This window comes from Phycicoccus sp. Root101 (assembly GCF_001426245.1).
Taxonomy (GTDB): Bacteria; Actinomycetota; Actinomycetes; order Actinomycetales; family Dermatophilaceae; genus Pedococcus.
Window position 1 is genome coordinate 514615 of record NZ_LMCM01000001.1, and the last position, 113354, is coordinate 627968.

Here is a 113354-nt window from a genome sequence, read left to right on the forward strand (position 1 = left end):
CTCCTCGGGAGCGGCGCATTCCTGCTGGTGGGCGCCTGGCGCCACCTCGGGGCCGTCCTGCAGCACCCCGGGTCCGGCTCAGACCCGGCGGTCCTTGCCGGGCTCACCCACCTGCCGAGGTGGTTCTGGAACACGACCTTCGTCGTGACCCTGGCCGCCTCGAGCTGGTGGGCGCTGCGGAGCCTGCTGGCGATGGCCTGAGGCCGACGTCCCGCCTCAGACGAGGCGGGTCAGCCAGCCGTGCGTGTCCTCGGCCCGGCCGTACTGGATGTCGAGGAGCTTCTCGCGGATGGTGCGCGTGACGGGGCCGTAGTCGACGCCGCCCCGGTGGTCGCAGCTGCCGCCGTCCCACTTGAGCTCACCCACGGGAGTGATGACGGCCGCAGTGCCGCAGGCGAAGATCTCGGTGATCTCGCCGCTGGCCGCCCCGTCCTTCCACTCCTGGATGGGGATGCGGCGCTCCTCGGGCTCCAGGCCCATCTCCTTGGCCAGCGCCAGGACCGACGAGCGGGTGACGCCCTCGAGGATGGAGCCGGTGAGCTCGGGCGTGACGAGCTTGTTGTCGCGGGTCACGAAGAACAGGTTCATCCCGCCGAGCTCCTCGACGTACGTGTGCGTCGAGGCGTCGAGGAAGACCGCCTGGTCGCACCCGTTCTCGATCCCCTCGAGCTGCCCGGCGAGGCTGGAGGCGTAGTTGCCACCGCACTTCGCCGCCCCGGTCCCGCCGTCACCGGCGCGCGCGTAGTCCATCGACAGCCACAGGGTCACCGGCTTGATGCCGCCGGTGAAGTACGCCCCTGCCGGCGAGGCGATGACGGAGTACGTCACCTCCGAGGCCGGGCGGACACCGAGGAAGGCCTCCGACGCATACATGAAGGGACGCAGGTAGAGGCTCGCCTCACCGCCGGCACCGGAGGGCACCCACGCCTGGTCGACCTCGACGAGTGCCTTGAGCGAGGCGATGAAGTCCTCCTCGGGCAGCTCCGGAAGGGTCATCCGTCGGGCGCTGCGGATCATCCGCTGGGCGTTGGCCTCGGGCCGGAACGTCCAGATGGATCCGTCCTCGTGCCGGTAGGCCTTCATGCCCTCGAAGATCTCCTGCGCGTAGTGCAGGACGGCCGCCGACGGCATGAGCGAGATCGGCCCGTATGCCGTGACCTTGCCGTCGTGCCAGCCCTCACCCTTGGTCCACGTCGCCGTGAGCATGTGGTCGGTGAAGGTGGTGCCGAACCCGGGGTTGGCCAGTACCGCCTCACGCTCCGCGTCCGGCCGCGGGTCGGTGCGGCGGGTGACCTCGAAGGTCAGCGGGACGGTGGTCTGGCTCATGGAGTCCTCCTGCGTCGTTGCGGATCTCCTGCCGAGGTTACCTGCCGGACTGGCACCCCCGGCAGGAGACTCAGGTGCAGCCGTGACTCAGAGGCGCGAGGCGATCGCGTCGCCCACCTCGGTGGTGCTGCGTACGCTCGCGCCGCGCTCCGCGAGGTCGGCCGCGACCGCGCGCTCGACCCGCTCGGACTCCTCGGCGCGCCCGAGGTGCTCCAGGAGCATCGAGACGGACAGGATCGTCGCGGTCGGGTCGGCCTTGGCCTGCCCGGCGATGTCGGGAGCCGAGCCGTGGACCGGCTCGAACATGCTCGGGGCCGTCCCCTCGGGGTTGATGTTGCCGCTCGCGGCCAGGCCGATGCCGCCCGCGATGGCGGCGGCGATGTCGGTGATGATGTCGCCGAACAGGTTGTCGGTGACGATGACGTCGAACCGGCCCGGGTCGGTGGCCAGGAAGATCGTGGCCGCGTCGACGTGCTGGTAGGCGGTCTCGACGTCGGGGAACTCGGCGCCGACCTCCTCCACCGTACGGCGCCAGAGGTGCCCGGCATGGGTGAGGACGTTGTGCTTGTGGACCAGCGTCAGGTGCTTGCGCGGGCGGGCCGCCGCACGGGCGAAGGCATCGCGGACGACCCGCTCGACACCGAACCGCGTGTTGACGCTGACCTCGGTGGCGATCTCCTGGGGCGTGCCGGTGCGCAGGGACCCGCCGTTGCCGACGTACGGTCCCTCCGTCCCCTCGCGGACGACGACGAAGTCGATGCCGTCGGGGGCGACCCGCTCGACGGCCAGCGGGCTCTGGACGCCCGGGTACAGCTTCGCGGGCCGCAGGTTGACGTAGTGCTGCAGCGCGAACCGCAGGGGCAGCAGGACACCGCGCTCGAGGACGCCGCTCGGGACCGTGGGGTCGCCGATCGCGCCGAGCAGGATCGCGTCGTGGCCGCGCAGCTCCTCCAGGACCGAGTCGGGGAGGGTCTCACCGGTCGCGTGCCAGCGACGGGCACCCAGGTCGTACTCGGTCGTGTGGAACTTGGGTCCGGAGTCACCCGTGACGGCGTCGAGGACCTTGAGCCCCTCGGCGACGACCTCGGGCCCGATGCCGTCGCCGCCGATGACGGCGAGGTTGACGGTGTCCGTGCTTGAGGTGGGGGTGGGCATGGGTCCAGCCTAGAAGCGGTCTTGCGATCTGATATCAACGTCTCACATGACGAACGGCCCCTGGCGGGTCGCCGGGGCCGTTCGTCGTGGGGCGCGTCTGCGCGCCGCCGCTGGTGCTGCGTCGTCAGTCGTCGGAGTGACCCTGCTCGCGCAGGTCCATCGACTCCTGCAGTGCCTGACGTGCCTTCTGGGCTTCTTCGCTCATGTCGACCATTCCTTCGTGGATTCCCCTGTGCAGCACGGGGATTCGAGTATGTGGGGTTCTACGGCGGGCCACTCCCGGATGACGGGGTGCCACGGTCAGCCATGCACGCGGGATCTCCGCGGCGAGGTGGCTGACTACCGGAACTCGCCGCGGCGGGTAAGAATTACGAACCGCTGCGCCATGCTTCGAGATTAGATGGACGTCCAACTATCCGGTACCCGGTTCCCACGCAGTGAGACACCTCTGGACGTCCGCCCCCGACGTGCGCCCTAGGGTGTGCCGGTGCTCCCCGACGGCTACGCCTTGCGTCCCCTGACGATCGACGACGCCGCCGCCCTCGCGGCTGCGGCAGTGCGCAACCTCGACCACCTGCGCCCGTGGGAGCCGGTCCGTCCCGACTCGTTCTTCACCGAGGAGGGCCAGCGTGAGGTGGTTCAGGGGCGGCTGCGCCAGGTCGAGCTCGGCCTGTACGACTGCTCGGTGCTGTGGCACGGCGACGAGGTCGTCGGCGCCGCCAACCTGCAGAACATCGTCCGCGGCGCCATGCAGGGCGCTGACGTCGGTTACTGGGTCGACCACCAGCACCTGCGCCGCGGGCTCGCCGTCGCTGCGCTCGACCACCTCGTGCAGCGGGCCCACGCCCTCGGGCTGCACCGGCTCGGGGCCAGCACCATGGTCGCGAACGTCCCCTCCCAGGGGGTTCTGCGCCGGTGCGGGTTCGAGGAGTGCGGCCGGATCCCCGACTTCCTCTTCCTCGACGAGGCCTGGCGCACCAGCCTGTTGTTCAACCTCGTCCTGCACGACGGCCCACCGCGCGCCTGACCGCGCCTGACTGACCGGACCCGGCCGGTCAGTCGACGAGGTCGACCACGCTGACCTCGGCCCCGATCTCGGAGACGATGGCGGCGAGCACGTCCGCGGGGATGGCGCTGTCGACGGTGAGGGCCACCAGGGCCTGGCCGCCCTTCTCGTTGCGCGCCACCTGCATGCCCGCGATGTTGACCTGTGCGTCGCCGAGGAGGCGGCCGACCGTGCCGATGACACCGGGACGGTCGACATAGGTGAAGAACGCGAGGTGCTCGGTGAGCGGCACCTCCAGGTCGAAGCCGTTGACCCCGACGATCTTCTCGATCAGGCGCGGACCCGTGAGGGTGCCCGCGACGCTGACGGTGGTGCCGTCGGCGAGCGTGCCGTGCAGGGTCGTGACGTTGCGGAAGTCCTGCGTCGACGGGTCGGTGAGCAGGCGCACCTCACACCCCCGCTGCTCGGCGAGCAGCGGGGCGTTGACGTACGTCACCGGGTCCTCGGTCACGTCGGTGAACAGGCCCTTGAGCGCGGCGAGCTTCCAGATGGACACGTCGTGGGCGGTGATCTCGCCCTTGACGTCGACGTCGAGCTGCACGGGGACGGAGCCGGCGAGCGCGGTGAAGATGCGGCCGAGCTTCTCGACGAGCGCGATCCCCGGACGCACCTCCTCGGGCACGACACCGCTGGACACGTTGACCGCGTCGGGGACGAGGTCGCCACCGAGGGCGAGACGCACGGACCTGGCCACCGACACGCCGGCCTTCTCCTGGGCCTCGTCGGTGGACGCCCCGAGGTGCGGCGTCACGACGACGGACTCGAACTCGAACAACGGGCTCTCGGTGGTCGGCTCGGTCGCGAAGACGTCGATGCCGGCACCGGCGACCCGCCCCTCGCGCAGCGCCTCGGCGAGTGCCTCCTCGTCGACGATCCCGCCGCGGGCGGCGTTGATGATCCGCACAGAGGGCTTGACCTTGGTCAGTGCCTCCTTGCCGATGAGCCCGAGGGTCTCGGGGCTCTTGGGCAGGTGCACCGTGATGAAGTCGCTGTGCTCCAGCAGCTCGTCCAGGGTGACGAGCTGGGCGCCGAGCTGGCCGGCGCGCTGCGCGGAGACGTACGGGTCGTAGGCCAGGATCTCCATGCCGAAGCCCTTGAGGCGCTCGGCGACGAGCTGGCCGATCCGCCCGAACCCGACCACGCCGACCTTCTTGTCGAGCAGCTCCACACCGCCGTACTTGCTGCGCTTCCACGCACCGGCCTTGAGGGCCTGGTTGGCGGGGGCGATGTTGCGGGCGGTCGCGAGGAGCAGGCCGACGGCGAGCTCGGCGGCGGAGGTGATGTTGGACGTCGGGGCGTTCACGACCATGACGCCGGCCCTGGTCGCGGCGGGGACGTCCACGTTGTCGAGGCCGACGCCCGCGCGGGCGATCACCTTGAGCTTCTTCGCCGCGGAGATGGCCTCGGCGTCCATCTTCGTCGCGGACCTGATCAGCACGGCGTCGACGTCGGCGAGCGCGGGCAGCAGGGCCTCCCGGGAGGCACCGTCGACCGTCCGGACCTCGAAGTCGGGACCGAGGGCGTCGATGGTGGCGGGCGAGAGTTCCTCTGCGATCAGGACGATCGGCTTGCTCACAGGTCAGTCCTCTGGGGGTCGAAAGGGCGCGGACCGGGGGTCGCGGCACCGCGCTGTGCCGCCGCACAGCATACGGCGGCGTTCAGCATGTGGATGGACCAACTCGACATGTGACACAGCGAAACGGTGGTCGCTCGGCGACCCGGGGAAACGGTCCCCTGTCGCCGAGCAACCACCGTTCTGCGGTCGGGTCGTCCGGTCGTGCGGTGCTGCTCGCGTCAGCGCGCGGCGGACCCCTCGACGTAGTCGTTGTCCGAGTCCTTGATCCAGGACATCAGCTTGCGCAGGTCCTTGCCGGTGGACTCGATCGGGTGCTGGGCGCCCTTCTCGCGCAGTGCCTTGAACTCCGGGGCGCCGGCGTCCTGGTCCTCGATGAACCGCTTGGCGAACGCGCCGTTCTTGATGTCGGCGAGGACCGCGGCCATGTTCTCCTTGACGCGGGGGTCGATGACCCGCGGCCCGGAGACGTAGTCGCCGTACTCGGCGGTGTCGGAGACCGACCAGCGCTGCTTGGCGATGCCACCCTCGACCATGAGGTCGACGATGAGCTTGAGCTCGTGGAGCACCTCGAAGTAGGCGATCTCGGGCTGGTAGCCGGCCTCGGTCAGGGTTTCGAAGCCGTACTGCACGAGCTGGCTCGCGCCACCGCAGAGGACGGCCTGCTCGCCGAACAGGTCGGTCTCGGTCTCCTCGGTGAACGTGGTCCTGATGCCGCCGGCACGCAGGCCACCGATGGCCTTGGCGTACGACTGCGCGAGGTCCCAGGCGGTGCCGGACGGGTCCTGCTCGACGGCCAGCAGGACGGGCACGCCACGGCCGTCGACGTACTCGCGACGGACGAGGTGGCCGGGTCCCTTGGGGGCGACCATGAGGACGTCGGAGGTCGCCTCGGGCTGGATGTAGTCGAACCGGATGTTGAAGCCGTGCCCGAACAGCAGCGCGGCGCCCTCCTTGAGGTTCGGCTTGATGTCGTTGGCGTAGACCGTCCGCTGCACCTGGTCGGGCGTGAGGATGACGACGAGGTCGGCCTCCTTGACCGCCTCGGCGACGGTCTTCACGGTGAGGCCCTCGGCCTCGGCCTTGGCACGGCTCTTGCTGCCCTCGGCGAGACCGACGCGGACGTCGACCCCGGAGTCGCGCAGGTTCAGCGCGTGGGCGTGCCCCTGGCTGCCGTAGCCGATGACGGCCACCTTCTTGCCCTGGATCACACTCAGGTCAGCGTCGTCGTCGTAGAACATCTGGGCCACGGTGGCCACTCCTTCGGTTGGGATCTGCTGGGTTCGGTTCGGGTTCGTGCTGGTTCAGCCGGTGGTCGCGTATGGCGCGTGCCCTCGGGAGTGCGGACGGTCAGGCGCTGCGGAGGGCACGGTCGGTGATCGAGCGCGAGCCGCGTCCGATCGCCACCATGCCCGACTGCACGAGCTCCTTGACCCCGAAGGGCTCGAGGACCTCGAGGAACGCCGCCAGCTTGTCGCGGTTGCCGGTGACCTCGATGGTCAGCGTGTCGCTGGCCACGTCGACGACCTTGGCACGGAACAGCTGCACGGTCTCGAGGACGTGGCTGCGGCTGTGCAGGTCGGTCCGCACCTTGACGAGCAGGATCTCGCGCTGCACCGAGGCAGTCGGCTCGAGCTCGACGACCTTGAGCACCTCGACGAGCTTGTTGAGCTGCTTGGTCACCTGCTCCAGCGGGAGGGCGTCCACGTCGACCACGACGGTCATCCGCGAGATCTCGGGGTGCTCGGTGGGACCCACGGCGAGCGAGTCGATGTTGAAGCCCCGCCTCGAGAACAGTGCCGCGATGCGTGCCAGCACGCCGGGCTTGTTCTCGACGAGGACCGACAGGGTGTGCTTGCTCATGGCGCTCACTTCCCGTCCGCGCTCTCGGCGCCGGTCGTCTCGGAGTTGTCGGCGTCCTCGGGCTGTGCGGTCGCCTCGTCCTCTTCGCGGTCCCACTGGGGGGCGGTGTCCTTGGCGACCTGGATCGCGTCGTTGCTCACCCCGGCCGGCACCATCGGCCAGACCATCGCGTCCCGGTGGACCACGAAGTCCACGACGACGGGGCGGTCGTTGATCTCCATCGCGGCCTTGATCGTCGCGTCGATGTCCTCCGGCCGCTCGCAGCGCAGACCGGCGCAGCCGTAGGCGTCGGCGAGCTTGACGAAGTCGGGGATCCGGCTGCCGACCGACGTGTGCAGGTCGGTGTTGGAGTACCGCTGGTTGTAGAACAGCGACTGCCACTGGCGGACCATGCCGAGGCTGCTGTTGTTGATGATCGCGACCTTGATCGGGATGTTGTTGATGACGCAGGTGGCCAGCTCCTGGTTGGTCATCTGGAAGCACCCGTCGCCGTCGATGGCCCACACGGTGCGGTCGGGCTGGGCGACCTTCGCGCCCATGGCGGCCGGCACGGCATACCCCATGGTCCCGAGTCCGCCGGAGTTGAGCCAGGCGTTCGGGCGCTCGTACTGGACGAACTGGGCGGCCCACATCTGGTGCTGGCCGACGCCGGCGACGTACACCGCCTCGGGACCGGCGATGGCGCCGATGCGCTCGATGACGTGCTGCGGGGAGACCGCCTCGCCGCCCTCGGGTGTGGTGTACCCGAGCGGGAAGTCCGCCTTCCAGCCGGCCGTCTGACCACGCCAGGCGGCGTAGTCACCGGACTTGCCGGCTGCGATGTCGGCGGCGACCGCGGTGTGCAGGTCCGCGATGACCTCGAGCACGTCACCGACGATCGGGACGTCGGCGGTGCGGTTCTTGGAGATCTCGGCCGGGTCGATGTCGGCGTGGATGACCTTGGCACCCGTGGCGAAGGTCGACAGCTGACCGGTGACCCGGTCGTCGAACCGCGCGCCCAGGGTGATGAGCAGGTCGGACTTCTGCAGGGCGGTGACCGCTGCGACCGATCCGTGCATGCCCGGCATCCCCAGGTGCAGCGGGTGGCTGTCGGCGACGGCGCCCCTGGCCATGAGGGTCGTGACCACGGGGATCTGCGTCAGCTCGACGAACTCGCGCAGCGCGTCGGACGCGTTGCCCCGGATGACGCCGCCACCGACGTAGAACACCGGCCGCTTGGCCGCCGCGATCAGGCGTGCGGCCTCACGGATCTGCTTGGTGTGCGGACGCGCCACCGGGCGGTAGCCCGGCAGGTCGAACTTCGGTGGCCAGCTGAAGGTGGTGCGGGCCTGGAGTGCGTCCTTGGAGATGTCGACGAGCACCGGTCCGGGTCGGCCCGTCGAGGCGATGTGGAAGGCCTCGGCGATGACGCGCGGGATCTGTGACGCGTCGGTGACGAGGTAGTTGTGCTTGGTGATCGGCATCGTGATGCCGCGGATGTCGGCCTCCTGGAAGGCATCGGTGCCGATCGACGCCGAGCTCACCTGGCCGGTGATGGCGACGATCGGGACCGAGTCCATGTAGGCGTCGGCGATCGCGGTGACGAGGTTCGTGGCGCCGGGCCCGGACGTCGCCATGCAGACGCCGACCTTGCCCGTCGCACTCGCGTAGCCCTCGGCAGCGTGGCCGGCGCCCTGCTCGTGGCGCACGAGGATGTGGCGGACCTTGACCGAGTCGAGCAGCGGGTCGTACGCGGGCAGGATCGCCCCACCCGGGATGCCGAACACGGTGTCGACGTCGACGGCCTCGAGCGAGAGCACGAGGCTCTGGGCACCGGTGACCTCGATGGGCGTCTTCGCCCGGGCCTCCTGCTGGGCCTGCTGGGCCTTCTGGGCCACCTGGGACGGGCTGGGGGCCGGCGTCGTCCTCGTGTCGCTCACGTCTCTACCGCTTTCGGTTGCGTATCTCGCTCAACTGGATCTGCTCACAAAAAAACCCCCCAGTCCCGGTGCGGGACAACGGAGGGCAGCGCGCTGGCTCTGATCGGTCAGGGCCGGCGCGCTAGGGAAGTACGAGAATTCGTGCCACACGAGCACTCTCCTCCCGGCGGCCCGGCAGTGTCAACGAGCGAGACGACCGGTCTCGCGATCCGGACCTGTCGTCTCAGTCACAGACCCACTCCGCGCCATACCCACCACGACGGACGGGTATGGCGCGGGGTCGGCTCAGCCGCAGACGGCGCCGCCGCTGGCGCTGCCCACGAGCTTGCGGTACTTCGCCAGGACGCCCCGCGGGTACTTGGCGGGGGGCGGCTCGAAGCCCTCGGCGCGGCGGGCCAGCTCGGCTTCGTCGACGTGCACGTCGAGCCGGCCGTTGGCGACGTCGAGGGTGATCTTGTCGCCGTCGCGGACGAACGCGATCGGCCCGGCGTCGACCGCCTCCGGCGCCACGTGCCCGACGCAGAGGCCGGTGGTGCCGCCGGAGAACCGGCCGTCGGTGAGGAGCAGGACGTCCTTGCCGAGGCCGGCACCCTTGATGGCACCGGTCACGGCGAGCATCTCGCGCATGCCGGGCCCACCCTTGGGTCCCTCGTAGCGGATGACCACGACGTCGCCGGCCTTGAGCGTCCCCTGCTCGACGGCGTCCATGGCGGCGCGCTCACCGTCGAAGACGCGAGCAGTCCCCTCGAAGACGTCGGAGTCGAACCCGGCCGACTTCACGACAGCACCCTCGGGGGCGAGCGTCCCCTTGAGGATGGTGATCCCACCGGTCTTGTGGATCGGCTCCTTCATGGCGCGGACGACCTTCCCGTCGACGTCCGGCGGCGCGATGTGGGCGAGGTTCTCGGCCATCGTCTTCCCGGTGACGGTCAGGCAGTCGCCGTGCAGCAGGCCGGCGTCGAGCAGCGCGCGCATGACGACGGGCACTCCCCCGACGCGGTCGATATCGGTCATGACGTACTGCCCGAACGGCTTCACGTCGGCCAGGTGGGGCACCTTGGACCCGATGCGCTCGAAGTCGTCGAGGGTCAGGTCGACCTCCGCCTCGTTGGCGATCGCCAGCAGGTGCAGAACGGCGTTGGTCGAGCCACCGAAGGCCATGACGACGGCGATGGCGTTCTCGAACGCCTCCTTGGTCATGATGTCGCGTGCGGTGATGCCGCGGCGGAGCAGCTCGACGACGGCCTCACCGGACTTGCGGGCGAACCCGTCGCGGCGGCGGTCGGTGGCCGGCGGTGCGGCCGACCCCGGGAGGGACATCCCGATCGCCTCGGCGACGGAGGCCATGGTGTTGGCGGTGTACATGCCGCCGCAGGCACCCTCGCCCGGGCAGATGGCCCGCTCGATGGCATCGACGTCGGCGCGGGACATGAGCCCCGCGGCGCACGCGCCCACGGCCTCGAACGCGTCGATGATGGTCACCGTCTTCTCTGAGCCGTCCGAGAGCTTGGCGATACCGGGCAGGATCGAGCCGGCGTAGAGGAACACCGAGCTGAGGTCGAGGCGGGCCGCGGCCATGAGCATCCCCGGCAGCGACTTGTCGCACCCGGCGAGCAGCACGGACCCGTCGAGGCGCTCCGCATTCATCACGGTCTCAACGGAATCCGCGATGATCTCGCGGCTGACGAGGGAGAAGTGCATGCCCTCGTGGCCCATCGAGATGCCGTCGCTCACCGAGATCGTGCCGAACTCGAGCGGGTACCCGCCTGCCGAGTGCACCCCGTCCTTGACGGCCTTGGCGAGGCGGTCGAGCGACAGGTTGCAGGGGGTGATCTCGTTCCACGAGCTGGCCACCCCGATCTGCGGCTTCACCCAGTCGTCGTCGCCCATGCCCACCGCGCGGAGCATGCCCCGGGCCGCGGTCTTCTCGATGCCGTCGGTGACGTCGCGGCTGCGCGGCTTGATGTCGACGCCGTTGGTGGTGGGCTCGGTGGTCGTCATGGGGGCAGTCTAGGACCGGGGTCCAGCACGTGGGACGCGGGTCTCACGGTGCGAGTCACCTACCCGCACAGCGGGTATGCCGCCTCCTGCACCGCGGGTGCGCCGGGCCGCCGACCGGCGGTCGCGGCATACCTCAGCCGCGGGCGACGTGGCAGCGCTCGAGCTCGGCGGCGCCGAAACCCAGCCCGTCCCAGGGACCGGCATAGCGGAGCACCGCCACGGTCGACGTCGGGAACCCGGCAGCGAGGCAGTCGTGCGCCTGCAGCGACCCGTTCCCCTCGGCGAGCCCGCTGGCGAGCGCCGCCATCGTCGGGTTGTGCCCGACGACGAGCACGACCTGGGCCTCCCCCGCCGACTCGCGGACCGTGCGCAGCACGGCGTCCGAACCCCCGGTGTACACAGAGGAGTCGTACTCGACCGTCTCGCCGCACGCACCGCCGCTCTCGGCCTCTGCCCAGGTCTGGCGCGTCCTGGCCGACGTCGAGCAGAGCACCAGCTCCGGACCGAGACCGTGCTCGTGCAGCCAGGCTCCGGCTGCACGCGCGTCCCGCCGTCCCCGTGCGGTGAGCTCACGGTCGTGGTCGGGCTTACCGAGGCCCTCCTCGGCCTTCGCATGCCGGAAGAGGATCAGGACCTTGTCATCGCTGGCCAGGGTCATACCCCGAGCATGGCCCTGTCCGTGGCGATCAGCCAGTCTTGACAGCCGGGCGCCGACGGGGTTCGGGGGCCGTGGGACGTCGGCTCAGATCGCCAGCTCCGGCTTGATCCGCAGGGCCGTCCACCGGCCGGCACGACGCGCCGCCGAGGTGGACACGAGGAACGCTCCGAGGAGCCATGCGGCCAGGACCGCGAGGTCCAGACCGAGGTGGTCCAGCGAGCCGCCGTACATGAGCCGGCGGACCCCGTCGACGGCGTAGGACATCGGCAGCACGTGGTGCAACGGGTGCAGGGGTTCGGGCAGCGTCTGCCAGGGGAACGTGCCGCCCGCACTGACCAGCTGGACCACCATGAGGACCAGGCCGAGGAACTTGCCGGGGGCTCCGAACCGCGCCGCCAGGGCGTGCAGCACCATGACGAACGTCGCCGACACCGCCCCCATGAAGGCGAGCAGGGCCACCGGGTGGGCGACGTCGATGCCGACGGCGAGCCGCACGACGGTGAAGACCAGGACGGCCTGCACGAGCCCCAGGGCAGCCGGGGCCAACCACCCGCCTAGCGCGGTGCGCCAGCTGGGCTGCCCCGTCGCGAGGGACCGGGAGGACAGGGGGTTGAGCAGGAGGAAGAGGACGTAGGCCCCGATCCACAGCGACAGGCTGAGGAAGAAGGGGGCGAGCCCGGCACCGTAGGTGTTCGCGGACGCGAGGGAGCTTCCCTGCACCCCGACGGGATTGCCGAGGGTCTGCGCCACGGCCTTGCGCTGGTCGGCGCTGGGGTCCGGGATGGAGCGCAGCCCCTTGGCCAATCCGTCGTGCAGCTGCGTGGCCCCGTCCGAGAGTCGGTCCACCCCATCGGCCAGCTGGTGGGCACCCGAGTCGAGCCGGTTCGTCCCGTCGACGGCGTCCTGCTCCCCTGCCGAGAGACGAGCGGCGCCCGACGCCAGCGACCGGTTGCCCGAGGCGAGGTCGCTCGCGCCTGCGGCGAGGGTGGTGCTCCCCGTGGCCGCGTCGTGGATGCCCGCGTGGAGCGGACCTGCCGCCGCTGCGAGCCTCGACGCGCCGTCGGCCACCTGGCCGGCACCGGTGGCGAGCCGGTCGAGCTGTCCCGACGCCGTCTGCACCTGCGAGTTGGCGTCGGAGACGGGACCGCTGAGCTGGGCCGCGGCATCGAGGACGGCCTGGACCTGGTCATCGGTGAACCCGCCGGCCCGCAGCCGGTCCGCGAGGTCGCCCCGGGCGGACGTCAGCGAGGTCACGAGGTCCTGCGACGCCGTGGCGACGCGCTGGCCGGCGGCGGCGACCGTCGCGTTGCCGTCGGCCACCTGCTGCGCGCCGGCGGCGAGCTTCTTCGTGTCGGCGGGGAGGCTCTTGGTCCGGTCGTCGAGGGTCCCCAGGCCCTCGCTGAGACGGGTTGCCCCGGTCGACAGGCGCTCCGCGCCGTTCGCCGCCCTCGTCGCACCGGACGACAGCTCCTTCGAGCCGGCGAGGAGCTGCTGCTGGCCCGCCGCGAGCTGGTCGGCCCCTGCGGCGAGCTGGTGCACGCCCGCCTTCGCGTCCGACAGGCCCTTGGCGAGCCGGCCCGCGCCGTCGACCGCGTCCGAGACCTTGTCGTGGATGGTGCCGAACCCGACCAGGAGCTGGTTGGCCGCCGTCGAGCTCACCTGCGAGGCAACGGTCTTCGTGACCTGGGCGACGACCTGGTTGGCGATCGTGCGGGCCAGGTAGTTGTTCGCGTCGTTGGTGACCACCCGGAGCTGGGCCTGCCGCGGGGTGAACTCCGCACTCGAGGCGAGGTCCGCGGAGAAGTCGCGGGGCACGACCAGCGCGAAGTCGTAGGTCCCGTCGTCGACCCCGGCCTCGGCACCGGCCCGCGAGACCCGGTGCCAGTCGAAGCTGTGGGAGTCGAGCAGCTCGGTCGCGACCCGGTCGCCCACCTGCAACCGCTCACCGTTGGCCAGGGTCGTGCCTGCGTCCTCGACGACGACTGCCGCCGGCACACGGTCGAGGGCGCCGTACGGGTCCTTGTTGGCGTACAGGTACAGCCCGCCGTAGAGCGTCGGCACGAGGACCAGGGCGGCCAGCGCAGCTCGCGGCAGCCGTCCGGCCGTGATGCGGCGCAGCTCGGTGAGGGCGAGGCGAAGGGCGGTCATGCGGCCACCCCCAGCTCGTAGGTGGCGGGCAGGGCGAGCTGACGGGCGGTCCCGTGGGTCACCTGCACGACGACCGTGAGGCCCTCGGCGGCGAGGCGCTCCGCCGCGGCATACCAGTCGGTCGGGTCTCCCCCGAGGCGGTCGGGGGCGGCCACGACGAGCACACGCGTGGCGGCCCGCGACGCGGCCACGCGCATGAGCAGCGTGGTGCGCGTGGATGGCGGCAGGCTCTCGAAGCGTTCGCCCTGGTCCTCCACCCCGTGCCCGGCGAGGAACGCCCGCGTGGCCGCCCTGCTGGCGGGGCGTCCCGCCAGCGCGAGCTGCTCGGCGACGGCGGCCCGGACGCTGAGCGCGCCCTCGGGCGCGGTCACGTCGGGGACGTCGACGAGTGCGACGTGCCGTCGACGGAGCGCTTCCGACGCGTCACCGTCCACGGTGACGACTCCGTCCATCAGCGGCGCTCGGCCACCGAGGGCCAGCGCCAGCGCGACGTGGCCGTAGCCGGGGTCGCCCGCGACCAGGGTGACGTGCCCGGGACCGGCCGTCAGGCTCGTGGGCAGCAGCAGCGGGCCGTGCAGGCCCGCGACACTGACGTGGTCGGCGATGAGTTCCATGCGATCTGCCTGTCCGGTGGTCGACACGAGGTGCCGGCCCCTCTCGATACACAACTGTATTCAATACAGGAGTGTATTCTCCGGGACGTGCCCGAAGCCAGCCCAGCCGCCGTGAGCCCCACCACGTCCACCGCCCCCCGGACCGCTCGTCGCGAGGCGACCCGGGGCCGCCTGCTCGCTGCCGCCGAGGAGGTCTTCGCCGAGCGCGGCTTCCACGGCGCCAGCGTCGAGGACCTGTGCGAGCGGGCGCACTTCACCCGGGGCGCGTTCTACTCGAACTTCGCCTCCAAGGACGAGCTGGTCCTCGAGCTCTACGCCGCCCACGCGTCGGCGCTGCGGCAGCGCATCGCCGAGGTCGCCGAGCGACCCGGCCTGTCGCTCGAGCAGGTGCTCGAGGCGGTGTTCGACGTGTGGACCGACGACCCCGAGTCACGTCGTCGCTGGCACCTGCTCACCAGTGAGTTCGCCCTGCACGCCCTGCGGGACGAGGAGGCCCGCGCGGCCTGGGCCGGCGCCCAGGCCGCGATCCGCGACGAGCTCGTCCCCCTCGTCGACAGGATCGCCGCCGCCCAGGGGCTGCACCCCGCCGTGTCGACGACGGACCTCGTGCGCCTCATCAGCCTCGTCTTCCAGGGCGGGCTGGGCCAGCACCTCCTCGACCCGGGGTCCGTGCCGGCGGGCTCGCTCGAACGAGAGTTCCTCCCCCTGCTCATCCGGGCGGCGACGAGCAGGGATCCTCGAGCCGACCGCTAGCCTCGCCCCCATGGACCAGGTGCCCGCGATCGTCGACGTACCGGCAGCCGCCCCGACCGACCGGGCCTGGCTCGACGAGGCGGTGCGACGCATCCAGGCCGATGCCAACCGCAGCGCCGACACCCACCTCGTGCACGTCCCCGTCCCCGGGCTGCCGGACGTCGACATCTACCTCAAGGACGAGTCGACCCACCCCACGGGAAGCCTCAAGCACCGGCTCGCCCGGTCGCTGTTCCTCTACGCCCTCTGCAACGGCGAGCTCCGCGAGGGGACCACCGTCATCGAGGCCTCGAGCGGCTCCACCGCCGTGAGCGAGGCGTACTTCGCCCGGATGCTCGAGCTCCCCTTCATCGCCGTCATGGCGCGGACCACCAGCGCGGAGAAGATCGCCCTCATCGAGCGGGAGGGCGGGCAGTGCCACCTCGTCGACGACGCCGGCGAGGTCTACGACGTCGCCCGCCGGCTCGCGGTCGAGCGCGGTGGCCACTACCTCGACCAGTTCACCTTCGCCGAGCGGGCCACGGACTGGCGAGGCAACAACAACATCGCCGAGTCCGTCTTCGAGCAGATGTCGCTCGAGCGGCACCCGGTCCCCCGCTGGGTCGTCGTCGGGGCCGGGACCGGCGGCACGAGCGCCACCATCGGCCGCTACGTGCGCTACCGCGGGCTCGCCAGCCAGGTCTGCGTCGTCGACCCCGAGCGGTCGGCGTTCCTGCCCGCGTTCCGCGGCGACCACGCCGGAGTGGCCGCCGCCTGCGGCTCACGCATCGAGGGCATCGGGCGTCCGCGGGTCGAGCCCAGCTTCGTCCCGAACGTCGTCGACCGCATGATGCTCGTCCCCGACGCCGCGTCAGTCGCTTCCATGCGCTTCCTCAACGAACGCACCGGCCGACGGGCCGGCGCCTCCACGGGCACCAACCTCTACGGCGTGCTGCGGCTCGCCTGCGAACTCTCGGCCCGGGGCGAGCGCGGCAGCATCGTCTCGCTCCTGTGCGACGGGGCCGAGCGGTATGCCGCGACGTACAACGACGACGCGTGGCTCGCCTCCGCCGGGCTGGACCTCGCGCCCTACACGGCCGTCCTGCGGCGCGCATGGGACGACGGCGTCTGGACCGGCTGACCGCCGACCCGACCGCGGACCCTGACCGTCGTCTCCGCGCGGCCCGGGTCAGCCACCGGACACGGCGTTGATGACGTGCACCGTCGCCTGCGGACCGACCTCGGTGCGGACGCCCTCGGCCCGCTTGGCGTCCTCACCGTCGACGAACACGTTGACGTGCCGGCGGATCTCGCCGCGCTCGTCACGGATCCGGGAGGCGAGGATCGGCCACGGCTCGAAGGCCAGGTCGAGGACGTCGGCCAGCGGGGCCGGCCCCTCGAGCTCGACCGGGAGCTCGGCCGCCCCGTCCGCCAGGTCGCGCAGCAGCCCCGGCAGCACGACGCGGGCCGTCACGGGAGGGTCACCGCCCGGACGCACAGGACGTCGGGCAGCTGCTCGACGATGCGGGTGAAGGACTCCCCTCCGTCGAGGGTGGCGTAGACCTCGCCGTTGCGCGTGCCGACGTAGAGGCCCGGCTCCTCGTGCGTGTCGGTCCCGGCGGCGTCGCGCAGCACGTTGGTGTAGCTCGGCTTCGGCAGGCCTGCGTCCTGGGTGTGCCACGTCGCGCCGGCGTCGTCGGTGCGCTGCAGCTGCAGGGTCGCGCCGGGCGGGATGCGCTCGCCGTCGGAGGCGATGGGGACGAGCCACACGCTGTCACCGCGGGCGGGGTTGGACACCGCCGTCATCCCGAAGTTGGTGGGGAGGCCGGCCTCGATCGAGGTCCACGTGACACCGTCGTCGTCGGAGCGGTAGACGCCCCTGTGGTTCTGCGCGTAGAGGCGGGTCGGGGTCGCGCTGTCGCGTGCGACCTTGTGGACGCACTGCCCGAACTCCGGCCACTCGTCGTGCGGCTGGAAGTAGGCGTGGATGCCGGTGTTGCCCGGCGTCCACGAGCGGCCACCGTCGCGGGTGTTGTAGACCCCGCCGGTGCTCATGGCGACGAGCATCGAGTCGGCGTCGACAGGGCTCGGCAGCACCGTGTGGATCGCGCCGCCCCCGAACCCCTCCCCCCACTCGGGCCGGTGCGGGTGCTCCCAGAGCCCGCGGTTCAGCTCGAACGTCTCGCCGCCGTCCTCGCTGCGCCACAGGCCCTGCGGTTCGGTGCCCGCCCACACGACCTGCGGGTCGTGCGGGTCGGCGACGAGCTGCCACGTGGCCTTGAGCGCGGTGTCGGTGTCCTCCGGGAACCGGATCGACCCCTCAGGGTGCTCGACCCACGTGGCGCCCAGGTCGTCGGAGTGCTGCAGCGACGGACCCCAGTGCGAGGAACGGAAGCCGACGACGAGCCGGGGCGTCGCGCGACGGGTGTCGAACAGGAGCGAGAGCACCTCGCTCATGAGGAAGTGGGGGCCGTCGACCTGCCACGTCCGGCGGTCCTCGCTGCGGGCGAGCCACAGCCCCTTGCGTGTCCCGATGCCCACGATCGTCTGTGTCATGACCCCATGGTGGCACCGCCCGGTGTCAGTGTGACCGCCCATCATGGGACGAGTTCGCGACACGTGGAGGAGGACGGGGTGACCGGACCACAGGCCGGCGGGCTGGTGTTCGAGGACGACTTCGACGGCGACACCGCGGACGGGCTCGACCGTTCTCGGTGGCTGCCGCACTACCTCCCGCAGTGGAGCTCGCGGGCCGCCTCCGCGGCGACCTGGCAGGTGCGTGACTCCTGCCTCCACCTGAGCGTGCCGCCGCACCAGGGTCTGTGGTGCCCGGAGGTCCAGGACGACCCGCCCCTGCGCGTCTCCGGGGTCCAGTCCGGCGTCTTCTCGGGACCGGTGGGCAGCCGGGTCGGCCAGCAGCCGGTCGACGAGCGCAGCGTCGTCCGGGAGGTGCAGGAGCCGTGGTGGGGTTGGACCCCGCACCTCGGCCGGCTCGAGCTGAGGGCGCGGATGTCGCTGAGCCCGCGGTCGATGGCCGCCTGGTGGTTCGTCGGCCTCGAGGACTCCCCCGAGCGCTGCGGTGAGCTGTGCGTCATGGAGGTGTTCGGCCGCTCGGTGGCCGGCGCCTCGGCCGAGGTCGGCATGGGGGTTCACGCCTTCCGCGACCCGGCCCTGCGCGAGGACTGGGAGGCGCCGCGCCTCGACCTCCACGTCAGCGACTTCCACGTGTATGCCGTCGACTGGCGCCCCGGGTCCGCGGACTTCCTCGTCGACGGGGAGGTGGTCCGCACGACGACCGTCTCGCCCGACTACCCCGTCCAGAGCATGCTCGCCGTGTTCGACTTCCCGACGTGGGCGACGTCCGGTGACGAGCAGGAGGCGGTCCACGTCCCTGAGCTCGTCGTGGACTGGGTGCGTGGCTACGCCCCCTGAACCGACCCCCGGACGAGGTTGCTCAGCGGGCGCCCCGCGGCATACGCGCCGAGCTGCTCGCGAAGGAGGCGCACGGCGCGCGGCTTGAAGGCGGTGGACGCACCACCGACGTGCGGGGTGATGAGCACGCCGGGTGCCGACCACAGGGGGTGGCCCGCGGGGAGCGGCTCGGGATCGGTGACGTCGAGCGCCGCCCGCAACCGACCGGCCTCGAGGTGCTTGACGAGGGCATCGGTGTCGACGACCCCGCCCCGCGCCACGTTGACGAGCAGGGCGCCGTCCGGCATCGCCGACAGGAACGCGTCGTCCACGAGGCCGGCCGTGGCCTCGCCGAGCGGGACGATGACCACGACGACGTCGTGCTCGGGCAGCAGGCCCGGGAGCTCGTCCACGCCGTGCACGGAGCGCACCAGCTCGTCACCTGCGCGCGCCCTGCTCGCGACCGCGGTGAGGTCGACCTCGAACGGCGTGAACCTCGCCGCGATGGCCCGCCCGATCGAGCCGTACCCCAGGATCAGGACGCGCTTGTCCGCCAGTGCCGGGTGGATCGAGCCCGGGAGCCACCGCCCCTCCTGCTGCGCCGCGTGGAAGTCGGGGAAGTCGCGCAGGGCCGCCAGCGTCAGGGCCAGGGCCAGCTCGGCGGTCGAGGCGTCGTGGACCCCGGCGGCGTTCGCCAGGGCCACGCCATCGGGCAGGACGGCCGCGATGTCCTCGTACCCGGCGGTCAGGGTCTGCACGAGCTCGACCGAGGGTGCGTGGCGGATGTTGGGCAGCAGCGGACCTGCACCCATGTAGGGCGGCACGACGACCCTGACCTCGTCGGCCCGCTCCGGGGGACCGGTCATGTCCCACACCGCGAGCTCGAGCCCGGGGACCGGCCCGACCGCGTCGATCCAGTCCTGCCCAGGCAGCGTCACGAGCGTCATGGCCCCACGCTAACCCGCGGCCCGTCCCTGCCGCCGGGCGGCGGGTCGGGCGACGCCGGGTGCCGTGGCCGGTCACCTCGCGCACAATGGGGTATGCCGCTTCGTCCCGTTCCATCCGCCCGTGTCCGCCTGGCGGCAGCCACCGGAGTGCTCGCCCTGGCCGTCGGGGCCTGCAGCGACGGCAGCGCTGGTGGTGAGCTGTCGGCACCCGTCGTGAGCGGGAGCCGGACACCGGTCACCCCGTCGAGCGGAGCCACCGCGACGTCCACGCCGTCCACGCCGTCCACGCCGTCCTCGCCGTCCTCGCCGTCCTCGACCACCACTACCGATCCTGCGGTCACGACGCAGTCGACGGTGGCCCAGGACCTCGACGTCCCGTGGGCGACGGCATTCCTGCCCGACGGCTCGGCCCTGGTTACCCTGCGGGACGAGACGAGGCTGCTGCAGGTGCGGGACGGCCGGTCCCCCGTCGACCTCGGCCGGGTGGCAGGGGTCGAGCCCGGAGGTGAGGGCGGTCTGCTCGGCGTCGCGGTGTCGCCCACCTTCGCCAGCGACCGCAGCGTCTTCCTCTACACGACCGCGGCGCGGGACAACCGCGTGCTGCGCGTGACGTTCGAGGACGGGAAACCGGCCCGGCAGCGCGCCATACTCACCGGGATCCCCAAGGCGGGCAACCACAACGGCGGACGGCTGAAGTTCGGTCCGGACGGGTTCCTCTACGTCACGACCGGGGACGCCGGAGAGACCGACCGGTCCCAGGACCGCAGCTCGCTGGGGGGCAAGATCCTGCGGATCACCCGGGACGGCAAGCCTGCACCCGGCAACCCGTTCGACGGTTCACCTGTCTGGAGCTACGGCCACCGCAACGTGCAGGGGATCGCCTGGGCACCGGACGGGACGATGTACGCGAGCGAGTTCGGGCAGAACACCTGGGACGAGCTCAACCGGATCGAGCCCGGCAAGAACTACGGGTGGCCGGTGGTCGAGGGCAAGCAGCAGCGCGCCGGGTTCGTCGAGCCACTGGTGCAGTGGCCCACCTCGGACGCCTCCCCCAGCGGCATCGCCTACGCCGACGGCGCCATCTGGATGGCAGCGCTGCGCGGTGAGTCGCTGTGGCGGATCCCGGTGTCCGGCAACCGCGCCGGCGAGCCGGAGCGCCTCCTCCAAGGCGAGTACGGACGCCTGCGCGACGTGGTCGTGGCGCCCGACGAGCGGCTCTGGATCCTGTCGAACAACACCTCCCGGGGGACGGGTGGCGAGCACGACGACAAGCTCCTCGCGATCCCCCTCGGCGACCTCACGTGACCGCGCCCGCAACACCGCCCACGCTCCTGGGATGCGGCGTCCTGGCCGACGAGTTCCACACGGTGGACTCCGCACTCCCGCCGCTGGCCTGACGCAGGACGCCCGCCCCGGAGTGCTCCGGGGCGGGCGTCCTGTTCACGTGACGAGGTTCAGCCGGTGAGCTTCGCCAGGATGATCTCGCGCGCCTTCCCGGCGTCGGCCTGGCCGCGCATCTCCTTCATGACCTGGCCGATGAGGGCCCCGGCGGCCTGGACCTTGCCGTCGCGCACCTTCTGGGCGACGTCGGCGTTGGCCTCGATGACCTTGTCCACCGCGGCTTCGAGCGCGCCGTCGTCCTGCACCAGCTCGAGCCCGCGGGCGTCGGCGACCTCGGTCGGGGTCCCCTCGCCGGCGAGGACGCCCTCGAGCACCTGACGGGCCATGGAGTCGTTGAGGCGACCGTCCCGGACCAGCCCGTCGAGCTCGGCGATGTGGGTCGGCGTGACTCCGAAGTCCTCGACCGAGCGCCCCTCGGCGTTGGCCCGTCGGGCGAGCTCACCGGTCCACCACTTGCGTGCACCGGCGGGCGTCGCACCCGCGGCGACGGTCTCGGAGATGAGCTCGACCGCACCGGCGTTCATGACGTCGCGCATCTCGAGATCGCTGTAGCCCCAGTCGGCCTGGAGTCGCCTGCGTCGCTCGCCGGGCGGCTCCGGGAGGGTCCGGCGCAGGGCGTCGACCGTCTCGCGGGTCGGTGCCACGGGGACGAGGTCGGGCTCCGGGAAGTAGCGGTAGTCCTCGGCGTCGGACTTCTCCCGTCCGCTCGTGGTGACCCCGGTGTCCTCGTGCCAGTGCCGCGTCTCCTGGGTGATCTTCCCGCCCTTGTCGAGGATCGCGGCCTGCCGCGTGATCTCGTAGCGGACGGCTCGCTCGACGCTGCGCAGCGAGTTGACGTTCTTGGTCTCCGTGCGGGTGCCCAGCGGCACTGCCGCCTGCTCCTCGCTCGTCGCGTCGCCCACCTTCGGGCGCAGTGACACGTTCGCGTCGCAGCGGAGCGACCCCTGCTCCATCTTCACGTCGGAGACGCCGAGGGCACGCAGCAGCTCCCGCAACGCACCGACATACGCCTTGGCGACCTCGGGGGCGCGCCCACCGGCACCGGTGAGCGGCCTGGTGACGATCTCGATGAGCGGGATGCCGGCGCGGTTGTAGTCGACGAGCGAGTACTCCGCGCCGTGGATGCGACCGGTGGAGCCACCGACGTGCAGCGACTTGCCCGTGTCCTCCTCCATGTGCGCGCGCTCGATCTCCACGCGGTAGGTCGTGCCGTCCTCGAGCTCGACGTCGAGGTGCCCGTTGAAGGCGATCGGCTCGTCGTACTGCGAGGTCTGGAAGTTCTTCGGCATGTCCGGGTAGAAGTAGTTCTTCCGGGCGAACCGGCACCAGGTCGCGATCTCGCAGTTGAGCGCCAGCCCGATGCGGATGGCCGACTCGACCGCCTTGTCGTTGACGACCGGAAGCGCACCCGGCAACCCGAGGCAGACGGGGCAGACCTGGCTGTTGGGCTCGGCACCGAACTCGGTCGCGCAGCCGCAGAACATCTTCGTCGCGGTGTTGAGCTCGACGTGCACCTCGAGACCCATCACGGGGTCGTAGCGCTCGAGCACCTCGTCGTAGTCGACGACCTCTTCGGTGACAGCGGTGGCCATCGGGGTCACGCTCCCTTCGCGGAGAGTTCGGGGGCCTTGGTGAGCAGCGGAGCGCCCCAACGGTCCAGGAGCATCCGCTCGAGGGCCGCACCCACGCCGTAGAGCCGGTCGTCGCGGGTCGCCGGGGCGAGGATCTGGATGCCCGTCGGCAGGCCGTCCTCGTCGGCGAGGCCGCTGGGCAGCGACATGCCGGGGACACCCGCGAGGTTCGCGGGGATGGTCGCGACGTCCTGCAGGTACATCGACATCGGGTCGTCGAGCTTGTCGCCCAGCTTGAACGCCGTGGTCGGCGCGGTCGGGCTGACGAGCACGTCGACCTTCTCGAACGCTGTGGCGAAGTCGTCGGCGATGAGGCGGCGAACCTTCTGCGCCTGGCCGTAGTAGGCGTCGTAGTACCCACTCGAGAGGGCGTAGGTGCCGAGGATGATGCGGCGCTTCACCTCGTCGCCGAAGCCGGCGTCACGGGTGGCAGCCATGACCTGCTCGGCGCTCGGGTCGTCGATGCCCGGGGGCAGGACCCTTGCGCCGTAACGCATTCCGTCGAACTTGGCGAGGTTGGACGACGCCTCGCTGGGGAGGATCAGGTAGTAGGCCGCGAGCGCGTAGTCGAAGCTCGGGCAGGACACCTCGACGACCTCGGCACCGGCCTCCTGCAGCAGCGCCACGGACTCGTCGAAGCGCGCGCGCACGCCGGCCTGGTAGCCCTCACCACCCAGCTCCTTGATGACACCCACTCGCAGCCCCTTGACGTCGGCGCGGCGGGCCGCCTCCACGACGGCCGGCACGGGTGCGTCGATCGACGTCGAGTCGAGTGGGTCGTGCCCACCGATCACCGAGTGCAGCAGGGCGGCGTCGAGGACGGTGCGCGTGCAGGGACCGGCCTGGTCCAGGCTCGACGCCAGCGCCACGAGCCCGTAGCGGGACACCCCGCCGTACGTCGGCTTCACGCCGACCGTGCCGGTCACGGACGCCGGCTGGCGGATCGAACCACCGGTGTCCGTGCCGATCGCCAGCGGAGCCTCGTATGCCGCGACGACGGCTGCGGAGCCACCGCCGGACCCACCCGGGATGCGGGTCAGGTCCCACGGGTTGTGGGTGGGGCCGTAGGCCGAGTGCTCGGTGGAGGAACCCATCGCGAACTCGTCCATGTTCGTCTTGCCCAGGATCGGCATGCCGGCCGCGCGCAGCTTGGCCACGACGGTGGCGTCGTACGGCGGTACCCAGCCCTCGAGGATCTTCGAGCCGCAGGTCGTCGGGAGGCCCTTGGTCGCGAGCACGTCCTTGACCGCGATCGGCACCCCGGCGAGGACGTGCAGGTCCTCTCCGGCGGCACGACGCTCGTCGACCTGGCGGGCGGCGGCGAGCGCGCCCTCCCCGTCGACGTGGAGGTAGGAGTGGACGTCGGCGTCGACGGCGGCGATGCGGTCGAGGTGCGCCTGCACGATCTCGACGGAGCTGAGCTCGCCGGAGCCCAGGGCGTGGGCCAGCTCGGCGGCGCTGGAACGGGTGAGGTCGGAGTTCACGAGTGGTGGTCCTTGGTCTGTCGCGAGGTGCGCGAGGAGCGCAGGGTCAGGGGCGGCCGCGCGGGCGCCGGTCAGTCCTCGGCGAGGATGCGCGGCACCGAGAAGCGCTGCTGGTCCTGCTGCGGCGCGCCGGCGAGGGCGGCAGCAGCCCCGAGCGACGGGCGGACCACGTCGGGGCGGGTGACGTTGGTCAGGGGAAGCGGGTGGGACATCGGCTCGATGTCACCGGCGGCGACCTCCTGCACCTTCGCGACGGAGTCGAGGATGACCCCGAGCTCGCCGGACATCCGGTCGAGCTCGGCGTCCGAGAGGTCGATGCGGGCGAGGCCGGCCAAGTGGGCGACGTCGTCCCGGGACAGTGCAGACATGCGAGCCAGTCTAGGGGCGCAGGCAGCGGGAGTGACCAAGGACTCCTGTCGCGCCGTGCGGGCTGCGTCCTAGGGTGAGGCACATGGATGCAGCGCTGCCCACCGAGCTCTTCACGGCCATCGACCACGTCGGCGTCGCCGTCACCGACCTCGATGTCGCGATCGCCTTCTACCGCGACACCTACGGCATGACGCTGGCCCACGAGGAGGTCAACGAGGAGCAGGGCGTCCGGGAGGCGATGATGGCCGTCGGCGGGAGCGGGTCGCACATCCAGCTGCTGGCCCCCCTCACGCCGGAGTCGACCATCGCGAAGTTCCTCGACCGCTTCGGTCCGGGCGTGCAGCAGGTGGCCTACCGGGTCGAGGACGTCGAGGCCGTGAGCGCGGTCCTGCGGGAGCGCGGTCTGCGCCTGCTCTACGACGAGCCGCGTCGCGGCACCTCGAACAGCAGGGTCAACTTCATCCACCCCAAGGACGCCGGCGGGGTCCTGGTGGAGCTGGTGCAACCGGCGTACGAGACGCACTGACCCGTCCTCGGGGTGGGTGAGGTAGGTCACCGCGTGACCGGAGTCTCACTCCCCACCGACGCGCTTTACCCCGCAGTAGTTTCGGCCGCAGCCGTGCCACAGACGCCGACGACGCCGAGGAGCCACATCCCATGCAGGACATCCGCGACGCCATCCTCTCCGGGGACCGCAGCGAGCAGACGTACGCCTCCCTCACCCTCCCCGAGACCTATCGAGGGGTGACCGTCCACAAGGACGAGGTCGACCTCTTCGAGGGGCTCGAGAGCCGCGACAAGGACCCCCGCCGGTCCCTGCACGTCGACGACGTGCCGCTCCCCGAGCTGGCCCCCGGCGAGGCCCTGGTCGCCGTGATGGCCAGCGCGATCAACTACAACACCGTCTGGACGTCGATCTTCGAACCGGTGTCGACGTTCAGCTTCCTCGAGCGCTACGGCCGCACCTCGACGTACGCGCAGCGCCACGACCTGCCCTACCACGTGGTGGGTTCGGACCTCGCCGGTGTCGTGCTGCGCACCGGCCCGGGCGTCCAGAAGTGGAAGCCGGGCGAGGAGGTCGTGGCGCACTGCCTGTCCGTCGAGCTCGAGAGCGCCGACGGCCACAACGACACGATGCTCGACCCCGAGCAGCGCATCTGGGGCTTCGAGACCAACTTCGGCGGACTCGCCGAGCTCGCGATCGTCAAGACCAACCAGCTGATGCCCAAGCCCACCCACCTCACGTGGGAAGAGGCGGCCTCCCCCGGCCTGGTCAACTCCACCGCCTACCGCCAGCTCATCTCCCGCAACGGCGCCGGCATGAAGCTCGGCGACGTCGTCCTCATCTGGGGTGCGTCCGGCGGCCTCGGCTCCTACGCGACCCAGATGGCGCTCGCCGGCGGCGCGACCCCCGTCTGTGTGGTCTCCTCCCCCGACAAGGCCGACATCTGCCGCGCCATGGGTGCGGAGCTGGTCATCGACCGCACGGCCGAGGGCTACCGGTTCTGGAGCGACCCGACGACCCAGGACCAGCGCGAGTGGAAGCGGTTCGGCGCGCGCATCCGCGAGCTCACCGGGGGCAAGGACCCCGACATCGTGTTCGAGCACCCCGGTCGCGAGACCTTCGGCGCGAGCACGTACGTCGCGCGAAAGGGCGGCACGATCGTCACCTGTGCGTCCACGAGCGGCTACATGCACGAGTACGACAACCGCTACCTCTGGATGAACCTCAAGCGCGTCATCGGCAGCCACTTCGCCAACTACCGCGAGGCGTGGGAGGCCAACGACCTCGTCAACCGCGGGCTGATCCACCCGACCCTGTCCCGGACGTACGCCCTCGAGGAGGTCGGCCAGGCGGCATACGACGTCCACCAGAACCTGCACCAGGGCAAGGTGGGCGTGCTGACGCTCTCCCCCGAGGCGGGGCTGGGCGTCACGGACGAGGAGAAGCGGGCCACCCACCTGGCCGCGATCAACCGGTTCCGCAACACCTGACCTGCACCTTCGCGACGGCAGCAGCCCGCGGTGCCCTAGGGTTCCTGACATGTCAGTGCTGGAACGATGGCGCGAGTTCCGGCACGCACAGCGAGAGGCTCTGCGTGCCAGCAACCACCCCAACGACCGGGGTGAGGCGACGCCGACGGCGGCCGACCTGCTGGCGGACGTCCTGCCTGCCCTGCGCCAGGGCAGCGAGGCCGAGGGCGGTCGCGACGCGCACGAGGAGCACGTGACTCCACACAGCGGGTCCGGCACGACGGACGCGACGGCGGCCGACCTCCGCGAGGCTGGTGGCGGGGACGCCGCCGAGCAGGTGGGTGGCGTCAAGGACACCGAGACGACCCAGCGCTACGGCAGGGCGGGGCGCCCGCTCAACCGCCAGTCGCCGTTCTACATGGGGTTCGTCGGAGCTCTCGGCGTCCTGCTCGCCCTGTTGCTGTGGCAGACGCTGGGCAGGCTCACCACCACCATCACGCTCGTCGTCGTGGCGTTCTTCCTGACCCTCGCCCTGAACCCGCTCGTCGAGTTCCTGACCCGCCGGGGCATCAGGCGGTCGGGAGCGGTGTCCCTCGTCTTCCTCGGCGTCATCGTCGTGTTCACGCTCATCGGCCTGCTCGTCGTGCCGCCGGTCGTGCAGCAGGGTGGCGACCTGGCGGCGAAGTCCCCCGACTACCTCAACCAGCTGCTCAACAACCCCGTCGTCAAGGACTTCGACCAGCACTACAAGGTGGTCGACAAGATCGAGGCGGAGTTCAACAAGCGCCTCACCGACGGCAACTTCATCAGCCAGGTCTTCGGCGGCGTCCTCGGGGTCGGTGCCGCGGTCATCGGTGGCATCTTCCAGGCCTTCACGGTCCTGGTCCTCACCCTCTTCCTGCTCGCCTCGCTGCCGCGCGTCAAGCAGGCGGCCTACGCGATGGTCCCGGCGTCCCGCCGTCCCCGCGTGATCTCGCTGTCCGAGGAGATCATGCGGCGCACGGGCTCCTACGCCATCGGCCAGGTCGCCGTCGCCACGATCAACGCCATCTGCTCGTGGATCATGATGTCGATCGTCGGGATCCCGTATGCCGCGGTGCTCGCGGTCGCGGTCGGCTTCCTCGGCCTCGTGCCCATGGTGGGTGCCACGATCGGTGCGGCCATCGTCGTCCTCGTCGCGCTCTTCACGAACACCCAGGACGCCGTCATCGCGGCGGTCTACTACGTGGTCTACCAGCAGGTCGAGAACTACGTCATCGCCCCGAAGATCATGCAGCGCACCGTCTCGGTGCCCGGGGCGGTCACCGTCGTCGCCGCCCTCGCCGGTGGCACCCTGCTGGGCGTGCTGGGTGCCCTGCTCGCGATCCCCGTCGCCGCAGGCCTGCTGCTGCTCTACGAAGAGGTCCTGCTGCCGCGCCAGCGGCGCCACTGACGCTCAGCGTATGGCGCCGCGGGTGTGCCGCCGCTCCCTCGCCTCCCAGCACGTCGTGTGCCAGTGACGGCGGTCGTCCAGGCCGCCCATGCCGTCGGCGGGCCACGCGACGACGTGGGGCGTGCCCATCGGGATGTTCTGCTGGCAGCCCGGGCACAGGTAGGCCCGGCTCGACGACGCCCCGGTGACCCGGCGGACGAACCACTCCGAGCCGCCATACGACTCGCGCCGCGTGAGCCCGCCGACGGCACGGTCGACGTTCAGCGGGACGTCGTCACGGCGGCGCCGGTTGGCTCGGGGCATGGCCCCGAGTCTCCCAGACCGGGCATCTGCTCGCGGAGCCTGGCCAGCGCCTTGTGCGCCGTGACCCGTACCGACACCGGCGAGCACCCCAGCACGTCGGCGATGGCCGCGTCCGGGAGGTCGTCGTAGTACCGCAGGACCAGCACGGCCCGCTGGCGCGGTGAGAGCCCGGCGAGCAGGGTCCACATCTCGTCGCGGTCCTCGGGGCCGACCTGGGCGTCCGCGGTCGCCGACCCGTCCGCTGTGACGAGCACGTGCGAGACGACCTCGCTCGACGAGCGGCGCCGCTTCCCGGAGACGAAGGTGTTGACCATGACCTTGCGGACGTAGGCGTCCGGGCTGTCCGCCCGCTCGACCTTGCGCCAGTGGACCAGCACCTTGGCCAGGGTGTCCTGCACGAGGTCCTCGGCGTCGTGCCGGTTGCCGGTGAGGGACAAGGCTGCCCCCATGAGCCGTGGGATCGCCGCCGAGACGTAGGCGTCGGCCTGGCTGGTCGTCCGCTCGGGCGACGGTGGCGCCGGCCGGTTGAAGAACCCCACGGTCACCGCCCCCGGGCTGCGGGGAGGCCGCTGTCGCGCAGCTTCTGGGCGATGATGCCGTTCACCCGGACCGCCTCGTCGTGCGCGTCCTGGGCCGAGAATCCGACGACCTGGACCGAGACGATGACGTCGCCGAGACGCCGGGCAGCGATGTAGGTCGCCGAGTCCGCACCAGCGCCGCGCGACAGCCACGTCTGCTGGTCGTCCTCGCCGGGCCAGGCCTGGCGCTCCTGGGCCGGCAGCCACGTGCAGGGCCCGGTGTCCTGCTGCAGGCGGCGGAAGGCCTCCGGCCCGGTGCCCGCGGAGTAGCCGGTCACATTGATGTCGACGCTCGGGTCGGGGCCCTGTCCGTCCCCCGACCACGCGCTCTGCAGGGTCCCTGCGACAGGGTGGGGCGCCGCGTTCGCCTGGGCAACCCGGGCGGCAGGCAGTCCGCTCAGGTCGCAGAGCTGACCACTGGAGGCCGGGACGGTCCGGCCGTGGATGGCGTCACCGTGGTACCTCAGGCCGTGACCGAGCTCGGCGACCGTGGGCAGGACGTCGCCGAAGCGGTACTCCTCCGCAGCCACGAGGGGCGCGGCCGGGCTCGCGCCGGGCGCCGACGCGGCGTTGGGCGCGACAGTGCTTCTGCCCAGGGGCTGACCCAGGCCCGGTGGGAAGTCCAGCTGGCGCAGGTGGCCCACGGCCGAGTCCGCGAGCTCGGTCGCGGCACGCCGGGCGAGGGCGGGGTCGCCCGAGATCGCGGCACCGCTGACGAGCACGTCACCGACCCGCGTCACCGCCATGGCCTGCGTGAAGGTGGTGTCGGCGACGGTGGAGGTCCCGACGAAGAGCACCGAGTCCTGCGCGTGGCCCGCCCACGTGACGGCCTTCAGGTCGGGGCCGGGACCACAGGCGAGTGCGTCCGCCCGCAGGTCGCGCAGGGCGTCGGCCCCGGTCCCCGTCGTGAACCCCGCGAGCCCCAGGTGCGCTCCACCGCGACCCGGGCTCGACGAGAAGGTGAGGTCCCAGGACCGCCCGGCCACCGGCTGGCGACGGTCGGTGCGGACGTCCCACGTGCAGACGCCTGCCGGACCCACGAGGTCCGCGTCCTCGTGGGAGAGCGGGGAGGCGTCGGTCGCCACGTCGCTCCCGGACGCGTTCGTGTCGTCAGGCTGCGTCTGCCCCTCCAGACCCGCGGGCCAGGGCGTGGCCACCGTGGTCGGGAACCGGTAGGCGAAGCCCTCCGAGCTCCCCACGAGCGAGGACCACCGCGCGTCCGTGGAGCCGGTGTGCGTGCTCACGGACAGGACCGTGCGGGCGGGACCGAAGGTCCCCGAACCGATCGCGACGGCGAGGACCGTCGCCGCGATGCCGGCCGTCAGCGCCGCGCCGCGCGCCGCAGCACGTCGCCGCCGCAGCGTGGTGGTGCGGGCCGCGATGCCTGCGGTCACCGCCTGCGTGTCCAGACCGCCTCGGGCCCGGGCACCGGCGAAGGTGTCGCGCAGCAGCGCCTCGAGCGCCTCGTCCTCGGTCGTCGTCATGGGTCCCCCTCAGGTCGTGGCGGCTGCCTCGCAGCCTGTCACCCACCAGACGCGGATCCCCCCTGCCCGCGTTACCCCACGCGGTCACCGACCCACGCGGACACGGTATGCCGCGTGCGCGCCATACCGTGTGCCACCGCGCCGCGGGGCGGCCCGTCAGGCGTAGGTGCGGAAGCCGCGACCGGACTTGCGGCCGAGGTAGCCCGCGGTGACCAGGTGCTCGAGCAGCGGCGCCGGGGCGAACCCGCGCTCTCGGAACTCGAGGTAGAGCTCGCGCTGGATCGCCAGGGACACGTCGAGGCCGACGACGTCGAGCAGCTCGAACGGCCCCATCGGCAGGCCGCAGCCGGTCTTCATGGCGGTGTCGATCGCGTCGGCGGTCGCGTAGTTGGCCTCGAGCATCTTCACCGCGTCGTTGAGGTACGGGAAGAGGAGGGCGTTGACGATGAAGCCGGACCGGTCGCCACAGGTGACGGAGTGCTTGTCGAGGTCGGCGCACAGCTGCTCCACGGTGGCGACGACGTCGGGCGCGGTGGAGACCGTGTGGACGACCTCGACGAGCTTCATCACCTGCGCGGGGTTGAAGAAGTGCATGCCGATGACGTCCTGCGGCCGCGTGGTGGCGGCGGCGCACTCCACGACCGGGAGCGAGGAGGTGGTCGTCGCGAGGATGGCGCCGGGCTTGCAGATCTCGTCGAGGTTCTCGAACAGCGCCCGCTTCACGGCGAGGTCCTCCAGCACGGCCTCGACCACGAGGTCGACGGTGGCGAGGTCGTCGAGCGACGTGGACCCGGTCAGGTGCCGCAGCGCCTCGTCACGCGCCTCCTGCGTCAGCTTGCCGCGCTGGACGGCCTTCTCGAGCGACTTCTGCACGGCCGCGGTGACGGCGTCGACCTTGGACTGGCTGCGGGTGACGTAGGTGACGTCGAACCCGGCCTTGGCGAAGACCTCGATGATCCCGGTGGCCATCGTCCCCGACCCCACGACGCCCACGGTGCGCACCGTGCGGGTCGCCTCGTGGTCACCGCCGTCGGCGGCAGGGCTGAGGGCGTCGTCGACGAGCTGGGAGCTGCCCGGCTCGGCGTAGGTGTAGAAGCCGCGTCCGCTCTTGCGGCCCTTGAGGCCTGCGCTCACCATCTGCTTGAGGATCGGGCTGGGGGCGTGCAGCCGGTCGCGCCCCTGCTTGTACATCGTGTCGAGGATCTCGTAGGCCGTGTCGAGGCCGATGAGGTCCATGAGGGCGAGCGGGCCCATCGGGTAGCCACAGCCGAGCTTCATGGCCGCGTCGATGTCCTCGCGGCTGGCGTACCGGCTCTCGAACATGGCGACGGCGTGGTTGAGGTAGCCGAACAGCAGGGCGTTGGCGATGAAGCCCGCCTTGTCGCCGACCACCACCGGCTGCTTGCCGAGGCGCTGCGCGAGCGCCTTGACGTCCTCGAAGACCTCGTCCTCGGTGACGACCGTGCGGATCACCTCGACGAACTGCAGGACCGGCGCCGGGTTGAAGAAGTGCATCCCGACGACGCGCTTGGGGTTGCTCGTGGCGACGGCGATCTCGGTGACCGACAGCGACGATGTGTTCGTGGCGAGGATCGCGTCGGGCCCGACCACGGCGTCGAGCTTGGCGAAGATCTCCTTCTTGAGGTGGAGGTGCTCCGGCACCGCCTCGATGACCAGCTGGCAGTCGGCGACCTCGTCCATGCTCGAGGTGAAGTGGACCCTGGCGTGCAGGTCGGCCTGGTCCTCGGCGGAGAGCTTGCCGCGGGATACGGCGCGGTCGGTGGAGTGCTGCAGGACGCCGCGGCCCTTGTCGACCGCGGCTTCGTCGACCTCGATCGCCACCACGTCGATGGCGTTGCGGGCGAACACCTCCACGATGCCGGCACCCATGGTGCCCAGTCCGACGACAGCGACCTTGCTGAACTCACGAGCCATGCGGCGCAGTCTGTCAGAGCCACTCAGGAGGAGGGGAACCCGAGCAGCGTGACGGTCACCACTCGTGCCCGGAACCGATCAGGGCCGACTCCATGTGGAAGCGCTGCTCGGTCGACAGGCCACGGATGGCCGTGGGCACCGGGATGTCCACGGCGCGGCAGTAGTCGCGCAGGGTGTGGTCGTACGCCAGGCGGGCCGCCATCAGCCGCTCGGCCTTGTTGGGCAGGTCGGAGTGCTCGACGTAGCGCACGTGGTCGGCCAGGCGGCTGACCTCGAGGGCCACCAGGACGGGAGGGAGGGGTTCGGGCTTCACGCGTCGGCGGGCCCGACGGGCCTCCCACCGCTCGAGCAGGGGCCTCAGGAGCCGGGGCGGGATCCCGCTCGCGAGCCAGCGCAACGCCGTGCAGCAGACGGCGACGAAGACCGCCAGCCCGGCCGCGTTGCCCAGCAGGTTCCTCATGGGAGCTCACCTCACCTCGGACTTCGAGTGTGCGCCCGGATCTCGTCCTGCGCAATCAGGTGTTCGTCGCCATCGCCTCACCGGTTCGCCCGACCCCTGCGCGCCACCGTAGAGTCACCCTTCGTGCGACTGGTGATAGCGACGTGCTCGGTGGACTACGACGGTCGGCTCTCGGCCCACCTCCCCCTCGCGACGAGGCTGCTGCTGGTCAAGGCCGACGGTTCGGTGCTCGTCCACAGCGACGGCGGCTCGTACAAGCCGCTCAACTGGATGTCGCCGCCGTGCGCGATGGCCGAGGTCTCCCCCGAGGAGCACGAAGCCGCCGAGGGGGTCACGGCCGTGTGGCAGGTCCAGCACGCCAAGTCCGAGGACCGCCTCCGCGTGCTCATCCACGAGGTGCTGCACGACTCATCCCACCAGCTCGGCGTCGACCCGGGGCTGATCAAGGACGGCGTCGAGGCGCACCTCCAGAAGCTGCTGGCCGAGCACATCCACACCCTCGGTGAGGGCTGGACGCTGGTCCGCCGTGAGTACATGACGGCCATCGGGCCGGTGGACATCCTGTGCCGTGACGCCGGCGGCAGCTCCGTGGCCGTGGAGATCAAGCGTCGAGGTGACATCGACGGGGTCGAGCAGCTGACCCGCTACCTCGAGCTGATGAACCGCGACCCGCACCTGGCCCCGGTCACCGGCATCTTCGCCGCCCAGGAGATCAAGCCCCAGGCCCGGACGCTGGCCACCGACCGCGGCATCCGTTGCGTGACCCTCGACTACGACGCGCTGCGCGGGATCGACGACACCACGACCCGCCTGTTCTGAGCGGTCACACCACGCTGCGGTCCAGCGAACCGGGCCAGCTCAGCACCCGGAAGCCGTCACCGTCGACCTCCACCTCGGCCGCCCCGCAGTTGGGCAGGAAGGCGCGCGCCACCAGGTCCTCACGGACCGCGTCGCCGAGCCGGGGCAGGACGAACGACATGACGCCACCGTGCGAGAACACCAGGACCGTCTCGCCGCGGTGCTGGTCGGCGATCCCCTGCAGCGCCTCGCGGTAGCGCCGGAGGACCTCCGCCCCCGACTCGCCGCCGGGGATGAACCGGCCGCGATCGCCGTGCATCCAGGCCTTGAACACCGAGGCGAGCTCGGGGTCGTCGTGGGGACGGCCGGCGAGCGCCCCCACCGAGAACTCCTCGAGACCCTCGACCTGCACCGCGTCCACCCCCAGCAGCTCGGCGACCACCTGCCCCGACTCGACCGCGCGCTCGAGGGTGCTGGTGAAGACCCGGGCGACCCGCCTGTCCCGCAGGGACCGTGCCAGGTCGCGCACCTGCGCCCGCCCCCGGGGGCTGAGCCAGCCGCCCTCGTCCGAGAGCACCGAGGGGTGGCCGTACTCCGCGTCACCGTGCCGCGCGACGAGCAACGTCGCCGGGCAGTGCAGGTCGCTCACGCTGCGAGGGTATGCCGCGTGCGGCGCTGCGGGTAGGCCCCGCGCTTGACCTCGCGCTTGACCTCGCGCCGTTGCGCGATGAGCATCGGTGGGTGACCTTCACCATCGCCGAGGCGGCCCAGCGCACCGGTCTGACCGCCCACACCCTGCGCTACTACGAGCGCGACGGCCTGCTCCTCGACGTCGTCGACCGCGCCCCCTCGGGACACCGGCGCTACACCGAGGACGACGTCACGTGGATCACCATGCTCACCCGCCTGCGTGCCACGGGTATGCCGATCCGCGAGGTCCGCACCTACGCCGACCTCGTGCGTGGCGGGGACGGCAACGAGCGCGAGCGGCTGGAGCTCCTGCTCACCCACCGCGAGAAGGTGCTCGCCGACCTCGAGGAGGTCCGGGCGCACCTCGAGGCCATCGACACGAAGATCGAGCTCTACCGCTCCCGGCTCGCCCGACCCGCCCGTCGCCGCTCCGCCTGACCGACCTGACCCGACCCGCCCGCCCGGGTACCGCCCCGCTTGACTTGGAGCGCACTCGAAGTCGGAGAGTGGAGCCCATGACGACATCGAACGCCCTCCCCACCCGCGTGCTCGGCAGCGCCGACCACGGCACCGACCTCACCGTCTCCGCCCTCGGCCTCGGCTGCATGGGGATGTCCGAGTTCTACGGCACCCCCGACGAGGCGTCGGGCATCGCCACGATCCACCGCGCCCTCGACCTCGGCGTGACGTTCCTGGACACGGCAGACATGTACGGCCCGTTCACGAACGAGCAGCTCGTGGGCCGCGCCATCGCGGGACGTCGCGACGAGGTGGTCCTGGCCACCAAGTTCGGCAACGAGCGTGGGGCGAACGGCGAGCGTCTGGGCATCAACGGCTCCCCCGAGTACGTCCGCAAGGCCGCCGACGCCAGCCTGCAGCGTCTTGGCGTCGACCACATCGACCTGTACTACCAGCACCGCGTCGACAAGACGGTGCCGATCGAGGAGACCGTCGGGGCGATGGCCGAGCTGGTCGAGGCCGGGAAGGTCCGCCGCCTGGGACTGTCCGAGGCCTCGGCCGAGACCATCGGTCGCGCCCACGCCACGCACCCGATCACCGCGCTCCAGACGGAGTACTCGTTGTTCACCCGGGACCTCGAGGACGAGATCCTGCCGACGGTCCGGGAGCTCGGCATCGGGCTGGTCCCGTACTCGCCCCTGGGTCGCGGCATGCTCACCGGCACGATCTCCCGCACCCAGGGCGCCGACGGAGAGGCCGACGCGCGCCGGTCGCCCTACTTCCCGCGGTTCCAGGGCGAGGCGCTCGACGCCAACCTCCTGCTCGTGGAGCGCATCAGGCAGCTCGCCGAGGCCAAGGGCTGCACGCCCGGGCAGCTGGCCCTGGCCTGGGTCCTCGCCCAGGGGCAGGACATCGCTCCCATCCCCGGCACCAAGCGGGTCAGGTACCTCGAGGAGAACGTCGCCGCGATCGGCGTCGAGCTCGGCGCCGAGGACCTGGCTGCCCTCGAGCAGGCCGTGCCGCGCGACGCGGTCGCGGGCGACCGGTACGGCGACATGTCCCACATCGACGCCTGAGCCGACACCCCCACGGAGGGGCCGACGCGTACGCCGCGTCGGCCCCTCCGAGCGTGGGTTCGCCCCGTCAGCGCAGGGCGAGGAGCTCGAGCAGGCGCGCCGCCTCGGCCCGCATCGCCGAACGGGCCGGTCCGAGGTACCTGCGGCTGTCCACGAGCCGGGCATCGGACTCGAGGTGGTGGCGCACGGCTCCGGTGAACACGCTGGACAGGTGGGTCGCGATGTTGACCTTGGTCATGCCGGCCCGCACCCCAGCCACCAGGCCGTCGTCCGGCACGCCGGAGGACCCGTGCAGGACCAGCGGGACCGGCACCGCGGCGCGGATCGCCGCCACCAGCTCGAGGTCGAGCGCGGCGGTGCGCTCGGTCATCGCGTGGGAGGAGCCGACAGCCACGGCCAGCGCGTCGACCCCGGTGTCGAGCGCAAACCTTTGTGCCTCAACGGGATCCGTCCGCACACCTGGGGCATGGACACCGTCCTTGCCGCCGATCTCGCCCAGCTCGGCCTCCACATCGACGCCCCGCTCGTGGCAGAGCGAGACGACCTCCCGCGTCGTGGAGCGGTTCGCGGCGTCGTCGAGGGTCGACCCGTCGAACATCACCGACGTGAACCCGAGGTCGAGCGACTCGCGGACCAGGTCGACCGACACGGCGTGGTCGAGGTGGAGCACCACCGGCACGGACGCCCGCTCGGCCAACGTCCTGGTGGCCGCGGCCAGCGGTGCGAGCGAACCGTGCCACGCGACGGTGTTCTCACTGATCTGGAGGACGACGGGCAGCCCCACGTCCTCGGCCGCGCCGACCAGCGCCTCGGCGTGCTCGAGGTGGATCACGTTGAAGGCGCCCAGCCCCCGGCCCCGGTCTCGCGCAGGGCCCAGCACCTCGGTCAACGGCACGAGCACGGTCAGTCCTCCAGGGTCTCGACGCGGACGGTCGGCCGCAGTCGTTCGATGTCTCGGGGGTCGACGGATCCGGCGACGGGTTGCAGGACGGCCGCGGCGGACCACGCCACGGCGTCGGCAACTCCGGACGCCCAGTCCGACCCGCGCGCGAGGGCGACCGCGAGCGCGGCCACGGCCGCGTCGCCGGCACCCGTGGCGTTGCCGCGCAACCTCGCCCCGAGCCGCGCCCGGACGACCTCGCCGGTGGGCGCCACGGCCATGATCCCGTCGGCTCCCAGGGAGACCACCACGTGGCGGGCGCCCCTGTCCTGCAACAGCTTCGCTCCCATCGCGGGGTCGTCGACCCCGGTGGCCCCGCGCAGCTCCTCACGGTTCGGCTTGACGACGTCCGGGGACGCCGCGAGGGCGCCGAGCAGTGCCGCTCTCGAGGCGTCGACGACGACCGGCACGCCGGCGTCCCGCCCCACCGTCGTCAGGTCGGCGAAGGCATGGTCGGGCACGCCCGGCGGCAGGCTGCCTGACGCGACCAGCACCGTCACGGGGAGGTCGTCGAGCAGGGCCGCGACGTGGTCGAGCAGACCACCCCAGGCTCCGCCGGGCCACGGTGGACCGGGCTCGTTGAACGCCGTCGCCTCGCCGTCCTCCCCACTCACCACGGTGGTCGTGCGCCGGGTCGGCGTGGCTGCGCGCGCGAACCGGTGGGGTATGCCGCGACGGTCGAGGTCCGCGCGCACCTGGTCACCCGTCGGGCCGCCGACGACCCCGGTGACGAGCACGTCGTGGCCGAGCAGGTGCAGCACCGACGCGACGTTGATGCCCTTGCCACCGGCCACCTCGTGGACCGCGAGCACCCGGTGGCTCTCGTGCACGGCCAGCCGCTCGACGTCGTAGGTCACGTCGAGGGCGGGGTTGGGGGTGACGGTGAGGATCATGAGAGGTCCCAGGCCAGTGCGGCCGCGCCGAGGCACCCGGCCCGCTCCCCCAGCTGCGCCCGCTCGATGGTGGGCGCCCGCTGGAACGTCAGCCGGGACGCGACGGCGGCCCGCAGCGGACCCAGCAGGGTCTCACCGCTCTGTGCCAGCCCACCACCGACGAGGACCCGCTCGACCCCCGTCAGGGTCACGGTGAGGGTCACGGCCCGGGCCAGCGCCTCGACGGCGACCCCCCACACCTCGACGGCGAGCGGGTCGCTGGCGTCGACCAGGGAGGCGATCCGGTCGGCGCCGACGGGGCCGCCCGCGACGGGAACCGACAGCGCGGCATACCGGCGCTCCACGGCAGCCGCGGAGGCGACCGCCTCGAGGCACCCGTGGGCACCGCACCCGCAGAGCGGACCGTCGGGCTCCACGACCACGTGCCCGAGCTCGCCGGCCCACCCGTCGGCCTCGACGACGCGGCCGTCGAGCATGAGGGCTCCGGCGATGCCCGTGCCGACGGGCAGGAACAGGACGTTGCGTGCGCCGGAGGCCGCGCCCCAGCGCACCTCCGCCACGAGCCCGGCGCGCACGTCGTGGCCCAGCGCCACCGGCAGCCCGAGCAGCTCCGTCAGGGGACCTGACACGGGAAGGTCCCGCCATCCGAGGTTGGCCGACCAGCGGGCCACCCCCGCGGAGCCGTCCACCAGGCCGGGGACGACGACGCCACACGCACCGACCTCGTGCCGGCTGCCGGCGCTGTCGCGCAGGTCGCGCACCAACCCGGCGACCTGGCCGACGAGGACACCCTCGACCGCGGCGCCGGGCACGGTGGGCACGGTCCGGGACTCGACCTCGTGGCCGGCGGCGTCGACCAGCGCGGCCTTGACCCTGGTGCCGCCGACGTCCACGGCGGCCACGACCTGCGCCACGCTCAGACCACTTCCACCGTGATGCCGGCCGAACGCAGGTCGGCGACGGCGGCCTTCGGTGCACTGCCGTCGGTGACGACGAGGTTGATCCGCGACGACGGGCAGATGCGGGCGAACGCCCTGGTGCCGAGCTTGGCGCCCGTGGCCACCACCACGACGCGCTCGGAGCGCTCGACCATGAGCGAGTTGATGCCGGCCTCGCCCTCGTGGTGGCACATCGCACCGGCCGTCGCCGAGACCGCGTCGACGCCGAGGAAGACGGTGTCGAGCCAGAGCTCGCCGAGGACCATCGCCGCCAGCGGGCCGGAGAGCTCGTAGGACTCCGGGCGGGCGACACCACCGAGGGAGACGCAGCGGACGAAGGGACGCAGCACCATCTCCGTGGCGATGTTGAGCGCGTTGGTGACCACGGTGATGGCGGGGCGTCGCGACGACATCGCCAGGTCCGACCGGGCGGCGAGGCGTCGTGCCACGGCACTCGTGGTGGTGCCGCCGTTGAAGCCGACCACCGATCCCTCGAGGGCGAGGTCCGCGGCACACGCGGCGATGCGGTCCTTGGCGTCGTCGCCGCCGGCCTGCTTGTAGCGGGCCGGCAGGTCGTAGGCCACCGCCGTCGCGACGATGCCGCCGTGCGTGCGGGTCACGAGCTGCTGGGCGGCGAGGTCGGCGAAGTCGCGGCGCACCGTCGCCTCGCTCACGCCGAGCGACTCGACGACCTCGGTCACGCTGAGCCGCCCGTGCTCGGCGAGCAGGCCGAGGAGCGCGCTCCAGCGCGCCCCCCGGTCCGCGGGCCTGGCGGTGGGTGCGGTCACTTGACCGACCCGGCAGTCAGGCCCCCGACGAGGTGCTTCTCGATGACCGCGAACAGGATGACGACGGGGACGATCGCGATGATCGAGGCACCGAAGAGCTGGTCCCAGTTCTGCTCGTAGCCGGTGACGTAGGAGTTGATGCCGACGGTGAGTGGCTTCTTCTCGTCGCTGAGCATCAGGGTCAGCGCGACGACGTACTCGTTCCACGCCGCGATGAAGGTGAAGATCGTCGCCGTCACGAGCCCGGGCAGGGTGAGGGGCAGCATGACCCGGCGCAGCCGCAGGAGGGGTCCGCACCCGTCGAGCTCCGCCGCCTCCTCGACCTCCTTGGGGATGGAGGCGAAGAACCCGTGCAGGATCCAGATCGCGAACGCGAGGTTGAAGGCCGCGTTCGTGAGGATGAGCGCCTGGTAGGTGTCGACGAGGGTGAGCGCGTAGAACTCCCGGTAGATGCCCACGACGAGCGAGGTCGGCGAGAACATCTGCGTGATGAGGACCAGGAAGAGGAACGCGATCCGCCCGGGGAAGCGGAACCGCGCGGTGAAGTATGCCGCCGGGACGGCGACCAGGACCACGATCACCGTCGAGGACAGGGCCACGATCAGGGACGTCTGGAGCCAGGCGCGGAAGCGCTCGTCCCCCACCACCTCGGAGAACGTCGTCCACTTCCACTCCCGCGGCAGGATCGACGCCGGGGTCTGCACCACGTCGCCGCTCGGGCGGAACGCGTCGAGCAGCATGACGAGGTAGGGCCACAGGAACGCGAACGCGACCCCGAGGCCGATGACCGGCATCGCCGCCGGGCGGATCCGACGCCAGCTCAGGGTGCCGTTCACGACTCCTCCTCCTCGCGCCAGCGCGAGACACGCAGGTAGATGACGACGGCCACGAGGATCAGCAGCACGTTGAACAGGCCGGCCGCAGCCGACTGGCCCACGTCCTTCTCGGCGCTCTTGAACGCCAGCTTGTACATGAACGTGATGGTCGTGTCGTGGCTGAAGCCGGGGTTGGACTCGTTGAGGGTGTAGATGATCGGGAAGCTGTTGAACACGTAGATCATGTTGAGCACCGTCGCCACGAGGATGGCCGGGCGCAGCAGCGGCAACGTGATCCGGCGCCAGATCTGCCAGGGCGAGGCACCGTCGATGCGGGCCGCCTCGTAGACGTCGGTAGGGATGGCGTGCAGGCCGGCGACGAACACGTAGGCCGTGAACGGGATCGACACGAACACCCCGACCGCGATCATCGACGGCATGATCCAGCGGTCGTCACCCAGGAAGTCGATGGGGGTGTCCACGAGGCCGATCTTCAGCAGGACGGCGTTGAGGGTGCCGTAGTAGTAGCTGTAGATGAGGCTGAACAGCCGCGCCGTGATGACCAGCGAGGCCGCCCACGGGACGATGACGGCCCAGCGCACGATCCGTCTGCCCCAGAACTCCTTGGTGAGGAACTGCGCGAGGCCGAGGCTGATGAGGATCGTCAGGGCCACGACGGCGACCACCCAGACGAGGGTGTTGGTCAGCACGGTGCCGAGCGACTCGTTGGCCAGGACGTTCGTGTAGTTGTCGAGGCCCGCGTCGCCCTTGCGCAGACCCGTGATCGAGTAGCGCGACAGCGAGGCCTTGACCAGCTCGACGGCCGGGTAGACGACGACGCCGAAGATCAGGAGGAGGGCCGGCCCCAGCCACAGGAGCGCCTGACCCAGCGAGGCCCGGCCGCGGCGCGGGCGTGCCCGGCGCGGCCGGCGACCCGCCGTGGGTGCGGCCGGGTCACCGGTCGCACCCACGGGAGCCGAAGCGGTCTGCGTCACGCTCAGCCGCCGGCTTCAGCAGACTTCTGGAGCTTGTCGAGCACGGCCTTCGGGTCGCCCGTCATCGCGGTGCCGAGGTTCTGCTGGACCGCGAGCTTGACCTTGTCCCACGTGGGGTCGTCGGTCGGCGTGAGGTGCGCGTTCGGCAGCGTCTCGAGATAGGTCGCGAGCTTGGTGTCGGACTTGAACTCCTCGATGCCGGACTTGGTCACCGGCAGGAAGCCCTCGGCCTTGATGAACGAGTTGACCTGGTCCTTCTGGTAGTACAGGTCGTAGAACGCCTTCACCGCGTCCTTGTTGCCGTCCTTCTTGAACGCCATGAGGTAGTCGGTGACGCCGAAGGTCTGCGGCTCGCCGCCGTCGGCCTTGGTCGGCATCGGCGCGACGCCGTAGTCGACCTTCTTCGCAGCGTCGAGGGTGGCCGCGAGCGGCGAGAAGCCGACGACCATGCCGACCTTGCCGGAGGCGAACAGGTCGAACGCGTCCTGGCGGTTCGTCTTGCCGGGGTTGTTCTGGGTCAGCTTGTCAGTCGACAGCGACTTGAGGAACGACAGCGTCTCGACGTTCTGGGCCGAGTTGATCGTCCACTTCCCGTCCTTCTTCCAGTCTCCGCCGTTGTTGAACATCCAGATCGAGAACTCGCCCTGCGACTCCTCCGGGCCGAGCGGCAGGCCGTAGCCGATGGCGCCGTTCCCGAGGGCCGAGACCTTCTTGGCGTCGGCCTTGAACTCGTCCCAGGTCTTCGGCGCCGCGGTGATGCCCGCCTGCTGGAAGAGCTTCTTGTTGTAGAACATGGCCCGCGCCGAGCTCAGGTCGGGCATGCCGTACATCTTGCCGTTGTAGGACCCGGACTTGACGAACGCCTCGAGCAGGTCGGACTTCACCGAGTCCGACAGCACGTCGTCGGCGCTGTAGAGCAGGTCGTCCTTCGCGTAGCTCGCGTACGCGTTGAGGTTGAGGATGTCCGGCGGGTTGTTGTTCTGGACCATCGTCGAGCTCTGCTGGTCGATGTCGTCCCAGCTGACGATCTGCACCTCGAGGGTGTTGCCCGTCTTGGCCTTGTAGTCGGTGGCGAACTTGTCCCAGAACGCCTTCGTGTGGTCCTTGGAGTACTCCGCGGCGACGAGCTTGATGGTCGTCGCCTTCTTCCCCGAGCTGTCGCCGCCGCCGGCCGTGCCGGCCCCGGTGCCCCCGGAGCAGGCCGCCAGGGCGAATGCCGTGCCGAGGGCGAGGCCGCCCCAACGCACCGCCTGTGTGTGTCGTGAAGTCGTGGTGCCCACGTCGCTCCTCAAGTCGTTCGTCACTGTCGCGAAACGGATGATCGTTTCCTAGCGTTTCAAGCGCGCTTCGCTCATCTTCGAGGAAGCATGAGGGAAACCTTGGCCCTCCCCGCGAGCCTCGTCAAGCACTTCACCGCACCCATTTCCGAGAGATTCTCACCAAACCCCTGCGCGAAACGGGACATACCGCCGGGATCTTGACTGATCGAATGTGACTGGTAGAGACTTTCAGCACTCTCAATCACTCACAGATGGGATCTCGATGTCTTCCTACTCGAGCCACCTCGCCCACGAGATCGCGACGCAGCCCACCGACTGGGCCGCCGTTCGCAGCCGGGTCGACGAGGCCCTGGCCGTCCTGCCGCCCCCCGGCGCCCGCGTCGCCGTGGTCGGCTGCGGCACGTCTTTCTTCATGGCGCAGGCCTACGCGACCCTGCGCGAGCAGTCCGGCGCCGGGCACACGGAAGCCCACGCCGCGAGCGAGTTCCCCCTCACCCGGGAGTTCGACCACGTCGTGGCCATCTCCCGCTCCGGCACCACGACCGAGGTGATCGAGCTGCTCGAGCGCCTGCGGGCCGACGGGCGGACCACCACGGCCATCGTGGCGACCGAGGGCACGGCGATCCCGTCCCTGGCCACCCACGCCTTCCTCCTGCCCGAGGTGGACGAGCAGTCGGTCGTGCAGACCCGCTTCGCCACGACCGTCCTGGCGCTGCTGCGCGCCACCATCGGTGAGGACCTCGGCCCGGCGATCGCCGACGCCGAGGCCGTCCTGGCCGAGGACGAGGACAGCGCGCTGGCCGGGGTGGCCGATGCCGCCCAGCTGACCTTCGTGGGGCGCGGCTGGACCAACGGCCTGGCCCAGGAGGCGGCCCTGAAGCTCCGCGAGTCGGCCCAGTTCTGGACCGAGGCGTACCCCGCGATGGAGTACCGCCACGGGCCGATCAGCATCACCACCGAGGGCGGGGCCACGTGGGCGTTCGGCGAGGTCCCGCCCGGGCTCGACGAGGACGTCCGCGCGACGGGTGCCCACTTCGAGCACCGCGACATCGACCCGCTGGCCGACCTCCTGCGCGTCCACCGGCTGTGCCTGCTCAAGGCGGGACGCGCCGGCGTGGACCCTGATCGACCGCGGCACCTCTCGCGGTCCATCATCCTGTCGTGACCAGTGACGGCCCGACCCTCGACCGACTCCTGCTGACCGGACGTCTCGTCCTGCCCGGTGGGGTCGTCGAGGACGGGGCCGTCGTGGTCGAGGGCGACCGCATCTCCTACGCCGGTCCGCGCACCGAGCTGCCCGACCTGTGGGCGGGGCTGCCCACCCGTGACGACCTCCCCGGGGACGTCACCCTGCTCCCCGGCCTGGTGGACGTGCACTGCCACGGCGGCGCCGGTGGCGAGTTCGGCCCCGACGCGGACAGCGCGCGGACGGCCGCGGCCCACCACCACCGGGCGGGGACGACGTCCGTGGTGGGTTCGCTCGTGTCCGCCCCGGCCTCCGTCCTGCTCGCCGGTGCCACGGCCCTCGCCCCGCTCGTGGCCTCCGGGGAGCTCGCGGGCCTGCACCTCGAGGGTCCGTTCCTGTCGACCCTGCGCTGCGGGGCGCAGGATCCCGCGGCGCTCGTCGACGTCGACCTCGACCTGGTCGACGCGCTGGTGGCCGCGGCCGGTGGTGGCTTGCTGCACATGACCTTCGCCCCCGAGCGCGATCCCTCCGGCAGCCTCCCCTCGGCCCTCGCCGGACACGGGGTCCTCGGCGCCCTGGGCCACACCGACGCCGACCACGCGACCTGTTCCCGGGCCCTGTCCGCCGTGCTCGGCGGCGGCGTCCGAGGCGGGCTCCCCCTGGTCACCCACCTCTTCAACGGTATGCCGCCGCTGCACCACCGCGCCCCCGGCCCGGTCGCCGCCGCGCTGGGCGCGGCCGCCCGCAGCGAGGCTGTCGTCGAGCTCATCGCCGACGGTGTCCACCTCGACGGCGCCACCGTGCAGCTGGTCTTCGACACCGTCGGCCCGGCAGGCATCGCGCTGGTCAGCGACGCCATGTCGGCCAGCGGCCTCGACGACGGCACCTACACGCTCGGGGGCCGGGACGTCGAGGTCCGCGGTCGCGAGGCCCGGCTCGCCGAAGGCGGATCGCTCGCGGGCGGGGTCTCCACGCTGCTGGACCAGGTCCGGTGGTGCGTGACGGAGCTCGGCATCGACCTGGTGGATGCCGTGGCGGCGGCAGCGGCGACTCCGGCGCGGTCGCTGTCGCTGGTGGGCGTGGGCACCCTGGCCCCGGGGTCCCGGGCCGACGTGCTCGTCACGGACCGCGAGCTGCACCCCGTGGGCGTCCTGCGCCACGGCGCCTGGCTCTGAGCGCGGTCGCTACGCGACCTGCTGCTCCCACTCCCGGCGCAGGAGCCCGTACACGTGCGAGTCGGAGATGACGCCATCGACGATGCAGTCCTCGCGCAAGGTGCCCTCCCGCACGAAGCCCGACTTCTCCAGCACCCGGGTCGAACCGATGTTGCGGGCGTCGGCCTCGGCTTGCACCCGATTGAGGTCGAGCGTCTCGAAACCCCAGCGCAGCACCGCCCGAGCCGCCTCGGTGCCATGGCCGCGGCCCCAGGCGGCTTCGCCGTAGCAGTAGCCGAGGGACGCGCTGCGGAACATGGGGTTCCACCGCGTGAGGCTGACCCAGCCGAGGAACTCCCCGTCAGCGCGCCGGGTGACCACCAGGCGCGCGCCGCTGCCCTCTCGCTCGAGGTCCCGGCAGGTTGCGATGAACTGGTCCGCCCGAGCCCGGTCGACCCAGGGCAGTGAGTCCCAGTAGCGCAGCACCGTGGGGTCGCTCTGCTGCCGGAACAGGGCGTCCGCGTCGGAGTCCTCGAAGGGGCGCAGCAGCAGGCGATCGGTGTGCAGGGTGGGGGTCGGCAACGTCATACCGGCATGGTGCCAACTCCCTCAGCGGTGGTCGCCTCCTTTTCAGGCGGGCGCGGCCACCTCGGCGGCGAGCCCACGCGACCGGCGCACGATCTGCACGAACTCGCCCATGATGTCGTTGAGGCCGAAGTCCTTGGGCGTGAAGACGGCAGCAACCCCGAGGGCCTGCAGGGCCCTGGCGTCCGTGTCGGGGATGATCCCGCCGACCACGACGGGCACGTCACCCGCACCGGCAGTGCGCAGCCCGTCGAGGATCTGGGGCACGAGCTCCATGTGGGAGCCGGACAGGATCGAGATGCCGACGAGGTGGACGTCCTCCGCCACGGCTGCGGCCACGATCTGCTCCGGGGTCAGGCGGATGCCCTGGTAGACGACCTCGAAGCCCGCGTCACGGGCGCGCACGGCGATCTGCTCGGCACCGTTGCTGTGGCCGTCGAGTCCGGGCTTGGCGACCAGCACCCGGAGCCGTTCGCCGAGCTCGCCGGCGGTGTGGCGCACCTGCTCACGCACCGCGCGCAGCTCGTCGGTGCCGCCGTCGCTCACGCCGACCGACCCGGACACCCCGGTCGGGGCACGGAACTCCCCGAACTCCTCGCGCAGCGCCTGGGCCCACTCCCCCGTCGTGACACCTGCCCGCGCCGCCTCGAGCGACGCCGCCATGAGGTTCGACCCGGCACGGGCCTCGGCCCGCAGCGCGGCGACGGCAGCCGCCGCCCGGTCGCGCCCCGCGGGATCGGCGTCGCGCTGCTCCCGCCAGGAGCGGACCGCCGCGACGGCCTTCGCCTCGACGTCGTGGTCGACGGTCTGGATCGCCGCGTCGAGGTCGGCCGTGAGCGGGTTGGGTTCGGTCGTCTGGAAGCGGTTCACGCCCACGACGACGTCCTCACCCGTCTCGATCCGCTGGCGTCGCAGCGAGTGCGAGGCCACCAGCGCCGACTTCATGTACCCGCTCTCGACCGCCGGGACCGCGCCACCGAGCTCCTGCACCCGGGCGATCTCCGCCCGCGCACCCTCGACCAGCGAGGCGACCTTGGCCTCCACCACGGTCGAACCCGCGAACAGGTCGTCGTACTCGAGCAGGTCGGACTCGAAGGCGAGCACCTGCTGCATGCGCAGTGACCACTGCTGGTCCCACGGCCGGGGCAGTCCGAGCGCCTCGTTCCACGCCGGCAGCTGCACGGCCCGGGCGCGCGCGTCCTTGCTCAGGGTCACCGCCAGCATCTCGAGGACGATGCGCTGGACGTTGTTCTCGGGCTGCGCCTCGGTGAGGCCGAGCGAGTTGACCTGCACGCCATACCGGAAGCGACGCTGCTTGGGGTCCTGCACGCCGTAGCGCTCACGCGTGAGGTCGTCCCACAGCTGGACGAACGCCCGCATCTTGCACATCTCCTCGACGAACCGCACACCGGCGTTGACGAAGAAGGAGATCCGCGCGACCACCTCGCCGAAGCGCTCCGGCGGCACCTGCCCCGAGTCACGCACCGCATCGAGGACGGCGATGGCGGTGCACATCGCATAGGCGATCTCCTGCACCGGCGTCGCGCCGGCCTCCTGCAGGTGGTAGCTGCAGATGTTGATCGGGTTCCACTTCGGGATGTCCGACACGGTGTAGGCGACCATGTCGGTGATCAGGCGCAGCGAGGGCCCGGGCGCGAAGACGTACGTGCCCCGCGACAGGTACTCCTTGATGATGTCGTTCTGGGTCGTGCCGGCAAGGGCTCGCACCGCCTCGGCCGGGTCCCGACCGTCGGCGAGGGCCTGCTCCTCGGCCACGACCTGGTACATCGCCAGCAGCCACATGGCGGTGGCGTTGATGGTCATCGAGGTGTTCATCTGGTCGAGCGGGATCTGGTCGAACAGGGCGCGCATGTCGCCGATGTGCGAGATCGGCACGCCCACCTTGCCCACCTCACCGCGCGCGAGCGGGTGGTCGGGGTCGTAACCGGTCTGCGTGGGCAGGTCGAACGCCACGGACAGGCCGGTCTGCCCCTTGTCGAGGTTGCGGCGGTAGAGCGCGTTGCTGGCAGCGGCGCTGGAGTGGCCGGCGTACGTGCGCATCACCCAGGGACGGTCACGTTCGATCGGCTCGGCAGGCATGGCCCGAAGTTACCTGCGGGGTGGTGCGCGCCGGGAGGCGTTCAGGCGGTGACAGCCGCCACAGTCGCGCCGTCCGGGAGCTCGCGGAGCACCAGCGACCGGTCGAGGCGTGATGCACGCAACAGGCGGCCGGTGCGCTCGCTCATGTCGACCACGGCGAGGCGGCGCCCGGCCCGGCGGGCCCGGTTGTACGCCTCGACGAGGACCCCGAGACCGGTGGCGTCACCGATCTCCGCGCCCGCGAGGCGGATGTGGACGTCGCCGAAGCCGGTGTCGATGATCTCGTGGAGCAGCAGCCGGACGTCGGGGACCGTGTGCACGTCGATGCGACCCGTGATCGCGACCTCCTGGCCCGTGTGCACCGGGCGGACTGCGACGGGGAGGACCCCGATGGTGCTGACCGACATGCGAACCCCCTTGTCCGTGGACACATTCACTCACACAGACGCAAGTGAAGGGGACTTTGGTTGTCGCAGGTCAGGTCTCTTTTGGGTAACTGTTGAGACCTGCGTCACACCCCAAGGGGCCGACGGTCACAGGAACGGGTCGTCGTCCGGCTCCCGGGTGACGTCCGCGCCGAGGCCCTGCATGCTCTCGGCGAAGCCGGCGTACCCGCGGTCGATGTGCTGGGCCCCGCTGACGGTCGTGACGCCGTCGGCGACCAGCCCGGCGATCACGAGCGCAGCGCCGGCGCGGATGTCGCTGGCCTCGACCGGCGCCCCGGAGAGCCGTTCGACACCGTGGACCATGACGTGGTGGCCGTCGATCCGGGTCTCGGCGCCGAGGCGGTTGAGCTCCTGCACCGTCCGGAACCGGGCCTCGAAGAGGTTCTCGGTGATCATCGCCGACCCCTCTGCGACGGCGTTGCAGGCGAGTGCGAAGGGCTGCAGGTCGGTCGGGAAGCCCGGGTAGGGCAGCGTGGCGACGTCGAACGCCCTGGGTCGACGCCCGCCGGAGTCGACGCGGAAGCCGCGCGGGGTGTCGGTGACCGTCGCCCCGCTGGCCTCGACCAGCTCGAGGGCGGCGACGAGGTGGTCGCTGTTGGCGCCGACCACCTCGACGTCGCCACGGGTGGCGGAGGCGGCGAACGCCCAGGTGCCGGCGGCGATCCGGTCGGGGACGACGGCGTGCTCGATCGCCGTGAGGCTGTCGACGCCGTGCACCTCGATCACCGAGGTGCCTGCACCGCTGATCTGCGCGCCCATCGAGGTGAGCATCGCGGCGATGTCGGCGATCTCCGGCTCGCGGGCGGCGTTCTCCAGGCGGGTCGTCCCCCGGGCGAGGACCGCCGCGGTGAGGACGTTCTCGGTGGCGCCGACGCTCGGGAAGTCGAGGCGGATCTCTGCACCGTCCAGCCCGCGGGGCGCCTCGGCGACGAGGAAGCCGTGCGTCACGTGGACGCTGGCACCGAGCGCCTCCAGCCCGGCCGCGTGCAGGTCGAGCCCGCGCGAACCGATCGCGTCCCCACCGGGGACGGCCACGTCCGCCGAACCGGTGCGTGCCACGAGTGGCCCCAGCACGGCGGTCGAGGCACGCAGGGCCCGGACGAGGTCGTAGTCGGCGCGGTGGCCGATCTTCTCCGGCACGTCGATCTCGACGACCCCGGAAGGCGCGTCGTAGTCCACCGTGCAGCCGAGGCGCCGGAGGAGCTCGGCCATGATCGTCACGTCGAGGATGGCCGGGACGTTCGTGAGGCGGGTGCGGCCGACGGCGAGCAACGCCACCGCCATGAGCTTGAGGGCGCTGTTCTTCGCGCCCCACACGGCCACCTCGCCGCGCAGCGCGGTGCCTCCGACAACCCTGAATCTCTCAGCCACCGACCCACCCTATCCGCGCCCGACTCCCCCATCTGACAGGCTGCAGCCATGGTCAACCTCACCCGCATCTACACCCGCACCGGCGACGACGGGAAGACCCACCTCGGCGACATGAGCCGGACCAGCAAGACCGACGTCCGCCTCCTCGCCTACGCCGACACCAACGAGGCGAACGCCGCCATCGGCGTCGCCCTCGCCGCCGGGGAGCTGCCCGAGGACCTGCGGGCCACCCTGCTCCGGGTGCAGAACGACCTGTTCGACGTGGGGGCCGACCTCTGCACCCCCCTGCAGCCGACCTACGAGTACCCACCGCTGCGGGTGGAGCAGGCCTGGATCGACGAGCTCGAGGCCGACTGCGACCGCTACCTCGAGCGCGTCGAGAAGCTGAGGTCCTTCATCCTCCCGGGCGGCACCGTGGGCTCGGCCCACCTGCACGTGGCCACGACCGTGGTGCGCCGGGCCGAGCGGGCTGCGTGGGCGGCCATCGACGCCTACGGGGACCAGCCGGGCACCGGCACCAAGGGTGAGGGCGGCGTCAACGTCCTCACCGCGACATACCTGAACCGCTTGTCGGACCTGCTGTTCGTGCTGGCGCGCGTCGCGAACCTGCCGATCGGCGGCGACGTCCTCTGGCAGCCCGGTGGCGGCCGTGCCGAGGCGCCCCGCGCGAAGAAGTGACGCTCAGGCGACGTTGACGTTGAAGCCCGGGGGCGAGCTCTCCAGCCAGCTGCGCATCGCCGTGTAGGCAGGCGGGGCGAGGGCGATCCGGAACTGCTCGTCCTCGTAGTGGCACTCGACGGTGACCGCGTCGGGCAGTCCGGAGATGGGCTCCTGCGCGACCTCCGGCGGCCCGAGCTCGAGCCGTGGCCGCTCCCACGAACGGACCGGGCGCGGGGAGGGCCCGATGAGGGTGAACCACTCCAGCGAGGGGCCGGAGAAGCGCAGCAGGCCCAACCGGTACGACGTGCGGCCCGGGAGTCGCAGCGCACAGAGCATGAGGGGAGCCCCGGACGACAGGAGGCGCCGGCGCACGAAGATGTACGCCAGCGCCAGGACTGCGAGCAGGGCGAGCGTCCCCACGGTGATCTCGAACAAGACCACGGGCGACATGCTCACCCCTTCCGGTTAGGCCGGGATCTGGGAGGCGTCGACGGCCTCGGCGACGATGATGACCTTGTCGCGGTCGACGGAGAGGAACCCGCCGTCCACGGTGGCGACGGCGGTGCTGCCGCCGGTCTTGATGCGGACCTCGCCCTCGACGAGGACGCCGAGCAGGGGCGTGTGGCCGGGCAGGATGCCCAGCTCGCCGTCGATGGTGCGGGCCTGGACCATCTCGGCCTCGCCCTCCCAGACCTTGCGGTCGGCGGCGACGAGTTCAACCTGCAGGGTGCTCACGGTGTCCTCCACGGGGAATGCGTACTGCTCGAGTCTAACGACCGTCGTGGGGAGGCCCCCCGACGGGTGGTATGCCGTGGGGCCAGCCAGTGCGGCTGGCCCCACGACCTACGGGTGCTGCGGGCGACGCTCGCGCGTCATCGTGCTGCGACGCCGTGGCGTCAGAGGTTCTTCTCGATCTCCGCGGCCTGACGCTCGACGTCGTCGAGGCCACCACACATGAAGAAGGCCTGCTCGGGCACGTGGTCGTACTCGCCGTCGGCGATCTTCGTGAACGCCTCGATGCTGTCGGTCAGCGGGACCGTCGAACCCTCGATGCCGGTGAACTGCTTGGCGACGTAGGTGTTCTGCGACAGGAAGCGCTGGATGCGACGGGCGCGGTTGACGAGGATCTTGTCCTCTTCGGAGAGCTCGTCGATGCCGAGGATGGCGATGATGTCCTGCAGCTCCTTGTTGCGCTGGAGGATCTGCTTGACGCGCACCGCGGTGTTGTAGTGGTCCTCGGCGATGTAACGACGGTCGAGGATGCGCGAGGTCGACGTGAGCGGGTCCACGGCCGGGTAGATGCCCAGCGAGGCGATCTCACGGGAGAGCTCGGTCGTCGCGTCGAGGTGGGCGAACGTCGTGGCCGGGGCCGGGTCGGTGTAGTCGTCGGCCGGCACGTAGATCGCCTGCATCGAGGTGATCGAGTGACCACGCGTCGAGGTGATGCGCTCCTGGAGCGTGCCCATCTCGTCGGCGAGGGTGGGCTGGTAACCCACGGCGGACGGCATGCGGCCGAGGAGGGTGGAGACCTCGGAACCGGCCTGGGTGAAGCGGAAGATGTTGTCGATGAAGAGCAGCACGTCCTGGTTCTGCACGTCACGGAAGTACTCCGCCATGGTCAGCGCGGAGAGCGCGACGCGAAGACGCGTGCCCGGCGGCTCGTCCATCTGGCCGAAGACGAGGGCGGTCTGTCCGAGGACGCCCGCCTCCTCCATCTCGACCATGAGGTCGTTGCCCTCACGGGTGCGCTCGCCGACACCGGCGAACACCGACACACCACCGTGGTCGCGGGCGACACGGGCGATCATCTCCTGGATGAGCACCGTCTTGCCCACGCCGGCGCCGCCGAACAGGCCGATCTTGCCACCCTGGACGTAGGGGGTCAGCAGGTCGATGACCTTGATGCCGGTCTCGAACATCTGGGTCTTGGACTCGAGCTGGTCGAAGGCCGGGGCCTTGCGGTGGATGCCCCAGCGCTCCTTGACCTCGAAGGTCTCGCCCTCGGCGAGGTTCATGACCTCACCGGTGGTGTTGAAGACCTTGCCCAGGGTCTGGTCACCGACGGGCACCGAGATGGGGCCACCGGTGTCCTGGACCTGCGTACCGCGGACGAGGCCGTCGGTCGGCTGCAGGGAGATGGCGCGGACCATGTTGTCGCCGATGTGCTGGGCGACCTCGAGGTTGAGGTTCTTGGTCTCCCCCAGGAGCTCGACCGACGTGGTCAGCAGGTTGTACTGCTCCGGCATGGCGTCCGCGGGGAACTCCACGTCGACGACCGGGCCGATGATGCGGGAGATGCGGCCGATGCCACCCGGGGTGGCGGCCTTGGTCTCTTCAGTGACAGTGGCAGTCATTGGTTTCTCTCTACCTTCTCAACTGGCGTCGGCGAGGGCGCTGGCGCCGCCCACGATCTCGCTGATCTCTTGGGTGATCTCAGCCTGGCGAGCCTGGTTGGCCAGCCGGGTGTACTTCTTGATGAGCTCTTCGGCGTTGTCCGTGGCCGACTTCATCGCCTTCTGGCGCGAAGCGAGCTCGGACGCGGCGGCCTGCAGCAGGCAGTTGTAGATGCGCGCCGTGACGTACTTCGGCAGCAACGCGTCGAGCACCTGCTCGGCGCTCGGCTCGAACTCGTAGAGCGGCAGCACGTCGTCCTCGGCCGGGGCCTCTTCGCCCTCGACGACCTCGAGCGGCAGCATGCGGATGACGTCAGGCTCCTGGGAGACCATGTTGACGAAGCGCGTGAACACGATGTGCACCTCGTCGACCCCGCCCTCGGAGTGGTCGCGGTTGAACGCGGCGACCAGGGTCTCCCCGATCTCACGGGCGACCTCGAAGGTGGGCTGGTCGGTGAAGCCGGTCCACTCGTCGGCGTACTCGCGCTTGCGGAACTTGTAGAAGGCCACCGCCTTGCGTCCGACGAGGAAGGGCGTGACCTCCTTGCCGTCCGCCTTGAGCTCGCCGATGAGGCGCTCGCTCTCCTTGAGGACGGAGGAGCTGTAGGCGCCGGCCAGACCACGGTCGGAGGTCACGACGAGCACCGCGGCGCGGCGCACCTCCTCGGACTCGGTGGTCAGCGGGTGGTCGACGTTCGAGAACGTCGCCACGGCCGAGACGGCCCGGGTCAGCGCACGGGCGTAGGGCGAGGACTCGCGCACACGCTGCTGCGCCTTGACCACGCGGGAGGCTGCGATGAGCTCCATCGCGCGCGTGATCTTCTTGGTCGCCTGGACGGACCGGATGCGCTGGCGGTAGACCCGCATCTGCGCTCCCATATGTTGCCGCCTCTCTCGTTCGTTCCTGGTGCGGCTGGTCGCCGCCGATCAGTTCGGGGGGTGCTGCGGGGTCTCCCCCGCGGCCGCTCGCCTGCGGTGCCGGGTGCGCGACAGGCGCGCACCCGGCAGCCGATTCAGCGCTTCTGCTTGACGATCTTCTCCTGCTCGACCTCGTGCTCGAGCTCGCCCGGGTCGGCCTCGTGGCCGACGGGGGTGTGCTCGGAGCCGGAGGCGGCGAACTGCTGCTTGAACGCGGTGACCGCGTCCTCGAGCCCGGAGCGGGTCTCGTCCTCGAACTTCTTGGACTCGCGGATGGCGTCCAGGAGGCCCTTCTTCTCGCGACGCAGGTAGTCGAGGAACTCGGCCTCGAAGCGCGAGACGTCCTCCACCGCGATCGAGTCGAGCTGGCCGGTGGTGCCGGTCCAGATGGACACGACCTGCTCCTCGACCGGGAACGGCGCGGCCTGCTTCTGCTTGAGGAGCTCGACGAGGCGGGCACCCTTCGCGAGCTGGGCGCGGGAGGCCGGGTCGAGGTCCGAGGCGAACATGGCGAACGCCTCCATCGCGCGGAACTGCGCGAGGTCGAGCTTCAGACGACCGGAGACCTCCTTCATGGCCTTGATCTGGGCGGCGCCACCGACACGGGAGACGGAGACACCCACGTCGATGGCGGGACGCACGTTGGCGTTGAAGAGGTCGGCCTGGAGGTAGATCTGGCCGTCGGTGATGGAGATGACGTTGGTCGGGATGTACGCGGAGACGTCACCGGCCTTGGTCTCGATGATCGGCAGACCCGTCATGGAGCCGGCGCCGAGCTCGTCGGACAGCTTCGCGCAGCGCTCCAGCAGGCGGGAGTGCAGGTAGAAGACGTCACCGGGGTAGGCCTCGCGGCCCGGCGGGCGACGCAGCAGCAGCGACACGGCGCGGTAGGCCTCGGCCTGCTTGGACAGGTCGTCGAACACGATGAGGACGTGCTTGCCCTGGTACATCCAGTGCTGGCCGATGGCCGAACCGGTGTAGGGCGCGAGGTACTTGAAGCCGGCCGAGTCGGACGCGGGCGCCGCGACGATGGTCGTGTACTCCAGGGCACCGGCCTCTTCCAGCGTGCCGCGGACGGCAGCGATGGTCGAGCCCTTCTGGCCCATGGCGACGTAGATGCAGCGAACCTGCTTCTCCGGGTCGCCCGAGTCCCAGTTCTGCTTCTGGTTGATGATCGTGTCGACCGCGACCGTGGTCTTGCCGGTCTGGCGGTCACCGATGATGAGCTGGCGCTGGCCGCGACCGATGGGGGTCATGGCGTCGACGGCCTTGAGGCCGGTCTGCAGCGGCTCGTGCACGGACTTGCGCTGCACCACGGTGGGCGCCTGCAGCTCGAGGGCGCGGCGCTCGGTCGTGGCGACCTCGCCGAGACCGTCGATCGGCTGGCCCAGCGGGTTGACGACCCGACCGAGGAACGCGTCGCCGACGGGCACCGACAGCACCTCGCCGGTCCGCTTGACCTCCTGGCCCTCCTCGATCTTGGAGAAGTCACCGAGGATGACGACGCCGATCTCGTGGACGTCGAGGTTGAGCGCGAGGCCCAGCGTCCCGTCCTCGAACTCGAGCAGCTCGTTGGTCATGCACGAGGGCAGGCCCTCGACGTGGGCGATGCCGTCACCGGCGTCGCTGACGCGGCCGACCTCTTCGCGGGAGGCCGTGCCGGGCTCGTAGGACTGAACGAAGTTGTCCAGTGCGTCCCGGATCTCCTCCGGACGGATCGAAAGCTCCGTCATCTGATCTCTTCTCCCTTGAGTGGTGCAGTGACCGGCGCCGAGGGGGCTCGGACCGGAAGGCGGTGTGGTGGTCGTGCTGTGGAGTTGTGGTGCGTGCCGTCAGCCGGCGATGTGCCTGCGGGCCTCGTCGAGGCGCCGCAGGATCGTGCCGTCGACGACCTCGTCGCCGACCTGCACGCGGATGCCACCGATGACCTGCTCGTCGCGGACGACCTGCAGCACGATGGTCTTGCCGTAGATGTTCTGCAGCGCTGCGGCAAGACGCTCACGCTGCTGCTCGGTGAGGTCGGTGGCGGCCGTGACGACAGCCGTGACCTGCTCGCGCCGCGTCGCCGCGAGGGCGAGGTAGCCCTCGAGCGTGCGGTCGAGCTTGCGCCCACGGGGCGCCAGCACGGCCTGGCGTGCGAGCCGGACCGTCTCCTCGCTGGCCTTGCCCTCGAGCAGCTGCGCCACGACGCCGGCCTTGGCCTGGACGTCGCCCTGGCGGTTGGTCAGGCGGTCGCGCAGGTCCGGGTTGCCGGCGACGATCCGCTCGAAGCGGAACAGCTCGTCCTCGACCCGGTCGATGTGCCCGTTGGCCTCGGCGTCGGCGAGCAGCGCCTCGATCCCGAGCCGCTCGACCGTGTCGGACAGGTCGCGCTCGGTCGCCCAGCGCTGGCCCACGAGGGCCTTGACCACGACGACGGTCTCCGCGGAGACCTTGCCCGACAACAGGCGCTCGGCGAGCTCCTGCTTGCCGGCCGCCTCGCGTGACGGGTCCGCGAGGGCCCGTCGCAGCGTGGCGTTGCCGTCGATGAGGGCGGTCACCGCGAGGAGCTCCTCGGCGAGGGCCCGGCGGTCCGTGCCTGCGGAGAGCGCGGCCTCGAGGGCCGTGCTCCCGGCGATGGCGGAGGCCCGCGACGAACCACGCATCAGGCGCCCTCTCCGACCTTCTCGGGCTGCACCTGGCCGGACTCGAGCTCCGCGAGGAAGCGGTCGACGATCCCGCGCTGGCGTGCCTCGTCCTCGAGGGACTCGCCCACGATGCGGCTGGCCAGGTCGGTCGACAGGCGACCCACCTCGGCCCGCAGCGACACGACGGCCTGCTGGCGCTCGGCCTCGATCTGCTTGTGCGCGGCCTCGGTGATGCGAGCCGCCTCGGACTGCGCGTGACCGCGCATCTCCACGACGATCGCCGCACCCTGCTCGCGAGCCTCCTCGCGGATGCGAGCAGCCTCGGCGCGAGCCTCGGCCAGCTGGGCCTGGTACTGCTCGAGAGCAGCCTGGGCCTGCTGCTGGGCCTCTTCGGCCTGCTGCATGCCGCCCTCGATGGCAGCCGTGCGCTCGGCGTACAGCTCCTCCATGCGCGGCACGACCTTGGTCTTGTACAGCCAGTACAAGATCCCGAAGGCGATGAGCCCGACGATCATCTCGGCGGGGTGCGGGAGCAGCGGGAATCCCGAGGGGAATCCGGTGGTCTCCCCCTCAGCGACTATGGATGCGGGGATCACATCGCGTCCTTATCTCTTAAGCGATCGGGTGTGGCACGAGGGCGGCGGGGCCGCGTCAGTTCGGGTTGGTGCCCTGGAAGACGAACGCGAACACCAGACCGAGGATGGCGAGCGCCTCGGTGATCGCCATGCCGGTGAAGGCGATGGTCTGGAGCATGCCGCGAGCCTCGGGCTGACGGGCGACGCCGTTGATGTAGGCGGCGAAGATCAGGCCGACACCGATGCCGGGGCCGATAGCAGCGAGGCCGTAGCCCAGGTAGGCGATGGAGCCGTACATGTCATTTCCTTTCCATGGCACCGGGACCGCTTCCCGGTGTCGGGGGTGTGGATATTCAGGTGGTGCACGCGAGGCCGGGGGCCTCGACGGTCGAGCGGGCTAGTGGTGCTCGGACACCGCGTCCGAGATGTAGAGCGCCGCAAGAAGAGTGAAGATGAACGCCTGGAGGAACTCGATGAGGAGCTCGAAGAACGTCATGCCGATCGAGAACCCGAAGGCGAGGACGCCCGAGAAGTTCAGGAACAGGTTGCTGCCGTGCAGCAGCAGGTACTCGCCGCCGATGATGAACACCAGCAGCATGAGGTGGCCGGCGAGCATGTTGCCGAACAGTCGCAGGGCGAGCGTGAGCGGGCGGATCACGAAGTAGGTCAGGAACTCCAGCACGAACAGGATCGGCTTGAGCCAGCCGGGCAGGCCCGGGGGGATCAGCGACTTGAAGTACGGGAGGACGCCGTGCTTACGACGGATCGCGACCGTGTGGTAGACGATGTAGACGATGAGGGTCAGGACGATCGGGATGCCGACGCGGCTCATCGTGGGGAACTGCACGAACGGGATGATCCCGAACAGGTTGTTGACCAGGATCATCGTGAAGAGCGTGAACAGCAGCGGCACGAACTGCATGAAGTCCTTGGTGCCGATGATGTCGCGGCCGATCGTGTTGCGCACGAAGTTGTAGGCGCCCTCGGCCATGAACTGCGTCTTGCCCGGGACGACCGTGAGCTTGCGCGACACTGAGACGAAGAACCAGCCCAGGATGCCGACCGAGATCAGCAGGACGAGCGCGGGACGGGTCAGCGTCCACGGGCTGTTGCCACCGATGAGCGGCCACCAGAAGTCGGCGACGCCGGGGGTCTTGAACCCGTCCTCGCCTCCTGCGGCCACGAGATTCGTGACCATGTCCGCAGACACCATGTTTGGGCTCACTGCCTCTCCTCGAATGAACTGACGTGCAACCCGTTCACCGCGAAGACTTCACGGTCGGTGCGGGACAACCGGGACGAATGCATGCTCGACACCGGCTCGGCGCAGAACGGTAGGTACGCTACCCGACTCCGCAGCATCGGGGCGACGCGGGACCGGCCCGTCACCGCCCCTCACCTGCTCCGGTCGACGACGGGTCGGCAGGGGTGTCCGTGCCACCCGCGGACGGCAGGTCCGACGGCGGGTCGTAGACGGGGACGCGGGCACGTCGCCAGGCGCGGACCTGACCGACCTGCCAGGCCAGGACGGCCACGAGCATGGCCACCCCCGCGGCCCAGCTGTCGAGGCTCTCGATGCGTCCGGCGACGACGAGGACCCCGAGCAGCAGGAGCACCTGGCCGAAGTAGATCGCCATCCCGACGGCCATGAAGAGCATCGGGTCGCGGTCGCGCACCAGCTTGTCCATGAGGAGCAGGCCGGAGCCGAAGAAGACGACGGCGATGGCCACACCCACGAGGGCGGAGACGCCACCGTCGAGACCCCGCGTCAGCGCGAGGACCACGGTCGCGACGCCACCTGCGACGAGGGTGGGGACCAGGGCGCCGCGAAGGGTCGCGCTGAACGGGTAGGAACCCGTCTGGGCGCTCTGCTGCGTCATGGTGGCCTGCCTGCTCGTCGGGGCTGGAATGCCTGGCGAAAGGGGTGGTCACGCCCTTCGGTGGGCGCTTGTGAAAGGTATCACAAGCGTTCAGCCTTTTCACAGCGGGGCCTTTCGCGGTCCCACCGTAGGGGTTCCCGACGCCGCCCGCCGCCGCCGTCCGCGGCTCGGCAACTAGCCTGCCGTCATGCCTGCGCGTGCTCCGTCCGGTTCGCCCCTCGAGGGGACGTTCGTCCGCCTCGACCCGGTCCGGGCCGACGACGCCGAGGGCCTGCACGCGGTGCACAGCGACCCCGTCGTCTACACGCAGGGGTACGTCATGGCCTCCCCTCCCCCCGACCTCGCGGCCACCCGGGCGCTGGTCGCCGCCGCGATGGCGGCGCGGGAGGTCGGTCGCACGGCATACACGGTGCGGCTCACGGGAGCGGGCGGGCTCGGGGCCGCCGGCACGGTCGTGGGCACCACGTCGCTCGGTGACATCGACGTCGTCAACGAACGAGCCCACCTCGGCTGGACGCTCTACGGCTCGCGGTGGTGGGGCACCGCGGTGAACCCGGAGTGCAAGCTGCTGCTGCTCGGGCACGCGTTCGACCTGGGGTTCGGGCGGGTCAAGATCCAGACCGACGCGGTCAACCAGCGCTCCCAGGCAGCGATCGCGAAGCTGGGCGCCACCCGCGAGGGGGTGCTGCGCCGGCACACGCGGCGGGCCGACGGGACGTTCCGCGACACGGTCGTGTTCAGCGTGCTCGCCGACGAGTGGCCGCAGGTGCGGGCAGGCCTGGAGGAGCGGCTGGGCCGGGTCCCGCGCTAGAGGGCGCGGGTGCGCCCACCGCTGGGGGCCCAGCGGGGCAGCCACACGGTGAGGACGCCGACCAGGAGCACGGCGCCGAGGACTCCCCCGGCGGCGACCCACGGGTCGAGGAAGATGAAGCTGACCGCGCCGAGCGCGGCCACCGCGGCCCAGAGCCAGAGCAGGATGACCGCGCGCCGGTGGCCGTGGCCGATCTGGAGCATCCGGTGGTGCAGGTGCTGCTTGTCCGGGCTCCACGGGCGTTCGCCGCGCGCGGTCCGACGCACGACCGCGAGCAGGATGTCGACCAGCGGCAGCAGGATGATCGCGCCCGGTACGACCAGGGGCAGCAAGGTCGCCGCCACGGGGTTGGTGCTGACCTGGGACGGCGTCACGTTGCCCGTCGTCGAGATCGTCGCGGCCGCCAGCAGCAGCCCGAGCAGCAGGGCCCCCGAGTCGCCCATGAACAACCGGGCCGGGTGGTAGTTGTGCGGCAGGAAGCCCAGGCAGCAGCCGATCAGGGCGGCGGAGATGAAGGTCGCCGAGGAGAACACGTTCGGCGGGTCGAACGTCCGCGAGATGCCGTAGCTGTAGATGAAGAACGACGAGGCGGCGATGACGACGACCCCGGCCGCCAGCCCGTCCAGCCCGTCGATGAAGTTGACGGCGTTCGTGAACACGACGACGGCGAACACCGTGAGCCCCACCATGAACGGCTCGGGCAGCACCGTCACGCCACCGATCGGGAGCTGGAACAGCATGACGCCGCTGAACGCCATGATCCCGGCGGCGATCATCTGCCCGCCGAGCTTGGTGAGCCAGTCCAGCTCGCGCACGTCGTCGATCGCCCCGAGCAGGCACACGATGCCGGCACCGACCAGCGTGCCCTTGAGCTCGGGCCCGAGGGCGAACACCTGCCCGAGGTAGGGCAGCTTGCTCGCCGCCAGCATGGAGGCCGCGAACCCGAGGAAGATCGCCACCCCTCCGAGCCGCGGGATCGGCGTCGAGTGGACGTCACGGTCGCGCACCGGGGTGAACGCCCCGGTGCGCACCGCGATGGCGCGCATGAGCGGCGTCGCGGCATACGTGATCACCGCGGCGACCATCAGGACGAGGAGGTACTCGCGCACTCAGGCGCCTCTCGGGTGGGTCGGGACTCAGCCTCGAGGGTATGCCGGGAAGCGGGTCACGAGGTCGCTCACCCCGGCACGGACCTCCTTGGAGACCGCGTGGTCCGGGTCGGCGTCGCCCTCGATGACGGCCTTCGCGATCAGGTCGGCGATCGTGCGCATCTCGTCGGTGCCCATGCCCTGGGTCGTGACGCAGGGCGTGCCCACGCGGATGCCGCTGGCGATGTTGGGCTTCTGGGGGTCGAACGGGATGGCGTTCTTGTTGAGCACGATCCCCGCTGCGTCGGAGCGGGCCTCGGCATCGGCGCCGGTGACACCCACGCCCTGCAGGTCGTGGAGCGACAGGTGGGTGTCGGTCCCGCCGGTGGTCGGGCGGATCCCCTTCTCGCCCAACGACGTCGCGAGGACCTTGGCGTTCTCGATGACCTGCTTGGCGTACGCCTGGTACTCCGGCGTCGCGCACTCCTTGAAGTTCACGGCCTTGGCCGCGATGGTGTGCATCTGCGGGCCACCCTGCATCATCGGGAACACGGCCTTGTCGAGCTTCGCCTGGTGCTCGGCCTTGCAGACGAGGGCGCCGGAGCGCGGGCCGCGCAGGACCTTGTGGGTCGTGAAGGTGACGACGTCGGCGTACGGGACGGGGCTCGGGATGGCCTTGCCGGCGACGAGGCCGATGAAGTGCGCCGCGTCGACCCAGAAGATCGCGCCGATCTCGTCGGCCAGCCGGCGGAAGAACTCGAAGTCGATGAGGCGCGGGATGGCGGAGCCGCCGGCGAGGATCACCTTGGGGCGGTGCTCCTTGGCCAGGCGCTCGACCTCGGCGTAGTCGATGTCCTCGGTCTCGCGGTCGACGCCGTAGTGCACCGCGTTGAACCACTTGCCGGAGAAGGAGACCTTGGTGCCGTGGGTCAGGTGGCCACCCATGGGCAGCGCCATCGCGAGGATGGTGTCACCGGGCGACATGAACGCCCCGTAGACCGCCTGGTTGGCGCTGGCGCCCGAGTGAGGCTGGACGTTCGCGTGGTCGGCGTCGAACAGCGCCTTGCACCGGTCGATGGCCAGGGTCTCGGCCTTGTCCACCTCGGAGCAGCCGCCGTAGTAGCGACGCCCGGGGTACCCCTCGGCGTACTTGTTGGACAGCGTGGAGCCGAGGGCGGTGAGCACCTCGGGGCTGGACATGTTCTCCGACGCGATGAGCTGCAGGCCGCCGCGGATGCGGTCGAGCTCGGAGACGAGCACCCCCGCGATCTCCGGGTCGAAGGACTCCAGGGCCCCGAAGTCGGAGCCGTAGAAGGTGTCGCTCTGGGTCATCGGGTCTCTCCTGGGTGGTCGGCAGCGGTGCGTTCGGCGGTCGGATCCGCCGGCAACTCTAGGCCCTGCGTCGGTTCGGTCGGGGAAGGATCCGTCGCCGGCCCGGGGTCGCGCGCCGGCTCCGGGGCGTCCCCCGGCTCGGGGTCGCTCAGCGGTTCCGGGACGCGCAACGGCTGCGGTTCGTCGACCGCCACCGGCGTCGCCTCGGCGTCCGCCTCGACGACGTTCTCGGCGTCGGCGTCGTTGTCGGCGTCGGCGTCCTCCGGCTCGGCCGGTCGCAGCGCTGCGTCGATCTGCTGCTGGGTGATGGCCCCGGCCCGCAGCATCTCGGGCTCCGCACCGGTGCAGTCGATGATCGTCGAGACCTCGTTGCTCGACGTGGGTCCGGCGTCGAGGTAGACGGCCACGGCCGCCCCGAGCTGCGCCGCGGCGTCGGTGGCCGTGGTGGCCGGGGGCTGGCCGGTGAGGTTGGCGCTCGTGACCGCCATCGGGCCGACCTCGCTGAGCAGGGCGAGGGCCGTCTCGTCCTGGGGCATCCGCACGGCGACCGTGCCGTTGGTGTCACCCAGGTCCCACATGAGCGAGGACTGGGACTTGAACACGAGGGTGAGGGGCCCGGGCCAGAACTCGCGGATCAGGTCGCGGGCCCAGGACGGGATGTCGGTGGCCAGGCCGTCGACGGTGCGGATGCTGGGCACCAGGACCGGCGGCGGCATCTCTCGGCCACGACCCTTGGCGGCGAGGACGGACGCCACGGCCTCCGGCGAGAACGCGTCGGCACCGATGCCGTAGACGGTGTCGGTCGGGAGGACCACGACGCCTCCGTCCCGGACGACCTCGACGGCTGCCGCGATCCCCTCGGCGCGCCCGGACTCGGTGGTGCAGTCGTACACAGGGCTCATGGACGCCAGCGTAGTTGTGCTCCCCGGGTGCGGACGCGCCGGTCGCTCAGCGGACGATCTTGAAGTTGAACATGCCGGTGCCGAGCGCGCCCATGAGCCGCAGCCAGACCGGGAGGAGCATCTCGGTGCCCCGAGCGGTGGAGATGTCGCCGAGGTCGATGACGTCGGTGTGCCCGAAGCTCTCGAGCAGCTCGGCCACGACGGCCTTGGCGTCCTGGTCGTCGCCCGAGAGGAACACCGAGGACTCCGCACCGAGCGACGCGGGGCGGACCATGAGCTCGGCCGTCAGCGTGTTGAGGGACTTCACGACGCGGGCCTGCGGGAACTCGCGCTGGATCTGCTCCCCGAGGCTGTCGGTGTCCTTGACGAACAGGGTGGGAGGGAAGCCCTGGGAGAAGTCGAGCGGGTTGCTGATGTCGAGGACGACCTTGCCGGCGAGCGCCTCGGCACCGGCAGCCTGCAGCGCCGGGACGGCGGCGGCCCCTCCGGTGGCGTTGACGACGACGTCCGCGCCGACGACCGCGTCCGCGAAGGTCGCGAGGGTGACCTGCGGGTGCTCGGTGGCCCAGGCGGCATACGGGAGGGTGCCCATGCCGTCGGGCTCGGTCCGCGCGAGGGTGGCCTGCGGGTCGCGGGTGCCGGTGACGACGTCGTGGCCCAGCTCGGACAGGCGCCCCGCAAGGGCCTGGCCGACCGTGCCGGTTCCGAGGACGGCGATCTTCATGGTGTGCTCCTGGGTCGAAGGAGTAGACAGATCTGTCTACCAATGCACGGAAACGTAGCAGACAGATCTGTCTACTGCCAAGGTATGCTGCTCGCACGCCCTTCCGAGGAGGCCCACCCCGTGCCCAGCCCCAGCTCCTCCCCCGCAGCAGCGACGGAGACCGACGCGACGGAGACCGACGCGAGCACCGCCCGTGCCACCGGTGCGCGGCCCAGCCCTGCCCGCGAGCGCATCCTGGAGACCGCCTTCGCGCTCTTCTACGCCAGGGGGATCCGCGCGGTCGGGGTGGACCTGATCATCGCCGAGTCGGGGGTGGCGAAGGCGACCTTCTACAAGCACTTCCCCGCCAAGGACGACCTCGTGCTGGCCTACCTCGACAAGGTCGACGGCGTCTGGTCCGGTCAGCTCCACGCGGCCGCGCAGGCCGCCGGCCCCGCCCCGGCCGACCAGCTCGTCGGGCTGTTCGACGCGCTGCAGAACGCCTGCCGCCGGGACGGCTACCGCGGGTGCGGCTTCATCAACGCCGCCGCCGAGTCGCAGCCGGGCACCCCGGTCCACGAGCGCACCGTGGCCCACAAGGCCTCGGTCCTCAGCTGGGTCGAGGACCTCGCCCGCCGGGCCGGGGCGCGCGACGCCACCACCCTGGCCCGGTCGTTGACGCTCCTGCTCGACGGCGGCCTGGCTAGCGGGACCCTCGACGCGGCGCCCGAGGCGCCCCGGGCCGCCAAGGAGGCGGCCGGCGCGCTCGTCGCGGCCTCGCTCGCCTGAGGGCGCGCGGCGACCGACGTCAGCGCCGGACCGCGACCGTGGCCCGCGGGCGACCGGTGAGGTCCACCTCGTCGCGGACCTCGCTCCACCGACCGCTGCGGCGCAACCCCGCAGGCAATGACTCGCCCTGGCTGTCGGCGTGCTCCATGACCAGGACACCGCCCGCCCGCAGCAGGTCGGCGGCCCGTGCCGCGACCGCGAGCGGGATCGCCAGGCCGTCCTCGCTGCCGCCGTACAGCGCGAGCTCCGGGTCGTGGTCGCGGACCTCGGGGTCCAGCGGCACCATGCCGACCGGGATGTAGGGCGGGTTCGACACGACGACGTCGACGGTCCCGTCGAGCTCGGGGAACGCCGTCGTCGCGTCACCGTGCACGAGGGTGACAGGGAGCCCGGAGTCGACGACGTTGCGCGCCGCCCAGGCGTGCGCGTCCTCGCCCAGCTCCACGGCATACACGGTCGCCGACGGGACCTCGTCGGCGACGGCGAGCGCGATCGCCCCCGAACCCGTGCAGAGGTCGACCACCACCGGTGCGCCGTCGACGGCCAGCGCGGCGTCGATCGCGAGCCCGGCGACCACCTCGGTCTCGGGCCGCGGCGTGAACACCCCCGGTCCCACCGACAGCTCGAGGCGGCGGAAGGCCGCTCGCCCCGTCAGGTGCTGCAGGGGCACCCTGTCGGCCCGGTGCTCGACCAGCCGTGCGTAGGCCGCGGGGTCGGGAGCTGCGGCACCCACCACCATGGCGGTGCGCAGCTCGCCCACCGGGCGACGGAGCACGTGCGCGGCCAGCGCGAGGGCATCGTTCTCCGGGGAGGGCACGCCGGCCTCCGCGAGCCTGGCTGCGGCCGCCCGGACCGCTGCCCGCAGGCCGCCGCCGGGCTGGTCGGTCACTTCCCCGAGCCCGAGGACGCCTCGGCGACCGCTGCCATGCGCGCCGCCTCGTCGGCGTCGACCGCCGACTGGACGACGGCGTCGAGCTCACCGTCGAGGACCGTGTCGAGGTTGTAGGACTTGAACCCGGTGCGGTGGTCGGAGAGGCGGTTCTCCGGGTAGTTGTAGGTGCGGATGCGCTCGCTGCGGTCGACGGTGCGGATCTGGCTCCGACGCGCGGCGCTGGCCTCGGCGTCCGCGGCATCCTGGGCGAGCTGGTGCAGGCGGGCCCGCAGGACGCGCATCGCCGACTCCTTGTTCTGGAGCTGGCTCTTCTCGTTCTGGCAGGAGACGACGGTGCCGGTCGGCAGGTGCGTGATGCGCACGGCCGAGTCGGTGGTGTTGACCGACTGCCCGCCGGGGCCGGAGCTGCGGTAGACGTCGATCTTAAGGTCGTTCGTGTCGATGACGACCTCGACCTCCTCCGCCTCCGGCATCACGAGGACGCCGGCGGCCGAGGTGTGGATGCGACCCTGGCTCTCGGTGACCGGGACGCGCTGGACCCGGTGGACCCCGCCCTCGTACTTGAGCCGCGCCCACGGGGCGTCACCGGGCTCGGGCGTCCCCTTGGCCTTGACGGCCATCCGGACGTCCTTGTACCCGCCGAGGTCGGACTCGGTGGCGTCGATCAGCTCGGTCTTCCAGCCACGGCGCTCGGCGTAGCGCAGGTACATCCGCAGCAGGTCGCCCGCGAACAGCGCCGACTCCTCGCCACCCTCCCCCGCCTTCACCTCGAGGATCACGTCACGGTCGTCGTCGGGGTCGCGGGGCACCAGCAGGCGGCGCAGCTTGTCCTCCGCGGCCTCGAGGGTCGCTTCCAGGGACGGCACCTCGGCTGCGAACTCGGCGTCCTCCTTGGCCATCTCGCGAGCGGCGGCCAGGTCATCGGTCGCCGCGTGCCACGCGTGGTAGGCCGCGACGGTGGGTCCCAGCGCGGCATACCGCTTGTTCAACCGGCGGACGAGGTCCTGGTCCCCGAAGACCTCGGGGTCGGCCAGCTGCTGCTCGAGGTCGGCGTGCTCCTGGACGAGGGCTGCGGCGGACTCCAACATGACGGCTCCTGGGTCGGGCGTGGGTCGGGCGTGGGTCGGGCGTGGGTCGGGCGTGGGTGGTTCTCGGCGCGGGGTGGTTCTCGGCGCGGGGTGGCAGGTAAAGCAATGCGCCGGCCCTGACCACGAGGGTCAGGACCGGCGCATCGGGAAAGCTACTTGCTCTCGGCCACGGCCTTCTTGCCGTAGCGGGCCTCGAAGCGGGCCACGCGACCACCGGTGTCGAGGATCTTCTGCTTGCCCGTGTAGAACGGGTGGCACTGCGAGCACACCTCGGCGCGGATCTGGCCGGAGGTGGCGGTGCTCTTGGTCGTGAACGTGCTGCCACAGGTGCAGGTCACCGTGGTGTCGACGTACTCGGGGTGGATGTCCTTCTTCACTTCGCGCTCCTTGAGTCATGAGACCGGGTCGGCCGGGCGGAGTGCCCTGGCTGCCGTGAACCGGTCAGCGGTCAAGTGTGCCAGACAGCGGCGCACATCTCCTAAACGGCAGAGGCCTGCTGCTCATTCCCCGAGGCAGGTCCGGGAGGGGTCACGGTGACGGGGACCGAAGCAGGCGCGGAGACCGGCGCCGGCGGGGCCATCCGGCGGGGCGGGGCGGGCTTGCCCAGCAGCGGGAGGGTGATGGTCATCGTCGTCCCCACCCCCTCGGTCGACTCGAAGCCCAGTGTGCCCGCGTGCCCCTCGACGATCGCCCGGACGATGGCCAGCCCGAGACCGGTCCCGGGGATCGCCTGGGCGTTGGCGTTCGAGGCCCGGAAGAAGCGGTCGAACAGCCGGGCCTGGTCCTTGGCCGGGATGCCGATGCCCGTGTCGGCCACGCTGATCTGCACCTCCCTGCCCACGGCCCGGGTGGTGATGGTGGCGACGCCACCGGCGGGCGTGAACTTCACCGCGTTGGAGCCGAGGTTGATCAGGGCGCGCTCGAGCTGGATGCGGTCGACGTGCACCTCGAGGCAGGGGTCGACGTCGTCGACGACGAGGCGCACCGACCCGCGGGCCGCGACCGGCTGCAGCATCTCGGTGACCCCCCGGACCACGTCGCTGACGAGCACGTCCTCGGGGTCGGACTCCAGGCCCGAGGCCTCGATCTTGTTCAGGACCAGCAGGTCCTCGATCAGCCCGCGCAGGCGGGACGCGTTGCGGCCGATGACCCGCAGGGCCGACTGCTGGGAGGGCTCGAGGCCGCCGTAGTCACCGTCCTCGAGCAGCTCGAGGTACCCGCTGATGGACGTCAGGGGCGTCCTCAGCTCGTGGCTCACGGTGGCCATGAAGTCGGTCTTCTGGCGGTCGAGCTCGGTGAGCCGGCGGACCTGCTCGAGCTGCATCTCGTTGAGGCGCAGCTGGGCGATCGTCTGGGCCAGGTAGCCGGCGCACTGCTGGACGGCCTGGATCTCGAAGCGCCGCCAGCGCCGGTAGATGTCCACCGTCATCAGGGCCAGTACACCGAGCCCGCGCTCTCCCACGCCGACCGGCACCATGACGAGGGAGCGGGCCCCGGTCGCCCGGTGGAACGCCGCCGCCCGTTCGTCGCGGGCGACCTCGGGGTCGAGCAGGTCGCGGATGACGAAGACCGACCCCTCGCGGCGCAGCTCGCGGTTCACGTCGGGGACGCTGCCGGCCAGGGACGGCGGCAGGGGCGGCAGTGGCGGCAGGTCGTCGCGGTGCCACTGGACCCGTTCGTCGACCCCGCCCTCGCCGTCGCCCAGGGTGTAGAGGAGCACCCGGTCGGCGCGCATCTCGGTGCCCAGGTGGGAGCAGACCAGTCGCAGCACCTCCTCGATGTCCTCGGCGCTGCGGACCATCTGGGCGACGTCCAGCACCAGCTCGTGCATGCGCAGGACCTGGGCCTGCTCCTCCAGCAGCGCCCGGTTGGTCGTCGTCAGGTCGTTGAAGTCGTCGGCGAGCGCCCGGATCTCGGCCGCCCCGGCCCTGCCGTCGGCCATGGCGAGCACATCACCGGCGCGCTGGCGGCCGACCACACCGCGCAGCCGGACGATGGGACGCGACAGCGAACCCTCGATCGTGCGCCACATCAGGTACGCCCCCACCACCGACAGCACGGTGAGCAGCAGCATGAGGGCGAGCAGGCGGTTGAACGCGCCGGCGATGCGTTCGCGCGTCTGCGCACGCTGGTCGCCGAGCTGGGACTGGAGGGTGGCCGACACGGCGCGGAACGCGTCGAACCGCTGGTCCGCACCCGCCAGGAGCGCGGTCCTCGCGGCGGCGTCGGTTCCCGTCGCGGGCTGGTCGATCCAGTCGAACCAGGCCTGGGCGGCCGTCTCCTGGTCGCGGCTCAGCTGGAGGTACCGCGTGCGGTCGCTGCGTGGGAGCACGTCGCGGGACAGGGCCGCCTGCTGGCGGTCGACGAGCTGCTCGATCGTGGTGAGGGCGGCACGGACCTCGGCGGCCTCGTCGTTCGAGGTCCCAGCCACCTGCCGGATCCACGCCGTGTTGGCGTCCGTCATCGTCTGGCGCACGGCGTTCGTCGCATCGATGGCCGGCGACAACGCCTGGCTGGAGCGCGCCGTGTCCAGCGAGTTGGAGCGCACGGTCAGCAGGGCGGCGCCGGCGACGACGGGGACGATGCAGAGCATGGTGATGACGAGGAGGCGCAGCTGGGCCGAGACCGACCACTGCGCCGGACGGCTCAAGGCTGGACCTCGTCGAAGCCGGTCCGCGTCATGACGCCCCACACCTGCTTCTTCCCGCGCAGGCTCGCCCACCAACCCGACAGGCGCCAGAAGACCGTGAGCTGCCGGTACCCGAAGTTCTCCAGGACCGCCGCTGCCAACGTGGTGACCAGGTCGCGCCAGCGGGTGTAGCGGTGGAAGGCCCACTCCTCGACCGACATCGCGGCCAGGGTGACGAGGATCGCGAGGCCGTAGGCGAGGAGCATGAACAGGATCGCGTAGGGGACGTTGACGATCCCCAGCGCCAGTCCGAGGACGACGACGATGATCCCGAAGGCCTCGAGCAGCGGGGCGAACAGCTCGAACAACCAGTAGTACGGCAGGGCGAGGGCGCCGAGGCGTCCGTAGCGACGGCGGAACATCATCCCGCGGTAGGCCCAGAGGGTCTCCCACAGGCCCCGGTGCCATCGCCGCCGCTGCCGACCCAGCACCGCGAAGCTCGACGGCACCTCGGTCCAGCAGACCGGCTCCGGGACGAACTCGACGCGGTAGTCCCGCTTCGTGTCGATCATGTGGCGGTGGATGTGCAGCATCAGCTCGAAGTCCTCGCCGATGCTGTCGGGGTCCAGTCCCCCGACCTCGACGACGACGTCGCGCCGGAACATGCCGAACGCGCCGCTGATGAGGATGAGCATCCCCAGGCGCGACCAGCCCGTGCGCCCGATGAGGAACGCCCGCAGGTACTCCACGACCTGGATCCGGGCCAGCCACGGCTTGGGCATGGCCAGCCGCACGAGACGGCCGGACACGACCCGGCTGCCGTTGACCGCGCGGATGGTGCCACCCGTGGCGACCATGCGGGTGGGGTCGTCGGTGAAGGGCTTGCTGACACGCAGGAGGGCGTCGGGCTCCAGGATCGAGTCGGCGTCGATGACGGCCACCAGCGGCTCGATCGCCGCGTTGATGCCGGCGTTGATGGCCTCGGACCGCCCCGAGTTCGTCTTGCGCACGACCACGAGCCGCGTGTGCCCGTCCCGGGGCACGTGCACCTCGGTGATCTGGGCCCGCAGTGGGATGTCGCGCGGGACCTCACGGGGGATCTCCACGAGGTCGAAGGCCTCGCGCAGCAGCGGGAAGGTGTTGTCGGTGCTGCCGTCGTCGACGATGACGACCTCGTGGCGCGGGTAGCGCAGGGAGAGCATCGCCTTGGTCGACGTCACGACGCCGACCTCCTCGTTGTAGGTCGGGACGATGACCGAGACCCCGAGGGCGAGCTCACCACCGAGGGTGTCCACCGAGGCGTCGCGCATGCGCAGGTACCGGCGGAACTGCAGGGCCGCCGTGCCGATGAGCACGAGGAAGGACAGGTTGATCAGCGTGAAGTAGACGAGGATCGGGATGGCGGTGACGTCGTAGAGCCACTGCACGACCGACCGGAGGCCGTCGAGGAACCCGTTCACGAACGGCCCGCCTTGAGCCCCGCGAGGACGAGGGCGGTGCCGGCAGCAGGCTCGGCACGACGGGCCTCGAGGGTCTCCATGCCGGGCGCCCCGAGCTCGACGAGGGCGTGCGCCGCGAGCTCGGCCAGCCGGGTGTCGGTGTCGTCCAGCAGGCCCACGAGGGTGGGCAGGGCGTTGGCGGCGCCGATCCGACCGAGGGCGCGGACGCAGGCCCGGCGCAGGTCGGTGGCGACACCGACGGCCGTGTGCCGCGCGAGCAGATCGACCTCGGAGTCACGGCCGATCAGCCCGAGGGCCTCGGCCGACTCGACGCGCACGGTCAGGTCGGGGTCGGAACCGACGAGCTCCCGCAGCTCGGGGAGGGCCTGGACGAAGGTACCGACGCCCGCGACGTGGGCCGCGACCATCCGGGTGCGCGGCGCGGGGTTCCGCATGGCGGCCCGCAGCACGGGGACGATCTCCACCCCCATCTCGAGCAGCGCATCGGCGGCGAGGCCGGCGGGGATGCCCTCACCCACCCCCACGGACCGCAGCAGGGGCGCGGCGAGCCACGGGTCGGCGAGGTAGGACGCGGCATACGCGGCACTGGCGCGCACCTCGGACGCCTCGTCCTCGAGCGCCTCGGAGATCAGGGGGGTGGAGTCGGCGACGCGCGCGAGGCCGAGCAGCTGCACGGCGTGGGCGCGGCGGACCGGCGAGCGGTGCGAGGCGTCGGCCTTGGCGCGCTCGAGCGCGCCGTGGTCCTCGAGGACGGCGACGAGCTGGGTGGCCGGTTCGCCGCGGACCTTGGCCAGGAGGCGGACGGCCGCCTCGTCGATGGCGTCCGCGGTCTCACCACGAGCGCCGCGCAGCACGGCGAGGCCCTCGGGCTCACCCGCGGCGAGCTCGATGAGCGCTCCACGGACGGGCGACAGGGCGATGGCCGTACGGTTCTCCCGCGTCAGCCGCACCACCTTCGAGACGATGACGCTGAGCGCGAGCCCCACGCAGGCGACGAGGACCAGGAACTCGATGCCGAGGAGGAGCTGGCGGGTGGTCACCGCGCTCGGGAGAGCATGCCGTTCACCCGGTGCAGGAGCTCCCGTGGGCTGAACGGCTTGATCACGTAGTCGTCCGCACCCACCGCGAAGCCGGTGTCGACGTCGCTGTCGCGCGACTTCGCACTGAGCAGCAGGACCGGCACCGCGCCGTTCTCGCTGTCGCGGATCTTGCGCAGGACGTCGATGCCGGACAGGCCGGGCATCATGACGTCGAGGATGACGAGCGCCGGGCGCTGTGCCTGGAACGACTCCCAGGCAGCCAGTCCGTCACCCACGGCCTCGACGGCGTACCCCGACTGCGTGAGCTTGAACTCCACGAGGTCACGGATGTCCGGGTCGTCGTCAGCAATGAGTACACGGGCCCCATCGGGCATTGCCGCCACGGCTAGTCCTTTCGCCATTCCTGGATCACTACGTTGCATTACATCAAATGTATGGGGTGCGGACCCCAACAGCTCGCGTCGGCGGGCATCCATGGGCCTGCCATGGCAAATACGGCCGAACGGCTTACTCGGCGCCTCCATCAACCAGGGAAATCGCCGGGTACGCGGAATGAATGAGGGGCCCTTCGTGACCCGTGACGCGCTCCACCGGCGACGACGGAGCCCGGCACCACCTCGGTGCCGGGCTCCACACGCTGCGGCCCCAGGGGCCGTGACCGTCAGGCGTTCTCGTCGTCCTGCGGCTTGAGCGAGGAGTTCTGCTGGACCTGCATGAGGAACTCGACGTTGCTCTTGGTCTTCTTGAGCCGGTCGATGAGGAGCTCGATCCCCTGCTGCTGGTCGAGCGCTGCGAGCACCCGTCGCAGCTTCCACATGATCTTGAGCTCCTCCCCGGACAGGAGGATCTCCTCCTTGCGGGTGCCGGAGTTGTTGATGTCGACCGCGGGGAAGATCCGGCGGTTGGCCAGCCCCCGGTCGAGCTTGAGCTCCATGTTGCCGGTGCCCTTGAACTCCTCGAAGATCACCTCGTCCATGCGCGACCCGGTCTCCACCAGCGCCGTCGCGAGGATCGTCAGCGAACCGCCGTCCTCGATGTTGCGGGCGGCGCCGAAGAACTTCTTCGGCGGGTACAGCGCGGCGCTGTCCACACCACCGGACAGGATGCGTCCGCTCGCCGGGGCCGCGAGGTTGTACGCGCGACCCAGCTTGGTGATGGAGTCGAGCAGCACGACCACGTCGTGGCCCATCTCGACCAACCGCTTGGCGCGCTCGATGGCCAGCTCGGCCACCGTGGTGTGGTCCTCCGCGGGACGGTCGAAGGTCGAGGAGATGACCTCACCCTTCACCGCGCGCTGCATGTCGGTGACCTCCTCGGGACGCTCGTCCACGAGGACGACCATGAGGTGGCACTCGGGGTTGTTCGTCGTGATGGCGTTGGCGATGGCCTGCATGACCATCGTCTTGCCGGCCTTGGCCGGGGCCACGATGAGACCGCGCTGGCCCTTGCCGATCGGGGCGACGAGGTCGATGACCCGCGTGGTGAGCAGGCCGGCCTCGGTCTCCAGGCGCAGGCGCTCCTGCGGGTACAGCGGCGTGAGCTTGCCGAACTCGACCCGCTTGCGGGCCTCGTCGGGGGTCATGCCGTTGACCGTGTCGAGGCGGACCAGCGCGTTGAACTTCTGGCGCTGGTTCTGCTGCTGCTCCTCGGTCTGCGCCTTCACCGCACCGGTGACGGCGTCGCCCTTGCGCATGCCGTTCTTCTTCACCGCGCCCAGCGGGACGTAGACGTCGTTGGACCCGGGCAGGTAGCCCGAGGTGCGCACGAAGGCGTAGTTCTCCAGGACGTCGAGGATGCCCGCGACGGGGATCAGGACGTCGTCCTCGGCCACCTGCGGCTCCGACTCGTAGTCGTTGCCGTAGGGGCGGTCGGTGCGGGTGCGCTTGTCACGGTTGCGGCTGCGGTTGCGGTTGCGGCGGCGCCCACGGCCCTCGCCGTCGTCGTCGCCGTACCCGCCCTGGTTCTGGCCGCCCTGAGCGCCTTGGTTCTGACCACCCTGGTTCTGGTCGCCCTGCTGCTGGGTGCGGGTGTTCTGCCGGTCACCCTGCTGCCGGTCACCCTGCTGCCGGTCACCCTGCTGCCGGTCACCCTGCTGGCGGTCGTCGCGGTCCTGCTGGCGCTCGCTCCGGTCCTGGCGGTCGTCGCGGTCCTGCTGGCGCTCGCCCCGGTCCTGGCGATCGGCACGGTCGGCACGGTCGGCACGGTCGGCACGGTCGGCCTGATCGGCCCGGTAGGCCTGGCGGTCGGCGCGGTCGGCGCGCTGCTGCTGGCGGTCCGTGCGCTCGGGCCGGTCCTCGCGGTCCTGCTGCCGGTCGGTCGCGGCCCGGTCGGAGCCGGCACGCTCGGCGCCGCTGCGCTCCGAGGCGGCACGGTCGGAGCCGGCACGGTCGGAGCCGGCACGGTCGGAGCCGGAACGCTCGGTCGCCTGCTCGGTCTGCGGGCGCTCGGCACGGCGCTCGGCCGCACGGGCAGAACGCTCCGAGCGCGCCTGCTGGCGTGCGGCGCGAGCCTGCTCCGCCTCGGCGCGCGGGGACTCAGTGCGCGGGGAATCGGCACCCAGGGAATCGCCCCCCGCGGCGTCGGCACGCGAGGAGTCGGCACGCTGCGCCTGACCCCGGGTGTCCTCACGGCGCGCGTCGGCCCGTGGGGCCTCGGTCACGGCGGCGGCGGCCGACGCGGTGTCCGCGGCCGGGCGCTCGGCACCGCTGTCGCGGCGCGGCGCGGTGCCACCGGACTGACGGTCCTTGATCGCGGCGACGAGGTCGCCCTTGCGCATCTTCGCGGTCCCGGCGATGCCCATGCTCGCGGCGAGGCCCTGGAGCTCCGCCACCTTCATGGTGCTCAGGGCACCGGAACGGCGCGGCTTCTCGTCCTGCGCGGGCGCAGTGCCGAGAGTGGTGGTGTCTGTCACGAAGGATCCTTCCCCCTCGTATGCGGCCGGGTTCAGATCCCGAGCCGGTGCTTGGGTCGGCAGTGGGCCGACCAGTGGAGCCACATGCAGCACGGTGAGGCCAAGGCAGCGAACGCTGCCGTCATGTGGAGGGTGCGACCCGAACGGTGGTCCGCGAAGAGGCGGCATCGGCGGCGGGTGCGTGCTCAATGTAACACCGTTGGCCGGTCAGGAAGTCCAGCCTGTCCAGATTGTCGGTCAGGGTGCCAGGGCCCTGACCTGCGCTCCTTCGTCCGGCACGCCGGGGTCGAGGAGCTGCCATGCCCCGTCGACCAGAGGCGCGACCCCGTCCACCGCGTCGACCGTGGACAGCACGAGGACGGAGGGCCCGGCACCCGAGATCACCGCGGCGTGCCCTGCGGCCCGGAGGCTGTCGACGAGCTCCATCGAGCCGCCGAACGACTCGCGCCGCGCCTCCTGGTGGAGCCATTCCCTCGTCCCCGCCAGCAGGTGCTCCGGGTGCGCGGTGAGGGCCTGCACCAGCAGGGCCGACCGGGCGGAGTTGAGGGCCGCGTCGCCGTGCCGCACGTGGGTCGGCAGCACCGAGCGGGCCTTGGCGGTGGAGAGCTGGGTCGCCGGCACCAGCACCCGGATCCGGACGTCGGGGTGCAGGGACAAGCGCACGGTGTGCGTGCCGTCGCCGTCGCCGTCCGACCACGACAGGGTCAGGCCGCCGTAGACGGACGCGGACGAGTTGTCCGGGTGCCCTTCCAGACGAGCCGCCAGGGTGTTGGTGAAGGCGAGGTCGAGGGAATCGGTGAGCTCGCGGCATACGTCGTGCAGGCCTTGTGCCGCAACGACTCCCGTGACGATGGCCGTCGCCGACGAGCCCAGGCCACGGCCGTGGGGCACCTCGTTGCGGCAGGCCAGGTGAAGCCCGGCCGGGGCGTCCACGCCGAGCTCCTCCCAGGCGCGCAACATCGACCGGTGGACCAGGTGGGTGGCGTCGCGCGGGACGTCGGCGGACCCCTCCCCCTCCACGTCGATCCGCAGGCCCGCCTCCTCGGTCACCGTCGCGACGCAGGAGTCCCACAGGCCGAGGGCCAGCCCCACGGAGTCGAACCCCGGCCCGAGGTTCGCGCTGCTCGCCGGGACCCGCACCTCGACTGCCGCCCCGGGCGTCAGGGCAGCCCCCATCAGCCGTCCAGCCCCAGCGCCTGGGCGGCGGTGAACGCGTCCACGGACACCCGCGTCGGGGTGACGTCGGAACCGTCGGCGTTGCGCAGCGCCCACTGCGGGTCCTTGAGCCCGTGACCCGTCACGGTGCAGACGATGGTCGCCCCGGCCGGCACCTGTCCGGCCTCGGCGGCCTGCAGCAGCCCCGCGACGGACGCGGCGGACCCGGGCTCGACGAAGATGCCCTCCTCCGCGGACAGCACCCGGTGGGCGTGCAGGATCTGCGTGTCGGTGACCGACTCGATCCGGCCGCCGGAGTCGTCGCGCGCCTGTTCGGCCTGCTTCCACGACGCGGGGTTGCCGATCCGGATCGCGGTCGCGATCGTGTCCGGCTCGTCGACCGGGTGGCCCAGGACGATGGGGGCGGCGCCGGCGGCCTGGAAGCCCCACATCTGCGGCAGCCTTCTCGCCGGACCGGGCTGCTCGGACCCGCGGTGGTACTCCCGGTAGCCCTTCCAGTAGGCCGTGATGTTGCCGGCGTTGCCCACGGGCAGGCAGTGGATGTCGGGGGCGTCCCCGAGGGCGTCGACGACCTCGAACGACGCCGTCTTCTGGCCCTCGATGCGCGCCGGGTTGACGGAGTTCACCAGCTCGACCGGGTACGCCTCGGCCAGCTTGCGGGCCAACGTCAGGCAGTCGTCGAAGTTGCCGTCGACCTGCAGCAGCGTCGCCCCGTGGGCGATCGCCTGGCTGAGCTTGCCCATCGCGATCTTGCCGTCGGGCACGAGGACCGCACACGTCATACCGGCCTTGGTCGCATAGGCGGCCGCGCTGGCACTGGTGTTGCCCGTGGACGCGCAGATCACGGCCTTGGCACCGTTGCGGGCCGCGACCGAGATCGCCGCCGTCATGCCGCGGTCCTTGAACGAACCGGTGGGGTTGAGGCCCTCGTACTTCACGAAGACGTTCGCGCCGGTGAGCGAGGACAGGTGCTCGGCCGGGATGAGCGGCGTGCCACCCTCCTGCAGCGTGATGACCGGGGCACCGGCCAGCGTCGGCAGGCGGTCGGCGTACTCGCGGATGACGCCCTTCCACATCGTCGGCATCAGGCTCCCTCCACCCTCATCACGGACGTGACCTCGTGCACCGTGTCGAGCGCGGCGAGCGCCTCGACCGTGGCGGACAGCGCGGCGTCGGGGGCGGTGTGGGTCACCACGACGAGGCTGGCGCGGGTCTCCCCGCCCTCCTCGTCGACGACCACCTTCTGGCGCACGGTCTCGATCGACACGTCGTGCGCCGCGAACGCCGTGGCCACCTGGGCGAGGACGCCGGGACGGTCGGCCACGGCGAGGCTGATGTGGTACCTCGTCAGCGCCTGACCCATCGTGAGGACGGGCAGGTCCGCGTAGGCGGACTCCCCCGGACCTCGTCCGCCACCGACGCGGTGCCGGGCCACGGCGACGACGTCACCGAGGACGGCGCTCGCGGTCGGGTCACCACCGGCGCCCTTGCCGTAGAACATCAGCTGCCCGGCTGCGTCCGCCTCGACGAACACCGCGTTGAAGGCGTCGCGCACCCCGCCGAGCGGGTGCGACCGGGGGATCATCGCCGGGTGCACCCGGACGCTGACGCCAGGCGCCAGCTCCCCGTCCTCACCCGCGACCTCGGTGCGCTCGCAGATCGCGAGGAGCTTGACGACACAGTCCATCTCGCGTGCGGCCTGCACGTCGGCAGCACTCACCTCGGTGATGCCCTCGCGGTAGACCTGGTCGCTCGAGACCCGCGTGTGGAAGGCGAGCGAGGCGAGGATCGCGGCCTTGGCCGCCGCGTCGAACCCCTCGACGTCCGCGGTCGGGTCGGCCTCGGCGTACCCGAGGGCCTGCGCCTGCTCGACCGCCTCGGCGAACCCCTGACCGGTGCTGTCCATCTTGTCGAGGACGTAGTTGGTGGTGCCGTTGACGATGCCGAGCACCTTGCGCACGTCGTCGCCCGCGAGGGACTCCCGGATCGGCCGCAGGATCGGTATGGCGCCCGCGACGGCGGCCTCGTAGTACAGGTCCACGCCGTGCTGGGCGGCCGAGGCGTAGAGGCCGGGCCCGGCCTCGGCGAGCAGGGCCTTGTTGGCGGAGACCACGGACGCGCCGTGGGCCATCGCCTTCTCGATCAGGCCACGGGCCGGCTCGATGCCGCCGATGACCTCGATGACGATGTCGGCGCGGGTGACGAGCTCGTCGGCGTCGGTCGTGAAGAGCGCGGGGTCCACGGGCAGGTCGGAGCGGTCCCGACCGGCGCGGCGCACCGCGATGCCGACGAGCTGGAGCGGGCGACCCACCCGGGCCGCGAGGTCGTCGGCGTGCTCGGTGAGCAGGCGGGCCACGGACGACCCGACCACGCCACACCCGAGCAGGGCGACCCGCAGGGGCTCCCCTGCCGTCACCTTCTGGCTGTCACTCACGACGTGCTCCTCAGCGCCCCTGGGGGCTTGGTTGCGGTCCGGCCATCGTGCCGTGTGACCACGTTGTGGACGCTCATTGTTCCGTCATCCGGACGTCTTCGCGCAACGTGCCGGTCCCGCCGCCAGATCTCCTCAGCCCACATCGAGCGCCAGCAGATCCTCCACGGTCTCGCGCCGCACGAGGACCCGCGCCCGTCCGTCGCGGACGGCCACGACCGGCGGCCGGGGCGTGTGGTTGTACTGGCTGGCCATGCTGCGGCAGTACGCGCCGGTCCCCGGGACGGCGACGAGGTCGCCGGCCGTGATGTCGTCCGGGAGGTACTCGTCCATGACGACGATGTCACCGCTCTCGCAATGCCTGCCGACCACCCTCGCCAGCCGCGGCCCGGCCTCGGACCGGCGGCTGGCCAGCGTGCACGAGTAGTCGGCGTCGTAGAGGGCGGTGCGGATGTTGTCGCTCATGCCGCCGTCGACCGAGACGTACGTGCGCGTGAGGCCCCCGCCGAGGTCGACGTCCTTGACCGTCCCCACCTCGTACAGGGTGAAGGTGCTCGGGCCGGCGATCGCCCGGCCGGGCTCGATCGAGATCTTCGGCGCGGGGACGTCGGGGCTCCCGTCGCCGACCGTCTTGAGCTCACGGGCCACGAGGTCGGCCATCTGCTCGCCGAGCTCGCGCGGCTGCAGCGGCGTGTGCTCCGACGTGTAGGCGATGCCGTAGCCGCCACCGAGGTCGAGCTCGGGCATGTGCACCCCGTGGACCCGCGCCACCTCGGCGTGCAGGCCGATGAGCCGTCGGGCCGACACCTCGAAGCCGCTGGTGTCGAAGATCTGGCTGCCGATGTGCGAGTGCAGGCCGAGCAGGTCGAGGGTCCCGTCGTGCTCCAGGATCCGGGCGACGGCCTCCGCGGCCCGGCCGCCGGCCAGCGAGAACCCGAACTTCTGGTCCTCGTGGGCCGTGGCGATGAACTCGTGCGTGTGCGCCTCGACGCCGACCGTCACACGCACCATGACCGGCGCGCGGACCTCCAGCTCGGTCGCCACGGCGGCGACGCGCTCGATCTCCTCGAACGAGTCCACGACGATCCGCCCGACGCCGTACTCCAGCGCCTGTCGGATCTCGGCGAGCGACTTGTTGTTGCCGTGCAGGCCGATCCGCTCCGCCGGGAACCCGGCGCGCTGCGCGACCGCGAGCTCGCCGCCGGAGCAGACGTCGAGGCAAAGCCCCTCGTCCGCCACCCAGCGCGCGACCTCGGTGCACAGGAACGCCTTGCCGGCGTAGTAGACGTCGACCCCGCCGAGCTCGGCGAACGGCTCGGCGAACTCGTCACGGAACGCCCGCGCCCGCGCGCGGAAGTCCTCCTCGTCGAGCACGTATGCCGCGGTGCCGAACTCGCGAGCGATGCTCACCACGTCGAGCCCACCGACCGTCAGCCGGCCCTGCTCGTCGCGGGCCACCGTCTGCGGCCACAGCTGGGGCATGAGCTCGTTGACGTCGCCCGGGGTGGGCAACCAGTGCGGCGGACCGCCGTACCCCTCGGCGTGGAGGGCACCAGCCTCGTGAGCGCGCATGGGCTACATCCTGTCTGGTGCGGAGACTCCCAGCAGCGCCAGTCCGTTGGCCAAGACCTGGCGGGTCGCGTCGTTGAGCCACAGCCGGCTGCGGTGCAGGTCCGTGACCTCCTCGTCGGCGGTCATCGGCCGCACGCGGCAGGTGTCGTACCACTTGTGGAAGTGGCCGGCGAGGTCCTCGAGGTAGCGCGCGACGCGGTGCGGCTCACGCAGGTGGGCCGCCTGCGCCACGACCCGCGGGAAGTCCCCGAGGATGGCCAGCAGCGAGGCCTCGGTCGGGTCGGACAGCAGCGACGGGTGGAAGCCGTCCACACGGGACACCCCGTCCTCCCCCGCGAGCCGCGCCACGTTCGAGGTCCGCGCGTGGGCGTACTGGACGTAGAAGACCGGGTTGTCGTTGGTCTGCTTGCGCAGCTCCTCGCCGTCGAGCGACAGCGGGCTGTCGGCCGGGTAGCGGGCCAGCGAGTACCGGATCGAGTCGGTGCCGATCCAGTTGATGAGGTCGCGCAGCTCGATGATGTTGCCCGCCCGCTTGGAGAGCTTCGCGCCACCGAGGTTGACCAGCTGACCGATCTGGACCTCGATGTTGTGCTCGGGGTCGTCGCCCGCGCAGGCCGCGATCGCCTTGAGCCGGTTGATGTAGCCGTGGTGGTCGGCACCGAGGAGGTAGATCTTCTCGTCGAAGCCGCGGTCCTTCTTGGACAGGTAGTACGCCGCGTCCGCCGCGAAGTACGTCGGCTCGCCGTTCGCGCGGATCAGCACGCGGTCGCGGTCGTCGGTGAAGTCGGTCGTGCGCAGCCAGACGGCGCCGTCCTCGTCGAAGACGTGGCCCTGCGCGCGCAGCCGGTCGACCGCCTGGGTGACCGCACCGGACGCGTGCAGCTGCTCCTCGGAGAACCACACGTCGAAGTGCACGCCGAAGTCGGCGAGCGTGTCCTTGATGTCCTTGAGCTGCGCGGCGTACGCGAGCGAGCGCGCCTCGGCCAGCTGCTCGTCGGCAGGCAGGTCGAGCAGGTCCGGGCGGGCGGCGAGGGCCTGGGCGGCGAGGTCGTCGACGTAGGCACCCGGGTAGCCGCCCTCGGGGGTGGGCTCACCCTTGGCGCTGGCCAGCACCGACGCCGCGAACTTGTCCATCTGGGCGCCGGCGTCGTTGATGTAGTACTCGGTCGTCACGTCGGCCCCGGACGCCTTGAGCAGTCGGCTCATGGCGTCGCCGAGCGCCGCCCAACGGGTGTGGCCGAGATGCAGCGGCCCGGTCGGGTTGGCCGAGATGAACTCGAGGTTGATGACGTGCCCGGCCTCGGAGTCGTTGCGGCCGTAGGCCTCCCCCGCCTCCACGATGCTGCGGGCCAGCTCACCGGCCGAGGCCGCGTCGAGGGTGATGTTGAGGAACCCGGGCCCGGCGATGTCGACCGCCTTGACCCCGTCGACCCGGCCCAGGCGGTCGGCGAGCAGCGCCGCGACGTCGCGCGGCGGCATACCCGCGAGCTTGGCCAGCTGGAGCGCGACGTTGGTGGACCAGTCGCCGTGGTCGCGGTTCCTCGGTCGCTCCACCCGGACCTCCGCGGGCACGTCCACGGCGAGGTCGCCCGCGGCGACGGCGTCGGTCAGGGCGGTGCGGATGGCAGCAGAGAGCTGTTCGGGAGTCACCGGGCAAGTCTAGGGCTGGCCCGCAGGTGCCCGGTCACGGCGCCGGGGTGTGGCTGCGACCCTCCGCCATGAAGCCGTCCACGAGGGAGATGAGGTACTCCGGGTCGAACGGCTTGGCGACGAACGCGTCGAGCCCGGAGGCCGTCGCCTGGGTGCGGTCGTGCTGCTGCACCGACGCGGTGACCATGAGCACCGGGATGTCCCTGAACCGGGCGTCACCGCGGATCTGCGCGATGGTCCACCAGCCGTCACGCGGCACCATGTGGGCGTCGAGCGTGATCACCCCGGGGAGGGGCTGTCCCTCGTCGGCACGCTCGCCCAGCCGGGCCAGCAGCTGGGCGCCGTCGGTGACCTCCTCCACGTCGTACCCCTCGAGCTCGAGGTTGAGGCGGATGAGGCGTCGGATCGGCTCGGTGTCGTCGCACACCATGACCAGTCCCCCGCGTTCCATGAGGGCCACCCTAGGCTGCTACCCTCACCGGGCGCGCCTTTCACGGGGCGTGGTTCGGCCCCCGTAGCTCAGGGGATAGAGCACCGCCCTCCGGAGGCGGGAGCGCAGGTTCGAATCCTGCCGGGGGCACCAATCGGCCGAGTGCGACGCACTCGGCCTTTTTGGTGCCCGATCGACGGGCGGGAGGTCAGCGGGTGGTCAGCGCTGGGAGGCATCGGCGACCTCGCCGACGAGCTCCTCGATGACGTCCTCGAGGAAGACGACCCCGATGTCGACGCCGTCGGTGTCCACGACCCGGGCCAGGTGGGCACCCGTGCGCTGCATCGTCCGCAGCACCTCCTCGACCTCGTCGGCGGACTGGACGGTCGCGAGCTTGCGGACCCGCTTCACCGGGACCGCGATGGAGCGCTCGGTGTCGTCGGCGTACAGGACGTCCTTGAGGTGGAGGTACCCCGCGAGGCCGCCGTTGCGGTCGACCATCGGGTAGCGCGAGAAACCCCGCTTGGCGACCAGCCGCTCGACGTCGTCCGGGGTGGCGGTCAGCGGTAGGGTCACCAGCTGGGCGAGGGGGACGGCGACGTCGACGGCGTCCTTGTCGCTGAACTCCAGGGCCGCACCGACCAGGCCGTGCTGCCCCTCCTCGATGAGCCCCTCGTGGTGGCTCTCGGCGAGGATGTGCTCGACCTCCTCGACGGTGAACGTGGAGGCGATCTCGTCCTTGGGCTCCACCCCGAACAGCCGCACGAGCGACTTGGCGAGCCGTTCCATGACGGAGATGACCGGCCGCAGCACCCGGGTGATGAACAGCAGCGCCGGGACGAGCACGAGCGCCGAGCGCTCGGGTCCCGCGAGCGCGAGGTTCTTGGGGATCATCTCGCCGACGACGACGTGCAGGTACACGACGATGAGCAGCGCGAGCGCGAGGGCGCCGCCGTCGGCCACGCCGGTGGGGAGCCCGAGGTGCTCGACGACGGGTTCGAGGGCGTGGTGCAGGGCCGCCTCGGAGACGGCACCGAGCAGCACCGAGCAGACGGTGATGCCGAGCTGGGCGCACGCGAGCAGCGACCCCATCTGCTCGAGCGCGTCGAGGCAGGTCTGCGCCCGCCGCGACCCGGCCGCGGCGAGGGGCTCGAGGGTGGAGCGGCGCGCGGCCATCGCCGCGAACTCCGCCCCCACGAAGAAGGCGTTGAGCAGGAGCAGCAGGACCGTCACCCAGACGGCGCCGGCGCTCATCGCGGCTCCTCCGTGTGGCGCGGGCCGGGTTGGGCGGCAGGGCCTCCCGGGGTGGGCGACGGGTCCGGCGGCGCGCCAGTGCTGTCGGTACCCCCAGCAGTGGGTCCGGTCGCGCCGACGCCCTCGACCACGGCCTCGGGGTCCTCGGCACGGAAGCGCAGCCGGTCGGCCCGCATCCCGTCCATCGCGAGGACGGTGATCTCCCAGCCGGGGATCTCGACGCGGTCCCCCACGACGGGGATGCGGCCGAGCTCGGCCATGACGAACCCCCCGGTCGTCTCGTACGCCGGGCCGTCGGGCACCCCGGCGCCGAGGCGGTCACGCACCTCGTCCGGTCGCCACAGTCCGGGCACGGTCCACGAGCCATCGGTGAGCTCGCGGCCGGTCGTCCGGAAGACGTCGTGCTCGTCGGACACCTCGCCCACGATCTCCTCGACGACGTCCTCCAGGGTGACGATGCCGGCCGTGCCGCCGTACTCGTCGACGACGATGGCCAGCTGCAGCCCGTGCTCGCGGAGCATGAGCAGCAGCGGGTCGAGGCGGATGGTCTCGGGGACCAGCAGGGGCGGGACCATCAGGGCCGACACGGGGACGTCGTGCCGGCGTTCGTGGGGGACGGCGATGGCGCGCTTGACGTGGACGACACCGTCGATGTCGTCCCAGTCCTCCCCCGTCACCGGGAAGCGCGAGTGGCCGGTGCGCCGTGCGAGGCGCACGACGTCGTCGGCGGTCGCAGTGCGCTCGATCGACGTGGACCTGGCCCGGGGGCTCATCACGTCGGCCGCGGTCTGCTCACCGAACCCCAACGAGCGTGCGACCAGGCGGGCGGTGCCCTCGTCGAGCGTGCCCGCCTCGGCGGACCGCCGGACCAGGGAGGTGAGCTCCTGCGGCGTGCGGGCGCCGGACAGCTCCTCCTGCGGGGTGATGCCGAGGGCGCGCAGGAACAGGTTGGCCGAGCCGTTGAGGACGACGATCAACGGGCGCGAGACGACCGCGAACATCCGCACCGGTCGAGCGACGACCTTGGCCGTCCGCAGGGCGGCGGAGATGCCCAGGAACTGCGGCAGCAGCTCCCCGAACACCATCGAGAACAGGGTGGCGACCACCAGGGCCAGCCCGGCGGCCACCGAGTCCAGCGTCCCCCCGGAGAGGCCGGCGGCCCCCAGTGGGGTCTCGAGCAGCCGCCCGATCGAGGGGGTGGCGATGAACCCGAGGATGAGCGTCGTCAGCGTGATGCCGACCTGCGCGGCAGACAGCTGGGTGGACAGGCGGCGCAGCGAGGCCAGCACGGGCTCCGCCCCGGTGTCCCCGCCGTCGATGGCCTTCTGGACGGTCGGGCGGTCCAGCGCGACGAGGGAGAACTCGGTCGCCACGAACACGGCGGTCCCCGCAGTCAGTCCCACGCCTGCGAGGACCAGTAACCATTCGGTCATAGTGCAGGCCATCCTAGGGTCGCCTGCTCCCCCAGGCCGACTCCGACGACGCGCGCGGGATCAAACCCCGTTGACCCTCACCCCACGTGAGTTGGGAGGATGGCGCCATGTCCATGAGCCCGGGGGAACGATGACCACCCAGACCACCAGCCCACCCAGGACGCCTCGAGAGGGCGCTCGCATCGAGGTCCGCGACCTCACCAAGCGCTTCGGCAGCTTCACCGCCGTCGACCATCTGTCCTTCACCGTCGAGCCGGGTCGGATCACCGGCTTCCTCGGCCCCAATGGAGCCGGCAAGACCACGACGCTCCGGATGCTGCTCGGCCTGATCGCCCCCTCCAGCGGGACGGCCACCATCGGCGGACAGGTGTACCGCGACATCCCGTCACCGATGTCCACCGTCGGCTCCGCACTGGAGGCGACCAACTTCCACCCCGGCCGCACGGGCCGCGACCACCTGCGGGTGCTCGGCGACACCATGGGGGTCGGCAGTGCCCGCGTCGACGAGATGCTCGAGCTCGTGGGCATCCCCGCGGCGGCCCGCAAGCGCGCCGGCGGCTACTCCATGGGCATGCGGCAACGCCTCGGCCTCGCAGCGGCCATGCTCGGCGACCCGCAGGTGCTCATCCTCGACGAGCCGGCCAACGGCCTGGACCCCGAGGGCATCCGCTGGTTGCGCGGCTTCCTGCGCCACCTGTCCGGCCAGGGGAAGACCGTGCTGATCTCCAGCCACATGCTCCAGGAGGTCGAGCAGACCGTCGACGACGTCGTCATCATCACGAACGGCCAGCTGGTCAAGCAGGGCACGATGGCCGACCTGCACGGCAGTGGCGGTGCCATCGTGCGCACCAGTGACGCAGACGCCCTCGCGGGTGCGCTCCGCGTCGCCGACGTCACCAGCACGCCGGCGGACGGCGCCCTGCGCGTCGAGACGTCGGACCTGCGGCTCATCGGCGACGTGGCCCTGCGCGCGGGACTTCCCGTCTACGAGCTGCGCACTGCCACGACCGACCTCGAGGACGTCTTCTTCCAGCTCACCGAAGGCACCAACCGCAACCTCGGAAAGGCGGCCTCCCCCGAACAGGACGCCGTCACCGGACAGGAAGGGGCGAACGCATGACCGCCGCAGTCCGCGCAGAGTTCCGCAAGTTCTTCACGACCCGGTTGTGGTGGGGCATGGCCATCGCCATCCTCGTCGCCGGCGCCGGCCTCGCCGTGCTCTTCGGCTTCCTCCTCACGCAGGCACCCGATCCCACGGGCAGCAACGACGGCGCTCCCACGGGTACACCCGAGCAGATCGCGAACAGCGTCTACACCAGCGGCCTGCAGGTCGGTTACCTGCTGCTGCTGGTCATCGGGGTCATGCAGATCGGGTCCGAGTACCGGCACAAGACGATCACGAGCACCCTCCTGAGCGTGCCCAAGCGGGTGCGCGTGATGGGCGCCAAGGTCATCGCCCTGCTGGGCATCGGCGCCATCTACGGCCTGATCTCGCTCGTCGCCTCAGTGGTGGCCGGCGCCATCGTCCTGAACGCCCGGGGCTTCGAGGCGTTCCCGAGCTCGGGGGTCTTCCGCACCCTCGCGCTCAGCCTGCTCGTGCTGGGGCTCTGGGCCCTCATCGGTCTGGGCGCGGGCATCCTCATCCCCAACCAGGTCGCCGCTCTGCTCATCTCCGTGGGCGTCGCCTGGATCGTCGAGCCCATCGCCGGCGTGCTCCTCGGGCTCTGGGACTGGGGCCGCGAGCACATCGTCGAGTACCTGCCCACCGCCGCCTCGCAGGCCATCATCAACGGCGTCACCCAGGGGGGCCCGAACGCCGCACCTCGCCTCGAGTGGTGGGCGGCCGCCCTCGTGCTCGCCGCGTATGCGGCGGTGCTGGCGGGACTGGGTTCCCTGCGGACCATCCGCAGCGACATCAGCTGACACGGGCGCGTCCGCAACCCGCTCGTGGGGCCGGTTTCCGTCAGGGAGCCGGCCCCGCGGCATACCCGCAGGTCGGACGGGGTGCACGCAGTGACCCGGATCGCGTCCGAATCGGGTCAACCCGCCTGCCCCTGAGCACGCGGACGGGGATAGGCTGGGTGCACCCATTGCCCGTCATTGTCGACGCTACGAAAGAGGCGTATCCGCCGTGCCCGACCAGTCCCCGACCAGCGACCCCATGGCGGCCTTCGGGCCGAACGAGTGGCTCGTGGACGAGCTCTACGAGCAGTACCAGAACGACAAGAACTCCGTCGACAAGGCGTGGTGGTCGTTCTTCGAGGACTACACGCCGTCGGATGGTGGTGGCGGCAACGGGTCCACGCCTTCCAACGGAGCGCCCAACGGGACCGCCGCGAAGCCGGCCGCCGCCACACCGGCCCCGGCTGCTGCCACACAGGCGCCGGCTGCTGCGAAGCCGGCCGCCGCGAAGCCTGCGGAGCAGGCCCCCGCGAAGCCGGCCAGCGCCCCCGCGAGCACCGGGACGGCCTCCTCGGCCACCGACTCCGGCAAGGCCCAGGCCACGAGCACCGACCGCTCGGACGCCAAGACGGACACCGCGGTCGCCGACAAGCCCGAGGACAAGGAGGCGGCGGCCGCCAAGGAGCAGCCCAAGCCCCGCGAGCCGCAGGCGCCGAAGTCGACCGGCCCGGTCAACCAGGACGAGGTCAAGCCGCTGCGCGGCGCGAGCGCCCGCACGGTGACCAACATGGAGTCGTCGCTGACGGTCCCCACGGCGACCAGCGTCCGCGCCGTCCCCGCCAAGCTGCTCATCGACAACCGGGTCGTCATCAACAACCACCTGGCCCGCTCGCGCGGCGGCAAGGTGTCGTTCACCCACCTCATCGGCTACGCCCTGGTCAAGGCGCTGGGCCACATGCCGGAGATGAACAACGGCTACACCACCGACGAGAAGGGCAAGCCCGCTCTCGTCGTCCCCGGGCACGTCAACCTGGGCCTCGCCATCGACATGGCCAAGCCGGACGGCACCCGCCAGCTGCTCGTGCCGTCGATCAAGTCCGCCGAGTCGATGGACTTCGCCCACTTCTGGACCGCCTACGAGGACGTCGTCAAGAAGGCCCGTGGCGGCAAGCTCACCGTCGAGGACTTCCAGGGCACCACGCTGACCCTGACCAACCCCGGCACCATCGGCACCGTCCACTCGGTCCCGCGCCTGATGTCCGGGCAGGGCGCCATCATCGGCGTCGGCGCGCTGGAGTACCCCGCCGAGTGGCAGGGCGCGAGCCAGGAGACGCTCAACCGCAACGCCGTCTCCAAGATCCTCACGCTGACCAGCACGTACGACCACCGCATCATCCAGGGTGCGCAGTCCGGTGACTTCCTGCGGATCGTGCACCAGCTGCTGCTCGGCGAGAACGGCTTCTACGACGAGATCTTCGAGAGCCTGCGCCTGCCGTACGAGCCGGTCCGCTGGGTCCGCGACATCTCCGCGCACCACGACGACGACGTCAACAAGACGGCCCGGGTCCAGGAGCTCATCCACGCCTACCGCGTCCGCGGCCACCTCATGGCCGACACGGACCCGCTGGAGTACCGCCAGCGCCGCCACCCCGACCTCGACGTGACGTCGCACGGGCTCACGCTCTGGGACCTCGAGCGTGACTTCGCGACCGGCGGCTTCGGCGGGGCGCCGATGCTGCGCCTGCGCAAGATCCTCGGCATCCTGCGTGACTCCTACTGCCGCACCATCGGCACCGAGTACATGCACATCCAGGACCCCGAGCAGCGACGCTGGCTCCAGTCCAAGATCGAGGTCGGCTACGCCAAACCCGGCCCCGACGAGCAGCTGCGGATCCTGCGGCGCCTCAACGCCGCCGAGGCGTTCGAGACGTTCCTGCAGACCAAGTTCGTCGGCCAGAAGCGGTTCAGCCTCGAGGGTGGCGAGTCCGTCATCGCGCTGCTCGACCGGATCCTGTGCCGCGCCGCCGCCGACTCCATGGACGAGGTGTGCATCGGTATGCCGCACCGCGGGCGCCTCAACGTGCTCGCCAACATCGCGGGCAAGTCCTACGGCCAGATCTTCCGTGAGTTCGAGGGCAAGCAGGACCCCAAGTCCGTGCAGGGCTCCGGCGACGTGAAGTACCACCTGGGCACCGAGGGCGAGTTCGTCGCCGAGGACGGCAGCAAGACCAAGGTCTACCTCGCCGCCAACCCCTCCCACCTCGAGGCCGTCAACCCGGTCCTCGAGGGCATCACGCGGGCCAAGCAGGACCGCCTCGACCTCGCGGGCGAGGACTTCACGGTCCTGCCGCTGCTCATGCACGGTGACGCGGCGTTCGCGGGTCAGGGCGTGGTCGCCGAGACGCTGAACCTCTCCCAGCTGCGCGGCTACCGCACCGGCGGCACCATCCACGTCGTCATCAACAACCAGGTCGGCTTCACCACGTCGCCCAGCGCCTCGCGTTCGTCGACCTACTCGACCGACGTGGCCCGCATGATCCAGGCGCCGATCTTCCACGTGAACGGCGACGACCCCGAGGCCTGCGTCCGGGTCGCCGAGCTCGCGTACGAGTTCCGCCAGGAGTTCAACAAGGACGTCGTCATCGACATGGTGTGCTACCGCCGCCGTGGCCACAACGAGGGCGACGACCCGTCGATGACCCAGCCGCTGATGTACAACCTCATCGAGGCCAAGCGCTCGGTCCGCAAGCTCTACACCGAGGCCCTCATCGGCCGCGGTGACATCGGCCAGGAAGAGGCCGAGGCGGCGCTGCGCGACTACCAGCAGCAGCTCGAGCGCGTGTTCGTCGAGACCAAGGCCGCCCTCAAGGAGGCCGCCTCCCAGGAAGCGGTCGACCCGACGCTGGCCGGGACCGACGCCGAGGGCCACTCCGGCCTCGAGCCGCCGTCGGCCCAGGCCAAGGACCAGACGACCCGCTCCGCCCAGGAGACGGCCATCTCCAGCGACCTGCTGCAGCACATCGGTGATGCGTTCGTGAACCCGCCGCAGGGCTTCACGGTGCACCCGAAGCTGGCCCAGGCCATGGAGAAGCGAGCCGCCTCGACGCGCGAGGGTGGCATCGACTGGGCCACCGGCGAGCTCATGGCGTTCGGTTCCCTGCTCATGGAGGGCACGCCGGTCCGCCTCGCCGGCCAGGACAGCCGCCGTGGCACGTTCGTCCAGCGGCACGCCGTGCTGATCGACAAGCACACCGCGGAGGAGTGGACCCCACTGCTCTACCTCGGCGACGGGCAGGCCCGGTTCTGGGTCTACGACTCGCTGCTGTCGGAGTTCGCGGCCATGGGCTTCGAGTACGGCTACTCCGTCGAGCGCCCCGACGCCCTCGTCCTGTGGGAGGCGCAGTTCGGCGACTTCTTCAACGGCGCCCAGACCATCGTCGACGAGTTCATCTCCTCCTCGGAGCAGAAGTGGGGCCAGCGCTCGTCCGTCGTGCTGCTGCTCCCCCACGGCTACGAGGGCCAGGGACCGGACCACTCCTCCGCCCGCATCGAGCGCTTCCTGCAGATGTGCGCCGAGGACAACATGACGGTCGCCTACCCGTCGACCCCGGCCAGCTACTTCCACCTGCTGCGCCGTCAGGCCTACGCCCGTCCGCGTCGTCCGCTCATCGTCTTCACCCCGAAGTCGATGCTGCGCCTCAAGGCCGCGAGCAGCATGCCGGAGGACTTCACCACCGGCACGTTCCGTCCGGTCCTCCCCGACCGCCGCGAGCTCGACGCCGCAGCCGTGACCCGGGTCCTGCTGGCGAGCGGCAAGGTCGTCTACGACCTCGAGGCTGCCCGCGACAAGGCCGACGACGGCACGACGGCGATCGTCCGGGTCGAGCAGCTCGCCCCGCTGCCCGCCAAGGAGATCGCCGCCGAGCTGGCCAAGTACCCGAACGCCGACGTCGTCTGGGTCCAGGACGAGCCGCGCAACCAGGGCGCGTGGCCCTTCATGGCGCTCAACCTGCCGCAGGCCCTCGCCGACCTCGGCGAGCAGCGTGCGCTGCAGATCGTCTCGCGCAAGGCCTCGGCCTCGCCCGCGACCGGCTCGAGCAAGCGCCACGCCGAGCAGCAGAACGAGCTGATCACCTCGGCCCTGCGCCAGTGACCCGTCGCTGCCCCTGACCACCGGGGTGATGACCCGCACGCACGACGTATGCCGCGTGGCCCCGACGACCTCGGGCCGCGCGGCATACGCATGCTTGACGTGTTGACACGCCTTGACGTTCGAACACCTGTTCGAATAGGATGGCCCATGGCCATCGCTCCCCTGCACCCCTCGCCCCCGCTCGCGGTGGCCGATGGCGTGCGTCAGGTGCACAGGGTGCTCGACCGCTGCGACACCGTGCCCGCGCTGTCCGGAGCCGCGGCGGCGAGCCTGCTGGGCGAGGTCGACCGAGCGGTGACGCGACTGCAGTCGATGAAGCTGGCCCTGGTCGCGCGGGCGCACGAGGCGCAGGTGGCCGACGAGGCGGGGATGACCGGGACCGCGGCGTGGTTGGCTGCCAGGTCGCGGTCCGACGGAGCATCCGCCGCGAGGGATCTGCGGCTGGCGACCGCTCTCGACGGCGGGTTGGTGCAGACCCGCCGAGCACTGGCGGAGGGTCACGTCTCGACCGAGCACGCCCATGTCATCGCCAGAGCAGCCGAGCAGCTGCCGCCGGCGCTGGGCGACGATGAACGCGAGGCCATCGAGGGTGCTCTCGTCGCCGCGGCGAAGCGCGTCGACCCGGTCGCGTTGCGCAAGGTGGCCCGCAGGTCGCTCGAGGCCGCGCGACGCGGTGCAGCCGAGGTCGACGCCCACGAGGACGCAGTCCTGCGCAGCGAGGAGGCCGCGGCCCTCGCCGCCACCAAGCTGACGCTGCACGACAATCGTGACGGCACCATGACCGGGCACTTCACCGTTCCCACCCTCGCCGGCCAGATCCTGAAGAAGGTCGTCCAGCAGATCGCCTCACCCCGGCGGTTCGCCCAGCGTGCGGCACTCGAGGCCCGGGCCGATGCCGCGGGCCGCAGACGACGAGCCGACTCATCAGCCTCTGAGGTGGCGGAGGCGATCTGGGAGCGGTTCCGGACCGAGGACCTCGACTGGTCGCAGAAGTACGGTCGTGCGTTCGTCGAGCTGGTCGAGCACCTGCCCACCGACCAGCTGGCCGGCAAGGTCAACGCCACGGTCCTCGTCACGATCGACCACCAGCAGCTCCGGGCCGGGCTCGGCTCCGCCCACCTCGACACCGGGTCCGACGTGTCAGCGTCCCAGGCCCGCCGGCTGGCCTGCGGCGCCGGGCTGGTCCCCGCAGTCCTGGGTGGCCCGTCCCAGGTGCTCGACCTGGGACGGAGCCAACGCTTCTTCACCGAAGCACAGCGAGTGGCACTGGCCCTGACCTACGACACCTGCGCTGCCGACGACTGCGACCGGCCGTACGCCTGGACCGAGCACCACCACGAGGACCCCTGGGCGTCGGGTGGAGCGACCGACCTCGACTAGGCAGTCCCCCTCTGCGCCTTCCATCATCAGCGCATTCACGACCCCAACTACCACCATCGCCTCACCCGGGAGGGCCGGCGCAAGCGCGTCGCCTTCGTGCGGCGGCCCTAGGTCCGCGGAGAGTGCGCGACGAGGTTCGCCAGGGCGTGCGTGACCGGAGCATGCCCATCGGGGCCGCATCCCTGACCGGAGCGTGCGCGTAGGCGGGCTGCATTCCTGACCGGAGCGTGCGCGTGGGCGGGCTGCATTCCTGACCGGAGCGTGCCCGTGGGCGGGCGCGTTCGTGCCGTGCGGAGCACGGGCACGGTCCGGGTCCGACCGCGCCCTGCAGCCACCACGTCCGCGTGGCCTCGTCAGCGGCAGGCGTGCACCCCGTTAACCTTGCAGCGTGTACTTCACGGATCGCGGAATCGAGGAGCTCGCCACCCGGCGGGGAGAGGAAGAGGTCTCGTTCGAGTGGCTCGCGGAGCAGCTGCGGACGTTCGTCGACCTCAACCCCGAGTTCGAGACCCCCGTCGAGCGGCTGGCCACCTGGCTGGCCCGGCTCGACGACGATGACGACGAGTGACGTCGGTGGCCGCTGGTCACCGAAGACGATGATGAGGACTGACGCGTGAGCGACCCCACCTTCACCCCGAGCGCTGAGTTCCAGGTGGCCGACGACGGGCCCCGTGACGTCGGTCTGGTCTTCCTCGGCGCCTCCCTCGTCGCGGGAGTCGGCGACCCCAAGGGCCAGGGCTGGGTCTCGCGCGTCGTGGGCCGCACCCACCACCCGGACCTGTCCCTCACCGCCTACAACCTCGGGGTTCGCGGTGACACCACGGCCGACCTGCTCGCCCGGTGGCAGGCCGAGTGCGCCCCGCGGTGGGCGGGGCGTCAGGAGAAGCGGCTCGTCGTCTCGGTGGGCGGCAACGACGCGGCCTCGGGGGTGACGCTGGCGCGGCACCGGCTCAACCTCGCCAACATCCTCGACGATGCCGCGAGCAGTGGGATCGGGACCTTCGTGGTCGGTCCGCCGCCCTCGGACGACGATGACCTCAACACCAAGCTCGACGTGCTCGTCGAGGCGCAGGCCGACGTCTGCTCCCGTCGTGGTGTGCAGTTCGTCGACTGCTTCAGCCCCCTGCTCGGTCACGAGCAGTGGCGCACGGACCTGGCCGCCAGCCGGGTGCCGCACCACCCCGGACAAGCCGGCTACGGGCTGATCGCCTGGCTGGTGCTGCACAACGGCTGGTACGACTGGCTGCAGATCTCCCCCAGCTGACCGCCGCGACGACGAAGGCTCCCCGCGCAGTGCGCAGGGAGCCTTCCGTGTCCGCAGACCGCGCGGCGGTCAGCTCACGGTGAAGACGACCTTGCCGAAGACGTCACCGCCCGCCATGGTGGCGAACCCGTCGCGCGCCTGCTCCAGCGGCATCACCGAGTCGACGACGGGTTCGATCCCCTTGTGGGTCACGAACGCCGCGAGCCGCTCGAGCTCCGACCGCGTCCCCATCGTCGAACCGAGGACCCGGAGCTGCTTGAAGAAGATCTTGGTGAGCTCCGCCTTGGCCGGGGCGTCGCCGGAGGTGGCACCGCTGATGACGATGGCGCCACCGGGGTTCAGGGAGTTGACCGAGTGCGACCAGGTGGCGGCACCGACGGTCTCCATGACGGCGTCGACGCGCTCGGGCAGCCGCTCCCCGCTGGCGAACGCCCGGTCGGCCCCGATGTCGACGGCCCGCTTGCCCTTGGCCTCGTCGCGGGTGGTCACCCACATCCGGTAGCCCGCGGCCTCGCCGAGCTGGACGAGCGCGGTCGCCACACCGCCGCCCGCTCCTTGGACGAGGACGGTGGCGCCCGGGGCGAGCCCGGCCTGGGTGAAGAGCATCCGGTAGGCCGTGAGCCAGGCCGTCGACAGGCAGGCCGCGTGCTCCCACGACAGGCCCTCGGGCTTGGGCACGAGGTTGCCGGTGGGCACCGCGACCTGTTGCGCCAGGGTGCCGTCGTGCAGCTCGGAGAGCAGCGTGCGGCGCGGGTCGAGCGTCTCGTCGCCGCGCCAGCCGTCGCTCGGGACGACCGCGTGGACGATCACCTCGTTGCCGTCGGGGTCCACTCCGGCGCCGTCGCAGCCGAGGATCATCGGCAGCCGGTCGGCCGGCAGACCCACCCCGCGCAGCGACCAGACGTCGTGGTGGTTGAGACCGGCCGTCCTGAGGCTGACGGTCGTCCAGCCCTCGCGGGCCTGCGGTTCGGGACGTTCCCCGACCTCGAGGCCGGACAGCGGGTCGTCGGCGGACTGGCGGGCAGCGTAGACAGCGAGCATGCCTCGACCCTAACGGCGGCACGGCGCCATCGCCCGGGAGTGTGGCCCTCGTCGCGAAGGTGACCGACGCGGGTCGGAAAAGTGTCCGGAGAGCGTCAGACCTGCTCGACGACGTCCGGCAGGGCCTGCGCCAGGCTCTCGCGCCAGTCCGGCAGCGGCGCGAGGCGCGCCATCCGCCACGCGTCGTGTCCCAGGACGCTGTACGCGGGCCGCGGTGCAGGCAGGGGGAACGCATCGCTCGTCGTGGGCTGCACCCGCTCCGGGTCGAGCCCGAGCAGCCGGAAGATCTCGCGGGTGAAGCCGTACTTGGTCGTCTCCCCCTGGCTGGTCGCGTGCCAGATCCCGAACGGCGCCTCGTCCTCGACGAGGCCGAGGATCGCCCGGGCGACGTCCATCGTCCACGTCGGCTGGCCGCGCTGGTCGTCGACGACCGAGAGGGTGTCGTGGGACCCGGCGAGCCGGGCCATGGTCTTGACGAAGTTGGGTCCGCCGCCGCCGTACAGCCACGCGGTCCGGACGATCCAGGCCCGCGGGCAGTGCGCCTGCACGGCCCACTCACCGGCGGCCTTGGTCCGCCCGTACGCCGACAGCGGCGCGAGGGCTGCGTCCTCGGCATACGGCTCGTCTGCGTCGCCGGCGAACACGTAGTCGGTCGAGACGTGCACGAGGCGGGCACCGGTCTCCCGGCACGCGGAGGCCACGTTGGAGGCCCCGATCGCGTTGACCGCGAACGCCTCGGCCTCGTGCGACTCGGCGTCGTCGACGGCGGTGTATGCCGCGCAGTTCACGACCACGTCGTGGCCGCGGACCGCGTCGCGGACGGCATCGGGGTCGGTGACGTCGAGGTCCTTGCGCTCCAGTGCCGTCACGTCGTCGTCGGGCACCCCGGCGAGCGCCAGCACGACCTGCACGTCGAGGCCGAGCATCCCCCCGGAACCGGTGACCAGCCAGCGGGTCATCAGCGGCCGAGCCGCTCGTAGCGTGCCTCGGCGACCACCTTCGCCGTCCGCCACCAGTCCTGGTTCTCCTGGTACCACGCGATCGTGTCGGCGAGCCCGGAGCGCACGTCGGGGTGCGCGGGGACCCAGTCGGTCTCGGTGCGCAGCTTCGTCGCGTCGATGGCGTACCGCAGGTCGTGTCCGGGGCGGTCGGGCACGTGGTCGAACCAGTCGGCCGGCTTGCCCATGAGCTCGAGGATCAGTCCGATGATGTCGCGGTTGTTCATCTCACCGTCGGCCCCGATGAGGTAGGTCTCGCCGAGACGGCCCTGCTCGATGATCGTGATCACGGCGTCGTTGTGGTCGTCGACGTGGATCCAGTCGCGGACGTTGAGCCCGTCGCCGTAGAGCTTGGGCCTGACGCCGTCGATGATCCCCGTGATCTGGCGCGGGATGAGCTTCTCCGGGTGCTGCCTGGGACCGTAGTTGTTGGAGCAGTTGGACAGGGTCGCCCGCAGCCCGAACGACCGGATCCAGGCGCGCACCAGCAGGTCGGCACTCGCCTTCGACGCCGAGTACGGGCTGGACGGGTTGAGCGGCGTCGACTCCGTGAACCTGGCCGGGTCGTCCAGCGCGAGGTCGCCGTAGACCTCGTCCGTCGACACGTGGTGCAGCCGCTTGTCGTGGCGGCGGACCGCCTGGATCAGCTGGTAGGTGCCGATGATGTTGGTGTCGATGAACGGCCACGGGTCGTCGAGCGAGTTGTCGTTGTGCGAGTCGGCCGCGAAGTGCACGACCAGGTCGTGGGCCGCGACGAGCTCGTCCACGAGGTCCGCGTCGGTGACCGAGCCCTTGACGACGTCGACGTCCCCGATCACGGGGTCGAGGGAGGTGAGGTTCGCGGCATACGTCATCGAGTCCAGGACCGTGAGCCTCCAGTCGGGGCGCACCTGACGAGCCCGGATGACGAAGTTGGACCCGATGAACCCTGCAGCGCCGGTGACGAGGACCTTCATGGGCCGAGGTTATCGGAGCAGGCCGGGGTACCCGCTCGCCCTCCGGCACATCGCCGCGGTCAGTAGGGTCTGTCCCATGAAGGGGATCATCCTGGCCGGCGGCTCCGGCACGCGCCTGCACCCGATCACGCTCGGGATCAGCAAGCAGCTCATGCCGATCTACGACAAGCCGATGATCTACTACCCGCTCTCCACGCTGATGATGGCCGGGATCCGCGAGGTCCTCATCATCACCACCCCCGACGACCAGTCGCAGTTCGTCCGCCTGCTCGGCGACGGCTCGCAGTGGGGCATCGAGCTCACGTATGCCGCGCAGCCCAGCCCCGACGGGCTGGCCCAGGCGTTCATCATCGGCGCGGACTTCATCGGTGACGACTCCGTGGCCCTCGTCCTCGGCGACAACATCTTCTACGGCACCGGCCTCGGCACGGCCCTGCGCTCCAACACCACCGTCAGCGGCGGGCACATCTTCGCCTACCACGTGACCGAGCCGTCGGCCTACGGCGTCGTGGAGTTCGCCGAGGACGGCACGGTGCTCTCGATCGAGGAGAAGCCCGAGCGCCCGAAGTCGTCGTACGCCGTGCCCGGTCTCTACTTCTACGACAACGACGTGGTCCAGATCGCACGCGACCTCGAGCCCAGCCCCCGTGGCGAGCTCGAGATCACGGGAGTCAACGACGCCTACCTGCGTCGCGGCGACCTCAGCGTCACCGTGCTGCCGCGCGGCACGGCCTGGTTCGACACCGGCACCTTCGAGGGACTGATGGACTCGGCCCAGTTCGTCCACGTGGTCGAGCAGCGGCAGGGCCAGAAGATCGGCTGCGTCGAGGAGATCGCCTGGCGCAACGGCTGGATCGACGACGAGACCTTCGAGGCGCTGGCGACCGCCCTGACCAAGAGCGGCTACGGCGTGCACCTCGCCGGGCTGCTCGCCGAGAAGCGGGGGGCACTCTGATGGAGGTCCGCCCCCTGTCGATCGCCGACGCCTACGAGATCACCCCGCGGCAGTTCCCCGACGACCGGGGCGTGTTCCTCGAGTCGTTCCGCGGCGACCTGCTCGCCGAGCACCTCGGACACCGCCCCCAGGTGGTCCAGACGAACGTCTCCGTGTCCTCGCGCGGCACCGTCCGCGGCATCCACTTCGCGGATGTCCCCCCGTCGCAGGCGAAGTACATCACCGCCCTGTCCGGCTCCCTCGTCGACTTCGTCGTCGACATCCGGGTGGGTTCACCGACGTTCGGCCAGTGGGAGGCGGTCCTGCTCGACACCAGGGACCGCCGCGCCGTCTACCTCCCCGAGGGCATGGGCCACGCCTTCGCGGCCCTCGAGGACGACACGACGGCGATGTACCTCGTCACCGCCCCCTACAACCCCGGTCGCGAGCACGGCATCCACCCGCTGGACCCGCAGGTCGGCCTCGAGCTCCCCGAGGGGATGCAGGCCCCGCTGCTGTCGGCAAAGGACGCTGCTGCGCCCACGCTCGCCGAGGCCGCGGAGCAGGGCCTGCTCCCCTCGTATGCCGCGTGCCGGGAGTTCTACGCCTCCCTCGCCGGGTAGGTCCCCCCGGCCGACCGGGCGCAGGCCACCACCGCGGCGGCCACCGCGTCGGCGACCCCGGGCGCGAAGACGCTCGGCACGATCTCGTCGGCGGTCGGCTCCGGGACCAGGTCGGCGATGGCGCGCGCTGCGGCGAGCTTCATCGCCTCGGTGACCTGGGGCGCCCCGGAGTCGAGGGCACCGCGGAAGATCCCGGGGAACGCCAGCACGTTGTTGATCTGGTTGGGGAAGTCCGAGCGACCGGTGGCGACCACCGCGGCATACCGGGAGGCGACGTCCGGGTGGACCTCCGGGTCGGGGTTGGCCAGCGCGAAGATGATCCCGTCCCGGGCCATGCGGGCGAGCTCATGCTCGGGCACGACGCCACCCGACACCCCCACGAAGACGTCGGCACCGACGAGGGCGTCGCCCAGCGAACCGGTCAGGCCACGGGGGTTCGTGGTCGCCGCGAGGCGGCGCTTGTGGTCGGCGAGGTCGGTGCGCCCGGGGGCGACGATGCCGCGGGAGTCGCAGACGACGATGTCAGCCACGCCCGCCCGCGCGAGCAGCCGCGTCACGGCCACCCCCGCCGCACCGGCACCGGACACGACCACGCGCAGCGAGTCGAGCCTCCGGCCCACCACCGTGGCGGCGTTGATGAGCCCGGCGAGCACCACGATCGCGGTGCCGTGCTGGTCGTCGTGGAACACCGGGATGTCCAGCCGCTCCTGGAGGCGGCGCTCGATCTCGAAGCACCGGGGGGCCGAGATGTCCTCGAGGTTGATGCCCCCGTACGTCGGGGCGATCCGGGCGATGGCGTCGACCAGCTCGTCCACCGTGCCCGTCTCCATGCACACGGGTACCGCGTCGACCGCGCCGAAGTGCTTGAACAGGACGGCCTTGCCCTCCATCACGGGCATGGCCGCGAGGGGTCCGATGTCGCCCAGGCCCAGCACCGCGGTGCCGTCGGTGACCACCGCCACGGTGTTGCTGCGGGCGGTGTACCGGGCGGCGAGCGAGGGGTCGAGGGCGATGGCGCGCGAGACGTCCGCGACGCCCGGCGTGTAGAGGAGCGCGAGGTCGGCCCGGTCGCGCAGGGGCTGCGTGGCGTGTACCCCGAGCTTGCCGCCCTCGTGCGCCCGGAAGACCGGGTCGGTCGGGTCGAAGAGCGGGTACGCGGACGTCACTGCATTCGCAGTCATGGAGAAGTCACCTCAGGGAACTAAGGAGGGAGAAGATGCGTGGGGCACAGCCGACGCAGCCGGACGATCAGTCGGGCCGGGGTGTGGCCAATCAAACGCATGGAGACGGGGGTTACCCGCCGGTTCATGGTGGCACAGGCGTCGACGGCCGTACACCCCTGTCACGGGACTGTGACCCGGGTCGCGTTCGCGCTCGGACTGTCTCGCTTTCGAGACGGTTTCGGAATCCGAGATCTACCGCAACCCCGGTCCCATGCTGGCAGGATGCGCAACAACCCCGGTGGAGCGACCCACGTCACTCCCCACGCAGCATCCGAGGAAGGAACCCCTTCGCATGACGCACCGCCTCCGCCCCACCGCCGTCCTGTTCGCCGGGCTGGCCGTCGCCAGCCTGGCCCTGACCGCGTGCGGCTCCGACTCCCTCGACGGCTCGTCGTCGAGCTCGTCGAGCACGTCGAGCACGAGCTCCTCGAGCAGTGCGTCGGTCGACCCGGCCCTCGCCGCCAAGGTCCCCCAGAAGATCAAGGACGCGGGCAAGATCGTCGTCGGCTCCGACGCCTCCTACGCCCCCAACGAGTTCCTCGCCGACGACGGCAAGACCGTGCAGGGCATGGACGTCGACCTGTTCAGCGCCGTGGCCGCCAAGTTCGGCCTCAAGGCCGAGTTCCAGAACGCCGGCTTCGACACGATCATCCTGGGTGTGACCTCCGGCAAGTACGACGTCGGCGTCTCCTCCTTCACCATCAACGACGAGCGCAAGAAGAGCGTCAACATGGTGAGCTACTTCAACGCCGGCACCCAGTGGGCGGTCAAGAAGGGCAACCCGAAGAAGGTCGACATCGACAACGCCTGCGGCCTGAACATCGGCGTGCAGAAGGGCACCGTCCAGATCGACGACCTCACCGCCCGCTCGAAGAAGTGCACCGACGCCGGCAAGCCGGCCATCAAGCAGATCATCGATGCCGACCAGAGCAAGGTCACCGCGAGCGTCATCTCGGGCAAGTCGGACGCCATGCTCGCCGACTCCCCCGTGGGCCTGTATGCCGTGAAGCAGACCGGCGGCCAGCTCGAGGCCCTCGGTGACATCTACGACGCCGCCCCCTACGGGTTCGTCGTGCCGAAGGACGAGACCGACTTCGCCCAGGCCATCGCCGACGCACTCAAGGCGATGGGCACCGACGGCAGCTACAAGGCCGCCCTCGACAAGTGGGGCAACGACACCGGCGCCATCACCGACTTCGCCGTCAACCCCTGATCCGGGTCACTGATGTCTGAAGCCACCCAGGACCGGCCGGGCGCGATCCACGCCCGGCCGGTCCGCCACCCGTGGCGGTGGGTCGCCGTGGCGGTCATCGCGGTGTTCGTCGCCATGCTCGTCAGCTCGTTCGTCACGAACGAGAAGTGGAACTTCCCCTACGCCCTGAAGATCATGAACTTCAACCCGGTCCTCGAGGGCCTGGTGAAGGGCACCATCGTCGGCACGATCGGCGCCATGGTCCTCGGCGTCTTCCTCGGTGTGGTCATCGGCATCATGCGACTATCCACGAACCCGGTGCTGCGTGGCGTCTCGTTCGTCTACACCTGGTTCTTCCGGGCCATCCCCCGCATCGTGCTGCTCGGCATGCTCGGCACCGGACTCGGCTTCCTCTACCCGGCGCTCGACATCGGACCCCTGCCCTTCAGCCAGCAGTTCGCCCACTGGCTGGGGCTCAGCAACGACCTGACCTTCTTCAGCCTCGACGTCAACCAGTTCAGCTCCACGATCATGATGGGCATCATCGGCCTGGGCCTGTCCGAGGCCGCGTACATGGCCGAGATCGCCCGCGCCGGCATCCAGTCGGTCGACAAGGGCCAGACGGAGGCTGCCCAGGCGCTCGGCATGCCGGCCGGCAAGACCATGCGCCGCATCGTGCTGCCCCAGGCCATGCGCGTCATCGTCCCGCCGACGGGCAACGAGACCATCGCCATGGTCAAGGACACCTCGCTGTTCATCGCCATCCCGATCAACACCGAGCTCTACTACCAGGCGACGGCCGTCGGCACCCGGACCCTGCAGATCATGCCCTCGTACGTGGCGACCACCGCGTGGTACCTGATCCTGTGCAGCGTCCTCATGGTCGGGCAGTACTTCCTCGAGAAGCGCTTCGGTCGCGGCTTCGGCGCGAGCGGCCCGACACAGAAGACCCGGATGCTGTCCTTCAAGGGCGGGGCGGGAGGCGCCTGATGAGCACCCACGCGAAGGACACCCTCCTCGTCCACGCCCTCAACGTCACCAAGGCGTTCCACGGCAACGAGGTGCTCAAGGGCATCGACATGGACGTCAGCAAGGGCGAGGTCGTCTGCCTGCTAGGTCCCTCAGGCTCGGGCAAGACGACCTTCCTGCGCTGCATCAACCAGCTCGAGACGATCGACGGCGGCCGCATCTGGGTCGACGGCGACCTCATCGGGTTCGAGGACCGCGGCGGCACGTTGCACCACCTCACCGACAAGGCCGTGGCCGCCCAGCGCCGCGACATCGGGATGGTGTTCCAGCGGTTCAACCTCTTCCCGCACATGACCGCGCTCGAGAACGTCATGGAAGCGCCCGTCCAGGTCAAGGGTGAGAAGAAGAAGGACGTCCGCGAGCGCGCGCTGGCCCTGCTCAAGCAGGTCGGCCTCGAGGACAAGCCGGGCGCCTACCCCGCCCAGCTCTCGGGTGGGCAGCAGCAACGGGTCGCCATCGCCCGGGCGCTCGCGATGCGCCCCAAGCTCATGCTCTTCGACGAGCCGACCTCCGCGCTCGACCCCGAGCTGGTGGGCGAGGTGCTCAAGGTCATGCGCGACCTCGCCAAGGACGGCATGACGATGATCGTCGTGACCCACGAGATGGGCTTCGCCCGTGAGGTCGCCGACCGGGTCGTCTTCATGGACGGGGGGGTCGTCGTCGAGCAGGGACCGCCGTCCGAGGTCATCTCGAACCCCCAGCACGAGCGCACCAGGTCCTTCCTGCGACGGATGCGCCAGGAGGAAGAGCACTGATGCCGCTCGGCCTCGGCGTCGTCGTGGTGCGGGGTCGGTCGATGGAGCCGACCCTGCACACCGGCGACCGCATGGTCGTCCTCAAGGGCGCACCACCGCGCCTGGGACGGCTCGCCATCGTGCGGCTCCCCCCGGACGACGAGGGCGTGCCGCGTCCCCTCGCGATCAAGCGGGTGACGATGCGCGATCCCGCGGACCGCACGCGGTACTGGGTGGAGTCCGACAACCAGGGCCTGTTAGGTGTGGCCGACTCGTGGACCCACGGCATCGGTTCGTTGGCCCGCGACCAGATCAGGGCGCTGGTGCTGTTCCGGATCCCGCAGCGGGTCCGGGTGCCGGGAAGCCGCAGGGGGGGCCGTGCGACCACCGGGGACGCGGGGTAGGTTGAAGGAGCTCGTGATCATCCGTCTCGCAGAAGGGATCCGCATGCTCTCCCGCATCTTCCGTACCACCGAGGTCAGCGCCCACTGCGACCTCCCCTGTGGCGTGTACGACCCCGCCCAGGCCCGCATCGAGGCCGAGTCGATCAAGGCGATCATCGCCAAGGTCGCCGACAACGACGACCCCGACTTCCGCACCCGTGCGATCGTCATCAAGGAGCAGCGCTCCGAGCTCGTCAAGCACCACCTCTGGGTGCTGTGGACCGACTACTTCAAGCCGCCGCACTTCGAGAAGTACCCCCAGCTGCACACCCTCTTCAACGAGGCGACCAAGCTGGCGGGTGCCTCTGGCACCAAGGGCGAGCTCGACGCCGGCAAGGCCGACGAGCTGCTCGCCAAGATCGACGAGATCGACGCGATCTTCAAGGAGACCAAGAAGGCCTGAGCCCTCTGGTCCCCTGTGACGCCCGTCCCGAGCCATCGGGGCGGGCGTCTGCTCTGCCCCTACTGCGTGGATCCCGGTCGGCGTACACTGGCCGGTTGTTGACGGCCCACGAACGGCCCCGACCACTCCGCCTGAGGCGTCCCAGCCCGCCCACCCAGGCCGAGTCCTGCTGGGGCCGGGCGCGGGTGACAGGACGCCGGTAGCCGCACGATCCGACGTCTGCACGATTTCCGGATCCACGACACCCTGGGTCCGCGAAGGGGCGGAGGGGTCCACCCGTCGGGGCGACCCCGGTTCGGCTTGGCCCAGGCTGTCACACGGCCACAAAGGTGAAGCCTGTGAAACGACCAACTCTCCTCGCGCTGGGAACGGCGTGCCTGCTCTGCCTGACTCCGTTCTGGTCCGCCGGAGCGGCAGCCAGCGTTCGACCGTCGGCCTCCGCGCCGGCCTCTGCGTCGGCCGCGTCGGCCAGCGCCCACCCGGCGTACCGCGAGCCCCTCTGCCAAGGGCGCTCCTCCCTCTGCGCGGACACGTTCGACAACCCCGCCGGCGAGTACGTCGGCCACGACGAGCCGTCCGTCCTGTTCAAGTCGGGAGTGCGCGGCTCCGGCAACGACATCACCTACACGGTCGAGCTCCCGCGCGACCCCAGGACCCAGCCCACGGCGTCCGGGGCGACCGGTTCCACCTGGAACTTCCAGCTCCGGCCGACCTTCTGGTTCGGCCTCACTCTCTGCGACACCGAGTCTGCGCCGGAGTTCACCAAGACCTGCATCCCCGACTCCGACCGCAACGACCTCGTCGGCACCGACCCGACCGCCCCCGACTACATCGGCAAGCACCCCGGCAACGCCTACATGGAGCTGCAGTTCTACGGACCGGGGTACGTGCCGCAGTTCGAGGGCTTCGGCTGCACGGCGACGCAGTACTGCGCGGCCATGACGATCGACAGCTTCAACCTCGACCAGAACACGGGGGTCGCCAACACGGCGGCGTGCGACAACTACCTGCTGGGTGGAGTGGAGCCCATCAACTGGGCGTACATCACCCGCGACGGTCACTCGCAGGCACCGGCCAACCCCCTGTTCACCGGCACCTTCGACAACCCGGACCTGACGGCGGTCTCCCCCGACCCCGCCAAGGACCTGTTCATGAACCCCGGTGACCGGATCCGGATCCACATGCACGACACCACCGCAGGGCTGCGGATCGACCTCGACGACCTCACGACCGGCCGGGACGGATCGATGACCGCCTCGGTGGCCAACGGGTTCGGCCACGTCCTCTACACGCCCACGTCGAACACGTGCCAGGCCGCGCCATACGCCTTCCACCCGGAGTACTCCACGGCGAACCCGCGGGGCAACACGTGGTCGGCCCACACCTACAACGTGGCGATGTCCGACGAGATCGGGCACTTCGAGAACTGCCTGGCCCTCGATGCGGCCTTCAACTGCACCGATCCCGGCAGCCAGGACGCCGGCGGCCTCGACGAGGACGACGGCAACAGCTTCTGCGTCCCGGCGGAGGACTCCACCCTGGTCAAGATCAACGGGTGCTTCAGTGCCGACGAGGACTTCGACGGCCAGTCCTACCGTAACGACTGGCCCGGGACGTTCCGCAACGTCGCCCTCGACCGCGCCCTGCACCCGTCACCGGTCCGGTTCACCAGCCCCGTGGCCAACGGCAGGACGCAGTACTCGAGGGTCGCCTTCGAGACCGACCTGCCCCGCATCGAGGCAGCCGACTCCCAGGACAGCCCTCCGTTCTGCGACCGGGTCACTGGTGCGAACTGCGTGAACCCGCCGCACGGGGCGCAGTTCTACCCGATCTTCACGACCGCCAAGGCGCACGGACGGTGCATGTGGCAGGAAGGTGGGCGGTTCATCCCGGGGACGACCAGGACCTTCGGGGGCACCTCGACCTCGGAGTACGGGCCGCTGCTGAAGACGGTCTACCCCACGGTCGGCTTCACCACGACCACGCGCATCAACAACTTCAACAGCGGGGACCTCAGGAACCCCTGCCGCGCAGGGCACGGAGATCACTGATCCGCTCCCTCACCCACCGGGGGCCGACCTCTGCCGAGGTCGGCCCCCTCCGCGTCGCATCCCACCATTACCTGCGAGTCGGGCATACGGTGCCTTCCGGACTGCGTGCCCGCCGTCCCCACTTCCACCTGGAGGTCACCGTGAGTGCTGACACCGACGTCGACCACGACACCGTTCCACCTGCCAACAAGGGGCTGCTGGCGGTCGCCGCCGTGCTGCTGGCCCTCCCGATGATCGCGCTGCTCTGGGTGAGCAGCTACTCGCGCAAGGACCCCGAGCTCTGGGGCTTCCCGTTCTTCATCTGGTACCAGTTCCTCTGGGTGTTCCTCTGCTCGGCCATGACGTATGCCGCGTACCGCCTCGTGCTCAAGGCGCGGCCGCACCGCCCGATGCCGGGACACCCCGACCACCGCTCGCGTGAGGAGAACGTCCGATGAGCACCCTCGTTCCGGCGGCGACCGGCACCGGCGGCGTCAACGGTGTCGCCCTGTCCGTCCTGATCGTGCTCTTCCTGCTCGTCACGGTGATGGGCTTCTGGGCCACGAAGTGGCGCCAGGCCGACTCGATGGAGTCGCTCGACGAGTGGGGCCTCGGTGGCCGCCGCTTCGGCACCTGGGTGACGTGGTTCCTGCTCGGCGGTGACCTCTACACGGCCTACACGTTCGTCGCGGTGCCGGCGGCGATGTTCGCGCTCGGGTCCGTCAGCGGCTTCTTCGCGGTGCCCTACACGATCGTGCTCTACCCGATCATCTTCATCTTCATGGCCCGCCTCTGGTCGGTCAGCCACCGGCACGGCTACGTCACGCCGGCCGACTTCGTCAAGGGTCGCTACGGCTCGCGCAGCCTCTCGGTCGCCGTGTCGGTCACGGGGATCCTCGCGACGATGCCGTACATCGCCCTGCAGCTCGTCGGCATCCAGGCCGTCCTCGAGGTGGCCGGCGTCGGTGGTTCCTCGCTGCTGGCCAAGGACCTGCCGCTGTTCATCGCGTTCGCCCTGCTCGCGGCGTACACCTACTCCAGCGGCCTGCGGGCCCCGGCCGTCATCGCCTTCGTCAAGGACGCACTGATCTACCTCGTCATCATCGTCGCGGTCATCTACCTGCCCTCCAAGGTCGGCGGCTGGGACCACGTCTTCAGCGCGGCCGAGGCGAAGATGGCCAAGCCGAGCGCGGCCAACCCGGCCAAGCCCACCGGCGCGTACATCCCCAACGCCCAGCAGTACTGGGCCTACGCGACGCTGGCCTTCGGCTCGGCCCTCGCCCTGTTCATGTACCCGCACTCGATCACGGCGACCCTGTCGAGCTCGAGCCGCAACACGATCCGCCGCAACGCCGCGATCCTCCCGGCGTACTCCTTCGTGCTCGGCCTGCTGGCCCTGCTCGGCTGGGTCGCCATCGCCGCCGGCACCAAGCCGATCGGCCTCGACGGCAAGCCGAACGCCCAGCTCGTCATCCCGCAGCTGTTCGAGGACATGTTCCCGTCGTGGTTCGCCGGGGTGGCCTTCGCCGCCGTGGCGATCGGCGCCCTCGTGCCGGCGGCGATCATGTCGATCGCGGCGGCGAACACGTTCACCCGCAACATCTACCGCGACCTGATCAAGCCCGACGCGACGCACGCGCAGGAGGCCAAGGTCGGCAAGCTGGTGTCCCTGCTGGTCAAGGCGTTCGCCCTGATCTTCGTCCTCACGCTGGACAAGCAGAACGCGATCAACTTCCAGCTCCTGGGCGGCATCTGGATCCTCCAGACGTTCCCGGCGATCGTCGCGGGGCTCTACACCCGCTGGTTCCACCGCTGGGCGCTCCTCGCGGGATGGGCCGTGGGCATGCTCTACGGCACCATCACGGCCTACAAGGTCATCAACCCGGCGACCAAGGGCCACTTCGGCGGCTCGCTCGACATGATCCCCGTCATCGGGAAGATGGGCTACATCGGGATGACGGCCTTCGTCATCAACCTGGTCATCGCGGCGATCCTCACCGTGCTGTTCAACGCGCTCAAGGTCGACTCCGGCAAGGACGAGACGATCCGGGGCGACTACTTCGCCGACGCGGACGACCCGCGCGTCGAGAAGAACGTCTCCATGGACGCGCACCTCACCACCGGCACGCCGTAGCCGAGGGCCACGCCACGGACGAGGGCGGCACCGGGACCTGGTCCCGGTGCCGCCCTTCGTCGTCGCGCCTGGCCGCGCGCCCGGACCCCTACTGGCCGGGCGCTCCGGTCCGGCGACGGCGCGTCAGGAAGCGGGTGAGCGAGTCGACGACCCGGGGGTCGTACTCGTAGCCCAGGCCGAGGTGGATGCGCTCCATCGCACGGTCGGCGTGCAGCCCGTTCGGGCCGCTCAGGTCGTCGTAGGCGTTGGCCACCTTGATGATGCGACTGGCCATGGGCAGGTCCTGGCCGAACTCGCGCACCTGGCGGTACGGCGTGATCTGGGCCTCCATGATCGTGGCGACGTTGTCGAGGACACCCGTGCTGCGGACGATCTCCGCACCGTCGTGGGCGATCCGCTGCTGGTCCGCCGGGGCGGCCATGACCGTCGCCCCCTGCGGGATCGGCTCGCGCAGCGCCACCTGGCCCAGGTCGTGCAGCAGTGCGGCGTACTCGAGGTCGGTCAGCTCGCGCTGGCTCATGCCGAGGTCGCGCCCGACCGCCATCGAGATCTCGGCCACGCGCTGGGCGTGCTGCGGAACCGTGTAGTGCGTGCGGTCGGTGAGCGACGACAGCGCCCCGATGGTCTGTCGGTAGGTCTGCCGGATCGAGGCGTACCGCTGGACGGCGAAGTAGGTCAGGACCAGGGGGAACAGGAACAGCGGGAGGGCCACGACCCCGAGGGAGTATGCCGCCAGGGCGATGAGGGTCCCGGACGTGACCAGAGCGGTGGCGAGCCCGATCGTGGAGCGGATCTCGTCGACGATGCTGCGCACCAGTGGTCCGTGCTCGTGACCGGCCCGGACGACCGCCTGGAGGGTCAGGTCGACGAGCATGGCCACCGACCCCACGCACAGCATCACCACGGCCACGAGCCAGCGCCGGGAGTCCCACATGACGGCGTGGCCGAGGAGCGTGACCCCGTCGAAGGTGACGCTGCGGTAGAGCAGGGGCACCACGGCGGCACCGATGAACCGGGCGGACAGACCCGACCAGTTGACCGTCCGGCGGTTCGCCTCGAGCAGTCCGTTGCCGACGAGCATGCCCGCGCCGATCGTCACGATGACCACGCCCGCACCCACCGGCGGTTCACCCGGCGGCGCGATGTCGGCGAGCCCGAGGGCCAGGGCGGCCGCCGAGGACATGGGGGCCGTGAGGCGTCCGGCGAGGACGGTGAGGCGGGCCGTCTCACCGAGCGCGATCGCGACGACGAACACGGCCAGGGTGAGCAGCGTGCTCACCCCGAGCGCACCGAACTGGGACAAGGATGCCCAGCAGGCGGTGGCGAGCAGCACTCCGGCGACGGCGACGGGGAGACCGAGCTCGAGGCCGCGCGCGAGCAGCCGCTTCACGCCCGGCCCGCCAGGTGCTGGGTCTCGACCCGGGGTGCGCCGTGGATCAGCGAGCGCAGGTCGGGACGACCGGCCAGCCGGTCGGACATCTCGGGCTCGTCGTGGTCGAGGGCGGGCCCCTGCGGGAGCTCGTCCTCGGGGTGGCGGGTCGGCGTCCAGTCGTGCCGACCCAGGACCTTGGCGAGCGCTCCGACGACGCGCGGGTCGAACTGGGTGCCCGACCTGTGGGTGACCGCCTCGAGGGCGTCGGGGGTCGAGAGGGCCTCACGGTGCGAGCGGTCCGTGGTGAGGCAGTCGAACGTGTCGGCGACCGCGATGATGCGCGCGGCGAGCGGGATGTCGTTCCCGGCCAGGCCCAGGGGGTACCCGAGGCCGTCGAAGCGCTCGTGGTGGTGGGCGATGCCCTCCTTGGACCCTACGAGGAACTCGATCTCCTCGATCAGCTCGACACCGCCGAGCGCGTGGTCGGCCAGGATCACCAGGTCCTCGTCGTCGAGGACCTTCCGGGAGCGCAGGATCCGGCTCGGCACCCGCACCAGGCCGACGTCGTGCAGCATGCCCGCGGTGCGGACGTCCTGGATCTCCTTGGGCGTCAGCCCGACGTCCTCGGCGATCCACTCGCACAGCTGGGCGACGCGCTCACTGTGCCCGACGTTGTGGGGCATCTTCGTCTCGACCGCGGTGACGAGTGCCTTCAGGGTGCGCTCGTGCGCCTTGAGCTCCTCGCCGTACTGGTCGAAGGCCCAGCGGGCGACCAGCAGGGGTGCGAGGACGAGCACCCCGGCGAACCACCCGACCTTGGCGGGGATCCAGAGGACCACGAGGAGGAACCCGATGACGCCGTACCCGACGTAGGCCAGGCCGCTCGTGGTCAGCAGGCTGAGGACGCGGGTGCGGATGGGGCTGCCGCTGGAGACGCGGAGCACGAGCGCGATGAGCAGGGCGTTGAGCAGGCACTGGGTCACGTCGGTGACGACGAGGGGCAGACCCACGTGCAGCAGGACCTCACCGGCGGACATGTCGGCCGAGACGATGTCGCGGCCGCCGACTGCGAGGTAGACCAGGCCACCGGCCACACCGAGGCCGCTCATCATCGCCACGTTGAACGCGGTGGCCACCTTGGGGCCACTGGTCACCTTGGCGAGCATCGCGACGGCGCCGACGATGCCGGCTCCCACGGGGCCGACGATCACCGCGGCCGCGACGAGGATGATGCTCAGGAAGCTGATGCGCACCCGGCTGATCAGCTCGGTCTCGCGCAGGAGGACGCCGCCCGCAGCCAGGGCGGTCAGGACACCGATCGCCGGCCAGTCCTGGGGCGGCCCGTCGACGTGGAGGGCCAGCACGACCAGGGAGAGCGTGAAGGCGTAGACGCTTCCGACATAGGCGAACACGGCAGGGCGGTAGAGCGTCGATGCCTGGGATCCTGATCGGGCGGCGCTCACGTCACCAATCTACGGCGTGAGCGACCCGCCCGTATCCGGACCAGAAGATCAGGACCCGGAGCGTCAGATGCTCTCGAGGCCCTTCCAGTCCCAGCCACGCGAAGCGCCGTCGACGCCCTTCCAGTCCCAGCCACGGGCGAACTCGGTCGGGCCGTCGGTGGGGGTCCAGACGAACGTGTCGTCCTGGCCGAGGATGGACTCAAAGATGGTGGTGATCGTCTTCATGGCTGGGGTGCTCCTTCTGCTCGGGGGATGGTCCCTCATCCGTTCGGACCATTTCGAGCCGTCATTGCGCCTAGGTGTCAGGGGTGCACCGTGGTCGCAGGACTATGATGTCCCGGCCGTCGAGAGCGCGCAGGCGGAGTAGTTCCTTCTTTGCCAAATCTTGAAGGTTCGCTGGAACTTCGGGGTGTACAGACCTCCTCAAAAGGGGCCTTCTCCCCCTCTGCGGCGTGGAGCACACATGTCGCTGTGCGACAATGACGGCAGGAAGGGCGCTGTCCTGGCGCCACCGGACCACCCGACGGAGACACCCATGAGCAAGCGCGCCCGCAAGCGCCGCTCTCGTGGTGTCCGGGGTCGTGCCGGCAGGTCTGGTGCGACGCTGCCGAGGAGGCGCTACTCGGAGATCTCGTACCGGATCGTCGTGATCCGGGCCATGATCTCGGTCCGCAGCTGAACCGGTGCCTCCTCGCAGGCGCAGGAGCGCTTCACGAGCGCCTTGAGTGCCTGGTCGAGGTCGTACTGCTTCAGGCAGGGCGAGCAGGCCTCGAGGTGGTGGGCGATCTTCTCCGTGTCGTCACGGGTCATCTCGCCGTCGAGGTACTCGTAGACCCGGTGCAGCACCTCGGAGCAGTCTGCTCCTGCGGCGTCTCCCTGACCTGAGTCGCTTCCACACATCATGAGTCCGCTCCCTGGGTCGCGAAGCCGCGCTCGGCGGCGTAATCGGTCAGCAGCTCACGCAGCTGCCGCCTGCCTCGGTGCAGCCGGGACATCACGGTGCCGATCGGCGTGTCCATGATCTCGGCGATCTCCTTGTACGCGAAGCCCTCGACGTCGGCGAGGTACACCGCCATACGGAAGTCCTCCGGAAGGTCCTGCAGCGCGCGCTTCACCTCGGTGTCGGGGAGGTGGTCCAGCGCCTCGGTCTCGGCCGAGCGCAGGCCGGCGGAGCTGTGGGACTCGGCCCGGGCGAGCTGGTAGTCCTCGATCTCCGACGCGTCCGACTGGAGCGGCTCGCGCTGCTTCTTCCGGTAGCTGTTGATGTACGTGTTGGTGAGGATGCGGTACATCCACGCCTTGAAGTTCGTGCCCGGGCGGTACTGGTGGAACGCGGCGAAGGCCTTCGTGTAGGTCTCCTGCACGAGGTCCTCGGCGTCGGCCGGGTTGCGCGTGGTCCGCAGCGCGGCGGAGTACAGCTGGTCGAGCAGCGGCATGGCCTCGCGCTGGAAGCGGGCCTGCCGCTCCTCGGGCGACTCGGTGGCCACGTCGACGGTCGCGTCGGGGGCAGGGGTCTCAGTCATTGCCCTCCAGCCTAGCCCGCTCGTCGAGCGGCTCGGCCCGGTCGTGGTGGTCGTGCTCGACGTGGCACCCGCGGACAGGCCCAGCTGCACGGGTGCGGTCGTGCCACCCTCGGGCGGCGAGGCGGTCAGCATTGGCACGGTGCGGCTCCTTGGAGGCCGGGTCGAGGACCCTCGGGCTCCGGTTGCGGGTGGGGACATCTCGTGCAACGGCTCCGCCCCGGGTGTCATTCCCCGCGCGCTAACCTCGGCCCATGTCGCGCCACGCCAACCCCACCTTCGTCCAGCTGCTCGCTGAGCAGGTGAGGCACGAGTTCACCGCGAGCCAGCAGTACATCGCGATCGCGGTGTGGTTCGACGACCACGACCTCCCTCGCCTGGCCGCGCACTTCTACGCGCAGAGCGTCGAGGAACGCAACCACGCGATGATGATGGTCCAGTACATGCTCGACCGGGACTGGCCGGTGACCATCCCTGGCGTGGACGAGGTCCGCGGTGAGTTCGACAAGCCCACCGCGCCGATCGAGCTCGCCCTCGCCCAGGAGAAGGCCGTCACGGCCCAGATCGAGGCACTCTTCCGCGCCGCCCGTGAGGAGGGCGACGTCCTCGGCGAGCAGTTCATGCTGTGGTTCCTCAAGGAGCAGGTCGAGGAGGTCTCCTCGATGAACACCCTGCTGACCATCGCGGTCCGCGCGGGCACCGACTGGTTCCAGATCGAGGACCACCTCGCCCGCGAGGCCGTCGGCGACGGTGGCAACGACGCCTCCGCACCCGAGGCCGCCGGCGGCGCGCTCTAGCCTTCCGCGCCCTGCTGGTCCCCCAACCCGGCGAGGAACGCCGCGGCAGCGCGGACCAGGGCCCCGGTGTCCCTCACGGTGTGCTCACCGACGACCTCGGTGACCAGAGCGGGGTCGGGAAGCTCCGCCCTGACCTCCGCGGGGGTGCCGAACGGGTCCCGGGTGCCCTGGACCACGTGCAGCGGTATGCCGTGGGCCAGCGGTGCGCGCAGCTCACCCGCGCGGGAGGTCTCCGGCCTGCCCGGCGGGTGGAGGGGGAAGGCCAGGCAGAGCACCGCGTCGGCCCCGACCAGGTGGGCGGTGCGGCACGCGACCCTGGCGCCGTTGCTCTTCCCGGCCACGACCAGGGGCTGAGGGAGCCTCCCCCGACCCGTGGTCAGCGCCTGGACGACCGGCACCCACGCCTCGTCCTGCGGACCGGGCCGCGGCGGGGTGCGGCGGCCGGCCACGCCCCACGCCTGGTGGACGAGGGCGACGGCCCACCCCTGCGCGACCAGTCCGTCGCGGACGGCGAGCACGTCGCGGCCGTCCACCCGGCCGCTGGCCCCGTGGGTGAGCACCACGGTCCCGCGGGCGTGGACGGGCCGCTGCACCTGCACCACGGCAGGCCCCAGCGTCGTGGGCACCTCGACCGTGCGCACCGTGGTCATGCGGGGTTCGCCCCGCCCACGGTCTCGGCGGACGGCACGGTCGACACAGCGGTCGACGCCGGGGCGGGCGACGTGGCCGCACCGCCGGTGCCCACGATCTCCCCCGTCATCGGGTCGACCACGCCCTCGAGCTCGGCCTCCCCCGCGGGCTCGATGAGCTGGGGCCCGTTGCTGCGGTTGGAGGACACCGCCGTGCCCACCGGGTACGCCTCGAACCGCCCCGGGCGGGAGAACGCCAGCAGTGCGCCCACCTCGGCGGTGTCGGTCATCTCCGGGTCGAGCCACGTGGCCCAGTCCTCGCGCTCGAGGACGAGCGGCTGGCGGTCGTGGATCCGGTCCAGGCCGGGCTCGGCGTCGGTCGTGATGATCGTGAACGTCGTCAGCCAGGCCTGCGGGTCGTCCTTGTCGGCGATCTCGCGGTCCCGCCAGAACTCGTAGAGACCGGCGAACGCCACGACGTCGCCGTCGGCCCGGTGCATGAAGAACGGCTGCTTGCGCGGGTTCCCCTTGGCGTCGGTGGCGACGGGCGACTTCTGCCACTCGTACCAGCCCTGCGCCGGGACGAGGCAGCGGCGGGACGCTGCGGCCTTCGCGAACGAGCTCTTCTCCAGGACCGACTCGGCCCGGGCGTTGATCATCCGCATCCCGATCTTGGTGTCCTTGGACCAGCTCGGGACCAGTCCCCACGTCAGCAACCGCAGCTGCCGCACCGGACCCGCGTCCGCGGCATACGCCTCGTCGGTGTCGCGGGGCACCCGCGAGAGGACCACGGGGGCCTGCTTGCTGGGGGCGAGGTTCCAGTCGGGGGCGCCCGCCGGCGGGCTCTGGGGGTTCTTGAGGATGCTGCGCGACGGGTCGCCGGTGCGGTCCTGCTCGACCTCGAACTCCTCCACGAGCTCGTCGGGATTCGCCGTCGCCGCGTACCGTCCGCACATGGTGGACAGGGTACGCAGCGACGCCGACGCGCCCCATACGGTAGGAAGGGAGCCGATGGGGAAAACCCGTCTCCCCAGACGTCCACAGGAGTGATCATGACCCTCGTCCGCCGTGTGGCCCGCCCGATGCTCGCCGCGATCTTCGTGGTGCAGGGGCTCGAGCAGCTGCGGCACCCCGCCGCGCTCAAGGCCAAGGTGGCCCCGTTCGCCGAGCAGGTCGCCCCGCTGGGCCTGCCCAACGACCCCGAGCTGCTGGTCCGCGCCAACGGCGCGACGATGGTCGGTGGTGGAGCGCTGCTCGCCACGGGCCACTTCCCGCGGCTGGCCTCGCTCGCGCTGGTCGGCTCGCTGGTGCCGACGACGTATGTGGGACACCGGTTCTGGGAGGAGACCGACCCCGCGGTGCGCACCACGCAGCGGATCGGGTTCCTCAAGAACCTCGGGCTCCTCGGAGGGCTGCTGCTCGCCTCGGTCGACACCGAGGGCAAGCCCGGTCTCGCCTACCGTGCGGGCCTGGCCAGCGACTCCGCCAAGCGGGTCGCGAAGCAGACCCGCC

At 71.0% G+C, this 113354-nt stretch carries 110 protein-coding genes and 1 tRNA gene (2 of these 111 only partly in view); 36 read left to right on the top strand and 75 right to left on the bottom strand.

Annotated features, from left to right (window positions below; all coding sequences use genetic code 11):
- Nucleotides 1–201 carry the 3' end of a M50 family metallopeptidase gene (locus ASC58_RS02360; protein WP_235529056.1) on the top strand. It extends 537 nt beyond the left edge of the window, so 201 of the gene's 738 nt are visible here — the last part of the coding sequence; the start codon falls outside the window, past its left edge; it ends in the stop codon at nt 199–201.
- A 15-nt stretch (nt 202–216) separates the two neighbouring features.
- Here ASC58_RS02360 and ASC58_RS02365 read toward each other — a convergent pair whose 3' ends face one another.
- The 3 genes from ASC58_RS02365 to ASC58_RS02375 all read right to left on the bottom strand — a co-directional run bounded on the left by ASC58_RS02365 (nt 217) and on the right by ASC58_RS02375 (nt 2722).
- On the bottom strand, nt 217–1326 hold the full coding sequence (locus ASC58_RS02365) for a branched-chain amino acid aminotransferase (RefSeq protein ID WP_056918236.1): 1110 nt from the start codon (nt 1324–1326) through the stop codon (nt 217–219).
- A gap of 87 nt (nt 1327–1413) precedes the next feature.
- Entirely contained in the window at nt 1414–2481 is a 1068-nt protein-coding gene (locus ASC58_RS02370) for a 3-isopropylmalate dehydrogenase (protein ID WP_056915214.1), read from the bottom strand.
- Nucleotides 2482–2605: 124 nt separating this feature from the next.
- Complete coding sequence (locus ASC58_RS02375) at nt 2606–2722, bottom strand: 3-isopropylmalate dehydrogenase (protein WP_200947706.1); 117 nt, start codon at nt 2720–2722, stop codon at nt 2606–2608.
- Nucleotides 2723–2968: 246 nt separating this feature from the next.
- On the opposite strand from ASC58_RS02375, the gene ASC58_RS02380 reads away from it, so the two are divergent.
- Nucleotides 2969–3508, top strand: coding sequence for a GNAT family N-acetyltransferase (locus tag ASC58_RS02380; RefSeq protein WP_056918237.1), 540 nt, complete (start codon nt 2969–2971; stop codon nt 3506–3508).
- Nucleotides 3509–3536: 28 nt separating this feature from the next.
- Here the strand turns inward: ASC58_RS02380 and serA are convergent, their stop codons facing one another.
- The 8 genes from serA to ASC58_RS02420 all read right to left on the bottom strand — a co-directional run bounded on the left by serA (nt 3537) and on the right by ASC58_RS02420 (nt 14323).
- Complete coding sequence (gene serA, locus ASC58_RS02385; RefSeq protein WP_056915217.1) at nt 3537–5123, bottom strand: phosphoglycerate dehydrogenase; 1587 nt, start codon at nt 5121–5123, stop codon at nt 3537–3539.
- A 218-nt stretch (nt 5124–5341) separates the two neighbouring features.
- Complete coding sequence (gene ilvC / locus ASC58_RS02390) at nt 5342–6370, bottom strand: ketol-acid reductoisomerase (RefSeq protein WP_056918238.1); 1029 nt, start codon at nt 6368–6370, stop codon at nt 5342–5344.
- A gap of 100 nt (nt 6371–6470) precedes the next feature.
- Nucleotides 6471–6983: an acetolactate synthase small subunit gene (gene ilvN, locus ASC58_RS02395; protein WP_056917201.1), complete on the bottom strand. Its 513-nt coding sequence runs from the start codon at nt 6981–6983 to the stop codon at nt 6471–6473.
- A 5-nt stretch (nt 6984–6988) separates the two neighbouring features.
- Nucleotides 6989–8902: an acetolactate synthase large subunit gene (locus ASC58_RS02400; RefSeq protein ID WP_056915219.1), complete on the bottom strand. Its 1914-nt coding sequence runs from the start codon at nt 8900–8902 to the stop codon at nt 6989–6991.
- 285 nt (nt 8903–9187) lie between these two features.
- Nucleotides 9188–10903, bottom strand: coding sequence for a dihydroxy-acid dehydratase (gene ilvD / locus ASC58_RS02405; RefSeq protein WP_056915220.1), 1716 nt, complete (start codon nt 10901–10903; stop codon nt 9188–9190).
- 133 nt (nt 10904–11036) lie between these two features.
- Nucleotides 11037–11561 carry a histidine phosphatase family protein gene (locus ASC58_RS02410; protein WP_056915221.1) on the bottom strand — a complete coding sequence of 175 codons (525 nt, stop codon included), beginning with the start codon at nt 11559–11561 and terminating at the stop codon, nt 11037–11039.
- Nucleotides 11562–11645: 84 nt separating this feature from the next.
- Nucleotides 11646–13709 (bottom strand): YhgE/Pip domain-containing protein, encoded by a 2064-nt coding sequence (locus ASC58_RS02415; protein ID WP_056918239.1) that lies wholly within the window; start codon nt 13707–13709, stop codon nt 11646–11648.
- Entirely contained in the window at nt 13706–14323 is a 618-nt protein-coding gene (locus ASC58_RS02420; protein WP_056918240.1) for a hypothetical protein, read from the bottom strand. Before ASC58_RS02420 ends, ASC58_RS02415 begins: the two co-directional genes overlap by 4 nt.
- Before the next feature lie 87 nt (nt 14324–14410).
- Between ASC58_RS02420 and ASC58_RS02425 the strand changes: the two genes are divergently transcribed.
- Nucleotides 14411–15076 (top strand): TetR/AcrR family transcriptional regulator, encoded by a 666-nt coding sequence (locus ASC58_RS02425; protein ID WP_235529057.1) that lies wholly within the window; start codon nt 14411–14413, stop codon nt 15074–15076.
- 10 nt (nt 15077–15086) lie between these two features.
- The gene (locus ASC58_RS02430) at nt 15087–16196 is read left to right on the top strand and encodes a PLP-dependent cysteine synthase family protein (RefSeq protein WP_056915224.1); all 1110 of its coding nucleotides are present in this window, start codon (nt 15087–15089) and stop codon (nt 16194–16196) included.
- Nucleotides 16197–16244: 48 nt separating this feature from the next.
- Here ASC58_RS02430 and ASC58_RS02435 read toward each other — a convergent pair whose 3' ends face one another.
- A complete protein-coding gene (locus ASC58_RS02435; RefSeq protein ID WP_056915225.1) occupies nt 16245–16529 on the bottom strand; it encodes a MoaD/ThiS family protein in 285 nt (94 codons plus the stop codon).
- A complete protein-coding gene (locus ASC58_RS02440) occupies nt 16526–17611 on the bottom strand; it encodes a sialidase family protein (protein ID WP_056915226.1) in 1086 nt (361 codons plus the stop codon). The genes ASC58_RS02435 and ASC58_RS02440 overlap by 4 nt, the downstream gene beginning before the upstream one ends.
- Before the next feature lie 78 nt (nt 17612–17689).
- Between ASC58_RS02440 and ASC58_RS02445 the strand changes: the two genes are divergently transcribed.
- Nucleotides 17690–18487, top strand: a complete 798-nt coding sequence (locus tag ASC58_RS02445) for a glycoside hydrolase family 16 protein (protein ID WP_056918453.1) — start codon at nt 17690–17692, stop codon at nt 18485–18487.
- Here ASC58_RS02445 and ASC58_RS02450 read toward each other — a convergent pair.
- Entirely contained in the window at nt 18475–19413 is a 939-nt protein-coding gene (locus tag ASC58_RS02450; RefSeq protein ID WP_056918241.1) for a 2-hydroxyacid dehydrogenase, read from the bottom strand. The two genes, ASC58_RS02445 and ASC58_RS02450, sit on opposite strands and share 13 nt — an antisense overlap.
- A gap of 93 nt (nt 19414–19506) precedes the next feature.
- Between ASC58_RS02450 and ASC58_RS02455 the strand changes: the two genes are divergently transcribed.
- Complete coding sequence (locus tag ASC58_RS02455) at nt 19507–20718, top strand: sorbosone dehydrogenase family protein (RefSeq protein WP_056918242.1); 1212 nt, start codon at nt 19507–19509, stop codon at nt 20716–20718.
- A 149-nt stretch (nt 20719–20867) separates the two neighbouring features.
- Here ASC58_RS02455 and gatB read toward each other — a convergent pair whose 3' ends face one another.
- The 3 genes from gatB to gatC form a co-directional block, all read right to left on the bottom strand.
- Complete coding sequence (gatB, locus tag ASC58_RS02460; protein ID WP_056918454.1) at nt 20868–22406, bottom strand: Asp-tRNA(Asn)/Glu-tRNA(Gln) amidotransferase subunit GatB; 1539 nt, start codon at nt 22404–22406, stop codon at nt 20868–20870.
- A gap of 5 nt (nt 22407–22411) precedes the next feature.
- Nucleotides 22412–23929: an Asp-tRNA(Asn)/Glu-tRNA(Gln) amidotransferase subunit GatA gene (gene gatA, locus ASC58_RS02465; RefSeq protein ID WP_056915230.1), complete on the bottom strand. Its 1518-nt coding sequence runs from the start codon at nt 23927–23929 to the stop codon at nt 22412–22414.
- 71 nt (nt 23930–24000) lie between these two features.
- Nucleotides 24001–24297: an Asp-tRNA(Asn)/Glu-tRNA(Gln) amidotransferase subunit GatC gene (gatC, locus tag ASC58_RS02470; RefSeq protein ID WP_056915231.1), complete on the bottom strand. Its 297-nt coding sequence runs from the start codon at nt 24295–24297 to the stop codon at nt 24001–24003.
- 83 nt (nt 24298–24380) lie between these two features.
- Between gatC and mce the strand changes: the two genes are divergently transcribed.
- The 3 genes from mce (at nt 24381) to ASC58_RS02485 (ending at nt 27704) form a co-directional block, all read left to right on the top strand.
- Nucleotides 24381–24824, top strand: coding sequence for a methylmalonyl-CoA epimerase (gene mce, locus ASC58_RS02475; RefSeq protein ID WP_056915232.1), 444 nt, complete (start codon nt 24381–24383; stop codon nt 24822–24824).
- A 131-nt stretch (nt 24825–24955) separates the two neighbouring features.
- Nucleotides 24956–26293, top strand: a complete 1338-nt coding sequence (gene ccrA / locus ASC58_RS02480) for a crotonyl-CoA carboxylase/reductase (RefSeq protein WP_056915233.1) — start codon at nt 24956–24958, stop codon at nt 26291–26293.
- A 49-nt stretch (nt 26294–26342) separates the two neighbouring features.
- Nucleotides 26343–27704 carry an AI-2E family transporter gene (locus ASC58_RS02485; protein WP_056918243.1) on the top strand — a complete coding sequence of 454 codons (1362 nt, stop codon included), beginning with the start codon at nt 26343–26345 and terminating at the stop codon, nt 27702–27704.
- 3 nt (nt 27705–27707) lie between these two features.
- Here the strand turns inward: ASC58_RS02485 and ASC58_RS02490 are convergent, their stop codons facing one another.
- From ASC58_RS02490 to ASC58_RS02510, 5 genes are all read right to left on the bottom strand, one after another.
- Nucleotides 27708–28007: a hypothetical protein gene (locus ASC58_RS02490; RefSeq protein WP_056915235.1), complete on the bottom strand. Its 300-nt coding sequence runs from the start codon at nt 28005–28007 to the stop codon at nt 27708–27710.
- The gene (locus tag ASC58_RS02495; RefSeq protein ID WP_200947707.1) at nt 27965–28552 is read right to left on the bottom strand and encodes a SigE family RNA polymerase sigma factor; all 588 of its coding nucleotides are present in this window, start codon (nt 28550–28552) and stop codon (nt 27965–27967) included. The genes ASC58_RS02490 and ASC58_RS02495 overlap by 43 nt, the downstream gene beginning before the upstream one ends.
- Nucleotides 28549–30069 (bottom strand): hypothetical protein, encoded by a 1521-nt coding sequence (locus ASC58_RS02500; protein WP_056918244.1) that lies wholly within the window; start codon nt 30067–30069, stop codon nt 28549–28551. The genes ASC58_RS02495 and ASC58_RS02500 overlap by 4 nt, the downstream gene beginning before the upstream one ends.
- Nucleotides 30070–30225: 156 nt before the next feature.
- On the bottom strand, nt 30226–32004 hold the full coding sequence (locus ASC58_RS02505; RefSeq protein WP_056918245.1) for a 3-hydroxyacyl-CoA dehydrogenase family protein: 1779 nt from the start codon (nt 32002–32004) through the stop codon (nt 30226–30228).
- A 55-nt stretch (nt 32005–32059) separates the two neighbouring features.
- A complete protein-coding gene (locus ASC58_RS02510; RefSeq protein ID WP_056918246.1) occupies nt 32060–32464 on the bottom strand; it encodes a hypothetical protein in 405 nt (134 codons plus the stop codon).
- A gap of 123 nt (nt 32465–32587) precedes the next feature.
- Between ASC58_RS02510 and nucS the strand changes: the two genes are divergently transcribed.
- Complete coding sequence (nucS, locus tag ASC58_RS02515) at nt 32588–33283, top strand: endonuclease NucS (RefSeq protein ID WP_056915239.1); 696 nt, start codon at nt 32588–32590, stop codon at nt 33281–33283.
- A 4-nt stretch (nt 33284–33287) separates the two neighbouring features.
- Here nucS and ASC58_RS02520 read toward each other — a convergent pair whose 3' ends face one another.
- Nucleotides 33288–33911, bottom strand: a complete 624-nt coding sequence (locus ASC58_RS02520; RefSeq protein WP_056915240.1) for a histidine phosphatase family protein — start codon at nt 33909–33911, stop codon at nt 33288–33290.
- 92 nt (nt 33912–34003) lie between these two features.
- Between ASC58_RS02520 and ASC58_RS02525 the strand changes: the two genes are divergently transcribed.
- Both ASC58_RS02525 and ASC58_RS02530 read left to right on the top strand, forming a co-directional pair.
- Nucleotides 34004–34390, top strand: a complete 387-nt coding sequence (locus tag ASC58_RS02525; RefSeq protein ID WP_056915241.1) for a MerR family transcriptional regulator — start codon at nt 34004–34006, stop codon at nt 34388–34390.
- A 77-nt stretch (nt 34391–34467) separates the two neighbouring features.
- A complete protein-coding gene (locus tag ASC58_RS02530) occupies nt 34468–35487 on the top strand; it encodes an aldo/keto reductase (RefSeq protein WP_056918247.1) in 1020 nt (339 codons plus the stop codon).
- Between the two features lie 67 nt (nt 35488–35554).
- On the opposite strand, the gene ASC58_RS02535 is transcribed toward ASC58_RS02530, so the two are convergent.
- Genes ASC58_RS02535 through ASC58_RS02565 form a run of 7 tightly spaced genes read right to left on the bottom strand, consistent with a single transcriptional unit; the run spans nt 35555 to nt 42103 of the window.
- Nucleotides 35555–36388, bottom strand: a complete 834-nt coding sequence (locus ASC58_RS02535) for a class II fructose-bisphosphate aldolase (RefSeq protein WP_056918248.1) — start codon at nt 36386–36388, stop codon at nt 35555–35557.
- A gap of 2 nt (nt 36389–36390) precedes the next feature.
- Nucleotides 36391–37320: a 1-phosphofructokinase family hexose kinase gene (locus ASC58_RS02540; protein WP_056915244.1), complete on the bottom strand. Its 930-nt coding sequence runs from the start codon at nt 37318–37320 to the stop codon at nt 36391–36393.
- Nucleotides 37317–38234 carry an ROK family protein gene (locus ASC58_RS02545; RefSeq protein WP_200947708.1) on the bottom strand — a complete coding sequence of 306 codons (918 nt, stop codon included), beginning with the start codon at nt 38232–38234 and terminating at the stop codon, nt 37317–37319. Before ASC58_RS02545 ends, ASC58_RS02540 begins: the two co-directional genes overlap by 4 nt.
- 2 nt (nt 38235–38236) lie before the next feature.
- The gene (locus ASC58_RS02550; protein WP_056915246.1) at nt 38237–39046 is read right to left on the bottom strand and encodes a DeoR/GlpR family DNA-binding transcription regulator; all 810 of its coding nucleotides are present in this window, start codon (nt 39044–39046) and stop codon (nt 38237–38239) included.
- Complete coding sequence (locus tag ASC58_RS02555; protein ID WP_235529058.1) at nt 39043–39882, bottom strand: carbohydrate ABC transporter permease; 840 nt, start codon at nt 39880–39882, stop codon at nt 39043–39045. Before ASC58_RS02555 ends, ASC58_RS02550 begins: the two co-directional genes overlap by 4 nt.
- A complete protein-coding gene (locus ASC58_RS02560; protein ID WP_235529059.1) occupies nt 39879–40856 on the bottom strand; it encodes a carbohydrate ABC transporter permease in 978 nt (325 codons plus the stop codon). The genes ASC58_RS02555 and ASC58_RS02560 overlap by 4 nt, the downstream gene beginning before the upstream one ends.
- A 2-nt stretch (nt 40857–40858) precedes the next feature.
- Nucleotides 40859–42103 (bottom strand): extracellular solute-binding protein, encoded by a 1245-nt coding sequence (locus ASC58_RS02565; protein ID WP_056915247.1) that lies wholly within the window; start codon nt 42101–42103, stop codon nt 40859–40861.
- Between the two features lie 295 nt (nt 42104–42398).
- On the opposite strand from ASC58_RS02565, the gene ASC58_RS02570 reads away from it, so the two are divergent.
- Together ASC58_RS02570 and ASC58_RS02575 are read left to right on the top strand one after the other, a co-directional pair.
- Nucleotides 42399–43301 carry an SIS domain-containing protein gene (locus ASC58_RS02570; RefSeq protein ID WP_056918249.1) on the top strand — a complete coding sequence of 301 codons (903 nt, stop codon included), beginning with the start codon at nt 42399–42401 and terminating at the stop codon, nt 43299–43301.
- The gene (locus tag ASC58_RS02575; RefSeq protein WP_056918250.1) at nt 43298–44497 is read left to right on the top strand and encodes an N-acetylglucosamine-6-phosphate deacetylase; all 1200 of its coding nucleotides are present in this window, start codon (nt 43298–43300) and stop codon (nt 44495–44497) included. Before ASC58_RS02570 ends, ASC58_RS02575 begins: the two co-directional genes overlap by 4 nt.
- Nucleotides 44498–44506: 9 nt before the next feature.
- Here the strand turns inward: ASC58_RS02575 and ASC58_RS02580 are convergent, their stop codons facing one another.
- The 4 genes from ASC58_RS02580 to murA form a co-directional block, all read right to left on the bottom strand.
- On the bottom strand, nt 44507–45064 hold the full coding sequence (locus ASC58_RS02580; RefSeq protein ID WP_056918251.1) for a GNAT family N-acetyltransferase: 558 nt from the start codon (nt 45062–45064) through the stop codon (nt 44507–44509).
- Between the two features lie 42 nt (nt 45065–45106).
- The gene (locus tag ASC58_RS02585; RefSeq protein ID WP_056918456.1) at nt 45107–47122 is read right to left on the bottom strand and encodes a protein meaA; all 2016 of its coding nucleotides are present in this window, start codon (nt 47120–47122) and stop codon (nt 45107–45109) included.
- A gap of 80 nt (nt 47123–47202) precedes the next feature.
- Nucleotides 47203–47568, bottom strand: coding sequence for an STAS domain-containing protein (locus ASC58_RS02590; protein ID WP_056915251.1), 366 nt, complete (start codon nt 47566–47568; stop codon nt 47203–47205).
- Nucleotides 47569–47694: 126 nt separating this feature from the next.
- Complete coding sequence (murA, locus tag ASC58_RS02595) at nt 47695–48978, bottom strand: UDP-N-acetylglucosamine 1-carboxyvinyltransferase (RefSeq protein WP_056918252.1); 1284 nt, start codon at nt 48976–48978, stop codon at nt 47695–47697.
- Between the two features lie 48 nt (nt 48979–49026).
- Between murA and ASC58_RS02600 the strand changes: the two genes are divergently transcribed.
- Nucleotides 49027–49656, top strand: a complete 630-nt coding sequence (locus ASC58_RS02600) for a cob(I)yrinic acid a,c-diamide adenosyltransferase (RefSeq protein ID WP_056915253.1) — start codon at nt 49027–49029, stop codon at nt 49654–49656.
- Nucleotides 49657–49659: 3 nt separating this feature from the next.
- Here ASC58_RS02600 and ASC58_RS02605 read toward each other — a convergent pair whose 3' ends face one another.
- The 10 genes from ASC58_RS02605 to ASC58_RS02650 form a co-directional block, all read right to left on the bottom strand.
- Nucleotides 49660–50088, bottom strand: a complete 429-nt coding sequence (locus ASC58_RS02605) for a DUF2550 family protein (RefSeq protein WP_056915254.1) — start codon at nt 50086–50088, stop codon at nt 49660–49662.
- A 15-nt stretch (nt 50089–50103) separates the two neighbouring features.
- Complete coding sequence (locus ASC58_RS02610) at nt 50104–50373, bottom strand: F0F1 ATP synthase subunit epsilon (RefSeq protein WP_056917208.1); 270 nt, start codon at nt 50371–50373, stop codon at nt 50104–50106.
- A 161-nt stretch (nt 50374–50534) separates the two neighbouring features.
- The gene (atpD, locus tag ASC58_RS02615; RefSeq protein WP_056915255.1) at nt 50535–51992 is read right to left on the bottom strand and encodes a F0F1 ATP synthase subunit beta; all 1458 of its coding nucleotides are present in this window, start codon (nt 51990–51992) and stop codon (nt 50535–50537) included.
- Nucleotides 51993–52010: 18 nt separating this feature from the next.
- Nucleotides 52011–52910: a F0F1 ATP synthase subunit gamma gene (locus ASC58_RS02620; RefSeq protein WP_056915256.1), complete on the bottom strand. Its 900-nt coding sequence runs from the start codon at nt 52908–52910 to the stop codon at nt 52011–52013.
- 134 nt (nt 52911–53044) lie between these two features.
- Nucleotides 53045–54682, bottom strand: coding sequence for a F0F1 ATP synthase subunit alpha (gene atpA, locus ASC58_RS02625; RefSeq protein ID WP_056915257.1), 1638 nt, complete (start codon nt 54680–54682; stop codon nt 53045–53047).
- A 99-nt stretch (nt 54683–54781) separates the two neighbouring features.
- Nucleotides 54782–55594 carry a F0F1 ATP synthase subunit delta gene (locus tag ASC58_RS02630; RefSeq protein ID WP_056915258.1) on the bottom strand — a complete coding sequence of 271 codons (813 nt, stop codon included), beginning with the start codon at nt 55592–55594 and terminating at the stop codon, nt 54782–54784.
- A complete protein-coding gene (locus ASC58_RS02635; RefSeq protein WP_082552853.1) occupies nt 55594–56172 on the bottom strand; it encodes a F0F1 ATP synthase subunit B in 579 nt (192 codons plus the stop codon). Before ASC58_RS02635 ends, ASC58_RS02630 begins: the two co-directional genes overlap by 1 nt.
- Before the next feature lie 55 nt (nt 56173–56227).
- Complete coding sequence (gene atpE, locus ASC58_RS02640; protein ID WP_030527793.1) at nt 56228–56449, bottom strand: ATP synthase F0 subunit C; 222 nt, start codon at nt 56447–56449, stop codon at nt 56228–56230.
- Between the two features lie 99 nt (nt 56450–56548).
- Nucleotides 56549–57349, bottom strand: coding sequence for a F0F1 ATP synthase subunit A (gene atpB, locus ASC58_RS02645; protein WP_235529060.1), 801 nt, complete (start codon nt 57347–57349; stop codon nt 56549–56551).
- 187 nt (nt 57350–57536) lie between these two features.
- Nucleotides 57537–58031 carry a hypothetical protein gene (locus tag ASC58_RS02650; protein WP_056915260.1) on the bottom strand — a complete coding sequence of 165 codons (495 nt, stop codon included), beginning with the start codon at nt 58029–58031 and terminating at the stop codon, nt 57537–57539.
- 187 nt (nt 58032–58218) lie between these two features.
- Here ASC58_RS02650 and ASC58_RS02655 point away from each other — a divergent pair, with 187 nt between their 5' ends.
- Nucleotides 58219–58842: a GNAT family N-acetyltransferase gene (locus tag ASC58_RS02655; protein ID WP_056918253.1), complete on the top strand. Its 624-nt coding sequence runs from the start codon at nt 58219–58221 to the stop codon at nt 58840–58842.
- Here ASC58_RS02655 and ASC58_RS02660 read toward each other — a convergent pair.
- The 4 genes from ASC58_RS02660 to ASC58_RS02675 are packed head-to-tail and all read right to left on the bottom strand — an operon-like array spanning nt 58839 to nt 62888.
- A complete protein-coding gene (locus tag ASC58_RS02660) occupies nt 58839–59951 on the bottom strand; it encodes an MraY family glycosyltransferase (RefSeq protein WP_056918254.1) in 1113 nt (370 codons plus the stop codon). The two genes, ASC58_RS02655 and ASC58_RS02660, sit on opposite strands and share 4 nt — an antisense overlap.
- Before the next feature lie 27 nt (nt 59952–59978).
- Entirely contained in the window at nt 59979–61262 is a 1284-nt protein-coding gene (glyA, locus tag ASC58_RS02665; protein WP_056918255.1) for a serine hydroxymethyltransferase, read from the bottom strand.
- Nucleotides 61259–62164 carry an L-threonylcarbamoyladenylate synthase gene (locus tag ASC58_RS02670; RefSeq protein ID WP_082552854.1) on the bottom strand — a complete coding sequence of 302 codons (906 nt, stop codon included), beginning with the start codon at nt 62162–62164 and terminating at the stop codon, nt 61259–61261. The genes glyA and ASC58_RS02670 overlap by 4 nt, the downstream gene beginning before the upstream one ends.
- A 46-nt stretch (nt 62165–62210) precedes the next feature.
- The gene (locus ASC58_RS02675; protein ID WP_056918256.1) at nt 62211–62888 is read right to left on the bottom strand and encodes an NADPH-dependent F420 reductase; all 678 of its coding nucleotides are present in this window, start codon (nt 62886–62888) and stop codon (nt 62211–62213) included.
- 120 nt (nt 62889–63008) lie between these two features.
- On the opposite strand from ASC58_RS02675, the gene ASC58_RS02680 reads away from it, so the two are divergent.
- Nucleotides 63009–63656, top strand: a complete 648-nt coding sequence (locus tag ASC58_RS02680) for a TetR/AcrR family transcriptional regulator (protein ID WP_235529061.1) — start codon at nt 63009–63011, stop codon at nt 63654–63656.
- Nucleotides 63657–63675: 19 nt separating this feature from the next.
- Here the strand turns inward: ASC58_RS02680 and prmC are convergent, their stop codons facing one another.
- The 14 genes from prmC to ASC58_RS02750 form a co-directional block, all read right to left on the bottom strand.
- On the bottom strand, nt 63676–64545 hold the full coding sequence (gene prmC, locus ASC58_RS02685) for a peptide chain release factor N(5)-glutamine methyltransferase (protein ID WP_082552856.1): 870 nt from the start codon (nt 64543–64545) through the stop codon (nt 63676–63678).
- Nucleotides 64542–65636 (bottom strand): peptide chain release factor 1, encoded by a 1095-nt coding sequence (gene prfA, locus ASC58_RS02690; RefSeq protein ID WP_056918257.1) that lies wholly within the window; start codon nt 65634–65636, stop codon nt 64542–64544. Before prfA ends, prmC begins: the two co-directional genes overlap by 4 nt.
- A gap of 152 nt (nt 65637–65788) precedes the next feature.
- The gene (gene rpmE / locus ASC58_RS02695) at nt 65789–66013 is read right to left on the bottom strand and encodes a 50S ribosomal protein L31 (protein WP_056918258.1); all 225 of its coding nucleotides are present in this window, start codon (nt 66011–66013) and stop codon (nt 65789–65791) included.
- A gap of 101 nt (nt 66014–66114) precedes the next feature.
- Nucleotides 66115–68286: a cell wall metabolism sensor histidine kinase WalK gene (locus ASC58_RS02700; RefSeq protein WP_056918259.1), complete on the bottom strand. Its 2172-nt coding sequence runs from the start codon at nt 68284–68286 to the stop codon at nt 66115–66117.
- Nucleotides 68283–69725 (bottom strand): glycosyltransferase, encoded by a 1443-nt coding sequence (locus ASC58_RS02705; RefSeq protein ID WP_056918260.1) that lies wholly within the window; start codon nt 69723–69725, stop codon nt 68283–68285. The genes ASC58_RS02700 and ASC58_RS02705 overlap by 4 nt, the downstream gene beginning before the upstream one ends.
- Entirely contained in the window at nt 69722–70765 is a 1044-nt protein-coding gene (locus tag ASC58_RS02710; RefSeq protein WP_056918261.1) for a HEAT repeat domain-containing protein, read from the bottom strand. Before ASC58_RS02710 ends, ASC58_RS02705 begins: the two co-directional genes overlap by 4 nt.
- A complete protein-coding gene (locus ASC58_RS02715; protein WP_056915269.1) occupies nt 70762–71139 on the bottom strand; it encodes a response regulator transcription factor in 378 nt (125 codons plus the stop codon). Before ASC58_RS02715 ends, ASC58_RS02710 begins: the two co-directional genes overlap by 4 nt.
- Before the next feature lie 287 nt (nt 71140–71426).
- Nucleotides 71427–73601: a transcription termination factor Rho gene (gene rho / locus ASC58_RS02720; RefSeq protein WP_056918457.1), complete on the bottom strand. Its 2175-nt coding sequence runs from the start codon at nt 73599–73601 to the stop codon at nt 71427–71429.
- A gap of 312 nt (nt 73602–73913) precedes the next feature.
- Nucleotides 73914–74852 (bottom strand): homoserine kinase, encoded by a 939-nt coding sequence (gene thrB, locus ASC58_RS02725; protein ID WP_056918262.1) that lies wholly within the window; start codon nt 74850–74852, stop codon nt 73914–73916.
- Nucleotides 74852–75937, bottom strand: coding sequence for a threonine synthase (gene thrC, locus ASC58_RS02730; protein ID WP_056915271.1), 1086 nt, complete (start codon nt 75935–75937; stop codon nt 74852–74854). The genes thrB and thrC overlap by 1 nt, the downstream gene beginning before the upstream one ends.
- Nucleotides 75937–77286 (bottom strand): homoserine dehydrogenase, encoded by a 1350-nt coding sequence (locus ASC58_RS02735; protein ID WP_056915272.1) that lies wholly within the window; start codon nt 77284–77286, stop codon nt 75937–75939. The genes thrC and ASC58_RS02735 overlap by 1 nt, the downstream gene beginning before the upstream one ends.
- A 132-nt stretch (nt 77287–77418) precedes the next feature.
- Nucleotides 77419–78855, bottom strand: a complete 1437-nt coding sequence (gene lysA / locus ASC58_RS02740) for a diaminopimelate decarboxylase (protein ID WP_056918263.1) — start codon at nt 78853–78855, stop codon at nt 77419–77421.
- Nucleotides 78856–78858: 3 nt separating this feature from the next.
- Nucleotides 78859–80505 carry an arginine--tRNA ligase gene (argS, locus tag ASC58_RS02745; protein ID WP_056918264.1) on the bottom strand — a complete coding sequence of 549 codons (1647 nt, stop codon included), beginning with the start codon at nt 80503–80505 and terminating at the stop codon, nt 78859–78861.
- A gap of 34 nt (nt 80506–80539) precedes the next feature.
- Entirely contained in the window at nt 80540–80956 is a 417-nt protein-coding gene (locus ASC58_RS02750; RefSeq protein WP_082552858.1) for a PleD family two-component system response regulator, read from the bottom strand.
- Nucleotides 80957–81013: 57 nt separating this feature from the next.
- On the opposite strand from ASC58_RS02750, the gene ASC58_RS02755 reads away from it, so the two are divergent.
- Nucleotides 81014–81088, top strand: a tRNA-Arg gene (locus ASC58_RS02755).
- A gap of 66 nt (nt 81089–81154) precedes the next feature.
- Here the strand turns inward: ASC58_RS02755 and ASC58_RS02760 are convergent.
- Both ASC58_RS02760 and ASC58_RS02765 read right to left on the bottom strand, forming a co-directional pair.
- Nucleotides 81155–82189: a hemolysin family protein gene (locus ASC58_RS02760; RefSeq protein ID WP_056918265.1), complete on the bottom strand. Its 1035-nt coding sequence runs from the start codon at nt 82187–82189 to the stop codon at nt 81155–81157.
- Nucleotides 82186–83622 carry a hemolysin family protein gene (locus ASC58_RS02765; RefSeq protein ID WP_082552859.1) on the bottom strand — a complete coding sequence of 479 codons (1437 nt, stop codon included), beginning with the start codon at nt 83620–83622 and terminating at the stop codon, nt 82186–82188. The genes ASC58_RS02760 and ASC58_RS02765 overlap by 4 nt, the downstream gene beginning before the upstream one ends.
- A 130-nt stretch (nt 83623–83752) precedes the next feature.
- Between ASC58_RS02765 and ASC58_RS02770 the strand changes: the two genes are divergently transcribed.
- The 6 genes from ASC58_RS02770 (at nt 83753) to ASC58_RS02795 (ending at nt 92321) form a co-directional block, all read left to right on the top strand.
- Nucleotides 83753–84742 (top strand): ABC transporter ATP-binding protein, encoded by a 990-nt coding sequence (locus ASC58_RS02770; protein ID WP_056918266.1) that lies wholly within the window; start codon nt 83753–83755, stop codon nt 84740–84742.
- Nucleotides 84739–85545, top strand: a complete 807-nt coding sequence (locus ASC58_RS02775; RefSeq protein ID WP_056918267.1) for an ABC transporter permease — start codon at nt 84739–84741, stop codon at nt 85543–85545. The genes ASC58_RS02770 and ASC58_RS02775 overlap by 4 nt, the downstream gene beginning before the upstream one ends.
- A gap of 238 nt (nt 85546–85783) precedes the next feature.
- Complete coding sequence (locus ASC58_RS02780) at nt 85784–89677, top strand: multifunctional oxoglutarate decarboxylase/oxoglutarate dehydrogenase thiamine pyrophosphate-binding subunit/dihydrolipoyllysine-residue succinyltransferase subunit (RefSeq protein WP_056917213.1); 3894 nt, start codon at nt 85784–85786, stop codon at nt 89675–89677.
- A 147-nt stretch (nt 89678–89824) separates the two neighbouring features.
- Nucleotides 89825–91057, top strand: a complete 1233-nt coding sequence (locus ASC58_RS02785) for an HNH endonuclease signature motif containing protein (protein WP_056918268.1) — start codon at nt 89825–89827, stop codon at nt 91055–91057.
- A 388-nt stretch (nt 91058–91445) separates the two neighbouring features.
- The gene (locus tag ASC58_RS02790; RefSeq protein ID WP_056915280.1) at nt 91446–91625 is read left to right on the top strand and encodes a DUF6104 family protein; all 180 of its coding nucleotides are present in this window, start codon (nt 91446–91448) and stop codon (nt 91623–91625) included.
- A 45-nt stretch (nt 91626–91670) separates the two neighbouring features.
- A complete protein-coding gene (locus ASC58_RS02795) occupies nt 91671–92321 on the top strand; it encodes a GDSL-type esterase/lipase family protein (protein WP_056915281.1) in 651 nt (216 codons plus the stop codon).
- 69 nt (nt 92322–92390) lie between these two features.
- Here the strand turns inward: ASC58_RS02795 and ASC58_RS02800 are convergent, their stop codons facing one another.
- The 3 genes from ASC58_RS02800 to rfbB all read right to left on the bottom strand — a co-directional run bounded on the left by ASC58_RS02800 (nt 92391) and on the right by rfbB (nt 95316).
- Nucleotides 92391–93362, bottom strand: a complete 972-nt coding sequence (locus ASC58_RS02800) for a zinc-binding dehydrogenase (RefSeq protein WP_056918269.1) — start codon at nt 93360–93362, stop codon at nt 92391–92393.
- Between the two features lie 95 nt (nt 93363–93457).
- Nucleotides 93458–94321, bottom strand: a complete 864-nt coding sequence (rfbD, locus tag ASC58_RS02805; protein ID WP_056915283.1) for a dTDP-4-dehydrorhamnose reductase — start codon at nt 94319–94321, stop codon at nt 93458–93460.
- Nucleotides 94321–95316, bottom strand: coding sequence for a dTDP-glucose 4,6-dehydratase (rfbB, locus tag ASC58_RS02810; protein WP_056918270.1), 996 nt, complete (start codon nt 95314–95316; stop codon nt 94321–94323). The genes rfbD and rfbB overlap by 1 nt, the downstream gene beginning before the upstream one ends.
- Before the next feature lie 76 nt (nt 95317–95392).
- On the opposite strand from rfbB, the gene rfbA reads away from it, so the two are divergent.
- Together rfbA and ASC58_RS02820 are read left to right on the top strand one after the other, a co-directional pair.
- Nucleotides 95393–96271 carry a glucose-1-phosphate thymidylyltransferase RfbA gene (gene rfbA / locus ASC58_RS02815; protein ID WP_056918271.1) on the top strand — a complete coding sequence of 293 codons (879 nt, stop codon included), beginning with the start codon at nt 95393–95395 and terminating at the stop codon, nt 96269–96271.
- Entirely contained in the window at nt 96271–96873 is a 603-nt protein-coding gene (locus ASC58_RS02820) for a dTDP-4-dehydrorhamnose 3,5-epimerase family protein (protein WP_056915286.1), read from the top strand. Before rfbA ends, ASC58_RS02820 begins: the two co-directional genes overlap by 1 nt.
- On the opposite strand, the gene ASC58_RS02825 is transcribed toward ASC58_RS02820, so the two are convergent.
- Complete coding sequence (locus tag ASC58_RS02825) at nt 96852–98054, bottom strand: NADP-dependent malic enzyme (RefSeq protein WP_056918272.1); 1203 nt, start codon at nt 98052–98054, stop codon at nt 96852–96854. The genes ASC58_RS02820 and ASC58_RS02825 overlap by 22 nt on opposite strands.
- A gap of 334 nt (nt 98055–98388) precedes the next feature.
- On the opposite strand from ASC58_RS02825, the gene ASC58_RS02830 reads away from it, so the two are divergent.
- From ASC58_RS02830 to mctP, 8 genes are all read left to right on the top strand, one after another.
- Entirely contained in the window at nt 98389–99309 is a 921-nt protein-coding gene (locus tag ASC58_RS02830) for an ABC transporter substrate-binding protein (protein ID WP_056918273.1), read from the top strand.
- 12 nt (nt 99310–99321) lie between these two features.
- Complete coding sequence (locus tag ASC58_RS02835; RefSeq protein ID WP_056918274.1) at nt 99322–100278, top strand: amino acid ABC transporter permease; 957 nt, start codon at nt 99322–99324, stop codon at nt 100276–100278.
- Complete coding sequence (locus tag ASC58_RS02840) at nt 100278–101072, top strand: amino acid ABC transporter ATP-binding protein (RefSeq protein ID WP_056915290.1); 795 nt, start codon at nt 100278–100280, stop codon at nt 101070–101072. Before ASC58_RS02835 ends, ASC58_RS02840 begins: the two co-directional genes overlap by 1 nt.
- Entirely contained in the window at nt 101072–101455 is a 384-nt protein-coding gene (locus tag ASC58_RS02845) for a S24/S26 family peptidase (protein WP_056918275.1), read from the top strand. Before ASC58_RS02840 ends, ASC58_RS02845 begins: the two co-directional genes overlap by 1 nt.
- 43 nt (nt 101456–101498) lie before the next feature.
- Nucleotides 101499–101897: a superoxide dismutase, Ni gene (sodN, locus tag ASC58_RS02850; RefSeq protein ID WP_056917214.1), complete on the top strand. Its 399-nt coding sequence runs from the start codon at nt 101499–101501 to the stop codon at nt 101895–101897.
- Nucleotides 101898–102235: 338 nt separating this feature from the next.
- Nucleotides 102236–103948: a hypothetical protein gene (locus ASC58_RS02855; RefSeq protein WP_056918276.1), complete on the top strand. Its 1713-nt coding sequence runs from the start codon at nt 102236–102238 to the stop codon at nt 103946–103948.
- Nucleotides 103949–104088: 140 nt separating this feature from the next.
- On the top strand, nt 104089–104385 hold the full coding sequence (locus ASC58_RS02860) for a DUF3311 domain-containing protein (RefSeq protein ID WP_200947709.1): 297 nt from the start codon (nt 104089–104091) through the stop codon (nt 104383–104385).
- Nucleotides 104382–106061 (top strand): monocarboxylate uptake permease MctP, encoded by a 1680-nt coding sequence (gene mctP, locus ASC58_RS02865; RefSeq protein WP_056918277.1) that lies wholly within the window; start codon nt 104382–104384, stop codon nt 106059–106061. Before ASC58_RS02860 ends, mctP begins: the two co-directional genes overlap by 4 nt.
- A gap of 88 nt (nt 106062–106149) precedes the next feature.
- Here mctP and ASC58_RS02870 read toward each other — a convergent pair whose 3' ends face one another.
- The 5 genes from ASC58_RS02870 to ASC58_RS02885 form a co-directional block, all read right to left on the bottom strand.
- Nucleotides 106150–107451, bottom strand: a complete 1302-nt coding sequence (locus tag ASC58_RS02870) for an HD-GYP domain-containing protein (protein ID WP_056918278.1) — start codon at nt 107449–107451, stop codon at nt 106150–106152.
- Nucleotides 107448–108896, bottom strand: a complete 1449-nt coding sequence (locus tag ASC58_RS02875; RefSeq protein WP_157598333.1) for an HD-GYP domain-containing protein — start codon at nt 108894–108896, stop codon at nt 107448–107450. Before ASC58_RS02875 ends, ASC58_RS02870 begins: the two co-directional genes overlap by 4 nt.
- 63 nt (nt 108897–108959) lie before the next feature.
- A complete protein-coding gene (locus ASC58_RS20865) occupies nt 108960–109121 on the bottom strand; it encodes a hypothetical protein (RefSeq protein ID WP_157581381.1) in 162 nt (53 codons plus the stop codon).
- A 393-nt stretch (nt 109122–109514) separates the two neighbouring features.
- Nucleotides 109515–109742 (bottom strand): mycothiol system anti-sigma-R factor, encoded by a 228-nt coding sequence (rsrA, locus tag ASC58_RS02880; protein WP_235529062.1) that lies wholly within the window; start codon nt 109740–109742, stop codon nt 109515–109517.
- Between the two features lie 53 nt (nt 109743–109795).
- Entirely contained in the window at nt 109796–110419 is a 624-nt protein-coding gene (locus ASC58_RS02885; RefSeq protein WP_056917216.1) for a sigma-70 family RNA polymerase sigma factor, read from the bottom strand.
- Nucleotides 110420–110670: 251 nt separating this feature from the next.
- Between ASC58_RS02885 and ASC58_RS02890 the strand changes: the two genes are divergently transcribed.
- Complete coding sequence (locus ASC58_RS02890) at nt 110671–111213, top strand: ferritin (RefSeq protein ID WP_056918280.1); 543 nt, start codon at nt 110671–110673, stop codon at nt 111211–111213.
- On the opposite strand, the gene ASC58_RS02895 is transcribed toward ASC58_RS02890, so the two are convergent.
- Both ASC58_RS02895 and ASC58_RS02900 read right to left on the bottom strand, forming a co-directional pair.
- Nucleotides 111210–111863: an alpha/beta family hydrolase gene (locus tag ASC58_RS02895; RefSeq protein WP_056915298.1), complete on the bottom strand. Its 654-nt coding sequence runs from the start codon at nt 111861–111863 to the stop codon at nt 111210–111212. The two genes, ASC58_RS02890 and ASC58_RS02895, sit on opposite strands and share 4 nt — an antisense overlap.
- A complete protein-coding gene (locus ASC58_RS02900; RefSeq protein ID WP_082552862.1) occupies nt 111860–112798 on the bottom strand; it encodes an SOS response-associated peptidase in 939 nt (312 codons plus the stop codon). Before ASC58_RS02900 ends, ASC58_RS02895 begins: the two co-directional genes overlap by 4 nt.
- 96 nt (nt 112799–112894) lie before the next feature.
- On the opposite strand from ASC58_RS02900, the gene ASC58_RS02905 reads away from it, so the two are divergent.
- Nucleotides 112895–113354, top strand: the 5' portion of a protein-coding gene (locus tag ASC58_RS02905) for a DoxX family protein (protein ID WP_056915299.1). It continues 80 nt past the right edge of the window; the window shows 460 of its 540 coding nt (coding positions 1–460); the start codon lies at nt 112895–112897; its stop codon lies off the right edge, out of view.

Coding starts and splice junctions, on each gene's coding strand:
- mctP (WP_056918277.1), top strand. CDS start 104,382: ATGAGCACCCTCGTTCCGGCGGCGACCGGCACCGGCGGCGTCAACGGT.
- ASC58_RS02365 (WP_056918236.1), bottom strand. CDS start 1,326: ATGAGCCAGACCACCGTCCCGCTGACCTTCGAGGTCACCCGCCGCACC.
- ASC58_RS02570 (WP_056918249.1), top strand. CDS start 42,399: ATGTCTTCCTACTCGAGCCACCTCGCCCACGAGATCGCGACGCAGCCC.
- ASC58_RS02530 (WP_056918247.1), top strand. CDS start 34,468: ATGACGACATCGAACGCCCTCCCCACCCGCGTGCTCGGCAGCGCCGAC.
- ASC58_RS02410 (WP_056915221.1), bottom strand. CDS start 11,561: ATGACCCTGGCCAGCGATGACAAGGTCCTGATCCTCTTCCGGCATGCG.
- ASC58_RS02760 (WP_056918265.1), bottom strand. CDS start 82,189: ATGAGCGCCGGCGCCGTCTGGGTGACGGTCCTGCTGCTCCTGCTCAAC.
- ASC58_RS02715 (WP_056915269.1), bottom strand. CDS start 71,139: ATGCCCGATGGGGCCCGTGTACTCATTGCTGACGACGACCCGGACATC.
- ASC58_RS02825 (WP_056918272.1), bottom strand. CDS start 98,054: ATGACTGCGAATGCAGTGACGTCCGCGTACCCGCTCTTCGACCCGACC.
- ilvN (WP_056917201.1), bottom strand. CDS start 6,983: ATGAGCAAGCACACCCTGTCGGTCCTCGTCGAGAACAAGCCCGGCGTG.
- ASC58_RS02775 (WP_056918267.1), top strand. CDS start 84,739: ATGACCGCCGCAGTCCGCGCAGAGTTCCGCAAGTTCTTCACGACCCGG.
- ASC58_RS02500 (WP_056918244.1), bottom strand. CDS start 30,069: ATGACGACGACCGAGGACGAGGCGCTCGAGGCGCTGCTGCGCGACACC.
- ASC58_RS02835 (WP_056918274.1), top strand. CDS start 99,322: ATGTCTGAAGCCACCCAGGACCGGCCGGGCGCGATCCACGCCCGGCCG.
- prfA (WP_056918257.1), bottom strand. CDS start 65,636: ATGTTGGAGTCCGCCGCAGCCCTCGTCCAGGAGCACGCCGACCTCGAG.
- atpB (WP_235529060.1), bottom strand. CDS start 57,349: ATGGTCACGAATCTCGTGGCCGCAGGAGGCGAGGACGGGTTCAAGACC.
- lysA (WP_056918263.1), bottom strand. CDS start 78,855: ATGCGCGCTCACGAGGCTGGTGCCCTCCACGCCGAGGGGTACGGCGGT.
- thrC (WP_056915271.1), bottom strand. CDS start 75,937: ATGCCGACGATGTGGAAGGGCGTCATCCGCGAGTACGCCGACCGCCTG.
- ASC58_RS02450 (WP_056918241.1), bottom strand. CDS start 19,413: ATGACGCTCGTGACGCTGCCTGGGCAGGACTGGATCGACGCGGTCGGG.
- ASC58_RS02505 (WP_056918245.1), bottom strand. CDS start 32,004: ATGGCTCGTGAGTTCAGCAAGGTCGCTGTCGTCGGACTGGGCACCATG.
- ASC58_RS02455 (WP_056918242.1), top strand. CDS start 19,507: ATGCCGCTTCGTCCCGTTCCATCCGCCCGTGTCCGCCTGGCGGCAGCC.
- ASC58_RS02620 (WP_056915256.1), bottom strand. CDS start 52,910: ATGGGAGCGCAGATGCGGGTCTACCGCCAGCGCATCCGGTCCGTCCAG.
- ASC58_RS02510 (WP_056918246.1), bottom strand. CDS start 32,464: ATGAGGAACCTGCTGGGCAACGCGGCCGGGCTGGCGGTCTTCGTCGCC.
- rfbB (WP_056918270.1), bottom strand. CDS start 95,316: ATGAAGGTCCTCGTCACCGGCGCTGCAGGGTTCATCGGGTCCAACTTC.
- gatB (WP_056918454.1), bottom strand. CDS start 22,406: ATGGCCACCGCTGTCACCGAAGAGGTCGTCGACTACGACGAGGTGCTC.
- ASC58_RS02770 (WP_056918266.1), top strand. CDS start 83,753: ATGACCACCCAGACCACCAGCCCACCCAGGACGCCTCGAGAGGGCGCT.
- ASC58_RS02885 (WP_056917216.1), bottom strand. CDS start 110,419: ATGACTGAGACCCCTGCCCCCGACGCGACCGTCGACGTGGCCACCGAG.
- ASC58_RS02580 (WP_056918251.1), bottom strand. CDS start 45,064: ATGACGTTGCCGACCCCCACCCTGCACACCGATCGCCTGCTGCTGCGC.
- ASC58_RS02485 (WP_056918243.1), top strand. CDS start 26,343: ATGTCAGTGCTGGAACGATGGCGCGAGTTCCGGCACGCACAGCGAGAG.
- ASC58_RS02655 (WP_056918253.1), top strand. CDS start 58,219: ATGCCTGCGCGTGCTCCGTCCGGTTCGCCCCTCGAGGGGACGTTCGTC.
- thrB (WP_056918262.1), bottom strand. CDS start 74,852: ATGGGGGCTGCCCTGACGCCCGGGGCGGCAGTCGAGGTGCGGGTCCCG.
- ASC58_RS20865 (WP_157581381.1), bottom strand. CDS start 109,121: ATGAAGACGATCACCACCATCTTTGAGTCCATCCTCGGCCAGGACGAC.
- rho (WP_056918457.1), bottom strand. CDS start 73,601: ATGAAGGTGGCGGAGCTCCAGGGCCTCGCCGCGAGCATGGGCATCGCC.
- sodN (WP_056917214.1), top strand. CDS start 101,499: ATGCTCTCCCGCATCTTCCGTACCACCGAGGTCAGCGCCCACTGCGAC.
- ASC58_RS02830 (WP_056918273.1), top strand. CDS start 98,389: ATGACGCACCGCCTCCGCCCCACCGCCGTCCTGTTCGCCGGGCTGGCC.
- atpD (WP_056915255.1), bottom strand. CDS start 51,992: ATGACTGCCACTGTCACTGAAGAGACCAAGGCCGCCACCCCGGGTGGC.
- ASC58_RS02840 (WP_056915290.1), top strand. CDS start 100,278: ATGAGCACCCACGCGAAGGACACCCTCCTCGTCCACGCCCTCAACGTC.
- ASC58_RS02890 (WP_056918280.1), top strand. CDS start 110,671: ATGTCGCGCCACGCCAACCCCACCTTCGTCCAGCTGCTCGCTGAGCAG.
- rfbA (WP_056918271.1), top strand. CDS start 95,393: ATGAAGGGGATCATCCTGGCCGGCGGCTCCGGCACGCGCCTGCACCCG.
- ASC58_RS02430 (WP_056915224.1), top strand. CDS start 15,087: ATGGACCAGGTGCCCGCGATCGTCGACGTACCGGCAGCCGCCCCGACC.
- ASC58_RS02900 (WP_082552862.1), bottom strand. CDS start 112,798: ATGTGCGGACGGTACGCGGCGACGGCGAATCCCGACGAGCTCGTGGAG.
- ASC58_RS02415 (WP_056918239.1), bottom strand. CDS start 13,709: ATGACCGCCCTTCGCCTCGCCCTCACCGAGCTGCGCCGCATCACGGCC.
- ASC58_RS02440 (WP_056915226.1), bottom strand. CDS start 17,611: ATGACACAGACGATCGTGGGCATCGGGACACGCAAGGGGCTGTGGCTC.
- ilvD (WP_056915220.1), bottom strand. CDS start 10,903: ATGACGACCACCGAGCCCACCACCAACGGCGTCGACATCAAGCCGCGC.
- ASC58_RS02670 (WP_082552854.1), bottom strand. CDS start 62,164: ATGAGCCCTGTGTACGACTGCACCACCGAGTCCGGGCGCGCCGAGGGG.
- ASC58_RS02650 (WP_056915260.1), bottom strand. CDS start 58,031: ATGACGCAGCAGAGCGCCCAGACGGGTTCCTACCCGTTCAGCGCGACC.
- ASC58_RS02600 (WP_056915253.1), top strand. CDS start 49,027: ATGGTCAACCTCACCCGCATCTACACCCGCACCGGCGACGACGGGAAG.
- glyA (WP_056918255.1), bottom strand. CDS start 61,262: ATGACCCAGAGCGACACCTTCTACGGCTCCGACTTCGGGGCCCTGGAG.
- ASC58_RS02630 (WP_056915258.1), bottom strand. CDS start 55,594: ATGCGTGGTTCGTCGCGGGCCTCCGCCATCGCCGGGAGCACGGCCCTC.
- ASC58_RS02585 (WP_056918456.1), bottom strand. CDS start 47,122: ATGCGCACGTACGCCGGCCACTCCAGCGCCGCTGCCAGCAACGCGCTC.
- ASC58_RS02780 (WP_056917213.1), top strand. CDS start 85,784: ATGGCGGCCTTCGGGCCGAACGAGTGGCTCGTGGACGAGCTCTACGAG.
- ASC58_RS02765 (WP_082552859.1), bottom strand. CDS start 83,622: ATGACCGAATGGTTACTGGTCCTCGCAGGCGTGGGACTGACTGCGGGG.
- ASC58_RS02490 (WP_056915235.1), bottom strand. CDS start 28,007: ATGCCCCGAGCCAACCGGCGCCGCCGTGACGACGTCCCGCTGAACGTC.
- gatC (WP_056915231.1), bottom strand. CDS start 24,297: ATGTCTGCACTGTCCCGGGACGACGTCGCCCACTTGGCCGGCCTCGCC.
- ASC58_RS02420 (WP_056918240.1), bottom strand. CDS start 14,323: ATGGAACTCATCGCCGACCACGTCAGTGTCGCGGGCCTGCACGGCCCG.
- ASC58_RS02800 (WP_056918269.1), bottom strand. CDS start 93,362: ATGCTCGCTGTCTACGCTGCCCGCCAGTCCGCCGACGACCCGCTGTCC.
- ASC58_RS02820 (WP_056915286.1), top strand. CDS start 96,271: ATGGAGGTCCGCCCCCTGTCGATCGCCGACGCCTACGAGATCACCCCG.
- ASC58_RS02675 (WP_056918256.1), bottom strand. CDS start 62,888: ATGAAGATCGCCGTCCTCGGAACCGGCACGGTCGGCCAGGCCCTTGCG.
- ASC58_RS02750 (WP_082552858.1), bottom strand. CDS start 80,956: ATGGAACGCGGGGGACTGGTCATGGTGTGCGACGACACCGAGCCGATC.
- atpA (WP_056915257.1), bottom strand. CDS start 54,682: ATGACGGAGCTTTCGATCCGTCCGGAGGAGATCCGGGACGCACTGGAC.
- atpE (WP_030527793.1), bottom strand. CDS start 56,449: ATGTACGGCTCCATCGCCTACCTGGGCTACGGCCTCGCTGCTATCGGC.
- rfbD (WP_056915283.1), bottom strand. CDS start 94,321: ATGACCCGCTGGCTGGTCACCGGTTCCGGGGGGATGCTCGGCCTCGAC.
- ASC58_RS02370 (WP_056915214.1), bottom strand. CDS start 2,481: ATGCCCACCCCCACCTCAAGCACGGACACCGTCAACCTCGCCGTCATC.
- mce (WP_056915232.1), top strand. CDS start 24,381: ATGGATGCAGCGCTGCCCACCGAGCTCTTCACGGCCATCGACCACGTC.
- ASC58_RS02845 (WP_056918275.1), top strand. CDS start 101,072: ATGCCGCTCGGCCTCGGCGTCGTCGTGGTGCGGGGTCGGTCGATGGAG.
- ASC58_RS02605 (WP_056915254.1), bottom strand. CDS start 50,088: ATGTCGCCCGTGGTCTTGTTCGAGATCACCGTGGGGACGCTCGCCCTG.
- ASC58_RS02590 (WP_056915251.1), bottom strand. CDS start 47,568: ATGTCGGTCAGCACCATCGGGGTCCTCCCCGTCGCAGTCCGCCCGGTG.
- ASC58_RS02540 (WP_056915244.1), bottom strand. CDS start 37,320: ATGATCCTCACCGTCACCCCCAACCCCGCCCTCGACGTGACCTACGAC.
- ASC58_RS02895 (WP_056915298.1), bottom strand. CDS start 111,863: ATGACCACGGTGCGCACGGTCGAGGTGCCCACGACGCTGGGGCCTGCC.
- ASC58_RS02785 (WP_056918268.1), top strand. CDS start 89,825: ATGGCCATCGCTCCCCTGCACCCCTCGCCCCCGCTCGCGGTGGCCGAT.
- ccrA (WP_056915233.1), top strand. CDS start 24,956: ATGCAGGACATCCGCGACGCCATCCTCTCCGGGGACCGCAGCGAGCAG.